General features: G+C 71.7%; 119 protein-coding genes and 1 pseudogene (1 of these 120 cut by a window edge). 54 read left to right on the plus strand and 66 right to left on the minus strand.

Translation table 11 applies throughout. The features are described 5' to 3' along the window. The first annotated feature begins 310 nt into the window (after positions 1 to 310). Positions 311 to 904, plus strand: coding sequence for a DUF4232 domain-containing protein (locus ADK67_RS23060; RefSeq protein WP_053718679.1), 594 nt, complete (start codon positions 311 to 313; stop codon positions 902 to 904). Next, a complete protein-coding gene (locus ADK67_RS23065) occupies positions 905 to 1,684 on the plus strand; it encodes an alpha/beta fold hydrolase (RefSeq protein ID WP_053718566.1) in 780 nt (259 codons plus the stop codon). It abuts the gene before it with no gap. On the opposite strand, the gene ADK67_RS23070 is transcribed toward ADK67_RS23065, so the two are convergent. Continuing rightward, a complete protein-coding gene (locus tag ADK67_RS23070; RefSeq protein WP_053718567.1) occupies positions 1,674 to 1,973 on the minus strand; it encodes a hypothetical protein in 300 nt (99 codons plus the stop codon). The genes ADK67_RS23065 and ADK67_RS23070 overlap by 11 nt on opposite strands. A gap of 18 nt (positions 1,974 to 1,991) precedes the next feature. Then, positions 1,992 to 2,363, minus strand: coding sequence for a hypothetical protein (locus ADK67_RS23075; protein WP_053718568.1), 372 nt, complete (start codon positions 2,361 to 2,363; stop codon positions 1,992 to 1,994). Positions 2,364 to 2,581: 218 nt separating this feature from the next. Here ADK67_RS23075 and ADK67_RS23080 point away from each other — a divergent pair, with 218 nt between their 5' ends. The 5 genes from ADK67_RS23080 (at position 2,582) to ADK67_RS23100 (ending at position 7,243) form a co-directional block, all read left to right on the plus strand. Beyond that, positions 2,582 to 3,403 (plus strand): hypothetical protein, encoded by an 822-nt coding sequence (locus ADK67_RS23080; protein WP_053718569.1) that lies wholly within the window; start codon positions 2,582 to 2,584, stop codon positions 3,401 to 3,403. A 140-nt stretch (positions 3,404 to 3,543) separates the two neighbouring features. Then, the gene (locus tag ADK67_RS23085) at positions 3,544 to 3,804 is read left to right on the plus strand and encodes a hypothetical protein (RefSeq protein WP_053718570.1); all 261 of its coding nucleotides are present in this window, start codon (positions 3,544 to 3,546) and stop codon (positions 3,802 to 3,804) included. Between the two features lies 1 nt (position 3,805). Next, complete coding sequence (locus ADK67_RS23090) at positions 3,806 to 4,057, plus strand: hypothetical protein (RefSeq protein ID WP_053718571.1); 252 nt, start codon at positions 3,806 to 3,808, stop codon at positions 4,055 to 4,057. A 1-nt stretch (position 4,058) separates the two neighbouring features. Continuing rightward, complete coding sequence (locus tag ADK67_RS23095; RefSeq protein WP_053718572.1) at positions 4,059 to 6,827, plus strand: FtsK/SpoIIIE domain-containing protein; 2,769 nt, start codon at positions 4,059 to 4,061, stop codon at positions 6,825 to 6,827. After that, the gene (locus tag ADK67_RS23100) at positions 6,824 to 7,243 is read left to right on the plus strand and encodes a hypothetical protein (RefSeq protein WP_053718573.1); all 420 of its coding nucleotides are present in this window, start codon (positions 6,824 to 6,826) and stop codon (positions 7,241 to 7,243) included. The genes ADK67_RS23095 and ADK67_RS23100 overlap by 4 nt, the downstream gene beginning before the upstream one ends. Here the strand turns inward: ADK67_RS23100 and ADK67_RS23105 are convergent. Next, the gene (locus ADK67_RS23105) at positions 7,240 to 7,647 is read right to left on the minus strand and encodes a GNAT family N-acetyltransferase (RefSeq protein ID WP_053718574.1); all 408 of its coding nucleotides are present in this window, start codon (positions 7,645 to 7,647) and stop codon (positions 7,240 to 7,242) included. The genes ADK67_RS23100 and ADK67_RS23105 overlap by 4 nt on opposite strands. A gap of 35 nt (positions 7,648 to 7,682) precedes the next feature. On the opposite strand from ADK67_RS23105, the gene ADK67_RS23110 reads away from it, so the two are divergent. Beyond that, positions 7,683 to 8,393, plus strand: a complete 711-nt coding sequence (locus ADK67_RS23110) for a GNAT family N-acetyltransferase (protein ID WP_053718575.1) — start codon at positions 7,683 to 7,685, stop codon at positions 8,391 to 8,393. A 41-nt stretch (positions 8,394 to 8,434) separates the two neighbouring features. After that, entirely contained in the window at positions 8,435 to 9,442 is a 1,008-nt protein-coding gene (locus tag ADK67_RS23115) for an NADP-dependent oxidoreductase (RefSeq protein WP_053718576.1), read from the plus strand. Positions 9,443 to 9,520: 78 nt separating this feature from the next. Here ADK67_RS23115 and ADK67_RS23120 read toward each other — a convergent pair whose 3' ends face one another. From ADK67_RS23120 to ADK67_RS23130, 3 genes are read right to left on the minus strand one after another with little or no spacing between them, the layout of a single operon-like run. Continuing rightward, complete coding sequence (locus ADK67_RS23120) at positions 9,521 to 10,135, minus strand: hypothetical protein (protein WP_053718577.1); 615 nt, start codon at positions 10,133 to 10,135, stop codon at positions 9,521 to 9,523. Between the two features lie 39 nt (positions 10,136 to 10,174). Continuing rightward, a complete protein-coding gene (locus tag ADK67_RS23125) occupies positions 10,175 to 11,371 on the minus strand; it encodes an amidohydrolase (RefSeq protein ID WP_063797699.1) in 1,197 nt (398 codons plus the stop codon). After that, positions 11,361 to 12,998, minus strand: coding sequence for an FAD-binding oxidoreductase (locus ADK67_RS23130; RefSeq protein WP_053718578.1), 1,638 nt, complete (start codon positions 12,996 to 12,998; stop codon positions 11,361 to 11,363). Before ADK67_RS23130 ends, ADK67_RS23125 begins: the two co-directional genes overlap by 11 nt. A gap of 16 nt (positions 12,999 to 13,014) precedes the next feature. On the opposite strand from ADK67_RS23130, the gene ADK67_RS23135 reads away from it, so the two are divergent. Beyond that, a complete protein-coding gene (locus ADK67_RS23135; RefSeq protein WP_053718579.1) occupies positions 13,015 to 13,581 on the plus strand; it encodes a TetR/AcrR family transcriptional regulator in 567 nt (188 codons plus the stop codon). Then, on the plus strand, positions 13,578 to 15,020 hold the full coding sequence (locus ADK67_RS23140) for a glycerol-3-phosphate dehydrogenase/oxidase (protein WP_053718580.1): 1,443 nt from the start codon (positions 13,578 to 13,580) through the stop codon (positions 15,018 to 15,020). Before ADK67_RS23135 ends, ADK67_RS23140 begins: the two co-directional genes overlap by 4 nt. A gap of 213 nt (positions 15,021 to 15,233) precedes the next feature. Here the strand turns inward: ADK67_RS23140 and ADK67_RS54735 are convergent, their stop codons facing one another. Genes ADK67_RS54735 through ADK67_RS23155 form a run of 3 tightly spaced genes read right to left on the minus strand, consistent with a single transcriptional unit; the run spans position 15,234 to position 17,685 of the window. Continuing rightward, the gene (locus ADK67_RS54735) at positions 15,234 to 16,919 is read right to left on the minus strand and encodes a WXG100 family type VII secretion target (protein ID WP_053718581.1); all 1,686 of its coding nucleotides are present in this window, start codon (positions 16,917 to 16,919) and stop codon (positions 15,234 to 15,236) included. Beyond that, positions 16,916 to 17,230, minus strand: a complete 315-nt coding sequence (locus tag ADK67_RS23150; RefSeq protein WP_053718582.1) for a type VII secretion target — start codon at positions 17,228 to 17,230, stop codon at positions 16,916 to 16,918. The genes ADK67_RS54735 and ADK67_RS23150 overlap by 4 nt, the downstream gene beginning before the upstream one ends. A gap of 11 nt (positions 17,231 to 17,241) precedes the next feature. Further along, a complete protein-coding gene (locus ADK67_RS23155) occupies positions 17,242 to 17,685 on the minus strand; it encodes a YbaB/EbfC family nucleoid-associated protein (RefSeq protein ID WP_053718681.1) in 444 nt (147 codons plus the stop codon). Positions 17,686 to 17,880: 195 nt separating this feature from the next. Here ADK67_RS23155 and ADK67_RS23160 point away from each other — a divergent pair, with 195 nt between their 5' ends. The 4 genes from ADK67_RS23160 to ADK67_RS23175 are packed head-to-tail and all read left to right on the plus strand — an operon-like array spanning position 17,881 to position 20,898. Next, a complete protein-coding gene (locus tag ADK67_RS23160; RefSeq protein WP_053718583.1) occupies positions 17,881 to 18,141 on the plus strand; it encodes a helix-turn-helix transcriptional regulator in 261 nt (86 codons plus the stop codon). Between the two features lie 56 nt (positions 18,142 to 18,197). Further along, positions 18,198 to 19,109, plus strand: coding sequence for an ABC transporter ATP-binding protein (locus ADK67_RS23165; RefSeq protein ID WP_053718584.1), 912 nt, complete (start codon positions 18,198 to 18,200; stop codon positions 19,107 to 19,109). Then, on the plus strand, positions 19,106 to 20,302 hold the full coding sequence (locus ADK67_RS23170; protein ID WP_053718585.1) for an ABC transporter permease: 1,197 nt from the start codon (positions 19,106 to 19,108) through the stop codon (positions 20,300 to 20,302). The genes ADK67_RS23165 and ADK67_RS23170 overlap by 4 nt, the downstream gene beginning before the upstream one ends. A gap of 26 nt (positions 20,303 to 20,328) precedes the next feature. Further along, entirely contained in the window at positions 20,329 to 20,898 is a 570-nt protein-coding gene (locus ADK67_RS23175) for a PadR family transcriptional regulator (protein ID WP_053718586.1), read from the plus strand. A 94-nt stretch (positions 20,899 to 20,992) separates the two neighbouring features. On the opposite strand, the gene ADK67_RS23180 is transcribed toward ADK67_RS23175, so the two are convergent. The 3 genes from ADK67_RS23180 to ADK67_RS23190 all read right to left on the minus strand — a co-directional run bounded on the left by ADK67_RS23180 (position 20,993) and on the right by ADK67_RS23190 (position 24,106). After that, positions 20,993 to 22,306 (minus strand): citrate synthase, encoded by a 1,314-nt coding sequence (locus ADK67_RS23180; protein ID WP_053718587.1) that lies wholly within the window; start codon positions 22,304 to 22,306, stop codon positions 20,993 to 20,995. Between the two features lie 268 nt (positions 22,307 to 22,574). After that, on the minus strand, positions 22,575 to 23,513 hold the full coding sequence (locus ADK67_RS23185) for a carbohydrate kinase family protein (protein ID WP_053718588.1): 939 nt from the start codon (positions 23,511 to 23,513) through the stop codon (positions 22,575 to 22,577). Next, positions 23,510 to 24,106, minus strand: coding sequence for a TetR/AcrR family transcriptional regulator (locus tag ADK67_RS23190; protein ID WP_053718589.1), 597 nt, complete (start codon positions 24,104 to 24,106; stop codon positions 23,510 to 23,512). The genes ADK67_RS23185 and ADK67_RS23190 overlap by 4 nt, the downstream gene beginning before the upstream one ends. A gap of 89 nt (positions 24,107 to 24,195) precedes the next feature. On the opposite strand from ADK67_RS23190, the gene ADK67_RS23195 reads away from it, so the two are divergent. Further along, positions 24,196 to 25,338 (plus strand): acyl-CoA dehydrogenase family protein, encoded by a 1,143-nt coding sequence (locus tag ADK67_RS23195; protein ID WP_053718590.1) that lies wholly within the window; start codon positions 24,196 to 24,198, stop codon positions 25,336 to 25,338. Positions 25,339 to 25,528: 190 nt separating this feature from the next. On the opposite strand, the gene ADK67_RS23200 is transcribed toward ADK67_RS23195, so the two are convergent. Next, entirely contained in the window at positions 25,529 to 26,722 is a 1,194-nt protein-coding gene (locus ADK67_RS23200) for an amidohydrolase (RefSeq protein ID WP_053718591.1), read from the minus strand. A 19-nt stretch (positions 26,723 to 26,741) separates the two neighbouring features. Next, positions 26,742 to 27,614, minus strand: a complete 873-nt coding sequence (locus tag ADK67_RS23205) for an aldose 1-epimerase family protein (RefSeq protein ID WP_053718592.1) — start codon at positions 27,612 to 27,614, stop codon at positions 26,742 to 26,744. A gap of 68 nt (positions 27,615 to 27,682) precedes the next feature. Here ADK67_RS23205 and ADK67_RS23210 point away from each other — a divergent pair, with 68 nt between their 5' ends. Genes ADK67_RS23210 through ADK67_RS23225 form a run of 4 tightly spaced genes read left to right on the plus strand, consistent with a single transcriptional unit; the run spans position 27,683 to position 31,562 of the window. Beyond that, positions 27,683 to 28,237: a TetR/AcrR family transcriptional regulator gene (locus ADK67_RS23210; RefSeq protein WP_053718593.1), complete on the plus strand. Its 555-nt coding sequence runs from the start codon at positions 27,683 to 27,685 to the stop codon at positions 28,235 to 28,237. Beyond that, positions 28,234 to 29,058 carry an MBL fold metallo-hydrolase gene (locus tag ADK67_RS23215; protein WP_053718594.1) on the plus strand — a complete coding sequence of 275 codons (825 nt, stop codon included), beginning with the start codon at positions 28,234 to 28,236 and terminating at the stop codon, positions 29,056 to 29,058. The genes ADK67_RS23210 and ADK67_RS23215 overlap by 4 nt, the downstream gene beginning before the upstream one ends. A 52-nt stretch (positions 29,059 to 29,110) precedes the next feature. Then, positions 29,111 to 29,401, plus strand: a complete 291-nt coding sequence (locus ADK67_RS23220; RefSeq protein ID WP_053718682.1) for a YiaA/YiaB family inner membrane protein — start codon at positions 29,111 to 29,113, stop codon at positions 29,399 to 29,401. 34 nt (positions 29,402 to 29,435) lie between these two features. Next, positions 29,436 to 31,562, plus strand: a complete 2,127-nt coding sequence (locus ADK67_RS23225; RefSeq protein WP_053718595.1) for a HEAT repeat domain-containing protein — start codon at positions 29,436 to 29,438, stop codon at positions 31,560 to 31,562. Positions 31,563 to 31,612: 50 nt separating this feature from the next. Here ADK67_RS23225 and ADK67_RS23230 read toward each other — a convergent pair whose 3' ends face one another. Then, on the minus strand, positions 31,613 to 32,995 hold the full coding sequence (locus ADK67_RS23230) for an APC family permease (protein ID WP_053718596.1): 1,383 nt from the start codon (positions 32,993 to 32,995) through the stop codon (positions 31,613 to 31,615). A 238-nt stretch (positions 32,996 to 33,233) separates the two neighbouring features. Between ADK67_RS23230 and ADK67_RS23235 the strand changes: the two genes are divergently transcribed. Both ADK67_RS23235 and ADK67_RS49245 read left to right on the plus strand, forming a co-directional pair. After that, positions 33,234 to 34,073 (plus strand): helix-turn-helix domain-containing protein, encoded by an 840-nt coding sequence (locus ADK67_RS23235; protein ID WP_053718597.1) that lies wholly within the window; start codon positions 33,234 to 33,236, stop codon positions 34,071 to 34,073. Between the two features lie 12 nt (positions 34,074 to 34,085). Continuing rightward, a complete protein-coding gene (locus tag ADK67_RS49245; RefSeq protein WP_082403705.1) occupies positions 34,086 to 34,262 on the plus strand; it encodes a DUF397 domain-containing protein in 177 nt (58 codons plus the stop codon). On the opposite strand, the gene ADK67_RS23240 is transcribed toward ADK67_RS49245, so the two are convergent. The 3 genes from ADK67_RS23240 to ADK67_RS23250 form a co-directional block, all read right to left on the minus strand. After that, positions 34,256 to 34,768 (minus strand): hypothetical protein, encoded by a 513-nt coding sequence (locus ADK67_RS23240; protein WP_053718598.1) that lies wholly within the window; start codon positions 34,766 to 34,768, stop codon positions 34,256 to 34,258. The genes ADK67_RS49245 and ADK67_RS23240 overlap by 7 nt on opposite strands. Before the next feature lie 4 nt (positions 34,769 to 34,772). Further along, a complete protein-coding gene (locus ADK67_RS23245; RefSeq protein ID WP_053718599.1) occupies positions 34,773 to 35,738 on the minus strand; it encodes an NAD(P)-dependent alcohol dehydrogenase in 966 nt (321 codons plus the stop codon). A 62-nt stretch (positions 35,739 to 35,800) separates the two neighbouring features. Next, positions 35,801 to 37,072: an MFS transporter gene (locus ADK67_RS23250; protein ID WP_082403706.1), complete on the minus strand. Its 1,272-nt coding sequence runs from the start codon at positions 37,070 to 37,072 to the stop codon at positions 35,801 to 35,803. A 69-nt stretch (positions 37,073 to 37,141) separates the two neighbouring features. Here ADK67_RS23250 and ADK67_RS23255 point away from each other — a divergent pair, with 69 nt between their 5' ends. The 3 genes from ADK67_RS23255 to ADK67_RS23265 are packed head-to-tail and all read left to right on the plus strand — an operon-like array spanning position 37,142 to position 40,306. Continuing rightward, positions 37,142 to 37,801, plus strand: a complete 660-nt coding sequence (locus ADK67_RS23255; RefSeq protein ID WP_053718683.1) for a response regulator transcription factor — start codon at positions 37,142 to 37,144, stop codon at positions 37,799 to 37,801. Beyond that, positions 37,794 to 38,993 (plus strand): sensor histidine kinase, encoded by a 1,200-nt coding sequence (locus ADK67_RS49250; protein ID WP_231648324.1) that lies wholly within the window; start codon positions 37,794 to 37,796, stop codon positions 38,991 to 38,993. The genes ADK67_RS23255 and ADK67_RS49250 overlap by 8 nt, the downstream gene beginning before the upstream one ends. Before the next feature lie 56 nt (positions 38,994 to 39,049). Then, the gene (locus ADK67_RS23265; protein WP_053718602.1) at positions 39,050 to 40,306 is read left to right on the plus strand and encodes a DUF2079 domain-containing protein; all 1,257 of its coding nucleotides are present in this window, start codon (positions 39,050 to 39,052) and stop codon (positions 40,304 to 40,306) included. Here ADK67_RS23265 and pdxH read toward each other — a convergent pair. Both pdxH and ADK67_RS23275 read right to left on the minus strand, forming a co-directional pair. Continuing rightward, positions 40,303 to 40,959 (minus strand): pyridoxamine 5'-phosphate oxidase, encoded by a 657-nt coding sequence (pdxH, locus tag ADK67_RS23270; protein WP_053718603.1) that lies wholly within the window; start codon positions 40,957 to 40,959, stop codon positions 40,303 to 40,305. The two genes, ADK67_RS23265 and pdxH, sit on opposite strands and share 4 nt — an antisense overlap. Positions 40,960 to 41,007: 48 nt before the next feature. Then, positions 41,008 to 41,871, minus strand: a complete 864-nt coding sequence (locus ADK67_RS23275) for an urease accessory protein UreD (RefSeq protein ID WP_063797700.1) — start codon at positions 41,869 to 41,871, stop codon at positions 41,008 to 41,010. Positions 41,872 to 41,948: 77 nt separating this feature from the next. On the opposite strand from ADK67_RS23275, the gene ADK67_RS23280 reads away from it, so the two are divergent. After that, complete coding sequence (locus ADK67_RS23280) at positions 41,949 to 42,455, plus strand: DUF4232 domain-containing protein (RefSeq protein ID WP_082403707.1); 507 nt, start codon at positions 41,949 to 41,951, stop codon at positions 42,453 to 42,455. Here the strand turns inward: ADK67_RS23280 and ureG are convergent. From ureG to ADK67_RS23305, 5 genes are read right to left on the minus strand one after another with little or no spacing between them, the layout of a single operon-like run. Then, entirely contained in the window at positions 42,425 to 43,105 is a 681-nt protein-coding gene (gene ureG / locus ADK67_RS23285; protein WP_053718605.1) for an urease accessory protein UreG, read from the minus strand. The two genes, ADK67_RS23280 and ureG, sit on opposite strands and share 31 nt — an antisense overlap. Before the next feature lie 4 nt (positions 43,106 to 43,109). Further along, the gene (locus ADK67_RS23290; protein ID WP_053718606.1) at positions 43,110 to 43,760 is read right to left on the minus strand and encodes an urease accessory protein UreF; all 651 of its coding nucleotides are present in this window, start codon (positions 43,758 to 43,760) and stop codon (positions 43,110 to 43,112) included. Beyond that, positions 43,760 to 45,460, minus strand: a complete 1,701-nt coding sequence (locus ADK67_RS23295; RefSeq protein WP_053718607.1) for an urease subunit alpha — start codon at positions 45,458 to 45,460, stop codon at positions 43,760 to 43,762. The genes ADK67_RS23290 and ADK67_RS23295 overlap by 1 nt, the downstream gene beginning before the upstream one ends. After that, positions 45,457 to 45,768 (minus strand): urease subunit beta, encoded by a 312-nt coding sequence (locus ADK67_RS23300; RefSeq protein ID WP_053718608.1) that lies wholly within the window; start codon positions 45,766 to 45,768, stop codon positions 45,457 to 45,459. Before ADK67_RS23300 ends, ADK67_RS23295 begins: the two co-directional genes overlap by 4 nt. 10 nt (positions 45,769 to 45,778) lie before the next feature. Continuing rightward, positions 45,779 to 46,081: an urease subunit gamma gene (locus tag ADK67_RS23305; RefSeq protein WP_053718609.1), complete on the minus strand. Its 303-nt coding sequence runs from the start codon at positions 46,079 to 46,081 to the stop codon at positions 45,779 to 45,781. 185 nt (positions 46,082 to 46,266) lie between these two features. On the opposite strand from ADK67_RS23305, the gene ADK67_RS23310 reads away from it, so the two are divergent. From ADK67_RS23310 to ADK67_RS23330, 5 genes are all read left to right on the plus strand, one after another. Further along, positions 46,267 to 47,379 (plus strand): citrate synthase 2, encoded by a 1,113-nt coding sequence (locus ADK67_RS23310; protein WP_053718610.1) that lies wholly within the window; start codon positions 46,267 to 46,269, stop codon positions 47,377 to 47,379. A 140-nt stretch (positions 47,380 to 47,519) separates the two neighbouring features. Further along, positions 47,520 to 48,653, plus strand: a complete 1,134-nt coding sequence (gene serC, locus ADK67_RS23315) for a phosphoserine transaminase (RefSeq protein WP_053718611.1) — start codon at positions 47,520 to 47,522, stop codon at positions 48,651 to 48,653. 239 nt (positions 48,654 to 48,892) lie between these two features. Continuing rightward, positions 48,893 to 49,810 (plus strand): septation protein SepH, encoded by a 918-nt coding sequence (gene sepH / locus ADK67_RS23320; RefSeq protein WP_053718684.1) that lies wholly within the window; start codon positions 48,893 to 48,895, stop codon positions 49,808 to 49,810. A gap of 311 nt (positions 49,811 to 50,121) precedes the next feature. Then, positions 50,122 to 50,496 (plus strand): hypothetical protein, encoded by a 375-nt coding sequence (locus tag ADK67_RS23325; protein WP_053718612.1) that lies wholly within the window; start codon positions 50,122 to 50,124, stop codon positions 50,494 to 50,496. Next, positions 50,489 to 50,941, plus strand: a complete 453-nt coding sequence (locus ADK67_RS23330; RefSeq protein ID WP_053718613.1) for a hypothetical protein — start codon at positions 50,489 to 50,491, stop codon at positions 50,939 to 50,941. Before ADK67_RS23325 ends, ADK67_RS23330 begins: the two co-directional genes overlap by 8 nt. Before the next feature lie 6 nt (positions 50,942 to 50,947). On the opposite strand, the gene ADK67_RS23335 is transcribed toward ADK67_RS23330, so the two are convergent. Beyond that, entirely contained in the window at positions 50,948 to 51,175 is a 228-nt protein-coding gene (locus tag ADK67_RS23335) for a hypothetical protein (protein ID WP_082403712.1), read from the minus strand. A 103-nt stretch (positions 51,176 to 51,278) separates the two neighbouring features. Here ADK67_RS23335 and ADK67_RS23340 point away from each other — a divergent pair, with 103 nt between their 5' ends. Both ADK67_RS23340 and ADK67_RS23345 read left to right on the plus strand, forming a co-directional pair. Next, entirely contained in the window at positions 51,279 to 53,042 is a 1,764-nt protein-coding gene (locus ADK67_RS23340; protein WP_053718614.1) for an ABC transporter ATP-binding protein, read from the plus strand. Next, entirely contained in the window at positions 53,039 to 54,910 is a 1,872-nt protein-coding gene (locus ADK67_RS23345) for an ABC transporter ATP-binding protein (protein WP_231648325.1), read from the plus strand. Before ADK67_RS23340 ends, ADK67_RS23345 begins: the two co-directional genes overlap by 4 nt. Before the next feature lie 40 nt (positions 54,911 to 54,950). On the opposite strand, the gene ADK67_RS23350 is transcribed toward ADK67_RS23345, so the two are convergent. Together ADK67_RS23350 and ADK67_RS23355 are read right to left on the minus strand one after the other, a co-directional pair. After that, on the minus strand, positions 54,951 to 55,586 hold the full coding sequence (locus tag ADK67_RS23350) for a DUF2537 domain-containing protein (protein ID WP_053718615.1): 636 nt from the start codon (positions 55,584 to 55,586) through the stop codon (positions 54,951 to 54,953). Positions 55,587 to 55,622: 36 nt separating this feature from the next. Then, complete coding sequence (locus tag ADK67_RS23355) at positions 55,623 to 56,447, minus strand: TrmH family RNA methyltransferase (protein ID WP_053718616.1); 825 nt, start codon at positions 56,445 to 56,447, stop codon at positions 55,623 to 55,625. A gap of 158 nt (positions 56,448 to 56,605) precedes the next feature. Between ADK67_RS23355 and ADK67_RS23360 the strand changes: the two genes are divergently transcribed. Then, positions 56,606 to 58,105: a glutamate-cysteine ligase family protein gene (locus ADK67_RS23360; RefSeq protein WP_053718617.1), complete on the plus strand. Its 1,500-nt coding sequence runs from the start codon at positions 56,606 to 56,608 to the stop codon at positions 58,103 to 58,105. Positions 58,106 to 58,546: 441 nt separating this feature from the next. Here the strand turns inward: ADK67_RS23360 and ADK67_RS23365 are convergent, their stop codons facing one another. From ADK67_RS23365 to ADK67_RS23390, 6 genes are all read right to left on the minus strand, one after another. After that, positions 58,547 to 58,957: a hypothetical protein gene (locus tag ADK67_RS23365; RefSeq protein WP_053718618.1), complete on the minus strand. Its 411-nt coding sequence runs from the start codon at positions 58,955 to 58,957 to the stop codon at positions 58,547 to 58,549. A 4-nt stretch (positions 58,958 to 58,961) separates the two neighbouring features. Continuing rightward, the gene (locus ADK67_RS23370; protein WP_053718619.1) at positions 58,962 to 60,587 is read right to left on the minus strand and encodes an ABC-F family ATP-binding cassette domain-containing protein; all 1,626 of its coding nucleotides are present in this window, start codon (positions 60,585 to 60,587) and stop codon (positions 58,962 to 58,964) included. 211 nt (positions 60,588 to 60,798) lie between these two features. Continuing rightward, a complete protein-coding gene (locus ADK67_RS23375; RefSeq protein WP_082403714.1) occupies positions 60,799 to 61,563 on the minus strand; it encodes an ABC transporter permease in 765 nt (254 codons plus the stop codon). A gap of 10 nt (positions 61,564 to 61,573) precedes the next feature. Further along, the gene (locus ADK67_RS23380) at positions 61,574 to 62,896 is read right to left on the minus strand and encodes an MFS transporter (RefSeq protein WP_053718620.1); all 1,323 of its coding nucleotides are present in this window, start codon (positions 62,894 to 62,896) and stop codon (positions 61,574 to 61,576) included. A gap of 4 nt (positions 62,897 to 62,900) precedes the next feature. Then, the gene (locus ADK67_RS23385; protein WP_053718621.1) at positions 62,901 to 63,365 is read right to left on the minus strand and encodes a MarR family winged helix-turn-helix transcriptional regulator; all 465 of its coding nucleotides are present in this window, start codon (positions 63,363 to 63,365) and stop codon (positions 62,901 to 62,903) included. A gap of 17 nt (positions 63,366 to 63,382) precedes the next feature. Then, the gene (locus ADK67_RS23390) at positions 63,383 to 64,876 is read right to left on the minus strand and encodes an NCS2 family permease (RefSeq protein ID WP_053718622.1); all 1,494 of its coding nucleotides are present in this window, start codon (positions 64,874 to 64,876) and stop codon (positions 63,383 to 63,385) included. A gap of 80 nt (positions 64,877 to 64,956) precedes the next feature. Between ADK67_RS23390 and ADK67_RS23395 the strand changes: the two genes are divergently transcribed. After that, positions 64,957 to 65,226 (plus strand): DUF2530 domain-containing protein, encoded by a 270-nt coding sequence (locus ADK67_RS23395; RefSeq protein WP_197289580.1) that lies wholly within the window; start codon positions 64,957 to 64,959, stop codon positions 65,224 to 65,226. Positions 65,227 to 65,551: 325 nt separating this feature from the next. Here the strand turns inward: ADK67_RS23395 and ADK67_RS23400 are convergent, their stop codons facing one another. Both ADK67_RS23400 and ADK67_RS23405 read right to left on the minus strand, forming a co-directional pair. Continuing rightward, positions 65,552 to 68,395, minus strand: coding sequence for a sacsin N-terminal ATP-binding-like domain-containing protein (locus ADK67_RS23400; RefSeq protein ID WP_053718623.1), 2,844 nt, complete (start codon positions 68,393 to 68,395; stop codon positions 65,552 to 65,554). Further along, positions 68,392 to 69,162 carry a DUF3027 domain-containing protein gene (locus tag ADK67_RS23405; RefSeq protein WP_231648326.1) on the minus strand — a complete coding sequence of 257 codons (771 nt, stop codon included), beginning with the start codon at positions 69,160 to 69,162 and terminating at the stop codon, positions 68,392 to 68,394. The genes ADK67_RS23400 and ADK67_RS23405 overlap by 4 nt, the downstream gene beginning before the upstream one ends. 73 nt (positions 69,163 to 69,235) lie before the next feature. Between ADK67_RS23405 and ADK67_RS23410 the strand changes: the two genes are divergently transcribed. From ADK67_RS23410 to ADK67_RS23425, 4 genes are read left to right on the plus strand one after another with little or no spacing between them, the layout of a single operon-like run. Then, positions 69,236 to 69,970, plus strand: coding sequence for a glutaminyl-peptide cyclotransferase (locus ADK67_RS23410; RefSeq protein WP_053718690.1), 735 nt, complete (start codon positions 69,236 to 69,238; stop codon positions 69,968 to 69,970). Between the two features lie 15 nt (positions 69,971 to 69,985). After that, the gene (locus ADK67_RS51120) at positions 69,986 to 70,888 is read left to right on the plus strand and encodes a threonine ammonia-lyase (protein ID WP_053718624.1); all 903 of its coding nucleotides are present in this window, start codon (positions 69,986 to 69,988) and stop codon (positions 70,886 to 70,888) included. 34 nt (positions 70,889 to 70,922) lie between these two features. Further along, entirely contained in the window at positions 70,923 to 72,536 is a 1,614-nt protein-coding gene (locus ADK67_RS23420; RefSeq protein ID WP_053718625.1) for an MFS transporter, read from the plus strand. Positions 72,537 to 72,547: 11 nt separating this feature from the next. After that, entirely contained in the window at positions 72,548 to 73,027 is a 480-nt protein-coding gene (locus tag ADK67_RS23425; RefSeq protein ID WP_053718626.1) for a DUF2771 family protein, read from the plus strand. 214 nt (positions 73,028 to 73,241) lie between these two features. Here ADK67_RS23425 and ADK67_RS23430 read toward each other — a convergent pair whose 3' ends face one another. Continuing rightward, a complete protein-coding gene (locus ADK67_RS23430) occupies positions 73,242 to 73,628 on the minus strand; it encodes a cold-shock protein (RefSeq protein ID WP_053718627.1) in 387 nt (128 codons plus the stop codon). 126 nt (positions 73,629 to 73,754) lie between these two features. Between ADK67_RS23430 and ADK67_RS23435 the strand changes: the two genes are divergently transcribed. Next, positions 73,755 to 73,946, plus strand: a complete 192-nt coding sequence (locus ADK67_RS23435; protein WP_053718628.1) for a hypothetical protein — start codon at positions 73,755 to 73,757, stop codon at positions 73,944 to 73,946. Here the strand turns inward: ADK67_RS23435 and ADK67_RS23440 are convergent. Continuing rightward, positions 73,912 to 74,559, minus strand: a complete 648-nt coding sequence (locus tag ADK67_RS23440) for an HAD family hydrolase (protein WP_053718629.1) — start codon at positions 74,557 to 74,559, stop codon at positions 73,912 to 73,914. The two genes, ADK67_RS23435 and ADK67_RS23440, sit on opposite strands and share 35 nt — an antisense overlap. 36 nt (positions 74,560 to 74,595) lie before the next feature. On the opposite strand from ADK67_RS23440, the gene ADK67_RS23445 reads away from it, so the two are divergent. Then, on the plus strand, positions 74,596 to 75,141 hold the full coding sequence (locus ADK67_RS23445; RefSeq protein ID WP_197289581.1) for a TetR family transcriptional regulator: 546 nt from the start codon (positions 74,596 to 74,598) through the stop codon (positions 75,139 to 75,141). Positions 75,142 to 75,279: 138 nt separating this feature from the next. On the opposite strand, the gene ADK67_RS23450 is transcribed toward ADK67_RS23445, so the two are convergent. Then, entirely contained in the window at positions 75,280 to 75,498 is a 219-nt protein-coding gene (locus tag ADK67_RS23450) for a hypothetical protein (RefSeq protein WP_053718631.1), read from the minus strand. Between the two features lie 3 nt (positions 75,499 to 75,501). Next, positions 75,502 to 76,476, minus strand: a complete 975-nt coding sequence (locus ADK67_RS23455) for a Gfo/Idh/MocA family protein (protein WP_053718632.1) — start codon at positions 76,474 to 76,476, stop codon at positions 75,502 to 75,504. A 32-nt stretch (positions 76,477 to 76,508) separates the two neighbouring features. Here ADK67_RS23455 and ADK67_RS23460 point away from each other — a divergent pair, with 32 nt between their 5' ends. After that, positions 76,509 to 76,883 (plus strand): YccF domain-containing protein, encoded by a 375-nt coding sequence (locus tag ADK67_RS23460; protein ID WP_053718633.1) that lies wholly within the window; start codon positions 76,509 to 76,511, stop codon positions 76,881 to 76,883. 15 nt (positions 76,884 to 76,898) lie between these two features. Here the strand turns inward: ADK67_RS23460 and ADK67_RS23465 are convergent, their stop codons facing one another. Further along, positions 76,899 to 77,282, minus strand: coding sequence for a VOC family protein (locus ADK67_RS23465; protein WP_053718634.1), 384 nt, complete (start codon positions 77,280 to 77,282; stop codon positions 76,899 to 76,901). Between the two features lie 49 nt (positions 77,283 to 77,331). Next, on the minus strand, positions 77,332 to 78,123 hold the full coding sequence (locus ADK67_RS23470) for a metallophosphoesterase (protein WP_053718635.1): 792 nt from the start codon (positions 78,121 to 78,123) through the stop codon (positions 77,332 to 77,334). A gap of 154 nt (positions 78,124 to 78,277) precedes the next feature. On the opposite strand from ADK67_RS23470, the gene ADK67_RS23475 reads away from it, so the two are divergent. Then, on the plus strand, positions 78,278 to 78,757 hold the full coding sequence (locus ADK67_RS23475) for a hypothetical protein (RefSeq protein ID WP_053718636.1): 480 nt from the start codon (positions 78,278 to 78,280) through the stop codon (positions 78,755 to 78,757). On the opposite strand, the gene ADK67_RS23480 is transcribed toward ADK67_RS23475, so the two are convergent. From ADK67_RS23480 to ADK67_RS23490, 3 genes are all read right to left on the minus strand, one after another. Further along, a complete protein-coding gene (locus ADK67_RS23480; RefSeq protein ID WP_053718637.1) occupies positions 78,662 to 79,399 on the minus strand; it encodes a maleylpyruvate isomerase family mycothiol-dependent enzyme in 738 nt (245 codons plus the stop codon). The genes ADK67_RS23475 and ADK67_RS23480 overlap by 96 nt on opposite strands. A 95-nt stretch (positions 79,400 to 79,494) precedes the next feature. Then, positions 79,495 to 80,301: an HAD-IIA family hydrolase gene (locus ADK67_RS23485; protein ID WP_053718691.1), complete on the minus strand. Its 807-nt coding sequence runs from the start codon at positions 80,299 to 80,301 to the stop codon at positions 79,495 to 79,497. A gap of 18 nt (positions 80,302 to 80,319) precedes the next feature. Further along, on the minus strand, positions 80,320 to 80,784 hold the full coding sequence (locus ADK67_RS23490) for a MarR family winged helix-turn-helix transcriptional regulator (protein ID WP_053718638.1): 465 nt from the start codon (positions 80,782 to 80,784) through the stop codon (positions 80,320 to 80,322). 129 nt (positions 80,785 to 80,913) lie between these two features. Between ADK67_RS23490 and moaA the strand changes: the two genes are divergently transcribed. From moaA to ADK67_RS23505, 3 genes are all read left to right on the plus strand, one after another. Next, on the plus strand, positions 80,914 to 81,972 hold the full coding sequence (gene moaA, locus ADK67_RS23495; RefSeq protein WP_053718639.1) for a GTP 3',8-cyclase MoaA: 1,059 nt from the start codon (positions 80,914 to 80,916) through the stop codon (positions 81,970 to 81,972). Position 81,973: 1 nt separating this feature from the next. After that, the gene (locus tag ADK67_RS23500) at positions 81,974 to 82,228 is read left to right on the plus strand and encodes a MoaD/ThiS family protein (protein ID WP_053718640.1); all 255 of its coding nucleotides are present in this window, start codon (positions 81,974 to 81,976) and stop codon (positions 82,226 to 82,228) included. A 379-nt stretch (positions 82,229 to 82,607) separates the two neighbouring features. Next, positions 82,608 to 83,258, plus strand: coding sequence for a transglycosylase family protein (locus tag ADK67_RS23505; RefSeq protein WP_053718641.1), 651 nt, complete (start codon positions 82,608 to 82,610; stop codon positions 83,256 to 83,258). 279 nt (positions 83,259 to 83,537) lie between these two features. On the opposite strand, the pseudogene ADK67_RS55395 reads toward ADK67_RS23505, so the two are convergent. The 4 genes and pseudogenes from ADK67_RS55395 to ADK67_RS23530 form a co-directional block, all read right to left on the minus strand. Next, positions 83,538 to 84,439 (minus strand): annotated as a pseudogene (locus ADK67_RS55395) (molybdenum cofactor biosynthesis protein MoaE). Beyond that, entirely contained in the window at positions 84,436 to 84,909 is a 474-nt protein-coding gene (gene moaC / locus ADK67_RS23520) for a cyclic pyranopterin monophosphate synthase MoaC (RefSeq protein WP_053718644.1), read from the minus strand. Before moaC ends, ADK67_RS55395 begins: the two are co-directional and overlap by 4 nt. 10 nt (positions 84,910 to 84,919) lie before the next feature. Further along, positions 84,920 to 86,314, minus strand: a complete 1,395-nt coding sequence (locus ADK67_RS23525) for an NAD-dependent malic enzyme (RefSeq protein ID WP_053718645.1) — start codon at positions 86,312 to 86,314, stop codon at positions 84,920 to 84,922. Positions 86,315 to 86,408: 94 nt separating this feature from the next. Then, positions 86,409 to 86,594, minus strand: coding sequence for a hypothetical protein (locus ADK67_RS23530; protein ID WP_053718646.1), 186 nt, complete (start codon positions 86,592 to 86,594; stop codon positions 86,409 to 86,411). A 123-nt stretch (positions 86,595 to 86,717) separates the two neighbouring features. Here ADK67_RS23530 and ADK67_RS23535 point away from each other — a divergent pair, with 123 nt between their 5' ends. Both ADK67_RS23535 and ADK67_RS23540 read left to right on the plus strand, forming a co-directional pair. Next, on the plus strand, positions 86,718 to 87,290 hold the full coding sequence (locus ADK67_RS23535; RefSeq protein WP_053718692.1) for a 3'-5' exonuclease: 573 nt from the start codon (positions 86,718 to 86,720) through the stop codon (positions 87,288 to 87,290). A 261-nt stretch (positions 87,291 to 87,551) separates the two neighbouring features. Then, the gene (locus ADK67_RS23540; RefSeq protein ID WP_053718647.1) at positions 87,552 to 89,798 is read left to right on the plus strand and encodes a helicase-associated domain-containing protein; all 2,247 of its coding nucleotides are present in this window, start codon (positions 87,552 to 87,554) and stop codon (positions 89,796 to 89,798) included. 209 nt (positions 89,799 to 90,007) lie between these two features. On the opposite strand, the gene ADK67_RS23545 is transcribed toward ADK67_RS23540, so the two are convergent. From ADK67_RS23545 to ADK67_RS23560, 4 genes are read right to left on the minus strand one after another with little or no spacing between them, the layout of a single operon-like run. Next, positions 90,008 to 90,613, minus strand: a complete 606-nt coding sequence (locus tag ADK67_RS23545; protein ID WP_053718648.1) for a GTP-binding protein — start codon at positions 90,611 to 90,613, stop codon at positions 90,008 to 90,010. Beyond that, on the minus strand, positions 90,594 to 91,352 hold the full coding sequence (locus ADK67_RS23550) for a DUF742 domain-containing protein (RefSeq protein WP_063797702.1): 759 nt from the start codon (positions 91,350 to 91,352) through the stop codon (positions 90,594 to 90,596). Before ADK67_RS23550 ends, ADK67_RS23545 begins: the two co-directional genes overlap by 20 nt. A 30-nt stretch (positions 91,353 to 91,382) precedes the next feature. After that, on the minus strand, positions 91,383 to 91,802 hold the full coding sequence (locus ADK67_RS23555; protein WP_033442969.1) for a roadblock/LC7 domain-containing protein: 420 nt from the start codon (positions 91,800 to 91,802) through the stop codon (positions 91,383 to 91,385). Then, positions 91,799 to 95,152, minus strand: a complete 3,354-nt coding sequence (locus ADK67_RS23560; protein WP_231648328.1) for a sensor histidine kinase — start codon at positions 95,150 to 95,152, stop codon at positions 91,799 to 91,801. The genes ADK67_RS23555 and ADK67_RS23560 overlap by 4 nt, the downstream gene beginning before the upstream one ends. Positions 95,153 to 95,707: 555 nt before the next feature. Between ADK67_RS23560 and ADK67_RS23565 the strand changes: the two genes are divergently transcribed. Further along, positions 95,708 to 96,574: an ABC transporter substrate-binding protein gene (locus ADK67_RS23565; RefSeq protein WP_231648329.1), complete on the plus strand. Its 867-nt coding sequence runs from the start codon at positions 95,708 to 95,710 to the stop codon at positions 96,572 to 96,574. A 125-nt stretch (positions 96,575 to 96,699) separates the two neighbouring features. Here ADK67_RS23565 and ADK67_RS52685 read toward each other — a convergent pair whose 3' ends face one another. From ADK67_RS52685 to ADK67_RS23585, 4 genes are all read right to left on the minus strand, one after another. Then, positions 96,700 to 97,614 carry an LppU/SCO3897 family protein gene (locus tag ADK67_RS52685; protein WP_053718651.1) on the minus strand — a complete coding sequence of 305 codons (915 nt, stop codon included), beginning with the start codon at positions 97,612 to 97,614 and terminating at the stop codon, positions 96,700 to 96,702. A gap of 65 nt (positions 97,615 to 97,679) precedes the next feature. Continuing rightward, positions 97,680 to 98,147: an LppU/SCO3897 family protein gene (locus tag ADK67_RS23575; RefSeq protein ID WP_053718652.1), complete on the minus strand. Its 468-nt coding sequence runs from the start codon at positions 98,145 to 98,147 to the stop codon at positions 97,680 to 97,682. Positions 98,148 to 98,223: 76 nt separating this feature from the next. Further along, complete coding sequence (locus ADK67_RS49255) at positions 98,224 to 99,120, minus strand: LppU/SCO3897 family protein (protein ID WP_053718653.1); 897 nt, start codon at positions 99,118 to 99,120, stop codon at positions 98,224 to 98,226. A 68-nt stretch (positions 99,121 to 99,188) separates the two neighbouring features. After that, on the minus strand, positions 99,189 to 99,806 hold the full coding sequence (locus tag ADK67_RS23585) for an LppU/SCO3897 family protein (RefSeq protein WP_053718654.1): 618 nt from the start codon (positions 99,804 to 99,806) through the stop codon (positions 99,189 to 99,191). Positions 99,807 to 100,018: 212 nt separating this feature from the next. On the opposite strand from ADK67_RS23585, the gene ADK67_RS23590 reads away from it, so the two are divergent. After that, positions 100,019 to 101,680, plus strand: coding sequence for a DNA repair helicase XPB (locus tag ADK67_RS23590; RefSeq protein WP_053718655.1), 1,662 nt, complete (start codon positions 100,019 to 100,021; stop codon positions 101,678 to 101,680). Here the strand turns inward: ADK67_RS23590 and ADK67_RS23595 are convergent. Continuing rightward, positions 101,648 to 101,899 (minus strand): hypothetical protein, encoded by a 252-nt coding sequence (locus tag ADK67_RS23595; RefSeq protein ID WP_053718656.1) that lies wholly within the window; start codon positions 101,897 to 101,899, stop codon positions 101,648 to 101,650. The two genes, ADK67_RS23590 and ADK67_RS23595, sit on opposite strands and share 33 nt — an antisense overlap. 124 nt (positions 101,900 to 102,023) lie before the next feature. Here ADK67_RS23595 and ADK67_RS23600 point away from each other — a divergent pair, with 124 nt between their 5' ends. From ADK67_RS23600 to ADK67_RS23610, 4 genes are read left to right on the plus strand one after another with little or no spacing between them, the layout of a single operon-like run. After that, the gene (locus tag ADK67_RS23600) at positions 102,024 to 102,893 is read left to right on the plus strand and encodes a helix-turn-helix domain-containing protein (RefSeq protein WP_053718657.1); all 870 of its coding nucleotides are present in this window, start codon (positions 102,024 to 102,026) and stop codon (positions 102,891 to 102,893) included. Further along, on the plus strand, positions 102,890 to 103,063 hold the full coding sequence (locus tag ADK67_RS49260; RefSeq protein ID WP_082403708.1) for a DUF397 domain-containing protein: 174 nt from the start codon (positions 102,890 to 102,892) through the stop codon (positions 103,061 to 103,063). Before ADK67_RS23600 ends, ADK67_RS49260 begins: the two co-directional genes overlap by 4 nt. A 34-nt stretch (positions 103,064 to 103,097) precedes the next feature. Continuing rightward, on the plus strand, positions 103,098 to 103,562 hold the full coding sequence (locus tag ADK67_RS23605; RefSeq protein ID WP_053718658.1) for a hypothetical protein: 465 nt from the start codon (positions 103,098 to 103,100) through the stop codon (positions 103,560 to 103,562). Positions 103,563 to 103,571: 9 nt separating this feature from the next. Beyond that, positions 103,572 to 104,507, plus strand: a complete 936-nt coding sequence (locus tag ADK67_RS23610; protein WP_053718659.1) for an o-succinylbenzoate synthase — start codon at positions 103,572 to 103,574, stop codon at positions 104,505 to 104,507. Here ADK67_RS23610 and ADK67_RS23615 read toward each other — a convergent pair. From ADK67_RS23615 to ADK67_RS23650, 8 genes are all read right to left on the minus strand, one after another. Further along, entirely contained in the window at positions 104,504 to 104,893 is a 390-nt protein-coding gene (locus ADK67_RS23615; RefSeq protein WP_053718660.1) for a hypothetical protein, read from the minus strand. The genes ADK67_RS23610 and ADK67_RS23615 overlap by 4 nt on opposite strands. Continuing rightward, positions 104,880 to 105,536 (minus strand): DUF433 domain-containing protein, encoded by a 657-nt coding sequence (locus ADK67_RS23620; protein ID WP_053718694.1) that lies wholly within the window; start codon positions 105,534 to 105,536, stop codon positions 104,880 to 104,882. Before ADK67_RS23620 ends, ADK67_RS23615 begins: the two co-directional genes overlap by 14 nt. 74 nt (positions 105,537 to 105,610) lie before the next feature. Beyond that, positions 105,611 to 106,525, minus strand: a complete 915-nt coding sequence (locus tag ADK67_RS23625) for an RNA polymerase subunit sigma-70 (RefSeq protein WP_063797706.1) — start codon at positions 106,523 to 106,525, stop codon at positions 105,611 to 105,613. Beyond that, the gene (locus ADK67_RS23630) at positions 106,522 to 107,409 is read right to left on the minus strand and encodes an alpha/beta hydrolase (RefSeq protein ID WP_053718662.1); all 888 of its coding nucleotides are present in this window, start codon (positions 107,407 to 107,409) and stop codon (positions 106,522 to 106,524) included. The genes ADK67_RS23625 and ADK67_RS23630 overlap by 4 nt, the downstream gene beginning before the upstream one ends. Positions 107,410 to 107,473: 64 nt before the next feature. Beyond that, positions 107,474 to 108,571: a CapA family protein gene (locus tag ADK67_RS23635; protein WP_053718663.1), complete on the minus strand. Its 1,098-nt coding sequence runs from the start codon at positions 108,569 to 108,571 to the stop codon at positions 107,474 to 107,476. Continuing rightward, on the minus strand, positions 108,568 to 109,194 hold the full coding sequence (locus ADK67_RS23640; protein ID WP_053718664.1) for an SRPBCC family protein: 627 nt from the start codon (positions 109,192 to 109,194) through the stop codon (positions 108,568 to 108,570). The genes ADK67_RS23635 and ADK67_RS23640 overlap by 4 nt, the downstream gene beginning before the upstream one ends. Continuing rightward, complete coding sequence (locus ADK67_RS23645; protein WP_053718665.1) at positions 109,191 to 110,045, minus strand: FAD binding domain-containing protein; 855 nt, start codon at positions 110,043 to 110,045, stop codon at positions 109,191 to 109,193. The genes ADK67_RS23640 and ADK67_RS23645 overlap by 4 nt, the downstream gene beginning before the upstream one ends. Then, positions 110,042 to 111,514: the 3' portion of a xanthine dehydrogenase family protein molybdopterin-binding subunit gene (locus ADK67_RS23650; RefSeq protein ID WP_053718666.1), read on the minus strand. Its footprint extends 975 nt past the window's final position; only the last 1,473 of its 2,448 coding nucleotides appear in the window; the start codon falls outside the window, past its right edge — the gene reads right to left on this strand; its stop codon occupies positions 110,042 to 110,044. Before ADK67_RS23650 ends, ADK67_RS23645 begins: the two co-directional genes overlap by 4 nt.

Consider the following 111,514-nt stretch of genomic DNA (forward strand, 5'->3'; position numbering starts at 1 on the left):
GGGAAGAGCGTCCGCCAAGCCTGCCCGGCTTCGACCAGCCTAAGGCACCCGAACCCATGTCAAATCGGGCCTCGGTGGGGAGGTTGCGGGTCCGATGTGAGGCGGCTGGGGGCGGTGAACTCGGTGGGCGGCGGGGTCCGTTGTGCGGCCGTTGGGTGAGGCTCACTAGGGGGTGCGCCGGGTCCGTTGTTTGGGTTGGTAGGCGTCAATGATGCGCCCGATCCAGTGAATTCCTGGCCTATCCACCCAACCGACCGGCGGTTGGGTACGTCCTCCTGATAAGGACCCGTTCCCTAGCCAGGAGGTGGACATGAGGCGACTCGTGGCGTTCGGCGCCCTCGCGGTCGCGCTTGCGGCGTGTGGGAGTCCCCAGCAGGCGGGTTTGCCGTCGAGCATCGTGGTCGAGCCGACGGTGTCCTCGGAAGTCGCGCCGGTGCCCCCCTCGTCGGCGCCGTTGACGTCCGGTCAGGTCTCCGCGCCCGGTTCCGGGCGGTGTACGGCGGCCGTGTTGGCGGGGGTGGTGGAGTCGACGGAGGCCGGTGCGGGGAATCGGTACGGGAAGCTCGTGGTGACGAACAACGGTTCGGTGCCGTGCACGGTCAACGGGTACAGCGGGTTGCAGTTGCAGGACGCGGCGGGCAATCCGTTGCCGACCGACCTCCGGCGCACGCCCGACCCCGGTCCGTCGCCGGTGACGCTCGCGCCCGGCACGGCGGCGGCGGCGAACTTGCACTGGACGGTGGTGCCCACCGGGGACGAGCCGGTGGACCGGCCGTGTCAGGTGGAGGCGGCGAAGGCGGCGGCGATCCCGCCCGACGAGACCGAGCCGATGAGCCTGCGGTGGGGGCTCGGTCCGGTGTGCGCCGGGGGGAAGATCGAGATCAGCGCGTTCTACGCTGCCTAGGTGATCGAGTCCAACGTACCCGGCCACGCCGGCGAGCTCGCGGTCCGCACCTGGCCCAACCTGGACGCCGACTGGCTCGCCGTCGTCGTGCACGGCTACGGCGAGCACAGCGGCAGATACGCGCACGTCGCCGAAGCGCTGGTGGGAGCGGGCGCGTTGGTGGTGGCGGCCGACCACGTCGGGCACGGCCGGTCCGAGGGTGAGCGGGCGCTGATCGTCGATTACGACGGCGTGGTGGCGGACCTGGGTGCCACGGTGAGCTCGGCGGCGTCCGACCTGCCCACGGTGCTCGTCGGGCACGGCGAGGGTGGGCTGGTCGCGGCGCGGTACGCCCAGTCGAACCCGTTGGCGGCGCTGGTGCTGTCGGCGCCGGTGCTCGGCACGTGGGAAGGGCTGGACCGGCTCGGGTCCGACGACCCCGGCGCGCCGCTCGACCCGGAGCTGCTGTCGCGTGACCCGGAGGTCGGCAAGAGGTACGCGTCGGACCCGTTGGTGTGGCACGGGCCGTACAAGAGGGAGTCCTTGGAGGCGTTGGAGCGCGCGCTGGACGAGGTGAACTACGGGCCGGCGTTGGAGCACCTGCCGACGTTGTGGCTGCACGGCGACGCCGACGAACTGGTGCCGTTGGCCGACACGCGCACCGGCACCGACCGGCTGCGCGGCCTGCTGTTCGAGGAGCGTGTCTACCCCGGCGCGCGGCACGAGGTGTTCAACGAGACCAACTCGGACGAGGTGCTGGCGGACGTGGTGGCGTTCGTGCGCCGGGTGCTCAAGCTGTGATCAGGTTGGCCGCCGCGGTTGGTCGGGCGGCGGCACGAGGGTCCGGGTGAGGTCGGGACTTGGTGGTGTTGTGGACGGCCGGGGCCATCGCGGCACGGCGCGCGGGCTCGTCGGTGACGGTCGGTTCGATCGGCAGGGCCTGCGGCCCGTTGTCGACCGGCCGTTCCTCCAACGCTGTCAGCCGTGCCGCGCGCCGTGCGGCGATGACCACGGCGGCGCCTTCCAGGTCGAGCGAGCCGAAACGGGTGGGGCGGCCGACGCGAGGCCGCCCCACCCCGTCACGGATCATTCCCGGGGCGTTGGCCGCTCAGTCGTCGTAGTCTTCGTCGGCCTCGGCGTAATGGTTGTCGTCGGCGTGCGCCGATGTCGAACCCGTCCACGCGCCTTCAGGGCTGGACCACGCGTACCCGTCGTGGTAGCCGGCGTTGCCCTGCCAAGTCCACGCCAGAACGTAGAAGGAGCCCGCGCCGTACGGGCCGGCGACCTCGTAGGACTCGTAGAAGTACGAGCCGCCTTCGCCGTCGGCGCCCGACGCCAGGTCGTGGACGGTCGCGCCGTTCGCCGTGGCGGACGCGTTGTTCTGGTCGAACTCCACGTCGGCGGACGCGATGCCCGCGGCGCCGATGATGAGCGGGAGGGAAAGGGCGCCCGCGGCGACCAGTCGGATGATGCTGCGCATGGTGGAACCTCCTTGGCATAGATGGCCATGCGCTCACATCGTTACCTCGCGCGGCACGCCGCCGGACGTCGCAGACCGCATCGTGTGAACGGGGGTTGAACCGGCGAAAACGGGCTGATCAGCGGACATCACGAGGGGTGGGCGCAAGTCCCTGCTTATGGGTGACATCAGTGGCACCCTCACGCGCCCCACGTGTGTCATGGACAATTCGGGTCGAGATGGTGGGAGAAGACCTGGAGCTGCTGATCACCGCGGTGGTGGCGGCCGATGACGAGCAGCAGGCGCGGGCCGCCTGCGCCGCACTGCTGCGCCAAGTCGGCGGGCGGGTCGTGCGCGCCTTCGACTGCTCCGACGAGGAACCGGGCTGCTGGTCGGTGACGATCAGCCGGGTCAGCGGCGAGCGCGCGACGCAGAACGTGGCCGGCGCGCTGGCCCGTGCGGTCCGCACGTTCGTCCGGCAGCTCGGCGACGAGTTCCCCACGCCGAGGGTGGCGTGCGAGCCGCCGACGGCGTGGACGGTGCTGGAGGACCCGGCGCTGCTGGACGGTCTGGTGCCGGGCGCGGAGCGGTTGCTGGTCGAGGCGTGGGCCGGTGGTGATCCGCAGCAGCACGAGCCCCAGGCCGACGAACGGCAACCGGTCGAAGCACGTGCGCCCGAACGGGCGAACGTGGCCGGGTCGGAGACGGGATCGCGGCTGTCGTTGCGCGTGGACGTGGCCACCGACCGGTCCGCGGGCGCCGAATGGCAGGCACGGGCGGTAGCGAGCCGGGTCGCGCGCAGTGGCAAGATCACCCGAGTGGCTCCACATGGGCACCTACTGAGCGTGCACATCGACCTCGGTTCGAGCGTTAATTCGCCCACGGTGGCGCTACACGACGCCGTGGCGTCGCTGGGCCGTTCGGGGTGGTCCGACGTCGAGTGGTCCGACGGGTCGGGGTCGATCCGCTGGTCAGCCACACCGGTGCCGCAGGCGGGGATCGCCGCGTTGGAACTCACCGCGACACCGGGATCGGCATTCGTGTGGACGGTGCCCGACTGAGATCCACATCGCTGACCCGATCGAGTGGATTTCCACTGCCACCCGGTCAGCCGATCTTGCTTGTGAATCGTGAAACCTTAGGTACTACTTTCAACTATAGGAACTCAATCAGTTTCGCCAGGAGGGGTCGGGGATCCGGCATGGCCAGCATCGAAGAGGTCCGTAACGCGATCGCACAGGCCGTCGAGAAGGCGGGCCAGAGCGTGAACGCCCTGCAACAGGCCGCCGACCTGGCCGAGGACGCGCAGGCACTGCTCAGCACGGCCACGCAGGGCAGCGTCCAGGCCGACGTCGAGCAGGCGAACGCGCGGTTCGCCGAGGTGGTCAGCGGCGTCACCGACTTGCAGAAGCACCTCGGCGCCGGGATCTCCCAGGCCGAGAGCATCAATTCCAGGTTGTGACGTGACCTCGGTAGGCGAGATCAGGCTCGCGCTCGAGCAGAGCTGCGAGTTCCTCCGGGACGCCTACCGCAGCGTCCGGGAAGCACAGAACGCGTTGGACGAAGCGGTCGACATCCTGCTCGACGCGAGCGCCGACCACCACGAGTCCCTGGTGCCCGCCGGGTTCGTGGCGGCCGGCGAGAAGTTCGCCGACCAGTTGGAGCTGATCGTGGGCAGCCTGGAACTGGTCCAACGCCTAGCCGTGGAGCTGTGACGTGAGCAGGCGTGACGAGCGCCGCAAGAGGATCGAGGGCTCCTTCGAGGAGTTCCGCAAGGCGGTCGCCGCCGCGCTGGGCAACGCCTCGCGCGAGCACCGCGTCCTCGCCGACGAACGCGCCCGCGACATGTTCGAGGTGATCCTGCGCGGCGACGGCGTCGACCGGGCGCTGGCCGACCCGCTGCTCGCCGACGCGCTGGCCAACCCGCTGTTCGAGCAGCAGCTGGCGAGGGCGTTGATCGACCGGGTCGAGGCGTTCCGCGAGTGGTCCGAACGCGGGCCAGACCAGTTGACCGCGCTGGTCGACGCGGCGGCCGGTGGCCCGGCGTCGTGGCCGCCGGAGGCGTGGCTCGGCACACCGGGCACGGCCGACGGCGGCGACGGCGTGCCCGAGCTGTGGCGCATCGGCACGGGCGTGGTGCGCGGCGCGCCCGAGCCGCAGCGGTTCCCGGTGGCGGTGCCGCTGCTGGACCACTCGCACCTGCACGTCTCGTCCACGCACGAGAGCCGGGCCGCGGCCGAGTCGCTGGTGGAGACCCTGTTGTTGCGGGTGCTGAGCCACTTCCAGCCGGGCCTGGTGCACGTGCACGTGTGGGACGTCGGCCAGCTCACCGGAGCGCTGCCCGGCCTGTACCCGCTGACCAGGGCGGGCCTGCTCACCGTGCACGACCCGGCGCGGCTGCACGAGCTGCTCGACGAGCTGTCCGACCACATCCGCCGCGTGCACACCGGCGTGCTGACCGAGGGCCACCAGTCGGTCCGGGCGGTGGGCGGGCGGCGCACCGAGCCGTGGCGGGTGGCGGTGCTGTTCGGCAACCGGCAGCCGTTGCGGGAAGAGCACCAGCAGCAGCTGCAACGGGTGGCGCGCAACGGTTTGGCGGCCGGGATCCAGCTGTTCATCGTCGACATCCCGGTCACCGTCAACTCGCCGATCGAGACCGTCACGATCGCCGCCGACCAGTCCGCGACGTGCACGATGACCGGCAAGCACGTGGCCGTCGCGCTCGACCCGCCGCTGCCCCGCGCCCAGGTGCCCCGCGCCTGCGCGGCGATCGCGGACCAGCGGGAGGAGCGCCGCAACCGGCTCAGCACGTTCGCCGACCTGCTGCCGGAGCACTTCTGGCGGGAGGACTCGTCGGCGGGCGTGCTGGCGCCGGTCGGGTTCCTGGAGGGCGAGCCGGTGCACGTGGGGCTGGGCGACACGTCGCCGCACGCGCTGATCGGCGGTCCGAGCGGCTCGGGAAAGACGAACTTCCTCTACGCCATGCTCGGCAGCCTGGCCGCCCGGTACGCGCCGGACGAGCTGGAGCTGTACCTGCTGGACTTCAAGGAGGGCGTGTCGTTCGCGCAGTTCGCGCCGGGCCGTAAGGACCCGACGTGGCTGCCGCACGCGCGGCTGGTCGGGGTGAACGTCAACACCGACCGCGAGTTCGGCGTGGCGCTGCTGGCGTTCCTGGCCGACGAGATGCGCAGGCGGGCGGACGCGGCGAAGCAGCACGAGGTCACCAAGCTGGAGCAGCTGCGCGAGGAGGACCCGCGCGGCCACTGGCCGCGGATCGTGGCGGTGATCGACGAGTTCCAGTACCTGTTCGGCGAACGCGACCAGGTCACCGCGCAGGCGACGCAGCTGCTGGAGGACGTGGCCCGGCGCGGCCGGTCGCAGGGCATCCACCTGGTGCTGTCCAGCCAGGACGTGTCCGGCATCGAGGGCTTCTGGGGCAAGTCGGCGATCTTCGAGCAGTTCACCGTGCGCATCGCGCTGCCCAAGGCGCGGCGGGTGCTGGCCGAGCCGCAGAACGACGCCGCGGTGGAGCTGCCCCGCTGGCACGCGGTGGTCAACCACGAGTCGGGCGTGCGGCCGGGCAACGAGGTCGCGCGCATCCCGGACGCCACCGCCAAGGGCACGTTCGACGCGTTACAGGCCGAGCTGCACCGGCTGCGCCCGGCGGACCTGGCCGAGCCGATCCTGTTCGACGGCAGCAAGGTGCCCGCGCTGCAGGCGCTGCCGGACTTCCGGGCGTTGCGACCGGTCGACGGCGGCAGCCCCACCGTGCTGCTCGGCCAGGTGATCGACGTGGCGGGCAGCGCCGCGAAGGTGCGGTTCGCCCGCACGCCGGGACGCAACATCGCGGTGCTCGGCTCGCTGGCCGGCGACGCGGCGGGCGTGCTGGGCGGCGCGGCGCTGTCGCTGGCCCGCCAGCACCTGCCGGGTGACGCCCAGTTCACCCTCGCGTGCCTGGCCGAGGACGCCTGGCCGCACGCGCAGCGCCTGGCGAAGCAGCTGGGCGACGCGGGCCACCCGGTGGAGCTGCTCGGCCTGGACGGCGTCCGGTCGCTGGTGGACGACACGGCGTCCCGGATCACCGCGAGCATGACCGGCGAGACGGGCGCGCCGCTGCCGCCGCACTATCTGGTGGTTTACGCGGTGGACGCGGCGCACACCCTCTTGGAGGCGAAGAACCCGACGACCCGGGCCTCCGGGGTGGACAGCCTGCGGACCGTGCTCAAGCACGGGCCGGAGAACCGGACCCACGTGCTGGGCTGGTGGCGCGGCGCGCAGCGGCTGAAGAACAGCCTGTCGCCGGGCGTCTACGACGACATCGGCGCGTGGATCGCGTTCGACATCCAGGGCAAGGAACTGCTGTCGTTCGGACCGGAGCAGGTCATGGCGTGGTCACCGCGACCGCGGCGCGGCCTGTTCTTCGACCGGTTCGAGCACTCGCGGCCGCAGGTCGTCATCCCGTTCGACACCGGGGAGGAACCATGATCAGCCACGCCTCAGTCGTACCCGCGCAGCGCACGAACGGGCACGGCGTGCCGGAGGTCGAGGCGGTCTCGGCGATCGAGCGGTACCGGGAGGTCGTCGCGCTGGCCGGCGAGTCGGCCGAACGGCTGCGCACCGCCGACCGGGCCAGGGTGCGGCAGCTGCTGGAGCGGCTGGCCGAGACGCAGGACCGGATGGCCGAGGTCATCGACCAGGAGAAGCTGGTCAAGCAGGTCGTCAAGGAGCACTGGGACGCCGTGGTCGGGCTGCTGTGGGACGAGCGGTGGTTCACCATGACCACGGTGCCCGCGCCGGACGAGTCGGTGCCGCCACGCGACCAGCGCGAGTACAACACCGCCCTGGACCTGGCGTTCCGGGCGCTGGAGGAGTCGCTGCAGAAACGCGCCCTGTTCCGCTAGAAACCCCAGGAGACGGCGACGGTGTCGAAGTCCAGCTCGGCGCCGGCGCGGCGGTAGGTGGCCAGGGCGGCGGCGTTGTCCTTCTCCGTCCCGGTCCACACCCCGGTGCACTCGCGTTCCACGGCCAGCCGGATCAACCGCTCGATCAACGCGGACGCGATCCCGCGCCGCTGGTACGCGTCGTCCACGCCCAGCTCGTACAGGAACATCTCCACGCCCTTGTCGGGGTGGATGGTCTCGACACCGGACACGAACCCGGCCGGCTCGCCGTCGACGTACGCGACCAGCAGGTGGTGCCGGTCGTCGGCCAGGAACGCGCGGGTCGCGTCCTTGCGCGGCACGTCGTCGAACAGGTGCCCCGCGGCCATCACCGCGTCGAACGACGTGATCCGCCGGATGTCCATGCGGGCGAGGGTAGCCCGCGGGTGATGATGTGGTCATGCGCGTTCTGCCCTCCCCCGCCGACGTCTCCGCCGCCACCCCCGACCCCATCGCGCGGTGGGCGTCGCAGTCCCTCCTCCCCGGCCGCGGCGGCACGGCGTGGGCGCACGGCGACGCGGTGGCGGTCCTGGCGCCCGGGTTGTTCCGCTTCGACCGCCTGGTGCTCACCGGCCCGGTGGACGACGTCTCGGCGCTCCTCCGCGCCCACGTGCGCCCCGGCGTGCGGCCCCTGGTGACGGCCGCCGTGGCCGATGAGCTCGGCTGGCCGGTCATCGCCACGTTCGGCTGGATGGAACGCGGGGGTTCCCTCGCCCCCGGTTCCGCCGCCCGCTGGCTGACCGACCGGGACCACGACGACGTCGAGTCGCTGCTGCGCAAGGCGAACCCCGACCCGTGGGTCCGGCCCGGCGGGCCGGGCGCCTCCCGCTGGGCGGGCATCCACGTGGACGACGTGCTGGTCGCGGTCGCGGCGGACGCCTGGCCGTCACCTCAGGTCGGCTTCATCGGTGGCGTGGCCACCCACCCCGACCACCGCGGCAGGTCGCTGTCCACGAACGTCTGCTCGTTCGTCGTGAGCGCGTTGCTGGCCGAGCGCGGCACGTGCGGGCTGATGGTCGACAAGGCGAACGAAGCCGCCATCGCGGTGTACCGGCGGCTCGGTTTCGCCTACCGCAGCGTGACCGCACTGCGGGACTCAGCTCACACCTGAATGGCGGAACAGCGCGGTGACGCTGAGCTGTTGCACGCGGTATGACGTTGCCGAACACCGCGCGCGAGATCCACCTCGCCTCCCGCCCCGAAGGCTTCCCGACCTCGGACGACTTCGCCCTGGTCGAAGTGCCCCTGCCGGCCGTCGCCGACGGGCAACTGCTGGTCCGCAACCTCGTGATGAGCGTGGACCCGTACATGCGCGGCCGGATGAACCTGAGCAAGTCGTACGTGGCGCCGTACGAGATCGGCGAGGCCCTGACCGGCGGCGCGGTGGGCGAGGTCGTGGCGTCGAACGCGCCCGGTTTCGAGGTCGGCGACACGGTGCTGCACGGCCTGGGCTGGCGCGAGTACGCCGCGGTGGACGCCGCCGACGCGACCAAGGTCGACCCGCAGGCCGCGCCCGTCGGCGCCTACCTGGGCGTGCTCGGCATGCCCGGCATGACGGCGTACGCGGGCCTGCTGGACGTCGCCGCGTTCAAGGAGGGCGACGTGGTGTTCGTGTCCGGCGCGGCGGGCGCGGTGGGCCAGGTCGCGGGCCAGGTGGCCCGGTTGCGCGGCGCGAAGCGCGTGATCGGCAGCGCGGGCAGCGACGCGAAGGTGAAGTACCTCGTGGAGGAGCTGGGCTTCGACGCGGCGTTCAACTACAAGGACGGCCCGGTCGCGGAACTGCTGGCCGCGGCGGCGCCGGACGGCATCGACGTGTACTACGACAACGTCGGCGGCGAGCACCTGGAGGCGGCGATCGCCTCGTTCAATCAGTTCGGCCGCGTCGCCATGTGCGGCTCGATCTCGAACTACAACACCACCGACCCGGTCGGCCCGCGCAACATCGGCCTGGCCGTGGGCAAGCGCCTGTCGCTGCGCGGGTTCATCGTCTGGGACCACGAGCACCTGCGCGAGGACTTCGTGCGCGAGGTCAGCGGCTGGATCGCCTCGGGCGAGCTGCGCTACCAGGAGACCGTGACCGAGGGCCTGGACCGCGCGCCCGAGGCGTTCATCGGCATGCTGCGCGGCGAGAACGTCGGCAAGGCCCTGGTGACCCTGTAGGGAACCGGTTGTCGGGCACGGCCGGCGATGCGCTCGCGTCGCCGGCACGTGCGCCCCTGTCGGCCGGCGGGCCGCGCGTCAGCCTCCGTGCCGGGCGAAGACCTCCCGGATCCCGCTCAGCGCGGCGGCCCGCTCGGTCTCGTCCGAGTACCACCCGGACCGGCTCTCGACCACCGACTCCGGGGTGAACTCCCGCCCGAACAGGTACGCGTCGAGGCAGTACCCGAACCCCGACTCGGCCATCGGCTGCAAGCCCTCCTGCTCGCAGTGCGCCAGGAACCCCTCGGCCTCCCGCCACTGCCCGCCGTCGAACCAGAACACCCCACCGGCGTAGTGGATCGTGTTCCCGGTCGCCTCGTCGGTGAGGTTCAGCGACTCGTAGTTCTCCGGACGGTTGCGCACCAGGTGCACCAGGTCGTCGGGCACGCCGCGGTAGAGCGACTCCTGGAGCGCGTAGTCACCCTCCGCGTACAGGTTCAGGTCGGTCTCGTGGTCGAACGTCAGCAGCAACGCCCGGCCCTCCGGCGTGAAGTACCAGACGGTCGACTGCCCGCCCGAGTCGTTCCACGCGAACCGCTCCGCGCCGTCCACCACCATGGGCGCCACCTCGGCGATCTCGCCGACGATCGCCGCACGGCGCCGCACCTCGACCAGCGGAGTGGTGACGAGCCCCTCCCACACGTCCTCAGTCATGCGCGCAGGCTACTGACCACCACCGACAATTCCCCGCATTCACACGACTTCGCCGTCCGCGGCCACCACGCGGCCCTCGTGCACGACCACCGTGCGCGGCGCGCGATCCATCACCGCGGCGGTCACCGTGTCACCCGGCACCACCACCAAGTCCGCGGGCGCGCGTTCGGTGAGCCCCAGCACCCGGCCCATCACCGCCGCACCGCCCCGCGTGGCGACGTCGACGCACATCTCGACCAGCTCGTCACGCCGGAACCCGTTGCGGTGGGCCAACTGCCACGTCCGCTCCAGCATGTCGCCGTTGCCGTAGGGCGACCAGTAGTCCCGGATGCCGTCCTGCCCGAGCCCGACCCGCACCCCGGCCCACCGCAACTGCCGCAGCGGCAACGGCTCCCGCGCACCCGGCGCGACGGTCGTCACCGCGACGTCGTGCTCCGCCAGCCGGTCCACCAGCTCCCCGCGCCGCGCCTCGTCCACGCTCGACAGCGCGAACGCGTGGCTGATCGTCACCTGCCCCTGCATGCCGAGCGCGCCCACCCGCTCGCAGATCAGCTCCACCTGGAACGCGCCCAACGTCCCGGCGTCGTGCAGGTGCACGTCCACCCCGCGCTGGTGCTTCTCCGCCAACCCGAACACGACGTCCAGGTGCCGCACGGGATCCCGGTCGTACCCCGCCGGGTCGAGCCCGCCGACCAGGTCCGCGCCCGCCCGCAGCGCCGCGTCCAGCAGCTCCGCGGTGCCCTTCTCGCGCAGGATGCCGCACTGCGGGAACGCCACCACCTCGACGTGCGCCCGCGCGGCGTGCTCCTCCCGTGCCGCGAGCACGCCTTCGAGCTTCTCCAGCCCCGAGTCGACGTCCACCTGCGCGTGGCTGCGCACGTGCGTGGCGCCGCCGGCGATCGTCCGCCCGAGCGTGTAGGTGGCGCGTTCGGCGACGGACGCCTCCGCGGCACGCCAGTTGCGCCGGTCGTTGTCGATCAGCTCGGCCAGCCCGTCACCCGCGCTGTGCGGGCGGAACGGCAGTCCCAGCCGGGTCGAGTCGAGGTGCGCGTGCGCGTCGGTGAACGCGGGCAGCAGCACGCCGCCCCGCCCGTCGACCACCGCCACCCCGGGCGGCGGGTCCAGGTCCTGACCGAACGCCGCGACGTGCCCGCCCTCGCAGAGCACGTCGACCAGGGGTGCGCCCGGGGCGTTCGGCCACGGCCGCACGGAACGGATCAGCAGGTCACCGGTCACCAGGCGACGCTAGCCCCGACGCTCCGATGTCGCCAGCGAGGAGTTTGCCCGGGTTGAGCACGCCGGTCGGGTCGAGCGTCCGCTTGACCGACGCCAGCACGTCCAGGCCCAGCGCCCCGATCTCGGCTTCCAGGTACGGAGCGTGATCGGCGCCCACCGCGTGGTGGTGGCTGATCGTGCCGAGTCCGGTGATCGCCTCGCTGGCCGCGGCCTTCGCCACCTGCCACTGCCCGATCGGATCGGCGGCGTCCCGGGCGGCCAGCGCCGTGAAGTACAGCGACGCACCGGTCTCGTAGGCGTGCGAGATGTGGCACATGACCACGCACTCGCCCAACGCGTCGACCAACGCCTCCCGCACCGCGGCACGCAGGTCCGACACCTTCGACCAGTGCGTCGCCGTCTCCAACGTCTCCACGCACACGCCGACCTCCATCAGCGCGTCCCGCTGGCGGGGCCCGTTGAACCGACCGTGCCGCCACGCCTCGCCGAGCGCCTTGCCGAGCGACAGTGCCTTCACGCCGCGCAACGACTTCGCCCTCCGCCGCGCGACCTCCCGCTTCGACGCCCCGTGCCAGCCGAGGATGAGCATGCACGGCTCCCGCACACCGCGTGCCTTCAGATATCCCTTGAGCGCGTTGACCTTCCACCCGCCGCCCAGCGCCAGCGACACCTCGGTCTCGTCCACATCGGACAGACGTGTCACGTCCGCCGGCGCCCGCCGTTGGGCCAACTCGCGCACGAGAGCCGACCCGCGCTCCCACCCGTCCACCACGAAACCCTCGTACCGCTCGACCTCCGGCCGCCGCCGCACCCGCAGCGCGACCTCCGTGATGACGCCGAAGACGCCCTCGCTGCCGACGACCAGCTGCTTCAGGTCCGGCCCGGCCGCCGACGCCGGCGCACCGCCCAACCGCCACTCGCCCACCGGCGTGGCCAGCCGGACGCCCTCCACCATGTCCTCGAACCGGCCGTACCCGGACGACGCCTGCCCGGCCGACCTGGTCGCGGCGAACCCGCCGATGGTGGCCCTCTCGTACGACTGCGGCACGTGCCCGATGGTCAGCCCGTGCGCGGCCAGCAGCCGTTCGGCCCGCGGCGCGGGCAACCCCGCCTGGAGCACGGCCAACCGGGACACCGGGTCGACCTCGACCAGCTTGTCCAGCCGGTGCAGGTCCAGCGCGATCACCGCCGCCTTGTCACCGCGCAGGGCGTTCACCCCGCCCACCACCGACGTGCCACCGCCGAACGGCACCACCGCGACGTCGTGCTCGACGCACACCTGCAGCACCTCGACGACCTGCTCGGGTGACGCGGGCAGCACCACCGCGTCGGGCACGGCCAACTCGCCGTCACCCCGTTGCCGCAATAGGTCCACATAGGACAGACCGCCGGCACGGCCGAGCCGCGAGTCGCGGTCCACCCGCACGTGCCCCGGGCCGACCACCTCGCCCAGCGCGGTCTTCGCCGCGTCGCTCAACCCGGACCCCGGCACCTCCGGCGCCCGCGCCGGCGTGCGGACGTCACCCAGCCCGGTCCGGTCCCGCAGCCACTTCACCGCGTGCGGCGGGAGCGAGCCCGTGGTCGTGGTCCACCTGCCCCGGAGGGTGTGGTCGATGTGCTCGGTCACCGCTACAGTGTTACACATGACGTCTCAACGTCACAGTGATGACGCGCTCCTCGACGCGGCCCGCGACTGCGTGGTCGAAGTCGGGGTCCGCCGCACCACGCTGACGGACATCGCCAAACGCGCCGGCGTCAGCCGGATGACCCTCTACCGCCGTTTCCCGGACGTCGGGACGCTGGTCAGGGCCCTCATGACCAGGGAGTTCACCGCTCTGCTCCAGCGCGTCGAGGTGACCGGCGAGCACGCCAGGCAGCGGCTCGTGGCGCAGGCCATCGCGGGCATCCGGCTCCTGGCCGCCGACCCGTTGATGCGGCGCGTGCTCGACCTGGACGCCGAGCTGATGCTGCCGTACCTCGTGCAACGGCTCGGGAGCACGCAGCGGCTGGTCGAGGCGTTCCTCATCGGCCGGATCGAGGAGGGGCACGCGGACGGCTCGATCCGGCCCGGCTCCACCTCCGCCCAGGCGCGCCTCGTGCTGCTGACGACGCAGTCGCTGGTGCTCTCGATCCGACCGGCCACCACGGACCTGGACTTCGAGGAGCTGCTCGCCGAACTGGCCGCCTACCTCGACGCGGCGCTGTCGTGAACACCTCTCTGAACGCGGCGCGCCGGCGCGCGGACCTGGACCACCTGGCCTCGTCCCCGGTCGACCTGCTCGTCATCGGCGGTGGTGTGACAGGTGCCGGTGTCGCCTTGGACGCGGCGTCACGCGGGCTGTCGGTGTGCCTGGTGGAGGCGCACGACCTGGCGTTCGGCACGTCCCGCTGGTCGAGCAAGCTGGTCCACGGCGGGCTGCGCTACCTGGCCCAGGGCGAGATCGGGTTGGCGTACGAGAGCGCGGTCGAGCGGGGCATCCTGATGACCCGGACCGCGCCCCACCTGGTGCGGGCGCTGCCGCAGCTGGTGCCGTTGCACGGCAAGGGGAACGAAGCCGTCGTGATGGCCGGTCTGCGCGCGGGTGATCTCCTGCGCCGGCTGGCCCGGACGCCGTCACGGGTGCTGCCCGGTCCGCGGCGCGTGCCCGCCGTCGAGGCGCTGGCGCTGGCTCCGGGTCTGCGCCGGGCCGGTCTGCGCGGCGGCCTGCTGAGCTTCGACGGGCAGTTGGTCGACGACGCCCGCCTGGTCGTGGCGCTGGCCCGGACCGCCGCCGGCTTCGGTGCCCGGATCGTCACGCGCGCCCGTGCCACCCGGCTCACCGGGCACGGCGCGGAGGTGGTGGACGCGCTCACCGGGGCGTCGCTGCGCATCGAGGCACGTGCGGTGGTGAACGCCGCCGGCGTGTGGGCGGGCGACCTGGTGCCGGACGTGAAGCTCCGGCCGTCCCGGGGCTCGCACCTGGTGCTGTCCGCGTCCGTGGTGGGCCTGTCGAACACGGCGCTGACCGTGCCGATCCCGGGTGCGCGGAACCGCTACGCGCTCGTGCTGCCGCAACGTGACGGGCGCGTGTACGTGGGTCTGACCGACGAGCCGGTGGACGGCCCGATCCCGGACGTGCCGACCGTGCCGCAGTCCGATGTGGACTTCCTGCTCGCGGTCGCGTCGTCGGTGCTGGAGCGCGAACTGTCGCCCTCCGACGTCGCGGGATCGTTCGCCGGGCTGCGTCCGCTCCTCGACACCGGCGACGGCCCCAGCGCCGACCTCTCCCGCCGGCACGCCGTGCTGACCGACGGCGGCGTAACCACGGTCGTGGGCGGCAAGCTCACCACGTACCGCCGCATGGCCGCCGACGCCGTGGACGCCACCGCCCTGACCACCGTTCGTTCGCGCACCGCGCGCCTCCCGTTGGTCGGCGCTGGGCCGTCCACCGGCCCAGCTGACCTGACCGCCCGTTACGGGGCTGAAGCCGCCGCCGTCGCCGAGGTGGGCGAGGTCGCCTGGGCCGTCCGCCACGAAGGCGCCCTGACCGCCGACGACGTCCTGGACCGGCGTACCCGGATCGGCCTGGTGCCGACCGACCGTGCCGCTGCCGAACCTGCCGTCACCGCCGAGGTGGCCGCGGAACTGGCCGCCCAACCCCGGTCCTGAGCGTTGAATTCAGGCGTCCTGAACGTAGGACTCTCGCGACCTGAGCGTAGGACTCTCGCGACGCGAACGTAGGACACGCGCGACGCGAACGTTCGACACGCGGGGCGTGAGCGTTCGACACGCGCGGGCTGAGCGTTCGACACGCGAAGGGTGAGGGGTTGTGGGTATGGCAAAGGGGACCTCCGTGGTGGAGGTCCCCTTTGGGGTGTCAGGTCACTCGCCGATGATCGGCTTCGCGGCCTTCGGCGGCTCCTCGATCAGGGGCTCGCCCTCCAGCCGCACCTTGCGCTGGTGGTCCTTGCCGTCGCCGCCCTGGCCCGGGGCGCCCATCATCGGCGCGCCCATCATGCCCATGCCACCGGCACCGCCCGGACGTCCGCCGGCCGCGCCCGGAGCACCGGCGCCGGCCGCGCCGCCGCCCGCCGGACCGCCCGCCTGGCCGAGCACGCCGGACGCGCCACCGGCCTGGAGGGTGGGCGCACCGGCGCCACCGCCACCGGAACCGCCGGCGAAGCCACCGCCACCGCCGCCACCACCGGCGAAGCCACCGCCACCGCCACCGATACCGGCGCCGGCACCACCACCGACACCACCGGCGCTACCGCCGGTGGGCAGGTCGACCGGGCGGACCGGAGGCACGGTCGGCACCGTCGGCACGGACGTGGAACCGCTGCCCGTCGCGTACGTCGTGTCGTTGAACGAAGGCGGCGCGGGCACCCGGCCGGCGCCCGTGCCGGAACCGCCCGGCACCCACCGACCCGGCTCCCAGTGGCCACCGCCGCCGGAACCGCCGGAACCGGACCCACCCGAGCCGGAACCGCCGGAACCGCCGCCGACCGAAGGCGGACGGCTGACCACGGGACCGCTCGGACCACCGGGGTAGGCACGACCCGGCTCGGTCGAACCCGTGCCCGGCCCGTAACCCGTGCCGACCTGCGGCGGCGCGCTCACCACGGGCCCGACCGGGCTCGGACCGCCGGCCGGGATGGTCGACGCACCGCCGCCACCGCTGCCGCCGGGGTTGTTCGTGTACCGCTCGTTCGCGGCCCGGTCCATGTCGGCGAGCCGCCGCTCGTCGAGCCCCAGCCCGCCTTGCGACAACCGGGGCCCCGAGCCGCCACCGCCGCTGCCGCCCTTGTTGGACGACGTCATCGCGGTGATCGCCTGCAGGATCTGCTTGGCGGTCTGGGCGATCTGGGCGACCGACTTGATCAGGTCGATCAGCTTCTTGAGCGAGTTGCCGAGCTTCTGCAGGAAGTCGGCGAGCTTCTTGGCGTAGTTGCACGCCATCTGCACGATGTCCGCGATCGCCGCGCCCATGGCCGCGCCGAAGGTCAGGAACGACGCCGCCAACCACTGGATGATCTTCATGACCATCTCGGACACGGCCTGGCTGATCAGGTCCATGATGGTCTTGCGCACTGTCGCCACCAGCTCGCCCGCGCCCTTGGCGGCGCGCGAGATGCCCTGCGTGGCCTTGGACAGCGTCTCCAGGCCGGCCGCGTGCCGCTTGCTCGCCGCCCGGTACCCGTCGGCGGAACGGCCGCGCCACGTCCGGGTCTCCTCGACCGACGTGCGCCGGTAGTCGGCGACGATGCCCTCGATCTGCTTGGCCGCGGACGCCCAGCTGTCGGACATCTTCTGGATCGCCTGCGGGTCGCCGAGCAGCGCGTCGAACGGCTCGCGCAGGAAGTCGACGTGCTGCATGGCCCAGCTGAAACCGGCGGACAGGAAGCCCGACAACGGGTTGCTGGCCATGCCGACGATGCCCATGGCGGTGTTCGCCATGCCGAGACCGGCCTGGACCCAGTCGCCGCGCTCGACCGCCGCGACGGTGCCCTGCACGTCGCTGATCAAGTGCGAGGGGTCACGGCCCTGGGTGGTGGCTTGCCCGCTCATCCCCGTGCCTTTCCGGTGAAGCCGAACGCGTTGTCGAGGTCGACGTTCTCGTAGAGGTCGGCGACCTCCTTGAGGCCCTGGCACATGTCGGCGACGGTCTCCGTCGCCTGGCCGAGGATGTCCTGGGACGAGCCGGCCGCCTTGAGCAGGAACTGCGCCAGGAACGAGCCGAACACGCCGAAGGCGTCGGTCGACAGCGACGGGTCAGCGGTGTTGGTGGCCGAGAGCATCCGCTGCGTCAGCTGGTCGACCGTGCCAGCGTGCGCCCGGATCTCCTCCGGGTTCACGTTGAACGAGTCGAACATGGTCATCTACCCCCTGCTCAGGCCATGACATCGGGTGGGTTGGTGAAGTAGTCGTCATCGGGCCTGGTGTCTCGACGCTGGATCTCGGGCTCCGGTTCCACGGCGTCCGTGCCGTCACCCGAATAGCCGTTGGGCATCTTCGCCTTCACGAACTCCAGCGCGGGGCTGTCACCGACGAACTCCGTCATGATCTCGACGACCTTGCCCGCCGCGGCGCGCTGCGCCTGGGCGACGGCGGTCATGATCGCGCCGGAGATCCGCTCGGGGTCCTCGCCGCGCAACTGCGGGCGCAGGATCAGGTCGGTCAGCGCGCCCGAGGCGTTGACCGTGACCGTGATCAGGCCGTCCGGCGACGTCGCGCTACCGCCGACGCCACCGAGCTGCGACTCGGCCTGGGCGGCGTTCCGCTTGGCCTGCTCGATCTTCTCTCCGTACTGCGCGAGCCACTGGTCCGGCTCCATGTTCACCCCTCACGGCAACGGGGCTTGCGGCCCTACTGCGCAATTCGACCCGTCGACACTCGATTCGGTTCCCGGCGACGTATCGTTTCACCGAAACGTGATTTCTTCGGCACACACCCGCCGGATACCGCCGTTCGGCCTATTCTGTGAATTGTTTACTTGCCGTTCTGTTGGGTTTTCGCAACACTTCGTAGCATGAGTCCGGTGCGCCGGGGCCCCGGGCAACCGATCCACAACCGGATCGGGGTGCTCCGGGTCGAACGGGGTTTGACCAGGGCGGGGTTGGCCGAGGCGGTGGAGGTCAACCCCCAGACGATCGGCGCGTTGGAGCGGGGCGACCACTACCCGAGCCTCGACCTCGCGCTGCGGATCTGCGACGTGTTCGGCCTGCCGGTCGAGGCGGTGTTCAGCCGCACGCCGTTCAAGCCGTTGTCCACCCAGGTCTACGGCTCGTAGGTCCACGGCTGGTAGGTCTGGGGCGGGCACGACCGGTCACGACAGGAGGAGAGCACGTGGCACAGGGAGTGCTGGAGGTCGACCGGGTCTCCAAGCGCTACGGGGAGGTCGTCGCGCTCGACGCGATGACCTTCGACGTGCGGGCGGGCGAGCTGTTCGGGTTCGTCGGCAGCAACGGCGCGGGCAAGACCACCGCGATGCGCATCGCGCTCGGCGTGCTGGCCGCCGACTCGGGCGAGGTCCGGTGGAACGGCGAGCCGATCACGTTCGAGACCCGCCGCCGGATCGGCTACATGCCCGAGGAACGCGGGCTCTACCCCAAGATGAAGGTGCTCGACCAGCTCGTCTACCTGGCCGAGCTGCACGGCATGTCGACCAACGCGGCGCACCGCTCGGCGGACACCTGGATCGCCCGGCTCGGCCTGCGCGACCGCCGTGACGACGAGGTGCAGAAGCTCAGCCTCGGCAACCAGCAACGGGTGCAGCTGGCCGCGGCGCTGGTGCACGACCCGGACGTGCTGGTGCTGGACGAGCCGTTCTCCGGCCTGGACCCGGTCGCGGTGGACGTGATGAGCAACGTGCTGCGCGAGAAGGCGGCGAGCGGCGTGCCGGTGGTGTTCTCCAGCCACCAACTGGACCTGGTGGAGCGGTTGTGCGACCGGGTCGGCATCGTGCGCAGCGGCACGCTGGTGGCGTCCGGTTCGGTGGACGAGCTGCGCGCCGGCGGCGAGTCGAAGCTCGTGGTGGACGCCCCGCTGGCGCCGCCGGGCTGGGCCGACCACCTGCCGGGCGTGCGCTCGGCGCACACGTCGACCGGCCGCACGGTCCTGGAGGTCACGTCGGACGTGGACGACCAGGCGGTGTTGCACGCCGCCCTGGGCACGGGGCCGGTGCACGAGTTCTCCCGGCAGCGGCCGTCGCTGACCGAGTTGTTCCGCAGCGTGGTGACCGAGGAGTCCGCCGCATGAACAGCCTCACCCCCGGTCGGGCGGTGTTCCTGGTCTCGCGCCGGGAGTTCCTGGGCAAGGTGCGCACGAAGTCGTTCGTCTGGGGCACGGTGGTGATCGTCGCCGTGATAGCGGGGTACGTGCTGCTGCAGGCCGTGCTGTTCGACGACGCCGGTCGCGACCGGGTCGCGCTGAGCGGTCAGGCGACCGTGCTCGCGGAGCCGTTGAAGCAGACCGCCCGCTCGTTCGGCCGTGAGGTGGAGACGGTCGACGTGACCGACGTGGCGGCGGCCGAGGAGCAGGTGCGCTCGGGCGACGTGGACGCGCTGATCACCGGCGCGTCGGACGACCTGCGCGTGCTGGTGAAGGAGTCGCTCGGCGACTCGCTGCGCAACTCGATCGACCTGCTGGTCAAGCAGCAGGTGTTGGACGCGCACTTCGCCGAGGCGGGCGTCGACCCGGCCGAGGTGGCGCGCAACGTCGAACGCGCGGGCGTCGACGTGGTGGCGTTGGAGCCGCCGGACGGCCAACAGGGCGAGCGGCTGGCGATCGGCCTGGTGATCGCGGGGTTGCTCTACTACTCGCTGCTGGTCTACGGGGCGATGGTCGCGCAGGGCGTGGTGGAGGAGAAGTCCAGCCGGGTGGTGGAGATCCTGCTGGCGACGCTGCGGCCGTGGCAGCTGCTGCTGGGCAAGGTCGTGGGGCTCGGCGCGGTGGGGTTGCTGCAACTGGTCGTGATCGGCGGCATCGGGCTGGTGCTGACGTCGCTGTCCGGCGTGGTCGACGTCACGGGCGTGGCGGGCGGCGCGCTGGCCACCGGCGTGCTCTGGTACGTGCTCGGCTTCTTCTTGTACGCCACCGTTTTCGCCGCCGCCGCGTCGTTGGTGTCGCGGCAGGAGGAGCTGCAGCCGGTGCTGCTGCCGATCAGCATGTCGATCGTGGTGGCGTTCATGCTGGGCATCAACTTCATGATCACCGACCCGACCGGCACGGTGGCGACGGTGCTGTCGCTGCTGCCGCCGTTCGCGCCGATCATGATGCCGGGCCGGATGGCGATGGGCGTCGCGCCGACGTGGCAGGTGCTGCTGGCGATCGTGCTCGCGCTGGCCGCGATCGCGGCGATCACGTGGCTGGGCGGCAAGGTGTACTCGAACGCGGTGCTGCGCACGGGCGCTCGCGTGCGTCTGCGGGACGTGCTGCGCCAGGCCCGATAGCCGATTTCGACTGGTAGATTTCGACCATGCCACGTCGCGCGCTCGACAACCCGCTCGTGCTCGCGGTGCTGGGTCTCCTGCTGGAGCGCCCGGCGCACCCGTACCAGGTGCTCACCGACCTGCGGGCCCGCGGCGGCAACCGGGCCGCCGCGATCAACCGGGGCACGCTGTACGACGTCGTCGAGGCGCTGGTCGCCGCCGGGTGGGTCGCGCCGCAGGGCACGGAGCGCACCGGCAACCGCCCGGAGCGGACCGTGTACGCCCTCACCGACGCCGGGCACGACGAGCTGGTGCGCCGGCTGGACAGCCAGGTCCGCACCCCACAACGGGAGTTCACCCAGTTCCTCGGCGCGGTCGCGCACCTCGGCGCCCTCGGTCCGATCGGCGCCGTCGAAGCCCTGACCGAACGCGGGCAGCGGCTGTCCGCCCGCATCGCCGCCGACGAGCGCGACCTGGCCGAGGTGCTGGCGGGCGGCGTGCCCCGGCTGCACGTCATCGAGACCGAGTACGCGCTGGGCCAGGCCCGCGCCGAACTGGCCTGGATCGACACGGTCGTGGACGAGATCCGCGCCGGCACCCTGATCTGGCCGACCTGACCGGCGAATCCCCTGCCCTGCCAACGACGAAGGCCCACACCGCCGATGCGGGGTGCGGGCCTTGGCCGTGGTGGGAACGTCAGCCGGGTGTGGCTCAGCGCTGGTCGAGCGGCACGAACGAGCGCTCCGGCGAGCCGACGTAGACCTGCCGCGGGCGGCCGATCTTGGTGGCCGGGTCGGAGATCATCTCGCGCCAGTGCGCGATCCAGCCGGGCAGCCGGCCCAGCGCGAACAGCACGGTGAAGAACTTCGTCGGGAAGCCCATCGCGCGGTAGATCAGGCCGGTGTAGAAGTCGACGTTCGGGTACAGCTTCCGCTCGACGAAGTAGTCGTCGGCGAGCGCGGTCTCCTCGAGCGCCTTCGCGATGTCGAGCAGCTCGTCGGACGCGCCCAGCTTGCCGAGGATCTCGTCGGCCGTCTTCTTGATGATCGCGGCGCGCGGGTCGTAGTTCTTGTAGACCCGGTGGCCGAAGCCCATCAGGCGGACGCCGTCCTCCTTGTTCTTGACCTTCTTCACGAACGCGTTGACGTCACCGCCCTCGCGCCGGATCTTCTCCAGCATCTCCAGCACCGCGGAGTTCGCGCCGCCGTGCAGCGGGCCGAACAACGCGTTGATGCCGGCCGAGATGGACGCGAACAGGTTCGCCTCGGACGAGCCGACCAGGCGCACGGTCGACGTGGAGCAGTTCTGCTCGTGGTCGGCGTGCAGCACGAACAGCAGGTCGAGCGCCCGCACCAGGTCGGGGTCGACGTCGTACGGCTCGGCCGGGAAGCCGAACGTCATGCGCAGGAAGTTGTCCACCAGACCCAGGGAGTTGTCCGGGTACAGGAACGGCTGGCCGACGGACTTCTTGTAGGCGTACGCCGCGATGGTGGGCACCTTGGCCAGCAGGCGGATCGTGGAGATCTCGACCTGGTTGGCGTCGAAGGGGCTGAGGCTGTCCTGGTAGAACGTCGACAGCGCGGACACCGCCGAGGACAGCACGGGCATGGGGTGGGCGTCACGCGGGAAGCCGTCGAAGAACCGTTTCAGGTCCTCGTGCAGCAGCGTGTGCCGGTTGATCTTGGAGGAGAACTCCTCCAGCTGGGCCTGGGTCGGCAGCTCGCCGTAGATCAGCAGGTAGCTGACCTCGATGAAGTTCGACTTCTCGGCGAGCTGCTCGATCGGGTAGCCGCGGTAGCGCAGGATGCCGGCGTCACCGTCGATGTAGGTGATCTCGGAGGAACAGGACGCGGTGTTGACGAACCCGCTGTCCAGTGTGACCAGACCTGTTGTGGCCAGGAGCTTTCCGAGGTCGATACCGGGCGCACCCTCGGTGGCCGGTACTACCTTCATCTCGTGCTCTCCGCCCGGATGGCGCAGCGCGACGGTACGGGTGTCGTTCGGCGCAGTCGTCGCGTCGGGCATGCAGAGTCCCTCTCACGCTAGGGCGGGGTGGCTCATGTGCGGGTCTCGCACGCACGCGCGGGCGTGGGATCGCCCCGCACCGCAGCACCACCCCGTTGGGGTCCTGTCAGTTCTCCCACGCTAGTCAGAGGACGACCCTCCACACAGTCGCGGTGTGAACCGATTCTGTGAGATGGGACCGGCATCACATCCGGATGCATGGGTGGCTAGCGTGCATCCACCACGGTAGCCCTTCGGGGCTGTTTCTCCATCTCACGCGGGGTGAGAGCTAGGTCATCTCCAGCTCGCGTTTGAAGGGCGGCTCGGCGCCCGCGCGGGAGCACGTGACGGCCGCCGCGGCGCCCGCGTAGGCCAGCGCCGCACCCCACCCGCCGGCGTCCAGACCTCGGACAGCCTCGACGGACAGCGCGTCGTGGTCGTGCAGCCAGGCGAGCAGCGCGCCCTGCACGGTGTCGCCCGCGCCGATGGTGTCGACCACGTCCACGGGCGTGGGTGGGACGCGGATCACGTCGCCCGCGGCGGTCAGCACGGCCAGCCCGTCGCCACCGCGCGTGAGCACGACGGCGGCCGGGCCCGCGCCCTGCCAGTCGCGCACGACCTCCAGCACGTCGTCCTCGGGCGCGTCCTCCGGCAGGTCGGCCAGCCACCGCGCGTCCTCGACGGAGACCTTCAGCAGGCCCACGTGCGGCAGCCACGAGTCGTACCGGTCGCGGTAGGCCATCGGGTCGTGGATGAGGCCCGCGCGGATGTTCGGGTCGAGCACGGTGAGCGCGCCGCGTTCGGCCTCGCGCCACAGCACGCGCTCGTACGTGCTCGCGCCCGGCTCCAGCACCATGGACAGCGTGCCGAAGGACACCGCCCGCGTGCCGGCGGGCAGCGGCCCCGGATCGGTCACCTGGCGGTCCGCCGTGCCCTCGACGTAGAACGAGTAGCGCGCCGAGCCGTCGTCGGCCAGCCCGACCACGGCCAGCGTCGTCGGCTGGTCGCCGCGCTGGACCAGGTCGGTGCGCACGGCGGAGGCGTGCAGCCGTTCGATCAGCCGGTCGCCGAACAGGTCGGTCGACACCCGCGACAGGAAGCTCACCGGCGCTTCGAGGCGTCCGGCGGCCACGGCCACGTTGTACGGCCCGCCGCCCAGCCGCGGCGCGAGGGCGCCCTCGGGCGTGGGCACCAGGTCGACCAGCGCCTCACCTGCAACGACGATCACGACTGGCTCCGTTCTCTCCGCAACCCGTCCAGCAGCAGTTCACCCAGCGCGGTGAACGCCTCGGCGTCCGACACACCCGCCCGCCGGGTCAGCACACCGGTCTGGATGCCCTCGATGAGCAGCCCGGCCATCTCGGCGATCAGGGTCGCGTGCACGTCCCGGAACACCCCGTCGCGGACACCCTCCTGGATGAACTCGCGGATCCGCTCGGCCGCGGCGCGGGCGTTGCGCTCGTAGGTGCTGCGCGTGGGGGCGAACGCGGACACGTCCGCGATGAACTGGGCCGACGCCCGCCGCAACTCCTCCGCGGCGCCCGCGAGGTACGTGCCGACGCGTGCGCGGACGTCCTTGATGTCGGCGATGCGCTGCTCGATCCGCTCGGCCGCGCCCTTGAAGTACCGGCCGACGACCTTGACCGCCAGCTGCTCCTTGCTCGCGGCCAGCGCGTAGAGCGTGGACTTGGAGCAGTGCAGGCGCGCGGCGAGGTCGTCGAGCGTGAAGTGCGCGAAGCCCTCGGCGAGGACGAGCGCTTCCAGCCTGCCCAGCAGCTCGACCTGCCTGGGCGTCGGCGGTCGGCGCACGATCGAGGTCATAGGCGGCAACTCTGTCACAGTGCCTGGCTCCAGTACTGGAGTACGTCCTACAGTACTGGTGAGAGTACCCCGTGATCCGGAGGTCGACGATGCCCGCCGAGCGCCTTTTGCCCACCACCGAGGCCGAGGACCTGCTCGCCCTGGTCCGCGAGATCGCGCGTGACGAACTCGCGCCGCACGCCGCCGAGGCGGAGGAGCACTCGCGGTTCCCGCGCGAGGCGTTCCGGCTGCTCGGCAAGACCGGGCTGCTCGGGCTGCCGTACCCGGAGCGGTTCGGCGGCGGTGAGCAGCCGTACGAGGTGTACCTGCAGGCGTTGGAGGAGGTCGCGTCGGCGTGGATGTCGGTCGCGGTCGGGCTGTCGGTGCACGTCATGTCCAGCTACGCGTTGGCGACGTTCGGGGACGACGCGCAGAAGTCGCGCTGGCTGCCGGACGTGCTGGCGGGCGACCAGCTCGGCGGGTACGCGTTGTCGGAGACCCACGCGGGTTCCGACGCCGGCGCCCTGTCGACCCGTGCGGTCCGCTCCGGTGACCACTACACCGTGAACGGCACGAAGGCGTGGATCACGCACGCCGGCGTCGCCGACTTCTACACGTTGATGGCGCGCACGTCGGACGACGGCGGCAAGGGCATCAGCTGCTTCTTCGCGCCGGGCCAGGCCGAGGGGCTGGTCGCGGCCAAGCCGGAGCGCAAGATGGGCCTGACCGGTTCCATCACCGCGCAGCTGTCGTTCTCCGGCGTGCGGCTCGACGCGGACCGGTTGATCGGGGCGGAGGGCGACGGCCTGAAGATCGCACTGTCCGCTTTGGACTCGGGCCGCCTCGGGATCGCCGCGTGCGGCGTGGGTCTGGCGCAGGCGGCGTTGGACGAGGCCGTCGCGTACGCCAAGCAGCGCACCCAGTTCGGCCGCGCGATCATCGACTTCCAGGGCCTGGAGTTCCTGCTGGCCGACATGGCCGCCGCCGTGGAATCCGCGCGTGCCACGTACCTGGAGGCCGCCCGCCGCCGCGACCGCGGCCTGCCGTTCCGCCGCCAGGCCGCGATCGCGAAACTGGTCTGCACCGACACCGCGATGAAGGTGACGACGGACGCCGTGCAGGTCCTGGGCGGCGCCGGCTACACCCGCGACTTCCCGGTGGAGCGCTACATGCGTGAAGCCAAGGTGCTCCAGATCTTCGAGGGCACCAACCAGATCCAACGCCTCGTCATCGGCCGCGACCTCCGCCGCTGACCCGCGCGTGTCGAACACTCAGGTCGCGCGTGTCCTACGTTCCGGTCGCGCGTGTCCTACGTTCGCGTACCCCGAGTTGAACGCTCAGAACAAGATCGACTGTTCTGAGCGTTGAACTCGCGTGTTCTGAACGTAGGACACGCGCGACGCGAACGTAGGACACGCGCGACTTGAGTGTTCGACACGCGGGTCAGGGTTCGCGGTAGAACGGGTTGGTGACGATCTCTTCGCCGTCGGAGTAGCGGTAGACCTCGCGGCCTTCCACGTAGACGTTCAGGGCTCGGCTCATCACGTCCAGAGGGTCGCCCGACCAGATCACGACGTCGCCGTCCAGGCCGGGGCGCAGGGAGCCCACGCGGTCGTCCAGGCCCATGATGCGGGCCGGGTTCACGGTGATCGACTCCAGACCCACGCGCGGGTCCAGGCCTTCCTTCACGGCCAACGTCACCTGGTGCACGAGGAAGTGGATCGGCACGACCGGGTGGTCCGTGGTGATCGCGATCTGCACGCCGGCGCGCGCCAGGATGCCCGGGTTGCGCAACGAGCGGTTGCGGACCTCGACCTTGGACCGCGACGTGAACAGCGGGCCGATGATCACCGGGACGTCACGCTCCGCCAGCACGTCCGCGATCAGGTGACCCTCGGTCCCGTGGTTGACGATGAGGCGGTAGCCGAACTCGTCCGCCAGCCGCAACGCCGTCGCGATGTCGTCCGCGCGGTGGCAGTGCTGGCACCACGGCAGCTCACCCGACAGCACGCGCGCCAGCACCTCGGACGTGGTGTTCCGCTCGAACGCGCCGTCGGCCTCGTCACGCTTGGCCACGTAGTCCTGCGCCTTGGTGAACGCGTCACGGATCACCGCCGCCACGCCCTGCCACGTGGACGGCAGCTTCTTCTGCTCGCCGTACACCCGCTTCGGGTTCTCGCCGAGAGCGCTCTTCACGCTGACGGGGTTGCGCACGAGCATCTCGTCGGCCGTGCGACCCCAGCACTTGACCGCTACGGTCTGGCCGCCGATCACGTTGCCCGACCCGGGCTTGACCACCGCGGTCGTGACGCCGCCGGACAGGGCGTCGGCGAAGCCCTGGTCGGCGGCGTTGATCGCGTCCAACGCGCGCAGCCGGGCGCCGTTGGGGTCGGTCATCTCGTTGGTGTCCTGCCCGGCCCAGCCCTCGCCCTCCTCGTGCACGCCGAGGTGGCCGTGGGCCTCCACGAAGCCGGGCAGCACCCAGCGGCCCGCCGCGTCCACGACCGGGACGCCGTCCGGCACCTCGACGTCGGCGCCGACCGCGACGATCTTCCCGTCCTGGATCAGGACCGTGCCGCCCTCGATCGGCTCTCCGGCGACCGGGACGACGTACCCACCCGTGATGGCGACGTTCATAGTTAGCGACGCTAACGGTCTACGACAGGGGACGCAAACCCCACCGGCCGGCCCACGACTCGCCCGGCTCCAGCCACAGCAGGTCGACCCCGCTGTTCAACGCGTCGGGCGGGCACGTCATCGGCTCGATCGCGATCGCGCGGCCACGGCCGGGGAAGTCGTCCGGCGTGTAGACCTGCACCCACTTGAAGTCCGGGTCCGCCCACACCTCGACACCGCCGGCCGGGCCCTTCAGCACGTGCCGCACCAGCCCGTCCACCGGCTCGCAGCCGCCGAACGCGGTGTCCAGCTTCACGCCCTCCAGCAGCCGCGCCACGCGGAAGTCGTAGTCGCCCGACACCGGCACGGCCGGGCCGTTCGGGATCATGGTGTGCGCGTCGACCGGCAGCACGGTCGTGGCGGCCAGCGACAGCGACGTCTCGTCGGTCGCCGACGCGCCTGCCCGCGGGTACGGGTGCGTGCCCACCCCGAACGGGGTCCGCTTGTCACCCACGTTGGTGACGCCGTGCGAGACGGTCAGGCCGTTGTCGTCGAGCGCGTACGTGATGGTGGTGCGCAGCTCGACGGGCCAGCCGAGGCCCGCCACCGGCGTCTCCAGCGAGATGAGCGACCCGGTGTGCTCGACGGTGCCCCAGATCGCGCGGCGCACCAGGCCGTGGATGGCGTTGCCCCGCGCGGGCTCGCCGATCTCCAGCTGCTGCTCCTCGCCGTCGAGCACCCATCTGCCGCCCGCCGTGCGGTTGGGCCACGGCACCAGCACCGCGCCGCTGCCCATGGGCGGTTCGTCGTCGTACGTCTCCACGTACGGCACGCCGCCGACTTCGTAGGACTTGAGTCCCGCACCCTCGGGTGCGATGACGGCGCGTGCCGCGCCGTGGGCGATCTCCAGCATGGGTCAGGAGCGTATCCGAGGCACTCTCCTCTTGACTTACTTACTAGACCGGTCTCTATAGTAAAACCATGCCGAGACGGACCGACACCCGACAGCGCGTGGTGCGCACCGCCGCCGACCTCTTCCGGACGCAGGGCTACCACGCGACGGGCCTGAACCAGGTGCTCGCCGAGGGCGGCGCGCCCAAGGGCTCCCTCTACTTCCACTTCCCGGGCGGCAAGGAGCAGTTGGCGGTCGAGGCGGTGACGTTGGCGGGCAACGAACTGTGCGACGCGCTCGCCGCCGTCCTCGATGCCGAACCCGACCCCGCGAAAGCGCTTTCCCAGGCCTTGGAACTCCTCGGCCGCGACCTGCTGGCTTCGGACTTCCGCAGCGGGTGCCCCGTCGCCACGGTCGCGCTCGACGCCGCGTCGGACAGCGAACCGATCCGCGCCGCCTGCGCGGACGTCTACGCCCGGTGGCAGCGCCTCATCGCCGCGCGCACCGGTGACGACGACCTGGCGACGGTCGTGCTGTCCGCCATCGAGGGCGCCCTCCTGCTCGCCCGCACCCGCCGTTCGCTCGACCCCCTGCACGCCGTCGGCGCGCGCCTGGGGGCGTTCCTGGGAAGGCCTAGGCCATGAAGGTGCACCACCTCAACTGCGGCACCATGCGTCCGGTCGGCGGGAAGCTGGTGACCGGCAAGGGTTCCTACTTCAGCACGGCCGAGCTGGTCTGCCACGTGCTGCTCCTCGAAACCGACGACGGCCTGACCCTGGTCGACACCGGCATGGGCGTCGACGACGTGCGCCGGCCCGCCGAGACGTTGGCGTTCGCCTGGCGGCTGATGAGCCGGCCCGCGCTGGACGAGGCGGAAACCGCGCTGCGCCAAGTGGAAGCGCTCGGGTTCGCCGCTTCTGACGTGCGCGACGTCGTGCTGACGCACCTCGACCTCGACCACGGCGGTGGTCTGCGCGACTTCCCGCGGGCCCGGGTGCACGTGTCGGCGGAGGAGCTGGCCTCGGCGACGCGTCCGGGCAAGTCGGGCAACGACCGCTTCCGCTACCCGGACAAGCAGTGGCAGCACGGCCCGCGGTGGGTGCCGTACGAGACGACCGGCGAGACGTGGTTCGGCTTCGACGGCGTGCGCGAGGTGCGGCCGGACGTGCTGCTGGTGCCGTTGTTCGGGCACACGCACGGCCACACGGGCGTGGCGGTGCGCGTCGGCGACCGGTGGCTGCTGCACGCGGGCGACTCGTACTTCTTCCACGGCGAGCTGGAGGCGGAACGGCACTGCCCGCCCTTGTTGACGTACATGCAGAAGCGGATGCAGGTGCTGCCGGAGCTGCGCGTGGCCAACCAGGAGCGGTTGCGGGAGCTGGTGCGCGACCACGGTGGTGCGGTCGACGTCTTCAGCGCGCACGACGCCACCGAGCTGCGCCGCCACCAGCAGGTGCCCGCGTGATTGAGTAGCGGTACTCATGACACGGGTGCCGGTCGGCGGGGACCCTTCGGCCATGACCGCGAAACCGCACTCGCCGACCACCAACGCCTTCTACGCGCAGGCGGTGATCTCCTTCGTCGTCTCGCTGGCCGCCGTCGGGCTCGGTGTCGCCTACCTGCCGGTGGACGGCTGGGTCCGCGCGTTCCTGGCGCTCGGCCTGCTGTTCACCGTCACGTCGGCGTTCACCCTGGCCAAGTGCGTGCGCGACCGGCAGGAGGAGACCTACGTGGTGAGCCGCGTCGACCAGGCGCGGCTGGAGAAGCTGCTCGCCGAGCACGACCCGTACCGGGTGGAGGCGGTCTGACCGCCTAGGCTGCACCGCTCATGGGAGCAGACCGATGACCGCCGCCGCCGCTCTCGACGGGCTCGACGACGTCGACTGGGCGTCCCTCGACCACGCGTACGGCTCGGCGGAGGACGTGCCGGGGATGTTGCGCCACGCCGTCGGCGCGGACGACGCGATCGCCGGCGAGGCGATCGAGTACCTGTTCGGCAGCATCTACCACCAGGGCACGCTGTACTCGGCGACGCCGTGGGCCGTGCCGTTCGTCGCGCGGCTCGCCGCCGATCCGGGCACGCCCCGGCGCACGAGCCTGGTGCACCTGCTGGGCGCGATCGCCGAGACCGGCGATGCCCCGCCGGAGGTGCTGGCGGACGTGAGCGCGGCGCTGGGGCGTGAGACGGGGCGGCTGCTGCCGTTGCTGGACGACCCGGACGTCGAGGTCCGGCACGTCGCCACGTACCTGCTGGGCAACCTGCCGTCGGCGGCCGAGGTGCTGCCGGCGTTGCGGGCGCGGCGCGCGCGGGAACGGTCGCCGCGCGTGGTGGCGGGGCTGCTGGCGGCGGCCGGTCGGCTCGCGCCCGCCGAGAGCGCCGAGTGGCTGACCGGTGAGCTGACGCCGTCCCGGCCGGCCGCCGTCCGGGCCGGCGCGCTGTGGGCGATCGCCGACGCCGGGCTGCCGTGGCCGGCGGCGGGCACGGGCGCGGTGATCGACTGCTGGCTCGACGGCGAGCCGCTGAAGAGCTGGGTCTGGTCGGGGTACCCGTTCGGGGACGTCGTGCGGCGGATCGACCACGCGCCGTTCGCCGAGTTGTGCCGGACGTTGTTCGAGCGGGGGTCGGCGGACGCCGCACGCCGTGCCGTCGACGCCGTCTACGAGCGGTGTGTGGGTTCGCGGGCGGCCCGGGCGGCGAGCGCGCCCCTGCTGGCCGCCGCCGTCGACCACCCTGACCTGGGCGTTCGGGTGGCCGCCGCGACCGCGGTGCGTGACGTGCCCGCCGCCGCTCCCCTGGCGGCCGATTCGCTGGCGGCGGTCGTCGCCGGGCCCGCGCCAACCGACGAGGACTCGCTCGAGGGTCGCCTGTTCGGGTTGGCCCTGGACGTCTTGATCACGCTCGGCGACCCGCGCTGGCGTTCGCCGTTCATCACGGCGCTCGCGGCGGGCGCGGTGACGCCCGACGTCACCGGGCTGCTCATCGACACCGGTGTGGCCTGCGATCCCGTGCTGCTGGACGCGGTGCGGCGACGGCTGGCGGCGCTGCCCCCGGAGTGGACGCCGTCGCCGGACTACGCCGCCATGCTCGGCCGGATGCGGTGGCACAACGAGGGGAACACCCTGACCCGGCTGCTGCACCGGTGGGGCGCGGACGCGGCCGACGCCGTGCCCGAGCTGGTCGCGCTCGTGCCGCACGACGGGTGGTGGTCGGTCCGCGCGCTGGCCGCGATGGGTTCGGCGGCCGCGGCGGCCGTGCCCGTGCTGACGCGGGTCCGCGACGACCCGGCGGCGTCCTGGCCGCACCGGCTGGACTGCGCCCGAGCCCTCGCCGCCATCACCCACGACCTGGACCACGTGCGCTCCTGCGTGGCCGAAGCCGCCGTCGACGCGCCCGTCCCCGCCGCGCGGACGGCGTCGCACCACGGTCTGCCCCTGGACGACCTGCTGCCCGCGCTCCGCGAGCTGGCCACCACCGCCGCCGGCGACGACCCGGCCACCATCGCGCGGCGGATCGAGGCGGCACGGCTCCTGCTGGACGCCGGTGACACCGCCGCGCCGCTCCGCGCGGTCGCGGACGCGCTGGACAGCGCCCGGCACGTGGCGGACGCGGTCGAGCTGGCGGGCTTGGTCGGCGCACCGGCCGCCGACCTCGTGCCGCGGCTGCGCGAACTGCTGGGCGACCGGCACGACACCCACGCCGCCGCCCTGGCGATCCGGCGCGTGACGGGCGAGACCCGGCCCCTCCTCGACGCCATCCGGCAGCGACTGGAGTGGGTGGGCCCCGGCGTCTGGCTGGTCGAGTCGCTGGAGGAGCTGGGCGCCGACGCCGCGCCGCTGCTGCCCGGCCTGCGCGAGCTGGCCGAGGGCGACGCCGCGATGCCGGGCGGCGGCATCCACGGCCGCCGGGTCCGCCAGGACGAGGAGGACCGCGAACGGCTCCGGGCCACGCTGGCGGCGCTCGGCGCCTGACCGTCCACACCGGACCGTGGTGGGGCCGTGACCCCACCACGGTCAGCGGGTCACTTGGACAGCTTCTCCGGGTCGAACGTGACCTTGCCGTGCACCAGGCGGTTGATGAGCCACAGGACCACGCCGGCCGCGAGCAGGTACAACGCGATCTCGTAGTCCGCCGACGCGCGGCCCGACAGCGGGCTCGCCAGGTAGGCGCACGTGAGCGCGCCGAGCACCGGCACCCACGTCGGCGCGCGGAAGTGCTGGTGGTCGACCTTCTCCTTGCGCAGCACCAGGACCGCGATGTTGACGATGGTGAAGACGACCAGCAGCAGCAACGCCGTCGTGCCGCCGAGCTTGGCGATGTCCGTGGTCGACACCAGGATGATCGCGACGCCCGACGTGAAGACGATCGAGATCCACGGCGTGCGGCGGAACGGGTGGACGGTGCCGAACACCTTCGGGATGATCCGCTCGTTCGACATGCCGTAGATGAGCCGGCTGGCCATCAGCATGTTGATCAGCGCCGAGTTGATGACGGCGAACAGGCCGATCAGCGAGAAGATCCACAGCGGGAAGCCGGGCGCGCCGACCGTGACGACCTTCAGCAGCGCCGAGGAGCCGGCCTTCGACAGCTCGTCGGCCGGGATGAGCAGCGACGACGTGATCGCGACCAGCACGTAGATGATCGCCGCGATCACCATGCCCCACAGCATCGCGCGCGGGAAGATGCGGGTCGGGTTCTGCGTCTCCTCGGCCATGTTCACCGAGTCCTCGAACCCGACCATCGCGAAGAACGCCAACGCGGTGGCGGACGTGACCGCGACGAGCGCGCTCTGGCCCGGCGCCGTGTCGATCTGCGTCAACCGGCTCGGGTCGCCGTCGCCCGCCAGCACCGCGTAGAGGCCGATCGCGATGATGATCACCAGGCCGGACAGCTCGATGCAGGTCAGGACGACGTTCGCCTTGACCGACTCCGAGACGCCGCGGAAGTTGATCAGCGCCAGCCCGATGATGAACAGGATCGCGACCAGCGTCGCGGACACGGTGAACGTGTCGGAGAAGAACTCCTTGATGACGGACTGGAGGTACGTGCGCCCGAACGCGAGCGCGGCGGAGGACGCCGACGTGATGCCTGAGCTCATCACCGCGAACGCCACCATGAAGGTGAGGAACTGGATCTTGAACGCGCGGTTGGTGTACAGCGCCGCGCCGGCCGCCCTGGGGTACTTGCCGACGAGTTCGAGGTAGCTGAACGCGGTCAGGAACGCCACCACGAACGCGACCAGGAAGGGCAGCCACAGCGCCCCGCCGATCTTGCCCGCGACGTTGCCCGTGAGGGCGTAGATGCCGGTGCCGAGGATGTCACCGACCACGAAGAACAGCAGCAACTTCGGGCCGATGGCCCGTTTCAGTTCCGGTTGCGCCGGTGCGCTCGTCGCTTCCGCCATGCCGTGTGAGTGTGCCGGATCACACTGGGCCCGGATAGTCGAATCGGCACACCTTGGGCAAGTCTTGATATTCGGGTTCGGACGGCGGCCCGCGGTCGACGCCGCCACGCTCCCTCGCCTGCCGGCACGCCATCCCGCACTGGGTCGAGGCGATTCGCAGCGCTTCCTTTCTTATCGCACTGACTCGTTTCGGTGAGCATCGTTGCGATGCGATCCGCAGCGCCCTACGTTCGCCCTCATGGCACGCCGCGCCGGAACGTCGATCCGCTCCCGCCGACTCGCGCACACCCTCAAGAAGCTGCGCGGCGCCGCCGGCGTCAGCACAGACGCCGTGGGCGAGGCGGTCGGCATGTCCGGCAGCAAGATCAGCCGCATCGAGACGTCCGGGATGGGCGTGTACCCGGACGACCTGGCGAAGCTGCTCGACTTCTACCAGGTGGGGCGCAGGCAACGCGCCGAACTCCTGGACCTGGCCCGCCGCGCCGAACAACGCGGCCTGTCGCGCCGGAACAACCCGAACCTGCCCGAGGACTGGCAGACGTGGGTCGACTTCGAGGATGAGGCCGGCTCCGTCCGCTACTACGAGCCCCTGGTGATCCCCGGCCCGCTGCAAACCCCCGAGTACGCCCGCTCGATCATCGCCGCCACCGGCCACGCCCTGACCGACGCGCAGGTGGACGCCATGGTCGCCAGTCGGATGGCACGGCAAGGCCTGCTCAGCCGCGGCACTCCGCTCCGGCTGAGCGCGCTCATCGAGCAGAGCGTGCTCGAACGGCCGTTCCACGACCAGGGAGCGCGCCGCCGCCAGCTCCGCCACCTCGTCGACGCCGCCGAACGCCCCACCATCACCGTGCGAGTGGTGCCGACCGACGCCGGACCGCACGGCGGCCTCAGCGGACCGTTCGTGATCCTGGAGTACGACGGCGATCCGAGCCTGGTGCTGCTGGAGAACAAGGTGGCGAGCCTGTTCCTCGACCGGGAGGACCAGATCGCGGTGTTCGACGCCACCTGGGCGGCGCTCCGGCGGCTGGCCTACACCGCGGAGGAGACGCTGGACTACTTGAAGGGCCTCGCGTGACACGATGAGCGCATGACGTTGTGGCGCAAGAGTTCCCGCAGTGCCGGCACCGCGAACTGCGTCGAGGTCGCCCGCGTCGGGACGCGGGTGGCGGCGCGGGACTCGAAGAACCCCGCGGCCACCATCACCGTCCCGGCGGCCTCATGGGCGCGGTTCGTGCAGGGCCCAGCAGTCCTGCGGGGTCAGTAGTCCTCCCACAGGTCGTAGTCCGAGCTCTTCGGGACGGCGGTGTCGTCCACGCCGATGGCGGCCAGGTCCGCCGACGTGCACGTGACGCCGGCCCGGTCGCCCAGGAACACCTCGATCAGCGACTCCATGACGTCGAGGTGGGCATCGCGCGACCGGCTGTTGCACGCGGTGATCCGCTCCAGACCGCCGAGGACGTGCTGCTGCGCGCTGGTCTCGGCCAACTGCCGGTAGATCAACCCGGCTTCCCCGAACCCCTCGCCCGGACCCGTGATCTTGACGCAGGACGACGCCGTGGCGCGGAAGAGCATGAACAGCGCCGCCTGCCCGTTGGGCACCCCGTTTGGCTCCAACTTGAGGCCGAACAGCTCCTGCAAGCCGTCCAGCAGCCGTTGCCGGTGCTGCCGAAGGGCGTCGTTGTACGGCTCGCTGTAGTAGTAGCCGTGCTTGGCGTCCGGGTGGGCGTCGAGGAACGCCTGGGCGAACGCCCGGCGGTCGTACGTGATCACCCCGCTAGTCCACCACGGTGATCACCACGTTGCCCCGCTTGTGCCCGGAATCCACGTACCGGTGGGCCTCGGCGATCCGCTCCAGCGGGTAGGTCCGGTCCACGACGATCCGCAGCCGGCCGTCCTCCAGCAGGTCCTTGACGACCAGCAACCCGGCGTTCTTGCGCACCGACATGCCGAACACGACCTTCTTGCCCCCGCGCAACGACGTCCACAACCCCAGCGGCACGTTGCCGAGACCGGTGGTCGGCACGTACTTCCCACCGGCCCGCAACGCCCGCCGCGACCGTGCGAACGAACTCTTGCCGACCGTGTCGAACACGACGTCGTAGGCGTCCACATCGGCCGTGAAGTCGCGTGTCGTGTAGTCGATGACCTCGTCCGCCCCGAGGGACTTCACCAGCTCGACGTTGCCCGGACCGCAGACGCCGACGACCTCCGCCCCGAACAGCTTCGCCAGCTGCACCGCGTACGTGCCGATGCTGCCTGACGCGCCGTTGACCAGCACCCGCTGCCCCGCGCGCACGCCCACCTTGTCGCGCAGGAAGTACAACGCCGTCGTGGCCCCGTCGACGGCGGCGGCCGCTTCGGCGAACGTCCGGCCGACCGGCTTGGGCGCCAACGACCCGTCGGCGGGCATCCGCACGTACTCGGCGTGCCCGCCGGCGCCGAAGCCGGTGAACCCGAAGACCTCGTCACCCGGCGCGAACCGCCGCACGTCCGAACCGACCTCCGTGACGACCCCGGCGACCTCCGTCCCCAGGGTCCGCAGCTTCCGGCGCGGCCGGCGCAAACCGATGACCACCCGTCCCCACCGCGGTTCACCGCGCCGCATCGCGGACTCCGCCGACGTCACCGTCGTCGCGTGCACCTTGATCAGGACGTCGTTCGCACCGAGGGTGGGAACGGCCGACTCCACGACCCGGACCACGTCCGGCGGACCGAACCTGGTGTGCACGGCAGCTCTCATGCCGAGGGACGCTAACCTCCGGAAACTGAGGACGTTCTCAGCGTTTCCGCAGGTCAGGGGCATCACCTAGGGGCGTCCCCGGAAGCGACGGCGGGCACGAAGCGGTAGCGGCGGATCGCCGGGATGGCGAGCACCGACAACGCCGTCGCGACCACGACGAGCACACCGCCGAGCGCGGTGGCGGTGCCCGGACCGATCAGGGCGCCCGTGGTGCCGTGCAGGAGGTCGGCCAACCGGGGCCCGCCCGCCACCACCACGATGAACACGCCCTGCATCCGGCCGCGCATCTCGTCCGGCGCCGCCGTCTGGAGGATCGCGCTGCGGAACACCATGCTCACCATGTCCGCCGCGCCGCCGACGGCCAGGAACACCACGGCGAGCCACAGGGCGTGCGACAGGCCGAAGCCGACCATCGCCACACCCCACGCGACGACCGCGTACACGACGCCCATGCCGTGCCGGTGCACGCGCGACGTCCACCCGGACGTGAGGCCGAACAGCATCGCGCCCAACGGCATGGCGGCGAACAGCAGGCCCAGCGCCAACCCGCCGCCGGCCGGGTCGCCGAACGTGTTCTCCGCCATCTCCGGGAACAACGCACGCGGCATGCCGAACACCATCGCGATGATGTCCAGCAGGAAGCTCGCCAGCAGGATCTTCTGCAGCGCCAGGTACCGGAACCCGTCGACCACGTCCCGCACGCCGGCGCGCCTCGACGTGCCGCTCAGCGGCGGGAGCGGCGGCAGCTTCCAGACCGCCCAGATCGTCAGCGTCAACGCGATCGCGTCGGCCAGGTACAACGTCGACAGGCCGACCACCGGCATGAGCGCGCCGGCGAGCAGCGGGCCGAAGACGCCGCCGAACATCATCACGGTCGCGCCGAGCGCGGTGGCGGCCGGGATCTGGTCGGCGGGCACCAGGCGGGCGATCGACGCGGTGCGGGCGGGGGCGTTCACGGCGAAGAACACCTGCTGCAGGCCGAGGAGGGCGATCACCAGCCACACCGAGTCCACGTGCAGCGCGGCCTGCGCCCACAGCAGCACGGACGTCACCGCGATGCCGGTGTTGGTCACGACCAGCAGCTTGCGCCGGTCCACCACGTCCGCGATCGCGCCGCCGTACAGGCCGAAGACCAGCAACGGCACCAACGCCACACCGGCCGACACACCGACCCAGCCCGACGACCCGGTGAGGTCGTACACCTGCTTCGGCACGGCCACCGCGGTCAACTGGCTGCCGACGGCCGTGACGACGGTGGAGAGCCACAACCGCCGGAACGCGACGATCTTCAGCGGTCTCGTGTCGATGGCGATCTTCCCCAGCACTCTCCGCACGGTCGTTAGCGTACGGCAACTAACAAGTTCCCCACCGAGACGTGGCACACCGTCCGTAAGGTGAACGGCGTGCGACTGCTCGTGGTCGAGGACGAGGTCCGGTTGGCCGAGTCACTGAAAGCCGGCCTGGAGGGCGAGGGGTACGCGGTCGACCTCGCGTTCAACGGCACGGACGGGCTGTGGATGGCGTCCGAGCACCCGTACGCGGCGATCGTGCTGGACATCCTGCTGCCCGGCTTGAACGGCTACCGCGTCTGCCGCCGATTACGCACGGCGGGCAACTCGACGCCCATCCTCATGCTCACCGCCAAGGACGGCGAGCTGGACGAGGCCGAGGCGCTGGACACCGGCGCCGACGACTTCCTGTCCAAGCCGTTCTCCTACGTCGTCTTCCTGGCCCGGTTGCGGGCGCTGATCCGGCGTGGCGGGTCGTCCCGGCCGAGCGTGCTGCGGGTCGGTGACGTCGAGCTGGACCAGGGCACGCGGGTGTGCCGGTCGGGCGGCGTGCCGGTGCCGTTGTCGGTCAAGGAGTTCAGCGTCCTGTGGTTCCTGCTGTCCCGGCCGGGCGAGGTGGTGAGCAAGGCCGAGCTGCTGGACGGGCTGTGGGACTTCGCGTCCTCGCCGGACCCGAACCTGGTCGAGGTCTACGTCAGCTCGATCAGGCGCAAGCTGGGCCGTGACGTCATCCGCACGGTCCGCGGCGCGGGGTACGTGGTGGGCCGTGGATAGGGTCCGGATCGCGGTGGCCGCCGCCGTGGTCTCCGGCGCGCTGCTGGCGGCCGGCGCGTCGTGGCTGGTCGAGCAGATGGAGCTCCAGGTCGAGCGGCAGATCATCGGCGACGCCGACGCACGCGCGAACGAGGCCGCGGACCGGCTGGCCAAGCTGCTCGTGACGACCGGCGACCTCGCGGCGGTGCGGTCGACGGGCGCCGCCCTCGGGCCGTTCGAGGTGGTCGACCTGGAGCACCGGGTGGTCGCGAGCTGCCCACCGACGAAGTACCCCCACGAACTCGGCAGCCTGTCGGGCCCGTCGCGGATCGTGCGGCAGCACACCGCCAAGATCCACGTGGACCCCGACCTGCACGACTGCGTCGCGCCGAGCCTGCGGCGCGACAGCGACGTGTTGGAGGTCCAGGTCGCCACGGTCACCACCGAGCGGTACTACGTCCGCGTGGCCGCGCCGATCGGCGACGCGGACCGGACCGCCGTGGACGGCGTCCGGGAGCTGTTCCGGACCGCGGTGCCGGCCGCCGCGCTGCTGATCGGCGTGCTGGCGTGGCTCGCGACCACCACCGGTGACGCGCTCGTCCGGCTCGACTCCGCGCTCGACCGGCAGCGGCGGTTCACCTCGGACGCCTCGCACGAGCTGCGCACCCCGCTCGCCTCGGCCCGCACCCAGCTCGAAGTGCTCCTCGCCCACCCCGACCGGGTCGACTGGCGGCGCACCGCCGAGAACACCGTGCTGGACCTCGACCGGATGCAGGCTGTCGTCACCGACCTGCTGCTCCTCGCCCGCCTCGAACACCGCTCCCCCGCCGAGCGCGTCGACCTGGCCGCGCTGGCCGGCGTGCCCGGACCGGTCGAGGTGCTCGGCGACCGCGCCCACCTGGCACGGGTGCTGCGCAACCTGCTCGACAACGCCGAACGGCACGCGTCGTCGCGGGTCGACGTGTCCGTGGCGGTCGAGGGCGGCACGGCGGTGCTGCGCGTCGCGGACGACGGGCCGGGCATCCCCGAAGCCGACCGCGAACGGGTCTTCGAGCCGTTCGTGCGGCTGGACGAGGGCCGTGCGCGCGACGACGGCGGTGCCGGGCTCGGGTTGGCGATCGTGCGGGAAGGCGTGCGGGCGCACGGCGGCACGGTCGCGGTCGAGGACGGCGACCGGGGCACGGTCGTGGTGGTCCGCCTGCCGCTGGCCTGAAAGGTCCTTCAGCCGGTTTCAGCTCCGGTTCAGCGTGACCGCCGGACGCTGCGGCCGTGCTCGTCACCCGACCGTGGACCACCGTCCGACCGGCGCACGCCGTCGCGCTCGGCCTGGCCGTCCTCTACGCCTCGTACGCGCTCGTGCGCCACCACTCGTTCCAGACCACCGGTTTCGACCTGGGCATCTTCGAGCAGGCGGTCCGCTCCTACGCCGCCGGGCGGTGGCCGACGGCCGACCTCAAGGGGCCCGGCTTCCCGCTCCTCGGCGACCACTTCCACCCCGTCGTCGCGCTGCTGGCCCCGGCCTACCTGATCGCGCCGCGCGCGGAGACGTTGCTGGTCGCGCAGGCCCTGCTGCTGGCCGTGTCGGCGATCCCGGTGACGAGGTTCGCGGTGGACCGGCTCGGTGGGCGCGGCGTGGTCGTCGGCGTGGCGTACGGGCTGTCGTGGGGTCTGCACAACACCGTGGCGTTCGACTTCCACGAGGTGGCGTTCGCCGTGCCGCTGCTGGCGTTCTCGCTGGAGGCCCTGGCCCGCGAACGGTGGCGCGCGGCGATCGCCTGGGCCCTGCCCCTCGTCCTGGTCAAGGAGGATCTCGGCCTGACGGTCGCCGCGATCGGCCTCTACCTGGTGTGGCGCGGGGTCCGGCACGGCTGGGCGGTGGCGGCGTTCGGGGTGTCGGCGTCCGCCGTGGTCGTGGCCGTGGTGCTGCCGGCGGTCAACCCGGCGGGCGGCTACCCGTACTGGGGGCAACTGGCGGAGACGAGTGGCCTGGGCTGGCTGCGGCTGCTCACCGTGGTCGCGCTGCTCGCCCCGACCGGTTTCCTGGCCGCGAGGTCGCCGCTGATCGTCGTCGCGCTGCCCACGCTGGCGTGGCGGTTCGCCTCGGGCAACGCGGCGTACTGGGGCGTCGAGCACCACTACAGCGCCGTGCTGATGCCCGTGGTGTTCATCGCGTTCCTGGCCGCGAACCCGCGCCGGGTGTGGGTCTGCGCGACCGTGACGGCGGCGTTCACGCTCGCCCTGCTCCTCCGGCCCGCGCACCAGCCGACGTGGGACGAGGCCCAGCGGGCGACAGCCGCCGACGTCCTGGCGATGATCCCCGACGACGCCGACGTCGCCGCGTCGAACCGCCTCGCGCCGCACCTCACCGGCCGCTGCCGGGTGTCCTTGTTCCCCGGCGACGCCGAGTGGCTGGTCGTGTCCCGGCCCGTCGGGGCCGAGGACGAGGCCCTACTCATGAGAACGGCCTCCGCCACGCATCGAGTGGTGGCGGAGGCCGATCACGTCATCCTGCTGCGCCGTGGCTAGGGCGCGATGCGCTGCACTTCCCAGCCGTCACGCCCGAGGCGGAAGCGGAGGCGGTCGTGCATCCGGTCGCGGCGGCCCTGCCAGAACTCGACCTCCTCGGGCCGGATGCGCCAGCCGCCCCAGTGCGGCGGCACGGGTACCCGGTCGGCGTCGGCGAACTGCCGCTCGACCTTGTTCAGCGCGCTCTCCAAAGTGGAGCGTCCGGTGACGACGCGGGACTGCGGCGACGCCCAGGCGCCCAGCTGCGAGCCGCGCGGGCGGCTCTCCCAGTAGCTCGCGGTCTCGGCGGGACCGACCTTCTCGACGGTGCCGCGCACGTGCGCCTGCCGCTGCATCGCGAACCACGGGAACGTGGCCGACGCGTACCGGGTGGCCATCAGGTCGTGGCTCTTCGCCGACGTGTAGTTGGTGAAGAACACCAGGCCGCGCTCGTCCAGGCCCTTCGCCAGCACGGTCCGCGAGGACGGGCGGCCCTCGGTGTCGGCGGTCGCCAGGACCATCGCGTTCGGCTCGGGCAGGCCCGCGCCCGCCGCCTGGTCCAGCCACAGCTGCAACTGCTCGTGCCAACTGGCCGCGAGGTCGCTCTCTGTGAGCGAGCCTTGTTCGTAGGACACGCGCATCGACGGCAACGCGATGTTCGTCGTCTCCGACATCCCGACCTCCCGGAGCGTAATTCGTCCTGGCCAAGGCACTTGTGGCACCTAGCGATCCAGCGACCGTACGGGTTTCCCGCCCACGGCGAAACCGCCCGCACGGTGATGACCGCCACCCGATCCGTGACTTTCGGTGTGACCCGCGCCTCGGAATCGAGTACGAGATCGAGTCAGAGAGCCGCTCGACCCGGGGTGCCTGGACCGCGCCTCGTCGAGCGCGCGTTCGACGGTCACCGCGTCGTGGGCCACGGCGGTGCTCAGGCTGCCGCCGCGCGCCAGCGGCACGAGCGACCACCAGTCCTCTGAAACCGCTCCCGGCAGGTCGTCGTCCCAGCACAGCAGCTCGGTGCCGAACACCCGGCGGCCCGCCAGGCCGGCCGGGCTCGCGTCCACTTCGGGCGTTCCCAACCGGGACGTCTGCTTGATCACCGGGCCGGCGCGCCGGACGTCGAGCGTCGTGGTGAGCGTGCCCGACCGCTCGTTCGACCGACCGAGCACGATGACGTCCCGCGCACGCAGCCGAGCGCCTTCCCCCATCCGCGCGCGGAACACGGTGTCGTGGCACGCACGCGCGGTGACGACGGTCGGTTCCGGCAGGTACGCCAACGTCGCGCCGTCGGCCAGTTCCACGTCGACCAGCGCTCGGCTGCCGCCGGGGTGCTGGCCGGGCAGCGCCAGCGTCGCGGCCACCCCGCGCAGCTCCAGCGACGCGCCTTCCTCGACCGTGACGCGCAATTCCAGGTCGTCGCCGCCCAACGGCGCGGTGACCGCGCTGACGAGGTGCACCAACGCCACCTCGTCGTCCGGTCGCCGGCGCGTCACCAGGCGCAGCGGCGCCATCGACCGCATGTCGCGCACGACGGTGCGCCCGTTCGGGTCGAGGGCCACGACCAGGTGAGCCCGCGCCCTCACCGGAGCAACCCCTGTGACCCCCGACACGTCCTCTGGTCGGGTGGAACTCCCACCCACGCGTCTCGGGGGAGATCGTGATGAGGAGATTGATCGCAATAACCGCCGCCATCGCGGCGATGGTCGTCACCGGGGGAACCGCCGTCGCGCAGGAAGCGGCGACCGCCACGTGCCGGTCGGCGGACCTGACCATCGGTTTCGGCCGCGAGGGAGGCGCGGCGGGCACGGTGTACCGGGAGGTCGTGTTCACCAACCGGGGCCTGCACCCGTGCGTGCTGCGCGGCTTCCCAGGTGTGTCCTATGTGGACGGTAATGGCAACCAGGTCGGCGCCGCCGCCGTCCGCGTCGGCGAACGCGGGCCGCTGCTCACCCTGCCGCACGGCACGGCGGTCCGCTCGGACGTCGGCTTCGCCCAAGTCGACAACTTCGACCCGGACGTGTGCCGCAAGACGCCCGTGTGGGGGATCCGCGTGTTCCCGCCGGACGAGACCGTGCCGCTGTACCTGCCGATGACCGACCAGTCCGGCTGCGCGGGCGACGTCAGCCCGTTCGGGAATCAACTGACCGCCGCGAGCGTGCGGAGCTGAGCGCGCACCCACTCGGCCACCGCGGGTGCGTCCGGTGTGTCCACAAGGGACTGGGAGATCACCGGTAGCTCGCCGCGCATCCGGTGGGCGTCGGCCGTCATGACACCGAGGTCGGCGCCCACCATCGGCGCGAGGTCCGTCTTGTTGATCACCAGCAGGTCCGCGGTGGTCACGCCGGGGCCGCCCTTGCGAGGCACCTTGTCGCCGCCCGCCACGTCCACCACGAAGATCTGCCGGTCCACCAGGCCGCGGCTGAACACGGCGGTCAGGTTGTCACCGCCGCTCTCGATGATCACCAGCTCCAGACCGTGGATCCGGTGCTCCAGCAGTTCCACGGCGTCCAGGTTGGCCGTGATGTCGTCGCGGATCGCCGTGTGCGGGCACGCGCCCGTCTGCACGGCCTCGATCCGCTCGACGTCCAGCACACCGGCGGCGCGCAGGAAGTCGGCGTCCTCGGTCGTGTAGATGTCGTTCGTCACGACGGCGAGGTTCACGCTGCCGCCCAACGCCCGGCACAGCGCCGCGGTCAACGCGGTCTTGCCGCTGCCGACCGGCCCGCCGATGCCGAGGCGCACGGCCCGGTGCTCGTGGTCGTGCGGGTGGTGCGGGTCGTGGCCCGCGTCGGTGGGGTCGAAGTTCACCGGGTGCACGTGGTCAGCTGACAAAGAGACGCACCTCTTCCGAGTGGTGGCGGTCGTGGGCTTCGGCCAGGAGGTCCAGGCCGGGCGCGCTCGGCGCGGGCAGGTCCTCGGGCGGGGTGTCGGCGTGTTCGGCGGCCATCCCGGCGACCGCGTCGATCTCGGTCGCCAACCGGGCCAGCGCCGCGTTCACGCCGAACGGGTCCAGCCCGAGCAGCCGGATCGCGCCCGTCGCCGGCCCCGTCACCGAGTGGTAGGCCACGGCCTGCGCGGCCTCGAACGGCTCGCCGACCAGCACGCCCACGATCACCGGGTGGTGCGGCCTCGGCGTCACCCGCAGCAGCTCGGTCAACGCCGCCGACGGCCACGCCTTCCGGGCCGCCCGCGCGATACCCCGTCCCTGCACGCGCGAGGCGTGGCGCTGGGCGGGCGACGGCGTGCGGGCGTCGAGCTCGGCGTCCAGCTCCTCGTACCGCCCGCGAGTCGCGGCGGCCGCGAACACCGCGCCCAACGCGCCCGCCGTCCGCAGCCGCCCGATCAGGAACGACGCCAACGACGCCTCGTCGGTGACCAGCCGGCGCGCGACGGCCTCCTCCAGCCCGCCGGAGTGCACGTGGCCGCCGCCCGGGAACCGGGAGTCCGCGACCATCAGCGCCACGAGGTTCATCAGAACAGGAAGTAGCGCTGGGCCATCGGCAGCTCGGCCACCGGCGCGGGTTCCACCAGCTCGCCGTCGATCCGCACGGCGAAGCTGTCCGGGTCCACCTTCACCGACGGCATCGCGTCGTTGAGCACCATGTCGGTCTTGGTGACGCCACGCGTGTTCCCCACCGCCACCAACGGGCGCGCCAGCCTCAGCATGTCCGCCAGGTCCGCGTCGACCGCCTGCTGCGACACGAAGTGCACGCTGCTGCGCGCTGCCGAGTGGGCGCCGAACATCGGCCGCGCGAAGATCGGCTGCGGGGTCGGGATGGACGCGTTCGCGTCACCCATCGCGGCGTGCGCGATGAACCCGCCCTTGAGCACCACCGCCGGCCGCACGCCGAAGAACTTGGGCTCCCACAGCACCAGGTCGGCCAGCTTGCCGACCTCCACCGACCCGACCTCGTGGTCGATGCCGTGCGCGATGGCCGGGTTGATCGTGTACTTGGCCACGTACCGGCGGGCGCGCAGGTTGTCCGGCATCTCCCCCCGCCGACGCTGCATCACGTGCGCGGTCTGCCACGTCCGGATGATGACCTCGCCGACCCGGCCCATCGCCTGCGAGTCCGAGCTGATCATCGAGATCGCGCCCAGGTCGTGCAGGATGTCCTCGGCCGCGATCGTCGTCGGCCGGATGCGGCTCTCCGCGAACGCCAGGTCCTCGGGCACGGACGGGTTGAGGTGGTGGCACACCATCAACATGTCCAGGTGCTCTTCCAGCGTGTTCACCGTGTGCGGGCGCGTGGGGTTGGTCGAGGACGGCAGCACGTTCGGCTCGGACACCACCTGGATGATGTCCGGCGCGTGCCCGCCGCCCGCGCCCTCGGAGTGGTAGGCGTTGATCGACCGGCCCGCGATGGCCTCCAGCGTCGACTCCACGAACCCGGCCTCGTTCAACGTGTCCGTGTGGATCGCGACCTGCACCCCGGACTCGTCGGCCACCCGCAGGCACGCGTCGATCGCCGCCGGCGTCGTCCCCCAGTCCTCGTGCAGCTTGAAGCCACCCGCACCGCCGACCAGCTGCTCCCTGAGGGCGTCTTCCCGCGTCGTGTTGCCCTTGCCGAGCAGCAGCACGTTCACCGGCATGTGGTCCATCGACGCGAGCATCCGGCCCAGGTTCCACGCGCCGGGCGTCACCGTCGTGGCCTTCGTGCCCTCCGCCGGCCCCGTCCCGCCGCCGATCAGCGTCGTCAGCCCGGACGCGACCGCGACGTCCACGATCCCCGGCGTGATGAAGTGCACGTGGCAGTCGATGCCGCCGGCGGTGAGCACCTTCCCGTTGCCCGAGAGCACCTCGGTCGACGGCCCGATCACCAGCGCCGGGTCCACGCCGTCCATGGTGTCCGGGTTGCCCGCCTTGCCGATGCCGACGATCCGCCCGTCCCTGACCCCCACGTCGGCCTTCACCACACCCCAGTGGTCGAGCACGACCGCGCCCGTGATCACGAGGTCCGGCGCGCCCTCCGCCCGGGTGGCCACGCCCTGGCCCATCGACTCGCGGATCACCTTCCCGCCGCCGAAGATCACCTCGTCGCCCGCGCCCGCCGGGCCCATCGACCGGTCCTCGGTGACCTCGATCAGGATGTCGGTGTCGGCGAGCCTGATCCGGTCGCCGACCGTCGGCCCCAGCAGTTCCGCGTAGCGGCGGCGGCTGATCTCGTTCACCGGTCCAGCTCCCCCGCCCACTCGGACCGCAGCCCGGGCACGCGCCGCGCCCCGGCCAGCGGCACCAGCACGACCTCGCGCTCCACGCCCGGCTCGAACCGCACCGCCGTGCCCGCCGGGATGTCCAGCCGCTTGCCCCACGCGGCCTCCCGGTCGAACTCCAGCCCGGGGTTGACGGCGGCGAAGTGGTAGTGCGACCCGACCTGCACCGGGCGGTCCGCCGCGTTGACCACGACGAGCGTGGTGCGCGGCCGACCGGGGTTCAGCTCGACCGGCTCGTCGCCGGTGACGATCTCGCCAGGGACCACGGGCTGCTCCTCACACGATCGGGTCATGCACGGTCACGAGCTTGGTGCCGTCCGGGAAGGTCGCCTCGACCTGCACGGACTCGATCATCTCCGGCACGCCGTCCAGGACCTGGTCGCGCGTGAGGACGTGCCTGCCGCTGTCCATCAGCTCGCTGACCGTCCGGCCGTCGCGGGCGCCTTCGAGCACGTGGTCGGTGATGAGCGCGACCGCTTCCGGGTAGTTCAGGACCACCCCGCGGTCGAGCCGCCTGCGCGCGACGTCGGCCGCCACGTGGACCAGCAGCTTGTCCCGCTCGTGCGGTGTCAGGTGCATGGCCGGTGGTCTACCACGGGAAACAGCCGCACCGCCGAACCGAAACAAGGGCTTAACGATCTACCGGACTTCTGAATCGGTTCCTTGATCGTGACCGACGACACGCGCACCCGCGATTGCCTGCGGGTCTGAAGGGGAGCAAGGTTTCTCCAACTCTTTACTTCCGCCGAGAAGGAGCGCACAGCGTGGTGCAGACCGAGGACGACGGATTCCGGCCAGGTCTGGAGGGCGTGGTCGCCTTCCGCACCGAGATCGCCGAACCGGACCGCGACGGCGGCGCGCTGCGCTACCGCGGCGTGGACATCGAGGACCTCGCCGGTCACGTGACCTTCGGCAACGTGTGGGCGCTGCTGGTCGACGGCCGCTTCGGGCCCGGCCTGCCGCCCGCCGAACCGTTCCCCATCCCGGTGCACACCGGCGACGTGCGGGTGGACGTGCAGGCCGCGCTGGCCATGGTCGCCCCGATCTGGGGCTACCAGCCGCTGCTGGACATCACCGACGAGCAGGCCCGCGAGCAGCTGGCCCGCGCCTCCGTCATGGCCCTGTCGTACGCGGCGCAGTCCGCGCGGGGCATCGGCCGGCCCGCCGTGCCGCAGCACCGCATCGACGAGTGCACCACCATCACCGAGCGCTTCCTCACCCGCTGGCGCGGCGAGCCCGACCCGGCGCACGTCAAGGCGCTGGACGCCTACTGGGTGTCGGCCGCCGAGCACGGCCTGAACGCCTCCACCTTCACCGCCCGCGTCATCGCCTCCACCGGCGCCGACGTCGCCGCGTCCATGTCCGGCGCGATCGGCGCCATGTCCGGCCCCCTGCACGGCGGCGCGCCCGCCCGCGTGCTGCCGATGATCGAAGAGGTCGAGCGCACCGGCGACGCGAAGGCGTTCGTCAAGGGCATCCTCGACCGGGGCGAGCGCCTGATGGGCTTCGGCCACCGCGTGTACCGGGCGGAGGACCCTCGGGCCCGCGTGCTGCGGCGGACGTGCCGGGAACTCGGCGCCACCCGCTACGAGGCCGCCGACGCCCTCGAACAGGCCGCCCTGGCGGAGCTGCGCGAACGCCGCCCGGACCGCGCCATCGAGACCAACGTCGAGTTCTGGGCGGCGGTGATCCTCGACTTCGCCCAGGTCCCGCCGCACATGATGCCCGCCATGTTCACCTGCGCCCGCACCGCCGGCTGGTCCGCGCACATCCTGGAGCAGAAGCGCACGGGCCGCCTCGTCCGCCCGTCCGCCAAGTACGTGGGCCCGGGCCCGCGCAAGCCGTCCGAGGTCGAGGGCTGGGCCGAGATCGCCTGACCCGAACTGCGCGTTTCCACCTCGCGTGGAGTGACCCGGGACACCCGGCTGTCACTGCCCGGCCACGCGGCTGCAACACTGAGTGCCCCGGCAACGGCGCCGGTCGTGCCCGCCCCCTCCCCGTAACCGGAGGCTTCGCGATGACCCAGACCGCCGACCCGACCTCGTTGGTCCTGCCTTCCGACCTGCTGCCGTCCGACGGCCGGTTCGGTTGCGGGCCCTCCAAGGTCCGTCCCGAGGCCCTCGCGGCGCTCGCGGCCGAGGGCGCCGCGCTGATGGGCACCTCCCACCGGCAGAAGCCGGTGAAGTCCCTGGTCGGCTCGGTCCGCGCCGGTCTGCGGGAGCTGTTCTCGCTGCCCGAGGGCTACGAGGTCGTCCTGGGCAACGGCGGCACCACCGCGTTCTGGGACGCCGCCGCGTTCGGCCTGGTGCGCGAGCGCGCGCAGCACTTCACCTACGGCGAGTTCTCCTCGAAGTTCGCCAAGGTCACCAGCGACGCGCCGTTCCTCGGCGACTCGATCGTGGTCAAGGCCGAGCCGGGCAGCGCGCCCGAGATCGCCTACGCCGAGGGCGCCGACCTCGTCGGCTGGGCGCACAACGAGACCTCGACCGGCGTCGCCGTGCCGGTCTCCCGCCCCGCGAACAGCGACGGCGCCCTGATCGCCATCGACGCCACCTCCGGCGCGGGCGGCCTCCCGGTCGACCCGACCGACTTCGACGTCTACTACTTCGCGCCACAGAAGTGCTTCGCCTCCGACGGCGGCCTGTGGATCGCCCTGATGTCGCCGGCCGCCCTCGAGCGCGTCGACGAGATCGGCAAGTCGGGCCGCTGGGTGCCGGAGTTCCTCTCCCTCACCACGGCGCTGGACAACTCCACCAAGGACCAGACGTACAACACGCCGTCCCTGGCCACGCTGTTCCTGCTCAACGACCAGATCGAGTGGATCCTGAGCAACGGCGGCCTCGACTGGGCCGTCCAGCGCACCGCCGACTCGTCCTCGCGCCTGTACACCTGGGCCGAGGCGACCTCCTACACGACCCCGTACGTGGCCGACCCGAACTACCGGTCGCAGGTCGTCGGCACCGTCGACTTCGACGACTCGGTGGACGCCTCCGCGGTGGCCAAGGTGCTCCGCGCGAACGGCATCGTGGACGTCGAGCCGTACCGCAAGCTCGGCCGCAACCAGCTCCGCGTCGCCATGTTCCCGGCCGTCGAGCCGACCGACGTGAGCACGCTGACCAAGGCCGTCGACTGGGTCGTCTCCAAGCTCTGACCGGAACCCCACTGTGGGGGTCGTCCCTTCCGGGGCGGCCCCCACACCCATGACCAGGCACTTCGGCAACCCGCACCCACTGGCGCCGAGGTGAACCTTGGGGTAACGGGGGTGCGCCGTCCGCCGACATACGGCAAGATCACACGAAGATATCGGCGAACACGGCGAGTCTCCCCCGTCAAGGCGGCGCGCCGCATTAACGTGAGTACTCGGCGAGGTGAGCCATCCGGGAGGCCATGATGCGAGCGTTGCGAGTCATCGGGCTCGAAGACGACGGCAAGTCCGTCATCCTCGAGGACCCGGATCGCGGCGAGCGCTTCGTGCTCCCCGCCGACGAACGGCTGCGCGCGGCGGCACGCGGCGACCTGACCCGACTCGGCCAGATCGAGATCGAGGTCGAGAGCCAGATGCGCCCCCGCGAGATCCAGGCCAGGATCCGCGCCGGCGAGTCCGTCGCCCAGGTCGCGGCGGCAGCCGGCCTGCCCGCCCACCGCGTCGAGCGCTACGCCTACCCCGTCCTCCTCGAACGCTCCCGCACCGCCGAACTGGCCCAACGCGCCCACCCCGTCCGCGAGGACGGCCCGGACGTGCAGACCCTCGGCGAAGTCGTCGCCCACTCCTTCGGCCTCCGCGGCCAGGAGTACGCCGACGTCAGCTGGGACTCGTGGCGTGGCGAGGACGGTCGCTGGGTCGTGCAACTGCACTGGACCGCCGGCAGGTCCGACAACCTGGCGCACTGGGCCTTCCACCCCGGCGCACAGGGCGGCACGGTCACGGCACTGGACGACGGCGCCATGGAACTCATGGACCCGAACCCCAACCGAACCCTCCGCACCGTCCGCCCGGTCACCCAACTGGCCCGCCAAGCCCTGGAACTGGAGAAGCAACAGGACCCGGAACCGGAAATCCTCGCCCGCGAGGAACCGGCCCCACCACCTCCTCCTCCACCAGTCCAGGAACCGCAGCCAACCCCGGACCCCGTCCCCGTGGCCGAGGAACCGGCAGACACCCCGCCACCGGTCCCCAAGCAGCCGGCCGCAGGCGCCAAGCAACAACCGCCCCGCAAGGACCCACCACCCAAGCGAGGCAAGAAGAACCACCCGATCGTGCCTTCCTGGGAAGACGTCCTCCTAGGCGTCCGCTCCACCCGAGGCTAAGCACCAGTCAGTGCGAGAAGGGCCCCCGCAACACACTGCGGGGGCCCTTCTCGCACTACTACCCACCCAACGGCCTCACATCGGACCCGCAGCCTTCGCACCGAGGCCCGATTTGACATGGGTTCGGGTGCCTTAGGCTGGTCGAAGCCGGGCAGGCTTGGCGGACGCTCTTCCCGCCAGGCCTGCCCGGCTTTGGCCGTAAGGGCCCCATGTCAAATCGAGCCGGAAGTGACCACCGCGCCGCAACCACCAACCCGAACCGCACCACCGCGCCGGGCTTGACCAACCACCCATCCGGGTAACCACCCCCCATGCTGGGACGACTGGTCGTGGGCGCCGCCTTGGGCGCCGGTCTGGGCGCGGCCTGGTGGGGCCTGCGCGAACTCATCGCCTCCGGAACCATCTGCTCGACCGAGGACTGGGACTGCCTGGCCATGGGCCTGTTCGCCATGCCGATCAGCCTGATCCTGGCCGTGCTCATCGCCTGGGCCGTCCTCAAAGCCGCCCACCAGGACCGCCCGCTCGGCTACGCCGCCGTCGGCGTCACCTTCACCGCCGCCCTCACCCTCCTCACCGTCTGGGTCTCGATCCCGGCCGGCTCCATCACCGCCGGCGTGATCGGCTTCGTCCTGGCCGCCCCGGTGACAGCACGGCACCCGGTCAGCCACACTGCTGCCCGTGACTGACACGCCGCACCCCTCCCGCCTGACCGCGGGCGGTTTCGCGTTCAAGGTGCTCCTGCGCGTGGTGGTGTCGGCCGCCCTCGGTTCCGCGCTGCTCATCGCGTGGATCTGGGCCTACCGCAGCGGCGTGCTCGACCGGGTGGTGAACGAGACGACCCTGGGCGAGTTCATCCTGCTGGTCGTCGTCGGCCTGCCGATCGCGCTGGTGTTCAGCGCCCTCGTCGCGGGCCCGGTCCTCTGGCTGCTGAAGATCCGCCCGGTGTGGCCGATCATCCTGATCGGCCCGATCTTCCTGGGCCTCGCGCACTACTTCAAGGTGCCCGACCAGCTCTCATCCCTCGGCGACCGCTGGACGGTCCTCATCCTCCTGGCGGGCGCGAGCTACGGCCTGGCGGGCCTGATCACCGCACCCGCGATCCTCCGCCAGGGCCGCCGCCGCAAAAACTGAAAACAGCTACTCCGGCACCGGCACCGCGTCGAGCACCTCCACCTCGACCCCCTCGAACCGGCACCACTCCTCCGCCTCCTCCCGGCCGATCGGCCGCGCCCCCTCGGGCCGAGGACCACCCACCACGTCCCACCCATCGGGCGCGAGCACGTACAACCGCCCCCCGCTCACCGCCAACAACCGACCGCGGGGGAACGCCATCGTCGGCTCCGCCCGGAGATACCTCACAGCCACCTTGACCTCCACCTACCTCGAGCTTGCAGGGTCAAAGACGCGAAAACCGGATGCCGATAGTCGGTCCACCTTCGTACCGTCATGGTGGACCGGAGGGGGACTCGTGTCGGAAGACCGTACTTCCACAGCCGCGACTCTGCGCAGACTGTGGCCGTACCTCAAGCCCGTTCGCACACCCGTCGTGCTGGCGATGGCCGCCACCATGCTCGCGATGATGTGCGGGCTGGGCATCCCACTGATCACCCAACAAATCGTGGACGGCCCGATCGCCGGCCGCGACCTGGACGCGTTGCCGCTGCTCATCGGCGTCATCGTGCTGCTCGGCTGCGCCGAAGCCGCGCTGTTCTACGCCCGCCGCAAGCTGATCGCCGGACCGGCGTCGGACGTCGAGGCGCGGATGCGGGCCGAGCTGTACCACCACCTGCAAGACCTGCAGGTGGCCTTCCACGACCGCTACCAGTCGGGACAGCTGCTGTCCCGCGCCACGACCGACCTGACCCAGGTGCGGCGGTTCGTCGGCTTCGCCGTGATCTTCCTGGTGGTCAACACCCTGGTCGTGGCCGCGGGTCTGGGCGTGCTGTTCTGGCTCTCGCCCGTCCTCGGCCTGATCGTGCTGGCCAGCACGTTGCCGCTGGTCGCCCTGTCCTACTTGTTCGAGACGAAGTTCAAGGTCGTCGCCCGCCGCGCGCAGGACCAGTCCGGCGACCTCACGACCGTGGTCGAGGAATCGGTCCTCGGCATCCGCGTGCTCAAGGCGTTCGGCCGCGGCCCGCACCTGACCAAGCGGTTCATCCGCCAGGCGCGGGAGCTGCGCGACACCGAGATCTCGAAGGTCCGGATCTTCGCCGCGCTGTGGGCCGTGCTGATCGTGCTGCCCGAGCTGGGCATCGCCGGTCAGCTGGCGTTCGGCTCGATCGGCATCGCCAACGGCACCGTCACGGTCGGCACGCTCGTCGCGGCCGTCACGGTGAGCGCTTACCTGCGCTGGCCGATCGACTCGATCGGGTGGTTGTTGGCGGAGACGAACTCGACCGCATCGGCCCTGGAGCGGTACTTCGAGGTCACCGACACCGCCATCACCGTGACCACCCCGACCACCCCGAAACCGCTGGCCACGCCCGTCCGCGGGCACGTGCGCTTCGAGGACGTCCGCTACCACCACCCCGGCTCGGACAACGAGGTGCTGCGCGGCGTCGACCTGGACATCCGACCGGGTGAAACCGTGGCTCTCGTCGGCGCCACCGGCTCGGGCAAGACCACCGTCACCGCCCTCGTGCCCCGGCTGGCCGACGTCACGGCGGGCCGGATCACGCTCGACGGCGTGGACGTGCGCGAACTGGACCTCGCCGAGCTTCGCCGAGTCGTCGGCACGGCGTTCGAGGAGCCGATCCTGTTCTCCGCGAGCGTCACCGAGAACGTGGCCCTCGGCTCCCAGGACGTCACCGAGGAACGGGTCCGCGAAGCCCTGAAGGTCGCCCGGGCGGAGGAGTTCGTGAACGCCCTCCCGTGGGGGCTCGACACCCGGATCGGCGAGCAGGGCCTGTCCCTGTCCGGCGGTCAACGGCAACGCCTCGCCCTCGCGCGCGCCGTCGCCGGCCACCCGGCCGTGCTGGTCCTGGACGACCCGCTCTCCGCGCTGGACGTGCACACCGAGGCCGAGGTCGAAGCCGCGCTGCGCCGCGTGCTCAAGGGCGTGACGGCGCTCGTCGTCGCCCACCGCCCGAGCACGGTGCAGTTGGCCGACCGGGTGGCGATGCTGGTCGACGGCCGGATCGCGGCCACCGGCACCCACACGCAACTGTTGGCGGACAACGAGGACTACCGCAACCTCTTGTCCACTATGGAGGACGAGGAGGTGGCGGCGTGACGGACGGGACGAACCTGCCGGGCGTGGCGGAACACCAACCACCCCGATCACCGGACGAGGAGGCGTGGCGCGGCGTCGCGGCCGAGGACGTCGAGGACGTCGACTACGCCACGGGCGTCAAGCTCCAAGCCCGCTCCCGCCGCCTCCTCGGCGAACTGATCCGCCCGCACAGCAGGGCCGCGATCCTGGCCCTGCTGATCGTGATCGCGGAGAACGTCGTCAACCTGGCCGGCCCGCTGCTCATCGCGGTGGCCATCGACACGGGCGTCCCGGCCGCGCTCGACGGCAGGCCCGACGCCCTGGCGTGGTGCGTCGGCGGCTACGTCGCCGCCGCGATCTCGGCCACGCTGCTCCGCTGGTCGTTCGTCCGCCTGACGGGTCGGATCGGCCAGGACGTGCTACTCGTCCTGCGCGAACGCGTCTTCCGGCACGCCCAGCGGCTGTCCGTCTCGTTCCACGAGAAGTACACCTCGGGCAAGGTCATCTCGCGCCTGACCAGCGACGTCGACTCCCTCCAGGACCTGGTCGAAGAGGGCTTGGACGGCTTCTTCACCTCGGTGCTGTCCCTGCTGGGCATCTCGGCCGTCCTGCTCTACCTGGACGTCCCGCTCGCCCTGGTCGTGCTGTCCGGCTTCCTGCCGCTGATCCTGCTCACCCAGTGGTTCCGCCGCCGTTCCGGCAAGGCCTACCGGCACACGCGCGGCGCGATCGCGAAGATCATCGTGCAGTTCGTGGAGACCATGAACGGCATCCGCGCGGTGCAGGCGTTCCGGCGCGAGCGGCGCAACGAGAAGATCATGGGCGAGCTGAACGGGCAGTTCCGCGACGCCAACACCGACGCGATGGGCGTGATGGCGGCGTTCACGTCACTCGTCCGAGTGATCGGCAACCTGTCGCTGGCGGTGATCCTCGCCTGGGGCGCGTTCCGGGTGGCGGGCGGACAGCTCGAACTCGGCGTGCTGGCCGCGTTCACGCTGTACGTGCGGCGGTTCTACGACCCGTTCGACCAGCTCGCGATGTTCGCCAACGCCTACGCCTCGGCCACCGCGGCGCTGGAGAAGATCTCCGGTCTCCTCGAAGAGGAACCGCTGGTCCGCGAACCGGAGGAGCCGACGCCGCTCGGCGACGTCCAGGGCGCGGTCCGGTTCGACGGCGTCGAGTTCCGCTACTCGGAGTCGACGCCCGTCGTGCTGCCGCCGTTCGACCTGACCGTGCCCGCCGGGCAGACCGTGGCGCTGGTCGGCGCGACCGGCGCGGGCAAGTCCACGCTGGCCAAGCTCGTGGCCCGGTTCTACGACCCGTCCGCGGGCTCGGTGCGGCTGGACGGGGTCGACCTGCGGTCGGTGGCGGACACCGAGCTGCGGCGCGCGGTGGTCATGGTGACGCAGGAGAACTTCCTGTTCGACGGGTCCGTGCTGGACAACATCGCGCTGGGCCGTCCGTCGGCGACCCGGGAGGAGGTCGAAGCGGCGGCACGGGCGGTCGGCGCGGAGGAGTTCATCCGGGCGCTGCCCGAGGGCTACGACACCGACGTGCGCAAGCGCGGCGGGCGGCTCTCCGCCGGTCAGCGGCAGATGGTGGCGTTCGCGCGGGCGTTCCTGGCCGATCCGGCGGTGCTGGTGCTGGACGAGGCGACGTCCAGCTTGGACGTGCCGACCGAACGCGCGGTGCAGCGCGCGCTGGAGACCGTCCTGGCGGAGCGGACGGCGTTCATCATCGCCCACCGCCTCTCCACCGTGCTGATCGCCGACCGGGTCCTGGTGCTCGACGGCGGCCGGGTGGTGGAGGACGGCACGCCGGAGGAGCTGATCGGCGGGCGCGGCCGGTTCGCCGCGCTGCACACCGCGTGGCGGGACTCCTTGGCCTGAGCTTGACCTGAACCGCCCTGAACCCAGCCCTGGACCAGCCCTACAGGAGGGTCGTCAGCAACAACGACAGCCAAGCCGCCAGCACACCCGCCACCACGCCGTACGCGACCCACCGCCACACCGGCACCTTCCGCGCCAGCCACACGGACGGGGTGATGCCGCCGACCACCAGGACGTTCGCCAGCAGCGCGAGCCACTGGCTGGTCTCGCCCAGCCCGACCGACAGCGTGTAGACGGTGAACGTCACCACGGCGGCCACGATGAAGCTGACCGTGAGCCCGGTGCCCCAGGGGGTTTCCTCCTGGGGTTCCGGCTCCCCGTCCGCCGCCTCGCCTTCCAGCTCCTCGGCAGCGTCCTCCCCGGCCCCACCGGCCTCGTCGGACGGCGCCTCCACGACGACCAGCTCACCGGTCACGGGATCGGTGTACTCGACCGGTGTGCCCATGTCAGCCGCCAACCTTCCCGCCAACTGTCGTCCACGCCTGGTCACGAGGGCGCTCGCGGCGCCGTCGGCGGGCGGGTCGGCGCGCGTCACCGCGTCGGCCACCTTCGCCCACTCGTGCAACGCGTCGGCGAGCCCGGCGCCGAGCGGGAGGGTGTGCGGGTCGACTTCCCGCTCGCCCGCGTCGTCGCGGCCCGCGAGCACGGCCCGGCCGTCCTGGACCCGCAGTTCCACCTACGTCCTCCTCTGCTCGGTGAGAACGTAGCGCGTTCAGGCGATCGCGTAGAAGGCGATCGCGGCCGCGGTTGCCACGTTCAGGGAGTCGACGCCCTCCGCCATCGGGATCCGGACCGCGAGGTCGGCCGCCGCGATGGTCTCCTCCGTCAACCCCGGGCCCTCCGATCCGAGCAGGACAGCGACCTTGCGTCCGCGCAGCCCGGCGTCGGCCAGGTTCTCCGAACCGGCACGCGGCGTGAGGGCGGCGACCGTGAAACCGTTGCGGCGCAGCAGCTCGAAGCCTTCGGTCAGGTTCGGCATCGACGCGAACGGCACGCGCAGCACGTGCCCCATCGAGACGCGGACGCTGCGCCGGTACAGCGGGTCGCTGCACCCCGGGCCGAGCAGCACGCCGTCGATGCCGAGCGCGGCGGCGTTGCGGAACAGCGAGCCCAGGTTCTCGTGGTCGCCGACGCCTTCCAGCACCGCGAGCCGCCGCGACGAGGCGACGAGGTCGGCCACGTCCGGCTGGGGCGCGCGGTCGGCGGCGGCCAGCACGCCGCGGTTGAGGTGGAACCCGACCACCTCGGCCATGACCTCGGCGGACGTGACGTACGCGGGCGCCGGGAGGTCGCCGAGCGCCTCCACCCTCCGCCGCACGCCGAGCAGCCCGCGCACCGGGTACGGCGAGTCCAGGAGCCGTTCGACGACCACGACGCCCTCGGCGATGACCAGACCGCGGCCACCGGGCCGGTCGGGTCGCCGGTCGGCCGTCGACAGGTCCCGGAAGTCGTCCAGCCGGGGGTCCGCCGGGTCGTCGATCTCGATCACGCGAGCAGTGTCCCACTTATCAACAGATGAACCCTCCTCGTAGATCATATGTCGCATTCACAAGCCCCCAACCAGCACATTCTCGCTGATTGTTACGACGATGTGACAGAGAGCACCGATTTGGGCGCTGGCGGGCAGTTGGTTGCTGTGTCACGGTTGGCCTCCGCTAAGCCCGCCGGAGCAGCCCTTACCGATTGGGAGGCGGCATGGGTACGGATGTGTCCAGTCGGACGTTCACCAGAGAGGACCGCCAGCGCTATCGCGAGCGCATGCAGCGGTGCATGGACGCGCTGGGAACCATGCTGGTGGAGGAGAGCTTCTCCTTCCCTCGGCAGCAGATGGGGCTGGAGATCGAGCTGAACCTGGTCGACGGCGCCGGGCGGCCCGCGATGGCCAACTCCGAGGTGCTGGAGAAGATCGACGACCCGTCGTTCACGCTGGAGCTCGGACAGCACAACCTGGAGGTCAACGTCCCGCCGCGCGAGCTGGCCGGTGACGAGACGCTCGACCTGGAGCGGGAGCTGGTCTCCACGCTGGCGTCGGCGGACGTGAAGGCGCACGACGCCGGCACGTCGATCGTGATGATCGGGGTGCTGCCGACGTTGCGGCACGAGCACTTCGACCGGCGGTGGCTGTCGCAGCAGCCGCGGTACACGACGTTGAACGACCAGATCCTCGCGGCGCGCGGTGAGGAGGTCGTGCTGTCGATGGAGGGCGCGCCCCTGCCGGGGCGGGCGGGCGAGCGGCTGTCCAGCTACGCCGAGTCCATCATGCCGGAGGCGGCTTGCACGTCCGTGCAGCTGCACCTGCAGGTGGCGCCGGACGACTTCGCGGCGCACTGGAACGCGGCGCAGGCGTTGGCCGGGGTGCAGGTGGCGATCGCGGCGAACTCGCCGTTCCTGCTCGGCCGGGCGTTGTGGCACGAGACCCGGATACCGCTGTTCCTGCAGGCCACGGACACGCGTTCGCAGGAGCTGAAGAACCAGGGCGTCCGGCCGCGGGTGTGGTTCGGGGAGCGGTGGATCACGTCGATCTTCGACTTGTTCGAGGAGAACGTGCGGTACTTCCCGGCGTTGCTGCCGGAGACCGGCGACGAGGACCCGTTGGACGTGCTCGGGTCGGGCGGCACGCCGTCGTTGACCGAGTTGCGGCTGCACAACGGGACCGTGTGGCGCTGGAACCGGCCGGTGTACGACGTGGTGGACGGCGTGCCGCACCTGCGCGTGGAGAACCGCGTCCTGCCGGCCGGGCCGACGGTGCTCGACACGATGGCGAACGCCGCGTTCTTCTACGGCGCACAGCGGGCACTGACCACTTTGGAACGTCCACTGTGGACCCAGATGTCGTTCCACGCGGCGGAGGAGAACCTGTACGCCGGGTCGCGGCACGGCATGGGCTCGCAGCTGTACTGGCCGGGCATCGGCTGGGTGCCCCCGGACGAACTCGTCCTGCGCCGCCTCCTGCCACTGGCCCACGAGGGCCTGCGGGCGTGCGGCGTGTCCGACGAGGCGCGCGAACGCTACCTGGGCGTGATCGAGGCCCGGTGCCTGGCACGGCGCACGGGCTCCCAGTGGCAGCGCGAGACGGTGTCACTGCTGGAGGAACGGGGCGCCGACCGCGACGCCGCACTCAGCGCGATGCTGGGGCGTTACGTCGAACTGTCCCACGCCGGCGAACCGGTCCACACCTGGCCCGTGGGCCTCTGACCCACCCGTGCCCGCCGCGCGCAGGACGCGGCGGGCACGCTCACCCAACCCACACCCACCTCGCGCACACCCCACCTGGCCGAGAGCACGTCGGCGGCGGACTGCTCCCTGCACGCACAGCCCTGGCGCCCCACGCGGCGGTCCACCGGGTCCGTGCTCCGGGGATCGGCCCGATCCGTCCTCCGGTCCAAGATCCAGAGCCCAGAGCCCAAGGGGCAGGGTCCACGGCAGTCCCGTGGGCTCTGGCCGTTCTTGTCGTGCACGGTGCCTGGTCCGGGCCGGGTGCCGCGCCTTCATTCTTCCGGCAACGCTTTCGGCGTTTCCATTGATCCCCGAGCCCGCACGATTCGCGCGTTCGGGTGATCTTCACAGCCCTCGCCGAGGACCGCCGACAACACCCAACCGACCCCAAAACCGCAGGTCAGCACCCCAAACGCAAGCTCAGCGGCGACGTCCTGCCTTCAGCGGAGCGACGTCGGCACCGTCATGGGAACTGCGGCACTCGTCGGGTGTCACCGCCTCGACCGCCAACGTCAGCATGCCCTTCACACCCGTGTAGATGCTCTCGCCCGCCGACGCCAGCGACGTGTGCACCCGGTTCGAGTCGGAGAAGTCCCGCTCGTCCTTCGTGCGCTTCTTCCCGGCCTCCTCGGGCTTGGTCGCGCTGCGCAGGTTGACCTCCAGCCACGCGGCCACCTCGGCCGGCGTGGTCAGGACCTCCTCCGGCGTGCGCTCCAACCGCTCGGCGCGCGGGGAGGCGTGGTCGAGTGACGTGTGCTCCACATAGGCGTGCCAGTGCGTGTTGCGCAGTGACCACGTCTGCTCGATCGGCCAGTCCTCCTCGGTGCCCATGGGCCTATCTTGCCAGGGTCCGCACGTCCAAGGTGTGGTGAACCCCCACAGCCGACGCCAGCCTCCGGTCGTGGGTGACGAGCAGCAGCGTGCCCTCGTAGTCCTCCAACGCCTGCTCCAACTGCTCGATGGCCGCCACGTCGAGGTGGTTGGTCGGCTCGTCCAGCACCAGGCACGTCGTCCCCCTGGCCTGCAGCACCGCCAACCCCGCCCTGGTCCGCTCACCCGGCGACAGCGAACGGGCCGGTCGCAGCACGGCGTCCGCACCCACCCGGAACTTCGCCAGCAACGTCCGCGCCTCCACGTCCGCCAACCCGGTCAACCCGGTCACCACCTCCAGCACCGGCGACGACACGGCGAAGTCCGCCCGCACCTGGTCGACCTCGCCGACCACCACCCCCGGCCCCTGGCTCCGCTCGCCCGACACCAACGGCAACCGGCCGAGCAGCGCGCCGAGCAACGTCGACTTGCCCGACCCGTTCGGCCCCGCGACGCGCCACCGCTCACCCGCGCCGATCGTCAGGTCGATCGGCCCGAGCGTGACGTCACCCCGACTCACCACCGCGCCGCGCAACGTGAACGCGACCTGGCTGCCACGCCCCGCGCTGGGCAACGTCAACCGCAGCTCCCACGCCTCACGCGGCTCCTCGACCTCCTCCAACCGCGCCAGCGCACGATCCACAACGGACGCCTTGGCGGTCAGGTTCTCCGCGCCCTGCTTGCGCGCGAACTTGATGTTCTTGTCACTCTCGTCCGACTTCGCGTTGCGCCGCACGCCCTGCCGCGACCACTCCCGCGTCTGCCGCGACCGCTGCGTCAACGCGTCCCGCTTGGCCGCGTAGGCCGCGTACTCCTCCCACGCCCGCTCCCGCGCACGGGCCTGGTCCTGCACGTACGCGTCCCACCCGCCGCCGAACACGCTCACCTCGTGGCTGAACTCGTCCAGCACGGCGATGGAGGTCGTGGTGCGGGCCAGGAACTCGCGGTCGTGGCTGACCAGGACCATCCCGGCACGGCTGCGCAGCACGTGCGACTCCAGCACTTCCAGCCCGGCCAGGTCGAGGTCGTTGGTCGGCTCGTCGAGCAGCAGCACGTCGGCCGTCGTCAGCAGCACGGACGCCAGCCGCAGCCGCGCCGACTGCCCACCGGACAGCTCGCCCGACCCGGCCTCGCCCGCGCCTCGCTCGTCCAGCAACGTCGCGGGCAGCCCGAGCCGTTCGCACACCTCGTCGGCGCGTTCGGCGAAGTCGGCCGCGCCGGACGCGGTCCACACGTCGAACGCCCGCGCGTAAGCGTCCTCAGCCCCGGCGACGCCCTCGCTCAACGCCCTGGTCGCCGCCTCGAACGAGCGCTGCGCCGCGGCCACCCCCGTGCGCCGGGCCAGGTGGTCGCGCAACGACTCGCCCGGCCGGATCTCCGTCTCCTGGGTGAGGTACGCGACGACTCCGCGCACGGTCACGACCCCGGCATCCGGGACGAGCTCACCGGCCAGCACCCGCAGCAACGTCGACTTGCCGACACCGTTCGGCGCGATCAGACCTACGCGTTCACCTGCATGAACATCGAGATCAACCTCCGAGAGCACAGTCCGCGGACCGAACGACAGCGTGACGTTCCGGGCTGTCAACACCGCCCGATCGTGACACGCCCGCCCGCGGACGGCACCCGAGTTTCCACCGCCACACCGACATCGCCGACACCACCGACACCTCCGCGCCGACACCTCCGCCGACACCACGAACGCCGACACGACGAGGCCCCACCACCCGGCGGTACGACCGGGAGGCGGGGCCTCGTCTGTTCCCGAACTGACTGCCGCTCCCACCACGAAGCGACGACGCTTAGGTTAGCCTAACTTCACCGACCGCACCAGTCCTGCGCACCAGACCCCGCGCGACGAGTTCCACGACCACCGCGATCGCCACCGCCTCGACCGCCAGCAGCCCCAGCAGCACGACGAGCTGCAACGCCCCCGCCTGCCACACCGGCGCGCCGCCGAGCAGCATCCCGACGAACGCGCCGGGCAACGTCACCAGGCCGACCGTCCGGGTCTGGTCCAGCGCCGGGATCAACGCCTCCGCCGCCGGCCGGCGCACCAGCTCGCGCACCGCCACCGGCTCGGTGAACCCCAGCGCCAACGCCGCCTCGTACTCACCGTGCCGGTCCCGCAGCGTGTCCAGCGCCCGCCGCACGGACAACGTGGTCGCCGTCATCGCCCCGCCGATCAGGATCCCCCCGACCGGCACCAGCGCGATGCCCCGCAACGGCACCAAACCGCTCACCACCAGCGCCACGAGCGCGGGCACCGTCCCGCCGAGGATCGCCGCGCCCACCCACACGCCACGCCGCCCGGTCTTCGTGCGCGCCGCCGACGTCCCCGTCGCCACGCCCGCCATCAGCACCAGGAACCCGGCCGTCAACGGCAGCGACGCCAGCACCACCGTGATCACCGCCGACACGGCGGCCAGCTGCCCGGTCGCCCGCACGGCCGCCCGGACCACGGGCCGGGGCGACGCCAACCGCGCCCACCACACCACGGCGCCCGAGACGGCGGTGAAGATCAAGCAGACGACGAGCAGCCGGACCCAGTCCGTTGCGATGACCACCCGCCCATTGTCAGACGCGGGCGCGGCGGCGCAGGCCAAGGCGGTACGTCGGCAGCTTCACGCCACCCCGACGGGCCAGCACGATCCCGCCGACCACGGCCGCCAGGATCGACACCACGCCGCCGACGACCAGCGGCGACCGCGCGGTGAAGTGCTCGGCCAGCCAGCCCATCACGGGCCCGCCCACCGGGTTGCCGCCCAGGAACACCAGCATGTACAGGCCCATGACCCGGCCGCGCATCGCGGGCGACACGCCCAGCTGCACGGTCGCGTTGGCGGTCGTCGTGAACGTCATCATGGCGATGCCGACGGGGATCAGCGCCAGCCCGGACAGCCACATCGTGGGCATCAGCCCGACCACGACCTCCAGCACGCCGAACGCCAGCGCGCCCAGGATCAGCAGCCTGAGCCGGGGCTTGCCGCGGGCGCTGCGCCGGGCCGCCAACGTCGCCCCGGCCAGCGTGCCGACCGCGAGCAGCGTGGACAGCAGGCCGTAGGCGGACGCGTCGCCGCCGAACGTGTTGCGCGCCAGCACGGCCAGCGTGACGTAGAAGTTCAGCCCGAACGTGCTGATGAAGAACACCAGGCACAGCAGGATCACCAGGTCGGGGCGCTTGCGCACGTACCGCAGCCCTTCCCGCAGCTGGCCCTTCTCCCGCGGCACGGGGTCGCCGCGGTGCAGTTCGGCGGCGCGCATCAGCAGCAGCCCGCCGAGCACGCCGAGGAAGCTGATCGCGTTGATGAGGAACACCCAGCCCGTGCCCACGAAGATGATCATCACGCCGGCGACGGCCGGTCCGACCATCCGGGCCAGGTTGAACGTCATCGCGTTCAACGCCACCGCGTTGGTGAGCTGGTCGCGGCCGACCATCTCGACCACGAAGCTCTGCCGCACGGGTGTCTCGACCGCGGACACCGCGCCGAGCAGCAGGCACAGCAGGTAGACGTGCCACAGCTCGACCACGCCGGTGACGTCGAGCAGGCCCAGGGTCAGCGCGCAGAGCCCGAGACCGGTCTCCAGGACGAGCAGCAGCTTGCGCTTGTCCATCCGGTCCGCGAGCACGCCCGCCCACAGCGACAGGAACAACGTGGGCGCGAACTGGAGTGCCGCGGCGATGCCGAGGGCGACCGGTGAGCCGTCGGACAGCTCCAGCACCAGCCAGTCCTGCGCGACGCGCTGCATCCACAGCCCGACGAGCGAGACGACCTGGCCGGAGGCGTAAAGGCGGTAGTTGCGCACGCGGAGCGAGCCGAACATGCGCTTGCGCGGCGGTGGTGCGGCTGGGTTGCGTTCGACCTGGTCCGTCTCTGCCCCACCCGCGTACGCCGGCACCTCGTTACTGCCCCGCCATCCTGTCGATGATCTCGGCGGCACGCGACAGCGTGCCCCGCTCCTCCGGTGTCAGCTCGGCCAACCGCTTGTCCAGCCAGGCTTCCCGCGCGGACACCTCTTCGTGGATGTAGTTCAGCCCCGCCTCGCTCAGCTCCACGATGGCCTGCCGGCCGTCGGTGGGGTGGGGGCGGCGCGTCGCGAACCCGAACTCCTCCAGGGCGGCTATCACCCTGGTCATCGACGGTGGCTGGACGCCTTCCTTGGCGGCCAGCTCGCCCGGCGTCAGGGGTCCGCACTTGTGCAGCGTCGACAGCGCGGACACCTGGGTGAGCGAGATCGTGGAGTTCACCCGCTGCGCGCGGAGCCTGCGGTTGAGCCGGACGACGGCCAGTCGCAGCCGACTCGCCAGTCCCGCTTCAGCCTCGGTCTCCACCACGTAGTTAGCATACCTCACGATCTCGCCGCCCATCGTGTGAAATCGCCCATTCAGCCGGCGAGAGCGGCCTGGATGGGGCCGATCGCGAAGTAGACGACGAAGGCCGCCGCCACGATCCACATGAGCGGGTGCACGCTGCGCGCACGCCCGGTGAGCGCCCGCAGCACCACGTAGCTGACGAAGCCCGCGCCGATGCCGTTCGCGATCGAGTACGTGAACGGCATGATCACGATGGTGAGGAACGCGGGCAGGCCGACGGAGAAGTCCGCGAAGTCGATCTCCTTGATCTGCATGATCATCAGCGCGCCGACGACGACCAGCGCGGGCGCCGCCGCCTCGATCGGCACCACCGCGTACAGCGGGGTGAGGAACATGGCGGCGAGGAACAGCAGCCCGGTGACGATGTTCGCCAGGCCGGTCCGCGCGCCCTCCGCGATGCCGGACGCCGACTCGATGTAGACGGTGTTGGACGACGCGGACGCCGCACCGCCCGCGACCGCGCCGACGCCGTCCACGAACAACGCCTTCGACACGCCCGGCAGCTGGCCGTCCTTGCCGATGAGCCCGGCTTCCTTGCCCAGGCCGGTCATCGTGCCGACGGTGTCGAAGAAGTCCGTGAGCACGAGCGTGAACACCAGCAGCGCCGCGGTCAGCGCGGGCACCCGCGTCCACGCGCCGAACGACACGTCGCCCAGCAGGGAGAGGTCGGGCAGCCCGAACACCTGTTCCGGCAGGCCGGGGTAGCCGAGGTTCCAGCCGGCCGGGTTGGTGCCCTGCGACGGGCCGGCCTTGACGATCGCCTCGATCACGATGGACAGCACGGTCGCCGCCAGCACGCCGATCAGGATCGCGCCCTTGACCCTGCGCGCGACGAGGATGCCGGTGACCACGAGGCCCACCACGAACACGAACGTCGGCCACGACGCGATGGACCCGTTGATGCCGAGCCCGACCGGCACGGTGGTGCCCGCCGCGTCCGGCAGGCGGCGCACGAACCCGGCGTCGACCAGGCCGATGAAGCAGATGAACAACCCGATGCCGACCGCGATGGCCGCCTTCAGCTCCGCCGGCACCGCGTTGAACACGGCCGTGCGGACGCCCGTGACGACCAGCAGCAGGACCACCAGGCCGTTGACCACGACGAGGCCCATCGCCTCGGGCCACGACATCTGCGGCACGATCGTGACGGCCACGAACGAGTTGATGCCCAGGCCCGTGGCCAGCGCGAACGGGTAGTTCGCGACGAGTCCGAAGAGGATCGTCATGACGCCCGCGACCAGCGCCGTCACCGCCGCGACCTGCGGGATGGTGAGGATGTTGCCGAGCACGTCGACCTTCGCGCCGGGCGCGTCGGCGGCGAAGCTGCCCAGGATCAGCGGGTTCAGCACGACGATGTAGGCCATGGTCACGAACGTGACGAGCCCACCGCGCACCTCCCGCCCGACCGAGGAGCCGCGTTCGGAGATCTTGAAGAACCCGTCCAACCTGGAACGGACCGGCCCGCCCGGCGGCGTCTGCGCGGCGGGTGTCTCGGCGGTGGCCATCTCATCTCCTCGATGCGATCGGTGGTGCTGGGCAGGCAGAGCGTGCCCTACTCGTGTTTCGGGCGGGTAGCCTGCCCGACGTGGCCGAACAGGACGCAACACCCCTCCCACCCCCACCACCGCTCCCACCGAAACTGGCCGACCCCGTGCCCGCGATCGTGGTCGGGACGGCCCTATGGCTGCTGGCACTGGCCGGCGTGCTGCTGTTCCGACGGGACGACACGGTCCTGGTCTGGACGTGCCTGTCCGGCGGCGTGCTGGGGATCATCGGCTACGGCATCTTCACCTGGCAACGCTCCGCCGCCCGCCGCGGCAGCCGCACCGCCCAGCACGGCCAAGGGCTGGAGTGAGCACCACCCAGGCACCACCGCGGCCGGCCACGGACCACCTCAGCTGACCACCGACGGCCGTCGCCTTGGCCTGGCGGCCTCACGGCTGGCCCTGGCGGCCGTTCTGGCCGACCGTTGGACGGGTCTCCGTCCGCCCGACCGGCGGCCCGCCGCCGACCCACCGCTGATCCACCAACGGCCCGCTGCCGACGGCCTCGCCGACCCCTCGGCTGACACTGGGGGCCGGGGCGCCGCGCCTCCTTCATTTCCGGCAACAAATCCGGGATTTCCATTCATCCCCGGAGACGCTTGCCCGATCGGGTGATCTTGGCGGCAGCCCGGCGCGTCAGCCCAGCAGGACCGCCGGGGTCGGGTCGGCGATCAGCGCGGCGAACGTGTGCCGATCGTCCCACCGGCCCGTGGTCCACGCCAGAGCGCGCGCTAAACCCTCGGGGGTGTCGGCGGCGTGCACGACCGACTCGCTCCCGGCCGCGTCGTCCACCCACCACGACACCGAGTGCTCCGCGCCCTCGGCCGACACCACAAGATCGTCGTGCACGATCAGCGAACCGTCCGGCAACTCCACGCCGAGCAGGTCGCACGCCAGCCGCACGGCACCCAGCTCCGACCAGATCACCTCGTCACCCTCACCGACGACGGACCCGGACACCTCCTCCGACGCCAACGGCAGCGCCAGCAGCTCGGCCAGCTCCGCCGCCGCGCCGGACGACGCCAGCACCTGCGCGGGCGGCAGCACGCCGAGCAGCCACGGCGAGTCCAGCACCAGCACGTCGTCGGCCGGCTCGGCGGCACCGGTCAGCACCCGCACCCGGTCCGGCGGCTCGACGCTCACCGAGTCCGCCACCTCCGCCAGCGACGCGTGCACCCGCAGCACCAACGCGTCGGACAGCTTCCGCGCCGGATCACCGAGCCGCGCGATCAGGTCGGTCACGTCGTCGGAGTCCACCACGCTCAACGACGTGCGCACCCCGGCGGCGGCCAGCACGTGCGGCGGCACGCCGATCGACGGCACCACGTCGTACAGGCCCTCCAGCCCGTCCGCCTCGGGCAGCCGCCACGACCCGAGCGGCACGCCGTCGATCGTCGCGTAACGGGCCAGCCACCAGCCCGTGTAGCCGTCGGGTTCGCTCACCGCGCGCCACGCCACGGGGTCGGCGGCCATCATCGCCAACGCCTGCGGCCACTTGTCCCGGGCCACGAGGTCCAGGTCGCGGATGCCGAGCACCCGCGTGGGCGGCACGTCGAACGCGTCCCACCAGTAGCCCTCGTCGGCGAGGTCGTGGTCGGGCTCGGTGGGCGAGTCGTCGTCGACCACGGTGAACCCGTCGATCACGCCGACGTCCGTCAGCACCGACCGCGGCCACTCGGCCGCCACCGAGGCGTCGAGCACCCCGAACGGCGCGTCGGGCTCCAGCACGGCCAGCAGCGCCGAGTCGGGCAGCACGAGTTCGTCCGCGCGCCGCCACTCGCCGTCCGCCGACGGCAGCGCCAGCTCCGCGAGCCACGGCCGACCGCCGGCCCGCGACACCAGCCGCAGCACGGTCCGCACCAGCTCCGGGCCGTCCAACGCGGGGTCGTCCAGGCTGCGGTGCACGGCCTCGCGCACGGCGTCGGAGTCGAGCAGTTCCGCGGGTCCGGCTTCGGTCGCGCCCAGCCGCAGCAGCAGCGGGTGCGCGGCCTCGGGGTGCGCGATCCGCAGCCCGGACACCGAGAACTGCTCCGTGTCCGTGCCGACGAGCACCCCGCGCGGGCTGCTCACCACCCGACCGTCGACCAGCGGCACGGGCAGGCCGCCCATCGCCTCGCGCGCGGTCGAGTCGACGTCCGCGACGGGCGACAGCGCGTCGTACACCTGGTGCCACCACGACGGGTCGCCGCCGACGCCGGCCAGCGCCGCGACCACTTCGGACACGTCGAGCCGCGGCACTTCCAAGGCGGCCAACGCCTTCGCGTGCGGCGGCAACGTGAGCTCGTAGTCGAGCAGCCCGGGGATCACGTCCTCCAGCAGCTCGACCAGTTCGAACGACGCCAGGTCCAGCACCTTCGCGGTCGATGGCGCGGCCCACTCGCCGTCCGCCAGCGGCAGCCACGAAGCCGTCCGCAGCGCGGCCAGGATCCCGGTCCGCAACCGATCGTCCACTTCGGACAGCGGGAACCCGGGCAGCGGCACCAGCGACGTCCGCTCGACCGCGGGCAGCTTCGCCACCAGCTCCGGGTACGCCGACGCGGCCCGCTCCAGCACGAACGTCGCCGCCGCGCCCGCCAGCACCCGCCGCCGCGACGGTTCCACGGGCAGGGTCGCGATCAGCCGCGCGGGCAGCGACAGCTTCTCGTCGGTGGGTGTCGGCGCGTGCAGCACGTCGCCGGACAGCGGCTCGTCCATCGGCCACGCCCAGCACACGGACCAGTGCGGGCGCGACTCGACGCCCGCGACCAGCGACGCGGGCAGCTCGCCACCCACCCGGTGCACCAGCCACCGCTGGTCGCCGCCGGGCCCGGTGAGCACCACGACGCCGTCGGCCTCGGACCGCTCCCACGCTTCCTCGCCGACCTCGACCCGCCGCAACCCGGGCAACGCCAGCAGCAGGTCGGGCACCTGCGCCGCGAACTCGGCCAGCAGCCCGTCCGCGTGCACCTTCAACGGCAGCCGGACCTCGGTGTCGAACCCGTCCGGCAGGTCGGTCTCGTCCGACGGCCACACCAGCCGCAGCACCGGCACGTCACCGCCGCGCGCGGACGCCAGGGACGGCACCGCTTCTCGCGTGCGGGAGGCCGAGAACGCCACCGCGCCGGACGTCGACACCACGCGCGGCTCGTCGGTCACCGCCAGCACGGCCGCGAAACCCACGCCGAACTGCCCGACGGTGTCCGCGGCCTTGGACGACGCCCGCAGCGACGCCAGCGCCGCCACACCGGCCGCGTCCAGCGGCGCGCCCGTGTTCGCCGCGCGCAGCTCACCGTCCACAAGGGACAGTCGCAGCACGCCGGGCGTGTCGCCGGCGGCGTCGGACGCGTTCTGCGCCAGCTCCACCAGCAGCCGGTCGCGGTACCCGCCGAGCCGCAGGTCCTCCTCGGCGTTGGCGTCCTCCCGGAACCGCGTGGGCGAGCCGCGCCACGCGGCCAGCACCGACTCGCGCAGCGCCTCGGTGCCGAACGGGTCCGCGCTCACTTCCCGCTCTCGACGTTGGCCTCGACGTCGAGCACCGCGTCGTCGTAGACGACCTCGGCGACCGGCACCAGCGGGCCGCCTTCGACCTCGACCTCGGAGTGCGCGCCGCACCCGTACTCCACGTGCACGACGTGCCCGTCGGCCGGCGTCAGCTCGTTCGCGCACACCCCGAAGGCGGCGCCGAGCGACCCGGCGATCCGGGTGTAGAAGCCGCAGGTGCCGCAGGTGGCGGGTGCGCTGCGGGCCATCTCGCTGCGCGGCCCGAAGTCGCCGCCGTGCCAGCGCTGGGCGGCGTCGAGCACACCCTCCCGCGACAGCACGCGCACGCGGCCGAGGCCGACCTCCAGGGCGACGTCCTCGACGGCCGGGTCGTCCGAGCCGACGTACCCCGGTGCCAGGCGCGGGTCGTCCTCGGGCGCGGGCAGCAGGTCGCCGACACCGAGGTCGCCGGCCCGCACCCGCTCGTGCCACGGCACCCACTCGGGCGCGACCAGCGCGTCGTCGCCGGGCAGCAGCACGACCTCGCTCACCGACAGCGGCGTGCCGGGGCCCGCGAACGCGACCGTGACGGCCCAGTTCCAGCCTTGGTAGCCCGCGTGGTCGGCCTCGAACAGGTGCGTCGCCGACACGGCGTCCTCGGCGACGGTGCCCACGTGGTCGCCGACGCGTTCCGCGCCCGCCTCCTCTTGCGCGGCGGCTCGGGCGAGCCGGACTGCCGCTGGGTCGGCGAGCGCTGGATCGGGCTGGCGGGTCGGCGTGGCGGTCACGGGATGAATTGTGCCGCACGTCTGCGCCGCCCCGCGCACACGTGCCACCCTTTTGGACGTGCGGTGGCTCCTGATGGCTGCGGTCCTCGTCCTGTCGGCGGCGTGCACCACCCCGCCGAGCGGCCCAACGCGGGTCGAGGTGCTGGGCACCCTGCCCCACGACACGGGCGCGTTCACGCAGGGCTTGGAGCTGGTGGACGGCGTCCTCTACGAGGGCACCGGCCTGGAGGGGCAGTCGTCGCTGCGGCGGCTCGACCCGGCTTCCGGCGAGCTGCGGCAGCGCGTCGACCTGCCCGAACCGCTGTTCGGCGAGGGCATCACCGTCGTCGGCGACCGGATCTGGCAGCTCACCTGGAGGGACGGCGTGGCCATCGAGCGGGACCGGGACACTCTCGAAGAAGTGAGGCGCGTCACGTACGAGGGCGAGGGCTGGGGGCTGTGCCGTGACGGCGACCGGCTGGTGATGAGCGACGGCAGCGACGAGCTGGCGTTCCGCGACCCCGCCTCGTTCGCCGAGACCGGTTCGGTCGCCGTCCGCCGCGACGGGCAGCCGGTCACCCGTTTGAACGAACTCGAGTGCGTCGGCGGCCAGGTGTGGGCCAACGTGTGGCAGACCGACGAGGTGGTGCGCATCGACCCGGCGAACGGCCAGGTCACCGACACCGTCGACCTCAGCGGCCTGCGCCCGGCCGACGTGCCGGCGAGCAACGTGCTCAACGGCATCGCGGCCGTGCCGGGCACCGACGAGTTCCTCGTCACGGGCAAGAACTGGCCGACGATCTTCCGGGTCCGCTTCACCCGGTCGTGACCTACCGTCTCGGACGTGGACATCGACCTCGACAACATCGCCCGTGCCGCCGAGACCATCGACCCCGTCTTCCGCGGCACACCGCAGTACGTGGACGAGCAGCTCTGCGCCGCCCTGGACCGCCGGGTGCTGGTCAAGGTCGAGACGGTCAACCCGCTGCGCAGCTTCAAGGGCCGCGGCGCGGACTTCATGGGCGCCACGCTGCCGCCCGGACGGCCGGTGGTGTGCGCGTCGGCGGGCAACTTCGGCCAGGCCGTCGCCTACGTGGGCCGCCGCCGCGGCTTCCCGGTCGAGGTCTTCGTGTCGCAGTCCGCCGTCCGCGACAAGGTGCGCCGGATGAAGGCGCTCGGCGCGTCCGTGATCGAGGTCCCGGGCGACTTCACCGGCGCCAAGGACGCGGCCCGCGACCACGCCCAGCGCGTCGGCGCGATCTTCGTCGAGGACGGCCGTGACGTCGCCATCACCGAGGGCGCGGGCAGCATCGCCGTCGAACTGCTCCGCGCCGGCCCGATCGACACCGCCGTCGTGCCCGTCGGCGACGGCGCCCTCATCACCGGCATGGCCCGGTGGATCAAGGAGCACTCACCGCACACCCGCGTCGTCGGCGTGTGCGCGGAGGGCGCGCCGGCCCTGGCCCGTGCCTGGGCGGGCCGTCCGGTCGGCGACACGCCCATCGACACCATCGCCGACGGGATCGCCGTGCGGGTGCCCGTGCCCGCCGCCGTCCCGAGGGTGCGCGCCCTCGTCGACGACATGCTCCTGGTGCCCGACGACGCCATCCGGGACGCGATGGCGCTGGCCCGGACCACGCTGGGCCTCGTGCTCGAACCGGCGGGCGCGATCGGCCTCGCCGCGATCGCCGTGGCCGACATCCCGGGCGAGACCATCGCCACCGTGCTCACCGGCGGCAATGTGTGAGACAGCCCGCACCGGGTGAGGCAGGATTGGACACGTGACACCCCCTCGGCCGGAAGACCAGTCGCGGCGGTACCCGTGGGAGGACGACGAGTACAAGCCGCGCACCCGGCCGTACCCGACCCCCGGCTCGCCGCCGCCACCGGACCCGCCGCCCCCTCGCGACCACCGCGACCCACGCAACCCACGCGGCGACGGCGACCCACGCCGCGGCGGCGACAACGGCGACCACCACACCCGCCGTGAATCGGCCCGCTTCACCCCACCGCCGGACGCCGACAAACCGACCGTCCCGACGCTGCCGAAGAAGCTGACCGTCACCCGCGTGGCGTGGTTCCGCACCAGGCAGCTCAGCAGCCAGGCGCTGGCCGCGTTCCGCAAGGCCGCGCACGCCGACGGCGCCAAGCAGTCCGGCCTGTCCTCCCTCACCTACGCGGTGATGCTGAACTACGCGGCCGACGCGGCGATGGCGGTCGCCCTGGCCAACACCCTGTTCTTCTCGGCCGCGTCGGGCGAGAGCCGGGGCAAGGTCGCGCTCTACCTGCTGATCACCGTCGCGCCGTTCGCCCTGGTGGCACCGGTCATCGGTCCCGCGCTCGACCGCATCCAGCACGGCAGGCGGGTGGCGCTGGCCGCGTCCTGCGTCCTGCGCGTCTTCCTGTCCATCACGATGGCGCTGAACTTCGACAACTGGGGCCTCTACCCGGCGGCACTGGGCAGCATGGTGCTCTCCAAGTCGTTCACGGTCCTCAAGGCCGCGATCACACCCCGCGTCCTGCCGCGTGAGATCACCCTGTCCAAGACCAACGCGCGGATGACGGTGTTCGGCCTGGCCGCGGGCGGTGTGTTCGGCGCCGTCGCGGCCGGTTTCGCGAACCTGTTCGGCTCACCGGGCGCCCTGTGGTTCACCGCGGTCCTCTGCCTCACCAACGCCTACTACTGCCTGCGCATCCCGTCGTGGGTCGAGGTCACCGAGGGCGAGGTGCCCACGTCGCTGCGCGCCAAGCCGCAGAAGCCGAAGCGCCAACCACTCGGCCGCAGCGTCGTGGTCGGCCTGTGGGCCAACGGCGCGATCCGCATGCTGACCGGCTTCCTCATGCTGTTCGCCGCGTTCGTGGTCCGCGCCCAAACCGAGGGCGACGCGTTCATGCAATTGCTGCTGCTCGGCGTGATCGCCGCCGCCGCCGGCATCGGCAGCTTCCTCGGCAACGCCGTCGGCGCACGCCTGCACTTCGGCGCCCCGGACCAGGTGGTCATCGGCTGCCTCACCGCCGCCCTGGTCACGGTCGTCGTGGCCGCCGTCCTCCCCGGCCTGGCCACCGCCGCCGCCGTCGGCCTGATCGGCGCCACCGCCAGCTCACTGGCCAAGGTGTCCCTCGACGCGGTCATCCAGGACGACGTCCCGGACGAGTCACGGGCCTCGGCCTTCGGCCGCTCGGAAACCATCCTCCAGCTGGGCTGGGTCTTCGGCGGCGCACTCGGCGTGCTGCTGCCCACCGAGTACTGGATCGGCTTCACCGTCCTCGCCGTCCTGCTCGCGGTCGGCCTGGCACAGACCGTGCAGACCAAGCGGGGCACCACCCTCATCCCGGGCCTGGGCGGCGACCGCCCACTGCGGCCCGCACCCGTCGTGCCCAGGCCGGGCACGTAGGCTCGACCGCCGTGCGCCGAGTCCTGATCCCCGCGTCGCTCCTGGTCCTCGCCGGTTGCGCGGCGCCACCCACCGCCCCCGAGGTGACGTTCTACGCCGACGGCAAGACGATCAACGTCAAGCCGTCCCAGTACTGCGACCTGCAATCGGAGAACTGCGACGTCGCACCGGACGCGGTCGGCGTGCTGCGCGTGCGCCCGGGCAAACCGGTCCAGATCTCCGTCCCGGGCGACCTCGCGGACACCGCCTGGTCGGTGAAGTTCACCTACCGCAACGCCCAAGGCGAACCCCAAGAACCACTGCGCAGCAAACTCTTCACCGAACGCGACCCGAAGTTCGCCTACACCCTCGTGCTCCCGAACCCCGACGACCAACTGGAAAGCGTCGAGGTCCAGCAATACGGCGCCCGAATCGAGTCCAGCACCACCGGCGCGTTCGACTTCGTCGCCCGGGGCACCTGGGTCCTCTCCGTAGACGACCGCTCCCACTAGCCCCACACCCACGAACCCACCGGCCGCACAACGGACCCGCCACACCCCCACCTAGGCCCGATTTGACATGGGTTCGGGTGCTTTAGGCTGGTCGAAGCCGGCAGGCCTGGCGGGACGCTTTATCCCGCCGGGCCTGCCGGCTTTGGCCTGCCTGGAGTGCCCGTAAGGGCCCCATGTCAAATCGAGCCGAACAGCACCACACACCGCCGAGTGACTACGGATCCAGCTCCCGAGCCACCGCCCGAACCACCTCGGCGATCAGCTTCGTGTTCTTCCGCTCCGGGTACCGCCCCCGCCGCAGCTCGGGCTGCACCTTGATCTCCAGCAGCTTGATCATGTCCTCGATCAAGCCGTGCAGCTCCTCCGCCGGCCGACGACGCGCCTCGGCCACCGACGGCGCCGGGTCGATCAGCCGGACCGACAGCGCCTGCGGACCGCGCCTGCCCTCGGCCATGCCGAACTCGATCCGCTGACCGGCCTTCAAGCCCTCGACACCCGGAGGCAGCGCGGATTTCCGCACGTAGACGTCTTCGCCACCGTCCTGTGTGACGAAGCCGAAGCCCTTCTCCGAGTCGTACCACTTGACCTTGCCGGTCGGCACCGTTCTCACCAATCCTTATGCGATCACACGACGAACGCGCCCTGGGCGTGCCCAAGGCGCGTCCCACCAGACTATCCAGAACACCACGACCGGGGCACCTCCGATCGCGCGACTACGCTGCAGCCCATGTCGACCCCGAAGCTGATGCCGCCGGCAGTGGCGTTGTTCGTGCTCGGCGTGGCGGCCATCGTCGCGATGTTCATCGCCGGCGAACCCGGCCTGCCCGCCTGGGTGTTCGCCGCGGGCTGGCTGCTCGCCCCCGCGGGGCTCGCGCTGGCCGTGTTCAGCGCGGTGCGGAGCGCCCGGCCCCGGCGCTGAGCAGCCGGTCGGCGTTCGCCCGCAGCCACCCCGGGAACTCCGTCAGGTCGGCCAGCACGACGTCCGCGCCCTCGGCCGTCAACTCCTCGGCGTCGCACGGCCCACTCACCACTCCAACGGCCACTGCCCCGGCCGCCTTCGCGCCGCGCACGTCACCCACGTGGTCGCCCACGTACACCGCCGCGCCGTGCGCCTTCAGCGCCTCGGCCTTGCCGGTCGACCACAGCTCGCCGAACAGGTGGTCCACTTCCCAGTCGAACGCGGCCAGGTGCAGCGCCGCGTTGGCCCGGTACTTGCCGGTGACGACGATCGTCGTCCCGCCCAGCTCACGCACCGCCGCAAGCGCTTGCGCCGCGCCCGGCAGGGCGACCGTGGCCGGGATGACGACGTCCGGGTACAGCTCGCGGAACCGCGCGATCAACCCCGGGATGTCCTCTTCGACCACGCCGAAGTCGCGGTAGATCATGTCCAGGGGCGGGCCGAGGTTGGCGGCGAAGTGGGCGCCGTCCAACGGGTAGCCGCTCTCCGCCCCGACCGCGTCCATCACCGCGGCCATGCCGGGCCTGGGGTCGATCAACGTCATGTCCAGGTCGAATCCCACGGTCAGCGGCACGGTTCGCACCCTATGCGCTGTGCCAAGCTTTGCGCCGTGACGGAACTCACCCGGGCACTGCTCGACGCGGCGGTGGAGCTGATCGCGGCACACGGCTCACGTGGCCTGCGCATGGCGGAGGTCGCCGCCAAGGCGGGCGTGAGCAGGCAGACCGTCTACAACGAGTTCGGCAACAAGGAACGGCTCGTGCAGGCCGTGGCGCTGCACAAGACGGCCGAGTTCCTCGACGGCGTGCGCGCGCAGCTGCTGAGCACGTCCGACCCGTTAGAGGGCCTGCGCCGCAGCATCGGGTACGCGTTCGACCTGGCCGGCCGGGACGCGCTGGCCAGGTCCGTGCTGAACGGCGCGAACGCCGAGGACATGCTGCCGCTGCTGACCACCAAGGGGCGACCGGTCCTGACGCTCGCCACCTCGGTGTTCGCCCAGCACATCCGCAAGCACTGGCCCGCGCTGCCGGACGCGCGCGTGCACCTGATCGCGGACACGATCGTGCGGGTGGCGTTGAGCCACCTGCTCACGCCCGGCGGCCGCCGCGTCGAAGCGGTGGTCCAGGTGACGGAAGCCCTGCTCCCCGCACGCTGACCGCACCAACCCGCACCCGGCCGTCACCGCACCGCCGACACCACACCGCCGACACCACCGTCACCGCACCGCCATCACCGCTCGGCCATCACCGCACCACCGGCACCACGCACCAGCCGCACCACACACCCCACCCTGTCACCGACGGGCCGCGGCCCCGACCCGCCGCACCACCGGCGCCGTCCGGTGCACCCGCCGCGCACCCACCCGCCGCACGTCCGCCCGCCGCGGCGCCTCACGCCGCCGGACCGCCGCGGCACGCACCGGCTCGTCACCCGCCGAAGCTCTCCGCGAGAACACGACCAGCCCCGCCGCGCCCACCAGCCCGGCGACCGCGATCACCCACTTCTTGCCCATGCTCTAACCCACCGCCACGTCGTCGTAGGTCAGGCCCACCCGTTCGGCGGCCCTGGTCAGGGTGCGGAGGATCGCCAACGACTCGGCCGGCCGCATGGACGGGCTCTCCGTCTCACCCGCCCGCACCCGGTTCACGACCTCGCGCAGCTGCGGAACGTACCCCGCGCCCTCCTGCTCGTGGCGGTGCTCCACCCCGTTCACCACGATCCGGCTGGGGTTGAACACCGCTTCCGGCACCTCGACGAGCCCTCGCGTCCCGTACACGACCGCGCCGGACTTCAACGGGCTGACCAGCGACGACCCCAGCAACGCGTGCGCGCCGCCCGGGTAGCCGAGCAGCATCCCGATCTCGGCGTCCACGCCGTCGACCATCCGCCCGTGCGCCTCGACCGTCTCCGGCTCGCCCAGCAGCAGGTGCGCGAACGACACCGGGTAGATCCCCAGGTCGAACAGCGACCCGCCGCCCAGCGCCTTGTTCCACAGCCGGTGCGCCGGGTCGTGCTCCAGCGTGAAGCCGAAGTCGGCCCGGACCGACCGGACCTCGCCGATCTCGCCCGCCGCGACCAGCTCGGCCATCCGCACGATGAGCGGGTTGAACCGGGTCCAGATGGCCTCCATGAAGAACAGGCCGCGCTCGCGCGCCAGGTCCACCACGTCCTGGAGGTCCGGCAGGGTCAGCGTGGCGGGCTTCTCGCACAGCACGTGCTTGCCCGCCTCCAACGCCGCCCGGGTCACCGCGTGGTGCTGGACGTGCGGCGTCGCCACGTAGACGACGTCCACGTCCGGGTCGGCCAGCAGGTCGGCGTAGTCGCCGTAAGCACGCGGGATCCGGTGCTTGGCCGCGAAGGACTCGGCCTTGGGCAGGGCCCGCGACGACACGGCGAGCACCTCGACGTCGGGCAGCAGGAGGAGGTCACCGGTGACGACGTCGGCGATGCCGCCGGTCGCCACGACACCCCAGCGGAGTTTGTTCGGCACGGGACGGGAGCTTAATCGGGCAAGATGGGCGTGTGAGGCTCATCCTGAACCTGATCTGGCTGGTCCTGAGCGGCTTCTGGCTGGCCGTCGGGTACGTGGTCGCCGGCGTGGTGTGCTGCGTGCTGATCATCACCATCCCGTGGGGGCTGGCGTCGTTCCGCATCGCGAACTACGCGCTGTGGCCGTTCGGGCGCACGGTGGTCGACCGGCCCGGCGCCGGTGCGCCGTCCCTGATCGGCAACGTCGTGTGGATCATCGTCGCGGGGATCTGGCTGGCCATCGGCCACCTGGTCACCGGCGTGCTGCTGTGCGTGACGATCATCGGCATCCCGCTCGGGGTGGCGAACTTCAAGATGGTGCCGGTCTCCCTCATGCCGCTGGGCAAGGAGATCGTCAGCACCCCCTGAGCCGGCCCGCCGTCCTCAGCCGGTCACCTCGTGCAGGCACAGCACGTTGCCCTCGCTGTCGTGGAACCACGCCGCCTTCTCGGACCCGAACACGGCGACGTGGTTGACCGTCTTCAGCTCGGGCAGGTCGTAGTCCTCGAACCGGACGCCGCGCCGCTGCAGCTCGCCGATCTCGCCGTTCAGGTCGTCGACCTCGAAGCTGAGCACGGTGTGCCCGCTCTGCGCGCCCTCCTCGGCCGGCATCAGGCCGAGCACGTCGCCGCGGCCGAGCTCGAACAGGCGGGTGCCGTCCTCGCTGCCGCCGAGCGGTGTGAGGCCGAGCTGGTCGGTGTAGAAGTGGGAAGCCCTGTCCGGGTCGGTCACGGGCAGGATGGTCGTGGTCCGCGTCGCGGTGAGCATGGCGCTCCTCCTTGCGGGTGCAGCCATTCGGGGTAGGGACATGCTCCGCCTACTCCGCGTGCTCCGCAACCAGTTGGACGACCAGGCACGGGCCGCCGCTGTAGAGGCCCGCGTCCACGGCCAGCACCTTGTCGTCGGCGTAGCGCAGCGGGCCGTCGATCTGCTCCGGCGGCACGCCGAGCTGGTCGGCGATGACGCTGTGCCCGTGGACCACCTCGTGGCCGCCGAGCACGTCGAGCAGCTCGCCCGCGACGACCGCGCCGTCCGGGCCGCGGAACGCGTAGCGGGTCGTCATCTTGCGCCAGCACTCCCACCAGTGGTCCAGGTCGTCGCTCTTCAGCACGTCCCACACCGCCTCGTTGACCTCGTCGATCGTGTCGCCCCACTCGAGGTAGGCGAGGGTGTCGGAGTGCATCAGCAGGTGCCCGTCGACCTCGGTGAGCACCCGGCGCGACGTCAGCCACTCGATGTGGGCGTCGGTGAGCCGGTCCTGGTCGCTGCGCAGGCCGCCGTTGAGCAGCCAGCTGCGGGCGAAGCTGCGCGGGGTCGGCGCGCCGGGCACGTTGCGGTCGCCGAACCGGTGCATGCCCAGGAGCAGCACCTCGTGGTTGCCGATGAGCGCGTCGACCTGGCCGCCGCTCTGCTCTGCCAGCCGCATCACGAACTCGATCACCCCGATGCCGTCGGGGCCGCGGTCCACGAAGTCGCCGAGGAACCACAGCTCCGCGTCACCGCCGCACCAGTCACCGTCGGCGTCGACCAGGCCCGAGGCGTGCAGGGCGCGGGTCAGCTCGGCGAGGTGCCCGTGCACGTCGCCAACCACGAAGAGCGGTCGTTCCACACCTGCGACGATAAGCGACTCGGGGGCGTGGTGCGCAAAAGTCGATCAGCGCTCGGCCTGGACGCTTCGGCCGCACCGGCGCGAACCTCCCCCGTCGGGGTGAGATCCGGGTGGTTCGCCGTGACGAATGGCGGCCGGCTCGCTCTCATCGGCCATGAGAGAACAACTGGAACAGGTCGCGGGCGAACTGGACGAGGCGATGGTCGCGGTGGCCGCGCGGGCGGGCACGGCGTGGCACCCGTGGCAGCACATCGAGTGGCTGCGCCTCCAGGCCGACCTGCTGGACCGCTTGGGCGCGGCGTTCGGCGGCCCCGGCTCGTGCCGCGCCGAACTGCTGCGCGACCGGGCCGAACGCATGGCCGACCGGATCAACGGCATGCCCTACGCGAGCGGCGGCTTCCCCACTCCGCCCTCCGCCGCGAACGACATCCCGTCACCGGCTTCCCCCGGCACACCGCAGCCGCCCGGCACACCGCCGCACGCCACCGGCACACCGCACCCGCCCGGCACAGCGCGCACCACCGGAGCGGGCTTCCCGTCACGTCAGGTCGGGCCACCCGATCAACGCGTCCGCCTTCGCGCGGTCGCCCGTCACGGTCACCTCCTCCACCCCGAGCCGCCGCCACAGCAGTAGGTACAGCTGCTCGGCCGTCCCCTCGATCCGAACGTCCGCCGCACCCCCGGCGAGCCGCGCGGGCTTCGCCGACCCGTCCGTGCCGAGCAGCCACCTCGCGCCGGTGTCGGTCGCCGCCAACTCCAGCACCGCGGGCCCGCCCTCCCACGCCTTGCCGTGGAGGAAGCGCCCGAAGAACTCCTCGACCCCGTCCACGGCCAACTCGGCCGGGATCGACTTGACCGCGCCCGCCGCCCGCTGGGCGTCCCAGCAGTGCACGACCGCCTCGTGCGCCTGCCGCGACACCAGCGCCGCCGCCGTGTCGCGCCCTTCGTCGTTCCACCACACCCACACCGGCGCGTCCGGCCCGGCGCGACGCAGGTACTCCTCCTGCACGGCGACGTACCGCGCGCTGATCTCCCGCCACCCCCCGACCCGGTCCGGCCCGGTGTCGGCGGCCCGCCGCGCCGCCGCCTCGTCCGGGTACGCGCCCTTCGCCAGCACGACCGCGGTCCACCAGGCCTGCACCTCCGCCAGGTGCGCCACCAGGTCGCCGACCGTCCACCCAGGGCAGCTCGGCACCGGCGCGCCGAGGTTGCCCGCCACCGCCTCGGTGAAGGCCCCGCTGTACTCCTCGACGACCGCCAGGTGATCGATGCCCATGGCCGAGCACGCTAGCCCCGACCACCGACAATTCCGGGATAACCGCAGGTCGGGGGGGTGTGCGAACCAGCCGAGGCCCGCAGCACCCCGAGGTGTCAGCCCTGGTCCGCGACCTCGTCCGGGAACGGGTTGGCCGAGTTGCCGACCAGGTCCGCGATCGACTTGGCCACCCGCGTCGGCCGGTACGGGTACAGGTCGGCCGTCGACTCCGTCGAGATGCCGGTGAGCACCAGGATCGTGCGCAACCCGGCCTCCAGACCGGACCGCACGTCGGTGTCCATCCGGTCGCCGATCATCAGCGTGCTCTCCGAGTGCGCGCCCAACGCCCGCAGCGCCGACCGCATCATCAGCGGGTTCGGCTTGCCCACGTAGTACGGCGCACGGCCGGTGGCGCGTTCGATCAGCGCCGCGATCGAGCCGGTCGCGGGCAGCGAGCCCTCGCGCGACGGTCCCGTGGCGTCCGGGTTGGTCGCGATGAACCGCGCGCCCTCCTCCACCAGCCGGATCGCCTTGGTGATCGCGGTGAAGCTGTAGGTGCGTGTCTCGCCGAGCACCACGTAGTCCGGGTCGCGGTCGGTCAGCACGTACCCGATCTCGTGCAGCGCCGTGGTCAGGCCCGCCTCGCCGATCACGTACGCCGAGCCGCCCGGCCGCTGCGAGTCGAGGAACTTCGCGGTGGCCAGCGCGGACGTCCAGATCGCCGCCTCCGGCACCTCCAGGCCCGTGCGGGACAGGCGGGCCCGCAGGTCGCGCTGGGTGTAGATGGAGTTGTTCGTGAGCACCATGAACGGGATGTCGTTCGCGGTCAGCTCGGCGACGAACTCGCTCGCCCCCGGGATCGGGTGGTCCTCGTGGACGAGCACGCCGTCCATGTCCATCAGGTAGTTCCACTGAGCGGCCATGGCGGACATGCTGCCGGCTCAGGCCTCGATCACGCGCCGCCGGAACGTTTCGACGAGCGCCTGGTTGTAGCGCTCCAGGACGTCCCGCTCCTCCGGCGTGAAGCGCGACAGCACCTCGCGCAACGTCTCCTGCGCGCCCGCGAACAGGTCCTCGAACTTGCCCTCGTCGCCCACCGTGACCTCGACGAGCACCTTGCGCCGGTCGTGCGGGTCGCGGACCCGGCGCACGTACCCGGCGCGCTCCAGCCGGTCGATCACGCCGGTCACCGCGCCGGTCGACAGCCCGGACAGCTCGGCGATCCGGCCCGCCGTGATCGGGCCCTGCGCCCGCATGGCGAGGTCCAGGCACTTCTCGTCGGTCGGCGACAGGCCCATCCGCTCGGCGACCCGCGTGTGGAACAGGACGGTGAGCGCGCTGGTCTCCCGCGCGTAGACGCTGAACCGCTCCAGCACGTCCGCGGGCACCTCGTGCTCACTGGTCATGTCAGGCAATTTAGCGTTCCGCCTCCACGTTCCGGCGAACGTGTTCGGCATCCTTGTCCAAGTCACCGCCCGCCGCCGTCCCCCATTTCCATCAGCACCCACAAGTGTCAGCCGATTACCCTGGTAGGGGTGACAGCTGTCGAGTTGGGGCTACCCGTCGTACCCGGCAACCCGGACACGTCCGAACGGCCGGACTCACCCCTGCTGGTGGACCGGTTCGGCCGGGTCGCCACGGACCTCCGCGTGTCGTTGACCGACCGCTGCAACCTGCGCTGCACCTACTGCATGCCCGCCGAGGGCCTGGACTGGCTGCCGAAGCCGGACCTGCTCTCCGACGAGGAGCTCACCCGCCTCATCGGCATCGCGGTGACCCGCCTCGGCGTGACCGACATCCGGTTCACCGGCGGCGAGCCGCTGCTGCGGCCCGGGCTGGACGACGTGATCGCGGCGACCGCGGCGCTCGACCCCCGGCCACGCATCTCGATGACCACGAACGGGTTGACCTTGGCCAAGCGCGCCGCCGGGCTGGTCGCCGCGGGCCTCGACCGGGTGAACGTCTCGCTCGACACGCTCGACCCGGAGCGCTTCCACCGGCTCACCCGCCGCAACCGGCTGGGTGACGTGTTCGCGGGCCTGGCCGCCGCGCGCGAGGCCGGGTTGGCGCCGGTCAAGGTGAACACGGTGCTGATGCGCGGCGTGAACGAGGACGAGGCCGTGCCGCTGCTGCGCCACTGCCTGGAGCACGGCTACCAGCTGCGGTTCATCGAGCAGATGCCGCTGGACCCGCAGCACGGCTGGAACCGCGACGACATGGTCACCGCCGAGGAGATCCTGGCGGCGCTGCGCACCGAGTTCACGCTGACGCCCGAGCCGGGCGAGCGGGGCGGCGCGCCCGCCGAGCGGTGGCTGGTGGACGGCGGCCCGGCGGTGGTGGGCGTGATCGCGTCGGTGACGCGGCCGTTCTGCGCGGCGTGCGACCGGACCAGGCTCACCGCCGACGGCCAGGTGCGGAACTGCCTGTTCAGCCAGTCGGAGACGGACCTGCGGGCGTTGCTGCGCGGCGGCGCGTCGGACGAGGACGTCGCGCACGTGTGGCGCGGCAACTCGTGGGCCAAGGCGGCCGGGCACGGCATCAACTCGGCCGGGTTCAGCCAGCCGGACCGGCCCATGAGCGCGATCGGAGGGTGAGTTGCGGCTGACGGTGCGGTACTTCGCGGGGGCGCGCGCGGCGGTGGGCGTGCCCGACGAGAGCTTCGAGCTGCCCGGCGACGCGGCCACGGTGGAGGCCGCGATCGAGGCGGTCCGGCGCCGGCACGGCGCGAAGGTGGCCCGCGTGCTGCCCGCGTGCAGCTTCCTGTTGGACGGTGTGGCCGTTCGCGATCATGACACGGCCGTGTGTTCCGGGGCACAACTCGACGTGTTGCCGCCGTTCGCCGGAGGATGAGTCTTCTCCACTCTTGCGGGTTAACACGTGAGCTAAACCTCACTTACGGTGATTGATCTCGGTGAATCTCGGAACGGAAACAGACCGGTAACGGTGCCCTGAGCTGGCTAAACGGTGCGCTCGGGGAGTCACTCTGTCGCGTTACAGTGACGTGCGTCACATGGCAGATCATTTGGCGTGAGCCTCCCGGTTACGTACCGTCGCTTCTCGGTTGGCCCCGACCGACCAGAGCTAGACCGGGACGCCTCGCACCGAACCTGTCCAACGGTGTCCCGGAACACCCCCGAGCGAGAGACAACCACCGGACAGGGATCAAGCCGAACGGCGTACCGGGCCCGAACCCGAGCCGGTCGAGCAGGTGCGGGTGGACGAGAGGGAAATGGCTTCTTACCGAGGCAAGCACCGTCCGACCACCAGTTCCACCGCCCGGAGCATCGCGAAGGTCGCCGTCGCCGGCGTCATCGTGGGCGCCCCGCTGGCCATGGCCGCCGGCACCGCGAACGCGCAGTCCGTGAACTGGGACGCGGTCGCCGCGTGTGAGAGTGGCGGCAACTGGAGCATCAACACCGGCAACGGCTACTACGGCGGCCTGCAGTTCCTGCCGTCCACGTGGACCTCGCACGGCGGTTCCGGCATGCCCCACCAGGCTTCCCGCGAGGAGCAGATCCGGGTCGCCGAGAACGTGCTGAAGACCCAGGGCATCGGCGCCTGGCCCGTCTGCGGGCCCAAGGGCCTCGGCGGCGCCCCCGCCCCCGCGCGGACCGCCCCGGCCCCGGCTCAGCCGCGTCAGGCCGCCCCCGCGCCCGTCCAGCAGTCCGCGCCGGTCCAGCAGGCCCCCGCGCCCGTGACCGTGGCGCTGCCGTCCTCCAACCCGAACGGCGACTACGAGATCAAGGCCGGCGACAGCCTGTCGAAGATCGCGGAGGAGCTGAAGGTCGAAGGCGGCTGGGCGAAGCTGCACGAACTCAACAAGGAGTTCATCCCGAACGCCGACCTCATCCTGCCGGGTCACAAGATCGCCACCAAGTGATCTGTGGCCGGCGCGAGTCGGTGCACGACGGAAGAGGGACCTCGGACCACCCCCCTCGGCGGTCCGAGGTCCCCGACCCGTTTCCCGGCTGAGGTCGCCGGTCAGCGCAAGGTCACGGGGGTCGCCGGGTTCGCCGGGGTTTCGCCGGTCAGGGCCTGCTGATGCGGCCGGCACCCCGGCCCGCGCTCACCGCCACCGCCCGCGGCCGTCGACCCCGATCGGCGGCCGTCGGCCCCGGGCACGCGGCCGTCGATTCCGACCAGCGGCCATCGGCCCTGGTCAGGGCATGTTGACCCACTCGTCGGTGCCGTCGGCGAAGACCTGCCGCTTCCACACCGGCAGCAGCCGCTTCACCTCGTCGACGAGTTCCGAGCACACCGCGAACGCCTCACCCCGGTGGTCGGCCGACACGGCGCAGGCCAGCGCCACGTCCCCGATCGCCAGCGGACCGACCCGGTGCGACACGGCGACCGCGCGCACGCCCTCGAACCGGGCCACCACGTCCGCCACCACCTCGGCCACCACCGCGCCGGCCGTCGGGTGCCCGACGTACTCCAGTTCGCGCACCGAACGCCCGTGGTCGTGGTCGCGCACCACCCCGGCGAACGTCACCACCGCGCCCGCCGCCGCGTGCTCCACGAGCTTCGCGTGCTCGTCCACGGACAGCGGTTGGTCGCTGACGGTCGCGCGCAGGACCTCGGTCATGCGTGGTCACCTCCGGACACCTGGTCGACGGCGTGCTCCAGCACGGTCGCGAGCACGTCCAGCCCGTCGCGCACCCCGCCGGTCGAACCGGGCAGGTTCACCACGAACGTGCGGCCCGCGACACCGGCCACCCCGCGCGACAGCACGGACGTCGGCACGCGTGGCCAGCCTGACACGCGGATGGCATCGGCCACACCCGGCACCTCGAAGTCCAGCACCGCCCGGGTCGCCTCCGGCGTGCGGTCGGTGGGGCTGACGCCCGTGCCACCGGTCGTGATGACGACCGCGACACCGTCCGCCACGGCCGCGCGCAGTGCGTCGGCCACCGGCTCGCCGTCCGGCACGACCACCGGGTCGGGCACGTCGTAGGACCGCTCCCGCAGCCACGCCACGATGATCGGCCCGCCGCGGTCGGCGTACACGCCGGCGGACGCCCGGTTCGACGCCGTGATCACCCGCGCGGTCCTGGCCGTCACGGGCGCTCCCACAGGCCGGTCTTGCCGCCTTCCTTGCGCTCGACCCGCACCGCGTCCAGCGACGCCGCCGGGTCCACCGCCTTCACCATGTCGTGCAGCGTCAGCCCGGCCACCGACACGGCCGTCAACGCCTCCATCTCCACACCCGTGCGGTCCGTCGTGCGGACGGTCGCGGTGATGCGCACCTCGCCGTCACCCAGCACCAGGTCCACCTTCACCCCCGACAACGCGATCGGGTGACACAGGGGCACCAGCTCCCACGTCCGCTTGGCCGCCATGATCCCGGCGATGCGGGCGGTGGCGAGCGCGTCGCCCTTGGGCAGCCCGTCGCTGCCCAGCAACGCCACCACCTCGTCCGTCGTGCGCAGCACACCGGACGCCACCGCCGTGCGCGTGGTCGGCTCCTTCTCGGACACGTCGACCATGCGCGCCGCGCCGGCGGCGTCCAAGTGGGTGAACTGGTTGCTCATGGTGCCGATGCTAGGCGGAAGCCGACTCCACAGCGGCCTTCCGGACCGCTTCCGCGACCGCAGGGGCGACGGTGCTGTCGAACACGCTGGGCACGATGAACGACGCGTTGAGCCGCTCGCCGTCCACCACGTCCGCGATGGCGTTGGCCGCCGCGATCAGCATCGAGTCGGTGATCGTGCGGGCGTGGGCGTCGAGCAGGCCCCGGAACACGCCCGGGAACGCCAGCACGTTGTTGATCTGGTTCGGGAAGTCGCTGCGCCCGGTGGCCACGACGGCGGCGTGCTTCTGCGCCTCCATCGGGTCGATCTCCGGGTCCGGGTTGGCCAGCGCGAACACGATCGCGTCGCTGTTCATCGTGGCGACCTGCTCGGCGCCGAACAGGTTCGGGGCGGACACGCCGATGAACACGTCGGCGCCGACCAGCGCGTCGTGCAGCCCGCCGCTGACGTTGTCCTTGTTGGTCGACGCGGCGACGGACTTCAGGTTGTCGTCCAGGCCGGGCCGGTCGCGGTGCACGATGCCGTCGACGTCGACCGCCACCACGTCACCGGGCTCCTGCTTGAGCAGCAGCCGGATGATCGCGCTGCCCGCCGCGCCGACACCGCACACCACGACCTTGCAGTCGGTGATCTTCTTGCCGACCACGCGCAGGGCGTTGCGCAGCGCGCCGACGACGACGATCGCGGTGCCGTGCTGGTCGTCGTGGAAGACGGGGATGTCGAGCTTCTCCCGCAGCCGCGCCTCGATCTCGAAGCAGCGGGGCGCGGCGATGTCCTCGAGGTTGATGCCGCCGTAGACGGGGGCGATCAGCTCGACCGCGCGGATGATCTCCTCGGTGTCCTGGGTGTCCAGGCAGACCGGCCAGGCGTCGACGCCCGCGAACTTCTTGAACAGCGCGGCCTTGCCCTCCATCACGGGCAGCGCGGCGGCCGGGCCGATGTTGCCGAGGCCGAGCACGGCGGAACCGTCGGTGACCACGGCGACCGTGTTGCGCTTGATGGTGAGCCGGCGGGCGTCGTCCGGGTTCTCCGCGATGGCCATGCAGACCCGGGCGACACCGGGCGTGTAGGCGCGGGAGAGGTCGTCGCGGTTGCGCAGCGGCACCTTGGACGCGATCTCGATCTTGCCGCCGAGGTGGACCAGGAACGTCCGGTCGGACACCTTGCGGACCACGATCCCGGGCAGCAGCTCCAGGGTGTCGGTGATGTCCTTGGCGTGGTTGGCCGACAGCGCGTTGCAGGTGAGGTCGATGATCACCCGGTCCGTGTGCGACTCGACGACGTCGAACGCGGTGATCACGCCGCCCGCCCGGCCGACGGCCGAGGTCAGGTCGCCGGCGGCCGACGCCGACGGCGGGGCCTCCAGCCGGACGGTGATCGAGTAACCAGGGCCGGGGACCGGCATCGAACCTCCCAGAACAGCACAGCTCAAGAGGTGTCGAGCGTAGTCCGCACAGATATACGGAACGCGCGCGGCTCGACGGCCGCGCGCGCCCGGTCTAGCGGTTGATCTCCGTCACCGGGTGGTGGTAGCCGAGCTCTTCGACCGGCAGCGGGAAGGTGACCTTGCCGAACGGGGACATCGCGCCCTGCGTGTCGCTGGCCAGCTCGGACACCGCGTACTTGCCGTCGGCGGGCGGCTCCGGCCAGTGCGGGTCGATGCGCTCGGGGCGGGCCTTGGCCACGGTTCCTCCTCGGTCGTGCCTTCGTCGGGACAAGTGTGCCTCATCCGCCCTGGTGACCACGCGCGGTGCCCGGCGGCGAAAAGCGAGAGCCACGTCACGGGTGTGATCCCTACCCTCGTGCCGGTGAGCGATGCGGAGCTGCTGAACGTGGTCGACGTCGAGGCGACGTGCTGGGAGGGCGAGCCGCCGCCCGGGCAGGTGAGCGAGATCATCGAGATCGGCCTGACCGAGGTCGACCTGGCGTCGGGCGAACGGGTCGGCAGGCACCGCGTCCTGGTCCGGCCGGCGCGTTCGACGGTCAGCGCGTTCTGCACCGGACTGACCGGGCTCACGCAGGCGGAGGTGGAGACGGGCGTGGACTTCGCCGAGGCGTGCCGGCTGCTGGCCGTCGAGCACCGGGCGGGCGTGCGGCCGTGGGCGAGCTGGGGCGACTACGACCGCAAGCAGTTCGCGCGGCAGTGCCGGGCGACGGGCGTGACGTACCCGTTCGGGCGACGGCACTGGAACGCGAAGCTGGTCTTCACCCAGGCGCACGACCTGCGCAAACGGCCGGGGATGGCGCAAGCTTTGACGATCGCCGGCCTGCCGCTGGAGGGCAGGCACCACTCCGGCGAGGACGACGCGTGGAACATCGCGGCCCTGGTCCTCCACCTGGCCGAGCGGGACGCCTGGCCCGCCACCCCGACCGATGGCTGACCACTCCGCGGACCGCCCCAACCCCGTGGACTGCCTGAAGGCCACGGACCGCCCGAACCCCGTGGACCGCCGGAAGCTCACGGACTGCCTGAAGCTCAAAGACCGCCCAAAGCCCGTGGCTGCGCAAGCGTCCCCGCCCAGGGGAACCCTGTTTCGCATTCTACCGGCGGGGTCCGACAATTCCGGCCGGCCCACCGGTGGCGGCGGGGTTTCGGGGGCTGGTCGGCCCGGCGCGGGTGGGCGGCATATACCGTGGTGAGGATGTCCGGCACGACCCTCGCCGAGTGGCTGCGGGCGCAGGACGACTCCGCGCTCGTGGCTCTGCTGCGCGCCCGGCCGGACCTGGCCACGCCCCCGCCGGCGGACACGACCGTGCTCGCCACCCGCATCGGGTCGCGGGCGTCCGTGGCGCGGGCCTGCGAAGACCTCGACACGCTGACGTTGACCGTCCTCGAAGCGCTGCTCGTGCTGGACGCCGACCAGGCGCCGGTCACCCGGACGGCCGTGCAGGAGCTGTTCGGCACGACCGACATCAGCGCGCCCCTCGACGCGCTCCGCTCCCGTGCCCTGCTCTGGGGCGGCGACCACGCGCTGTCCACGCCACCCGCCAGCCGTGACGCGGTCAACCCGTTCCCGTGCGGTCTCGGACGCTCCGTGCCCCGCCTCGCCGACGCCGACCTCACGTCCCTCGACCCCGACGAGCACCGCGTGCTGCAGACCCTCGCCGCGGGCCCGCCGGTCGGGCAGACGAAGGACGCCGCGCACGTCGTCTCCCTCGCCAACGCCCGGACGCCGATCCAGAAGCTGCTCGCCCGCGGCCTGCTGGTGCGGCGTGACGCGCAGACCGTCGAGCTGCCCCGCGAGATCGGCCTGAAGGTCCGGGGCGACCGGCCGCTCGGCACGGTCCAGACCACCGAACCGCCGCTCACCACGTTCCGCCGCGACCTCTCCGACGTCGACCACACCGGCGGCGGTGAGGCGTTGGAGCTGTCCCGGCACGTCGAGACGCTGCTCAAGAGCTGGTCGGAGGACCCGCCGGCGGTGCTGCGGTCGGGTGGCGTGGGCGTGCGGGAGCTGCGGAAGCTCGCCAAGGACCTCGACGTGGACGAACGCCGGGCCGCGCTGCTGGTCGAACTGGTCGTCAACGCGGGCCTGGTCGCCGACACCGAGGGCGTCGAGCCCGAGTGGGTGCCGACCACGCAGACCGACGCGTGGCTGGTCGCCGCGCCCGAGCACCGGTGGGCGACGCTGGCCCAGGCGTGGCTGGACCTGCCCCGGCTGCCCGGCCTGATCGGGCAGCGCGACGACCGCGACCGGCTGCTCAACCCGCTGGCGCCGGAGCTGAACCGGCCGGGTGCGCCACGCGACCGCAGGCGCATCCTCGAAGCCCTGGCCGCGTTGGAGCCGGGCACCGCCGTGATCGAGCCGGACGAGCTGGCCGCCGTGCTGGCGTGGCGGGCGCCCCGGCGCGGCGGGCGGCTGCGGGACGAGCTGGTGCGCTGGACCGTGGAGGAGGGCACGCAGGTCGGTGTCCTCGCGCACAACGCCATCACCGCGCAGGGCCGCACGCTGCTGACCGAGGGCCCCGGCGCGGCGGCGAAACGGCTGGGCGACGCGTTGCCCGCGCCGGTCGACCACGTGCTGGTGCAGGCGGACCTGACGGTCGTCGCGCCCGGGCGGTTGGACCCGGAGCTGGCCGACGAGATCGCGCTGGTCGCGGACGTCGAGTCGGCCGGCAGCGCCACCGTCTACCGGGTGCGCGAGGGCTCGGTGCGGCGGGCGTTCGACGCCGGGCGCAGCGCCGCCGACCTGCACGAGCTGTTCAAGAGCCGGTCGCGCACGCCGGTGCCGCAGTCGTTGACGTACCTGATCGACGACGCGGCGCGCAGGCACGGCAGGTTGCGGGGCGGTGCGGCCGGGTCGTTCCTGCGCTGCGACGACCCCGTGCTGATCACCGAGGTGATGTCGCACGCGGCGGCCGAGCGGCTGGCGCTGCGCAAGATCGCGCCGACCGTGCTGGTCAGCCCGCTGCCGCTGGCCGAGGTGCTGGACGGGTTGCGCGACGCCGGTTTCGCGCCCGCCGCCGAGGGGCCGGACGGTCACGTGCTGGACCTGCGGGCCGGTGGCCGTCGGATCGCGGGCAAGGGGCGGCGCAGGCCGGTGCAGCCGAGCGCGCCGTCGGACGAGCAGTTGGGCGAGCTGGTGCGGCTGGTGCGGGCGGGTGACCGTGCGGCGACGACCACCGGTGGCGCACGGGTGTCGGTGCCGGGTCACCTGGGCGCGGGGCCGTCGGCGACGCTCGCGTTGCTGCAACGGGCGGCGCGCGAGGGTCGCAGCGTCCTGGTCGACTTCGTGGACGGCCACGGCACCGCCGCCCGGCGGGTGATCACGCCGCAGATCGTCGGCGGCGGCGTGCTGGAGGGCGTGGACGTCAGCTACGGCGAGGTCCGCCGGTTCCCGCTGCACCGCATCACGTCCGCCGCCCTGGTCGAAGGCGACGGAGCGTAATCCCCGTTCGCGCCAGATGATCACCTGATCGGTGGACCTCTGACGCCCTAGCGTCGAGTCGCGGCGCTCGCACCACACCACCCGCGCGTCGACCGGACCGGGCCACCCCCGCCCCTCGGGCACGCCGAAGGGCGGCCTCCTACGAGGAGACCGCCCTTCGGGCGAAAGTCGTCAGATCAGCGCGCACACCGGTCGACCCGTGAGGTCGATCAGCCCGCGCGGACCGACATCCATTGGCGCATGGCGTGCTCGACCAGCGTGATGAGCGTCTGCTTGGTCGACTGCCGGTTGCGCGCGTCGCAAGTCACTATCGGCACGGACTGGTCGATCGTGAGCGCCTCTCGCACGTCCTCGATGCGGTGGTGCAGCAGGCCGTCGAAGCAGTTGACCCCGACCACGTACGGCAGCTGCCGGTCGTCGAAGAAGTCGATCGAGGCGAACGCGTCCGCCAACCGGCGGGTGTCCACCAGCACGATCGCGCCGATCGCGCCGCGCACCAGGTCGTCCCACATGAACCAGAACCGGTGCTGGCCCGGTGTGCCGAACAGGTACAGGATCAGGTCCTGGTCCAGCGACACCCGGCCGAAGTCCATGGCCACCGTCGTGGTGACCTTGTTCGGCGTCGCCGAGAGGTCGTCGACCCCGGCGCTGGCCTCGGTCATCACCGCTTCGGTGGTCAGCGGAACGATCTCCGACACGGAACCGACGAACGTAGTCTTGCCCACGCCGAAGCCACCGGCCACCACGATCTTCGCGGAGGTCGTCGGCTTCCGTTCGCCTTCGGCCGCGTTGGGGCTAGAGCCTGCGAAGCCCACTGAGCACCCTCTCAAGGAAATCAATGGACGGCTTGTCCCCCGTGATCAAGCCACCCTGATGAATCAAAACCAAACCCATGCTCGCCATGTCGCCGATCAGCACCCGGGCCACGCCGAGCGGTAGCCGGAGGTGGGCGGCGACCTCGGCCACCGACCTGGTGTCGGTGCACAGCCCGCAGATCGACCGGTGCTCGGGGAGCACCGCCGCGTCGCGTTCGAGACCGCGCTCGCTGGTCGACACCAGCGCCTCGATCGCGAGGTCGTAATCGGGCCGGGTGCGGCCACCGGTCCGGGTGTACGGGCGGACCAGCGACCCGGACTCCGCCGCCGGGTTCTCCTCGCGCCGCACGACCGGCTGGGGGCCCGTCGTGTAGGGCACCTGTTCCGGCACGCTGTCCGGCAGGCCGTGCGCGCCGAAGAGATCGGCTCCCGGACCTCCGAACAGGCCGCTGCCGTACCCGTCGATGTCGAACCGGTTGGGAACGTCGTCGTAGTCGTACGACGAGTCGTCAACCTCACGCTGAGACATATCGCCTTGCCCCTGCCCTGTGCCTTCGACCCGTGGCCGCCGCGCCTGCTCCGCCCGGCGGTCCGGCCACGAGTTGGGTGCGTCCTCGGCTTCCTCGTCCTGTGCGGGGTCGGCATCCGGCTCAGCGAATCGGAAGCCGCCGACCGCCCACTCCTGGTAGTCGAAGTTCCTACCGAAGCGTCGGCCGCCGGCGCCAGATCGTTCAGCCATTTACCTTCACCCCCACGATCTCATGAGGATCTACCGCCGAACCACGCCCTGGAGCTGCGCGCGCAGCTCCGGGGTGAGCTGCTGGCCCACGCGCTCGACCAGCAACGTCATCTCGTACGCGACGAGGCCGATGTCGCAGTTCGGGGCCGCGAGCACCGCGAGGCACGACCCGTCGCTGATCGACATCAGGAACAGGTAGCCCCGTTCCATCTCGACCACGGTCTGGTTGACCGTGCCCGCCTCGAAGCACCGCGCCGCGCCCGCCGTGAGGCTGACGAGACCGGATGCCACGGCGGACAGCTGTTCGGCGCGGTCGCGGGGCAAACCCTGCGAGCCGGCGAGCAACAGCCCGTCCGCCGACACGACCACGGAATGTGCCACACCGGGAACCCGGCGCACGAAGTCGGTGATAAGCCAACCAAAGCTGCCTGGCTGAGCTGCGGTCGTCACTCCTGCTCCTCGTCTTGCCGGCTCGACATGTCACCAGCGTAAGCGTCGATCAAAGCGTGTCGCCCTCGACGGACGCCCTGCTGAAGACTCGACATGCGTCCACGGATCGCGTCAGCCGATCGTGGTGGCAGCGGGGGCCGCTGCGGTTGCCGCTCCGAAGCCGTCGGCTTCGGTGCGGCGGATCCCGGCACAAGCTGAGCCTTGGGCACCCGCTTGGGCAACCCCGCCTGTGTCGTGGTCTCTGGCGCCTTGTTCAGCAAGGCCTGTGCCGCCTGCCAGCCCTCGTCGGCGGGGGACTCCCACACCGACTCGGCGGCGGGCGCGACCGGCTCGGGTTCGGCGACCGGTTCGGGCTCGGTCACGCGGGACACCTCCGCGGCGCGCTTGGGCAGGTTGTTGGGCGAACCGGGCTGCCGCTTGGGCAGCCCGCCCTCGGTCAGACTAGTGCTTTCGGCGCGGCCGGCCATCGCCTCGCCCCGCTGGGGCAGGAGACCGCCTTCCGACTCGCGCTTCGGCACGGCGTTCTGGCCCGAGTCGAGCAGGCCGCGCGGGGGCAGCGGGTCGGCGGACGTGGTGGGCGCGACCGGCGGGATCGGACGCGGCCTGCGGGTCGGCAGCACCGACTCGGCGGGCGCGGCGGGCTCCGGCTCGGCGGCCGGCGGCGGTGGCACCGCCTGCGCGGTCGCCGCCGACGTCTCGCTGCCCACGGCCTGGAACCACTGCGAGAGGACCGCCTCGTAGATCGGCAGCCGCTCGGTCGGCGCGTCCAGGTCGCGGTCGATCTCCCTGGCCGCGGGCTGCGGCGCCGAACCGTTGCGGTGCGCGGGCTCGGGCTCCGGCACGAACTCGGGCTCCGGCTCGACGAGGAAGCCGCTGTCCAGCGGCGCGAACTGGGTGGTCTCGAAGCCGTGCTCGTAGTCCGCGTCGTGCTCGGAGCGGTCCTCGTAGGCCGTGAACAGGGTCGGTTCGCCGAACGAGCCCTCCGGCTCGCGCTCGACGTCACGCTCGTCGGCCGCCTGCATCCACGGCTGCGACACCTCGGCGGGCGTCTCCGCGGGCGCCTGCCCGAACGTCGGCGTCTCGCCGAACGCGGGCACGCGGGCCGGGTCGTGCTCGCCCTGGCCCTGCACGAAGCTCACCGGGAACGCCGGCTCGTCCTCGACGCGCGGCATGCTCGGGAAGCTCGAGTCGTCGTCCAGGCGGGACATGGTGCCGGTGCCGAACGCGCCGGCGATGCCGGACGCGCGCTGCGCCGTCGTCCCGAAACCCGAGTCGCCGAACCCGGAGTCGCCGAACCCGGCGGAGTCGCCGTAACCGGAGTCGCCGAACGCCGAGGCGGGCTCGGCGCCCATGGGGGAGCCCGGCGCGCCGGGAGAGGCGACCAACGTGTCCGGCACGAGCACGAGCGCGGTGGTGCCGCCCTCGATGTCCTCGTTGGACCGCAGCCGCACCTTGATGTCGTGCCGCTTGGCGAGCCGCGCGACCACGTACAGGCCCATCCGGCGGGACACCGCGACGTCCACGTCCGGCGGGTCGGCCAGCCGCTCGTTGGCGTCGGTGATCTCCTGCTCGCCCATGCCGACGCCGCGGTCCTGGATCTCGATCGCCAGCTCGCCCTTGCGGGTGCGGGCGGTGCGCACGGTGACCTTGGTCACCGGGTCGGAGAACGCGGTGGCGTTGTCCAGCAGCTCCGCGATCAGGTGCACGAGGTCGTTGACCGCGCGGCCCTGGACGGTGAGCTCCGGCGTCTGGCCGACCTGCACGCGGGCGTACTGCTCGACCTCGGACACCGCGGCGCCGAGCACCTCGGCCGCCGGGACCGGGCGGGTCAGCCGCCGGGACAGGTCCGTGCCGGACAGGACCAGCAGGTTCTCGCTGTTGCGCCGCATGCGGGTGGCGAGGTGGTCCAGCTCGAACAGGCTGGCCAGCTGGTCGGGGTCCTGCTCGTCCTGCTCCAGCCGGTCGATCAGGTTCAGCTGGCGCTCGACCAGGGCCTGCGAGCGGCGGGACAGGTTGACGAACATCGAGTTGACGTTGTCGCGCAGCAGGGCCTGCTCGGCGGCCAGCCGCACCGCCTCGCCGTGCACCGCGTCGAACGCCCGGGCCACCTGGCCGACCTCTTCGCGCGTGGTGATCGGCACCGGCGCGATGGCCGTCTTCGCCGCTTCCTGCGGGTTCGGGTCGGCGAGGATCCGGCCGACCGCCTCGGGCAGGCCGTGGTCGGCCACCTCGAGCGCGGTGCGGCGCAGCGTGCGCAGCGGGTTGAGGATCGAGCGGGCCACGAACAGCGCCATGACCAGCGCCAGCAGCAACGCGCCCAGCACGATGCCGGAGTCGCGGAACGCCGCGGCGCGCGCCACGCCGGTCAGCTCGTCGGTCCGGTTCTGCAGCTGCTCCAGCAGCAGGTTCTCCACGTCCCGGGTGAGGTTCACGGTCAGCGTGGACGCGATGTCCCACTTCTCGGGCCGCAGCGACGTCATGGGTGTGCCGACCGAGGCCGAGTGCAGCGCCGTTTCCTGCATGTCGTTCGCGGTGTCGACGATGAGGCCCGTGACGGTGTCGTCGTAGATCTTGGCCTGGTCGGCGGTCGCGGACTTGCGGAAGTCGTTGCGGGCGGCGTCCAGCTCGGCGTTCGCGGCCAGCAGCTGGCGCTCCTGGCCCGGGCCGAACTCGCCGCGCTGGAAGACGTCGAGCATGATGCCGCGCTTGCGCGACTCCTGCTCCTTGATGCGGGCGATCGCGTTGGTGGCCAGGTGCAGCCGCACCAGCTCGGGCTCGTTGATGCCCGCGATGGCCTGCTCGCCGAGGTCGAGGAGGCTCTCCACCGACTCGGAGTAGGTGCGCATCACGGCGTCGGACGGGTACTGCGTCTCGCGGACCGCGTTGCGGAGGCTGTTGAGCCGGTTGAGCTGGCTGGACGCCCGGCGGAACCGGGTCACCACCTCGTCGTCGAGGTCGGCGCTGAGGTCGACGATCTTGGCGTTGAGGGCCTGGACGGTGTCCTCGACGCGGCGCAGCTGGCGGTCGAGGACCACGCGGTCGAGCTGCTTGCCGGACGCCACATGGCTCGCGCTCAGGTCGCGCTCGCGCTGCAACTGCTGCACCAGGTCGGCGACCGCCGACTCGAGCTGGATCTGGTTCGCCAGCCGGTTGAGGTCGGCCGCGTCGGCGAGGTCGGAGTTGACGCGCAGCCCGCCGAGGGCCACCGCGGCGATGGTCGGGATCAGCAGGACGGCCGTCAGCTTGGTGGGCAACCGCCAGTTGCGCAGGCGCCAGCCGGCCGTGCGGGTCGGCCCGACCTTCCCGGCCGCGGTCGGACCACTCTTCGTCGGACCCGTTTGCTCAGTCACAGTTCCATCACTCAGCGCAGCCAGTCCGTCACCCGTTCCGGGCCTTTCGGAGCGCGGTGGAATCCCCACGCCTGACTGGCTGGGACCTCTCTCTCGACGGGCCACCCTGGGCTTCCTCTTCCGGCAGCAGTGGTTCCGGCCTCTCCCCCGCGGACCGAAGCATGGACTCGAATTCGGGCCGAATTGCAGCACAGGAGCGGTGGTGCCGGCTAGTCACCCCCACCCTGCACAGGGACACGACGGTCAGCGACGACCTGTGCCACCAGCCGGGGAGCGTAGTGCTCGACACCAGCCCCGGGGAAGACTCCGGAAGCACTCACCGTATCGGAGCAGGGCTGTCGTTTCATACCTCTGGGTGGTTACCATCCCGGGCATCGACAAGTGCGTCGACAAATTCGTTGATCAAAAGACCCCGCTCTCGAGGTCATCCCGGCGAGAGGTGCCATGCCTACCCCAGCGCGTGTTCTGCGACGTGCGGCAGCGTTGTTCGCTTGTGCCGCCACCTTGACGGCGTGCGGACTGATCCCCGGCACCGACGGGAACAACCGCCCAGAGGTGGAACGCAACACACTGCGCATCGGTGTGCTGCCGGTGGTGGACGTGGCGCCGCTCCGCCTGGCGTTCAACAACAAGCTGTTCGAGAAGGCCGGGCTGCAGGTGCAGCTGGTGCCCCTGAACAGCGAGCTCGAGGGCATCAAGCAGCTCGACACCACGCTGGACCTGACCTGGGCGACGCACGTCACGGTCTTCCGCAGCTTCACCGAGGGCACGCAGCTGCAGCTGCAGGGCGAGGCGTACCAGGCGGGCGCGAACACGATGGCGCTGGTCACCCTCGACCCGGACTACGACCGCCCCGGCAAGATCGCCAACCCGCGCATCGCCGTGCCGTCCACCGGCGACGTCGGCGCGCTGACCACGGCGGCCGTGCTCAAGACGGCGGGCGTGGAGAAGCAGCGGATCAGGCTGTCCGAGATGCCGTTCGAGCAGATGGTCACCGCGATGCAGGCCAAGCAGGTCGACGCGGCGTGGATGACCGAGCCGTACATCACGCAGGCCCAGGCTGGCACGGGCGCGCGCATCCTCACCGACACCGCCGTGGGCCCGACCAAGGACTTCCCCATGTCCGGGTACACGTCGAGCAAGAAGTTCGCCGACGGCAACCCGCGCACGCTGGCCCTGTTCCGGCAGGTCCTGCGGGACGCGCAGGAGGCGGCGTCGAACGACAAGCTGTCCGTGCAGAACGCGCTGACCGGCTACATGGACGTCGACCAGCAGACCGCGGCGCTGGTGTCGGTGGGCACGTTCCCGCTGTCGCTCAACCCCGTCCGGCTGCAGCGCGTCGCCGACATGATGGACACCGAAGAGGTGCTGTCGGAGCGGTTGGACGTGCCCGGGTTGTTGCCGCCTGGAACCACCAACTGACTCTCGGTCAGCAAAACCGGCGTGCGATAGGGGGCCTTCCCATTGCGGGAAGGCCCCCTATTTTTGGATTTCCGCGTCGGTTGGAACTCGATCCGGCGACGGCCGCGTCTCGGCGCGGTACCGGATCAGGCTTCCGTCAAGCAGATCGTCGTAGCGGGCTGTGAGTAAACGGACACGGTGTCGCCGCTCTCGCACTCGTTCTCGTCCGCCCGGCCCGCGATGACCTTGCCCACCTTGTACGAAGCGCTCGAATCGCAGGTCACCTTGGTGGTTTTGGCCGCGACAATCGAGCCCTCCTGCTTGAAGCAGTCGCCCTCGGCGGCGTTGAGCATCAGGCACAGCTTGAAGCCGTTGCTGCGCCGGCCGCCGCTGTCGGAGTACTCGGCGTAGTCGCCGTCCGGGCAGTTGTCGGCGCTGCTGTCGAGCCTGGTGGCGACCTTGAAGGCGGCCTCCTGCGACGAGCACTCGACCTTCTCGACGTCGGCGTCGCTGACGGAGGCCGAGACGACCTTGATGCAGTCGCCCGCCTCGGCGCCCCCTGGGCCGGTGACGTTGGCGATGATGCCCGCGACCACGACGCCCACGATGCCCAGCGCCACCACCGCGACCAGCGCTTTCGCGCCGCGGGACGTGCCGCCCTTGGCGGGCGGGGGCGGGAACTGCTGCGGGTAGCCGGGCTGGCCCGGCTGACCGAACTGGCCAGGCTGCCCGGGTTGCCCGAACTGACCCGGCTGACCCTGCTGGCCTGGCTGGCCGAACTGACCCGGGTACTGGTCCTGGCCCGGGTACCCGGGCTGCGCGTACTGGGGCGGCTGGTCCTGGTAGCCCGGCATCGGCCGGTAGCCGTCCTGCTGCGGGTAGCCGGGGCCTTGCTGCTGGTAGCCGCCCTGCTGGGGGTGGCCCGGCTGCTGGTACGGCTGCTGCGGGTACGGCTGGCCGGGCGGTGGGGCCGGGAAGCCCTGCGGCGACGACGGCGGTCCCCAGCCAGGCTGCTGGGGCGGTGGGAAGCCGTGGGGCGGCTGGTCGGGTGGCGTGGTCACCTGGCGTTCCTCTCGATGTACAACGAGCGGAACGTACCGTCGCGCGCCGCGCGGGCGCAGCGATTTCAGCCCATGTCGGACGCGCGGACCAGGCAGAACGTGACGACCGGCTCCACGTAGGTCAACTTCTGCCCGTTCGCGCACTCCACGGGCTCGCGGGCGACGCTCGCCACCTTGATCGCCTCGGCGGTCGTGCAGTCGACCTTCTTCATCCCCGACTCGCGGTCGCCCTGGTAGCACGCGCCCTGCACGAAGTTCGGGATCAGGCACAACGTGTCCGCGCGGGTGAAGATCGTGTACGGCGCGCCGCCCTTGGGGCACTGCGAGGCCTCGTCGACGACCTTGGCGACCCGCACGTTGGCGTCCGCGGCCCCGCAGTCGAGCGGCCGGTACTTGGCGCCCTGCTCGACCTTCTCGATGTGCGCGCAGACGCCCGGCTCGGTGCCCTTGGGCGCGTCGGTGAGCAGCGTGAACGCGAACGCGCCCGCCACCACGACCGCGACCGCACCGATGCCCCACCCGATCTTCCGCATGGAACAGGGCATCGGCACGGCCGCGCGCCGGGTTGAGCGGGTTCACCCGCCCGTGGTCACGACCCGGCGACCGACGTCACAGCTCGGCGGGCGCCAGGCAGTACGTGACGGGCGGCTCGGGGTAGGCCATGCCCGCGCCGTCGGGGCAGGCCTCCAGGTCCGTGGACCCCTCGATGACCTTGGTCACCTTGATGGTCTCGGGGCCGGTGCACTCGGTCTTGACGAACCCGGTGCCCTCGTCGGGCTTGTAGCAGGCGCCCTCGGCCATGTTGGGCAGCAGGCACAGCTTGTAGCCGCCGCCGACGGCCGGGACGATCTCGGTGTAGAGGCCTTCCTCGGGGCAGCCGGCGTCGGTCGTCTCGAGGACCTTGCCCACCTTGTACGACGCACGGTCGGCGGAGCAGTCGAGGGTGTCGACCTCGGCCCGGTTGTCGGCCTCGGCGGTCACGCTGACGCAGTCGCCGACCTCGGCGTTGGCGGCCCCGCTGGTGAGGTAGCGCACACCGTAGGCGACGACGCCGATCAGCAGCACGACCAGCACGCCGACGAGGATCTTCCGGCCGTTGCCGCCGGGCTTGCCGGTCTCGTTCGCCGCGGGCGCCTGCGAGGCGGGCTCGGCGGACGCGACGGGGTCCGCGGAGGGCGCCGGACGCGCACCGGTCACGGCGGTCGGGCCGGCGGGCGTGGCGGGTTCGTTGCCGGCCACCGGGCGTTCCCTGACGCCGGAGCCGGGCTCGGGGGCCGTGTCGTCGGGTTCGGCGGAACCGGAACCGGAGCCGAGACCGGAGGACGCGGGGGTGGAGAGCTGCCGCTCGTCGGCCGACGCGGCGGCGTCCTGCGAGGCCGCGATGCGCTCCGCGTCGGCGGGCGGCACGTCAGGGCCGGCTGAGGGATCGGCGGGGCGGGCCGTGGGATCGGCCGCGGCCCCGGTCGGCGCGTCGTCGTCGGCGGGTCGACTCGGCTCGTTGCTCATGATCATCCTCGCTGGACGGGTGCGCGTGACGCCCCAGAAGGTAGCGCCACGCGCACCCGCGAGGTGGATCAGGCGTTCTCGTTCGGCGCGAAGCAGAGGGTCATCTTCGGCTCCGGGAACGTCAGCGGCGCGCCGTCGGTGCAGGCGCTCTCGTCGACGCTGCCCTTGAGCAGCTTGACCAGCTTGAACGTGCCTGCCTTGCCGCAGTCGACGGCCGGGTAGCCCATCTGCGTGGTGTTCTCCAGGTCGTAGCAGCTGCCCTCGACCAGGTTCGGCACCAGGCACAGCTTCGAGTCCGGGCCGCGACGGGCCGACTCGGTGTACTCGTCGTAGTACTCGCCGGCGCACTTCGCGGTGGTGGAGTCGAGCACCTGGCCGACGGTGTAGTTCGCCTCGGCCGAGCCGCAGTCGACGGCCTTGTACTCCGGCTTGGTGTTGGTGCCGGTCAGGCTGGCGCAGTCGCCGGCCTTGGACTGGGCCGCGTCGCTGGTGAAGTAGTTGATGCCGTAGACGACCACACCGGCCACCGCGATACCGATGATCGCGGTGAGGATGCGCGCGACGATGCCCTTCTTCTTCGGCGCGGGCGGAATCGGCTGGCCCTGCGGGGCGTTGTGGAACTGCGGGGCACCCTGCTGCGGACCGTTCGGGTACTGCGGTGCGGACGCGGGCATGTCCGTGCTCATGAAGACCTTCGTTCCATCCGGGGAGGGCCCCAGTACGTCCGCGCGTAGGGTCGCGGTGGGGCGCAGGGACGCTATCGACTGCATCACATGGGCGTACACGGCTTTACCGAACCGAGTCCGTAAGCGTTGGGTGCGCATCCGCGTACTGTCCGCGACCGACTTGCACGCGGTATGCACACTTGCAGGACACCAAGCGACAGGAGCGCGCACCCGTGACCGACGGCCCTTTGATCGTCCAGTCGGACAAGACCCTGCTGCTGGAGGTCGAGCACCCGCTGTCGGACGACGCGCGCACCGCGATCGCGCCGTTCGCCGAGCTCGAACGCGCGCCCGAGCACGTCCACACCTACCGGATCACGCCGCTGGCGCTGTGGAACGCGCGCGCCGCCGGCCACGACGCCGAGCAGGTGGTCGACGCGCTGGTCCGGTTCTCCCGCTACCCCGTGCCGCAGCCGCTGCTGGTGGACGTGGTCGACACGATGGGCCGGTTCGGCCGGCTCCAGCTGGCCAACCACCCCGTGCACGGCCTGGTGCTGAACTCGCTGGACCGCGCCGTGCTGGAGGAGGTGCTCCGGCACAAGAAGGTCAAGCCGATGATGGGCGCGCGCGTCGACGACGACACCGTGATCGTGCACCCGAGCGAACGCGGCCGGCTCAAGCAGCTGCTGCTCAAGATCGGCTGGCCGGCGGAGGACCTCGCCGGGTACGTCGACGGCGAGGCGCACCCGATCGACCTGGTCGAGGACGGCTGGGAGCTGCGCGACTACCAGCGCCGGGCCGCGCAGGCGTTCTGGGCGGGCGGCTCGGGCGTGGTCGTGCTGCCGTGCGGCGCGGGCAAGACGCTGGTCGGCGCGGCGGCGATGGCCGAGGCGGGCGCGACCACGTTGATCCTGGTCACGAACACCGTGGCCGGTCGGCAGTGGAAGCGGGAGCTGGTCGCGCGGACGTCGTTGACCGAGGACGAGATCGGCGAGTACTCCGGCGAGCGCAAGGAGATCCGGCCGGTCACCATCGCGACCTACCAGGTGATCACCCGCAAGTCGAAGGGCGAGTACAAGCACCTGGAGCTGTTCGACTCGCGGGACTGGGGCCTGATCGTCTACGACGAGGTGCACCTGCTGCCCGCACCGGTGTTCCGGATGACGGCCGACCTCCAGTCGCGGCGCCGGCTCGGGCTGACCGCGACGCTGGTGCGCGAGGACGGCCAGGAGGGCGACGTGTTCTCGCTGATCGGGCCGAAGCGGTACGACGTCCCGTGGCGGGACATCGAGGCGCAGGGCTGGATCGCGCCCGCCGAGTGCGTCGAGGTGCGGGTGACGCTGACCGACAACGAGCGGCTGGAGTACGCGACGGCCGAGCCGGAGGAGCGCTACAAGCTGTGCTCCACGGCCCGGACGAAGCTGCCGGTGGTGCGGGCCATCCTCGACCGGCACCCCGACGAGCCGACGTTGGTGATCGGGGCCTACCTGGACCAGTTGGAGTCGCTGGGCGAGGCGCTGGACGCGCCGATCATCCAGGGTTCGACGAAGAACAAGGAGCGCGAGGCGCTGTTCGACCGGTTCCGGCGCGGCGAGCTGCGGACGTTGGTGGTGTCGAAGGTGGCGAACTTCTCCATCGACCTGCCCGAGGCGTCGGTGGCCGTGCAGGTGTCGGGGACGTTCGGGTCGCGGCAGGAGGAGGCGCAGCGGCTGGGCCGGTTGTTGCGGCCCAAGGGCGACGGGCGGCAGGCGCACTTCTACTCCGTCGTGTCGCGGGACACGTTGGACACCGACTACGCGGCGCACCGGCAGCGGTTCCTGGCGGAGCAGGGGTACGCGTACAAGATCGTGGACGCGGACGACCTACTCGGGCCCAAGCTGCCCGAGGTCGGCTGAACCGGCTTCGGCTTCCGCTGACCTGAGCTGGTCGAGCGCTCGCTGGAAGTGCTCGACCACCTTCTCCAGGCCGGCCTCGGTGACGACGAGGCTCAATTCGCCACCACGCCGTCCACTGAAGACGAACTGGGCCTCGTCGCCGACCACTTCGGCCTCGATCGAGCAGTGCTCCTCGACCCGAACCCACGAGTCGACCGAGATTCCACCATTCGTGAACACCTGAACCCTCTTTTCGCCGTGCTGGGTGGAGTACTTTTCTGACTTAAATCTGGATGACCAGTTTGGAGCAGCCTACAAGTGAGCGCGCTCCAACGGCATCGCTCAACGGAGTGAAAGGTGCACCGTGGTCGCGTCCTCCACCAGCCCGACCGTGCTCAAGCGCTGGGTCGCCTTCGAACTGCGCAAGCTCCGCGAGGACGCCGGCGTCAGCCGGGACGAGGCGGCGAAGGCGATCAAGGGCAGCGTGCAGAACATCGGCCACATCGAGACGGCGCGGTCGCTGCCCAAGCCGTTGGAGCTGGAACGGCTGCTGGAGCTGTACGGCGTGCCGGAGCGGTCGGAGTTCTTCCTGGAGCTGCGGACGCGCGCCAAGAAGGGCCGTGACTGGTGGATCGGCTTCGACGAGTCCACCGTTCCCGAGTACTTCAAGCTGTTCCTCGGGTTGGAGTCGTCGGCGGTGAAGATCGAGAGCTGGGACGCCATCGTCATCCCCGGCCTGTTCCAGACCCCGGACTACGCCCGCGCCATCATCCGCGACGGCGATCCGAGCCTGTCGAACACCGAGGTCGCGCACCGGGTCGAACTGCGCATCGCACGGCAGGCGGAGGTGCTGGACCAGGAAGACGCGCCCCAGGTGTGGGCGGTGATCTCGGAGGCGGCACTGCGGTTGCAGGTCGGCGGCACCGGTGTCCTCAAGGCGCAGTTGGCCCACCTGCTGGAGCGGCGCGAAGATCCGAACATCGAGCTGCAGGTTCTCCCCGCCTCAGCGGGCGCGCACACCGGAGTCGATGGCGGGTTCATCGTGCTGTCCTTCCCGAACGAGTTGGCGCATGACCCCGGTTGCGTCTACACCGAGGGCCGGGTGAAGGGCTTCTACTTCGAAGAGCCCGCTCAGGTGATGGCTTACCGGGATGCGCTGACCCGCCTCCAGGTCCGAGCGGACAAGCCGGAAGACTTCCACGGGTGGATCAAGCGGACTATGAAGGACTTGTGACCCCGAAGGAGTTCCAGTGGCGGAAGTCGTCCTACAGCCAGTCGGCGAACGGCTGTGTGGAGGTTGGCGTCTCCACCGTGGTGGGCGTGCGCGACTCGAAGCTTGGTGACCGGAGCCCGGTGTTGACGTTCAGTCGGCGGGCGTTCGCGGCGTTCCTCGCGGCCCGCTGACGTGACCCGGGTGGCACCGTTACCCCGTTGGTGGATGTGGCGGCCGGAGGCCGATCTCGACTCGATCCGCCGTGCCGCGAAGCGGAAGCGGATCTGGGCGCGGTCGACCGAGTGGGACGTGGTCCTGGCGGCCGACGCACGCGACGTCGTGCACCGCGAGCAGTTCACCGATCCCGCCCAACGCCGCCGCGCCGGCCGCCTGTGCGCGCACTTCGACGCCGTGCGCGACCTGGACGACCTCCGGGTCCCGCACGTCGAACGGCTGCTGTGGCGGGCGTTGGTGGCGTTGCGGGACAGCCAGCCGGTGCGGGAGGCGTTGGCGCGGACCGAGAACCGTCCCGGGCTGGCCGCCGCGATCGCCGAGCCGACCCGTGAGCTGGCCGAGCTGGACCGTCGGCTCGACCAGTTCGAGTCGGCGTTGCGGATCGTCGTGGAGGAGCTGGACCCGGAACTCGCGGGCACCGCACTGCGCCGGGTCGCCGCCCTGGACCCGCTCTAAGCTCTTCCGGTGCTGGTCTACTCGATCCCGATGCGCAACCGGTTCCGCGGCATCACGGTGCGCGAAGGCGTGCTGCTGGAAGGGCCCGCCGGGTGGGGTGAGTTCTGCGCGTTCCTCGACTACTCCGACGACGAGTGCGCGCCCTGGTTGGCGTGCGCGCTGGAAGCCGCGGAGCAGGGCTGGCCCGCGCCGGTCCGCGCCGAGATCCCGGTCAACTGCACGGTTCCCGTCGTCTCCCCGGAACGCGCGCACGACATCGTGGCCCGCTCGGGCTGCACCACCGCCAAGGTGAAGGTCGCCGACCCGGGCACCTCGTTGGCCGACGACCTGGCGCGCGTCGAGGCCGTGCGTGACGCGCTCGGCCCGTCGGGCGCGATCCGGGTCGATGCGAACATGGCGTGGGACGTCGACACGGCCGTGCGGGCGATCCGTGAGCTGGAACGCGCGGCTCGGGGCTTGGAGTACGTCGAGCAGCCGTGCCCGTCGATCGAGGAGCTGGCCGCGGTGCGGCGGCGGGTCGACGTGCGGATCGCGGCCGACGAGTCGATCCGGCGGGCCGAGGACCCGTTGAAGGTGGCGGTGGCCGGCGCCGCGGACGTCGCGGTGATCAAGGTCGCTCCGCTGGGCGGCGTGCGTCGGGCGTTGGCCGTGGCGGAGGCGTGCGGCCTGCCGTGCGTGGTGTCGTCCGCGGTGGAGACCTCGGTCGGCATGGCCGCCGGCCTGGCACTGGCCGCCGCCTTGCCCGAACTGGACTTCGCGTGCGGCCTGGGCACCCTTCCCCTGCTGACCGGCGACGTCACCACCGACTCCCTGCTCCCGGCGAACGGCCACCTCCCCGTTCCCGCGCACGCCCCACCCCCCGACCGCTTCACCGACTTCGCCGCCGACCCCGCCACCACCGCCCGCTGGCGTGCCCGCCTCGACCGCGTCCGTGCCGTGGGCTAGGGCCAGGTGCGTCGAATGCCCGATTCCCCGATCGCGTACACGGCGGGCCCGCCTCTCCCCACCGCGTGGTCGATCGCCGATCGCACCCGCTCGAAACGGGCCACCATCTCGTCCCGACGCAGTTGTTGGTTGTTGAGGTAGAACAGCACGGCGGAATGAACGACCAGCGGCTCACGCTCGTGGTGCCGCCCTTTGATCCGCCCGTCCTTGCACAGCGGAACCCAGCCGCGTGTCAACCCGTAGGCGAGCCACTCCTCATCCGCGACGGATTGGGCGTCGTCGGGAAAGTAATCGGCGATGCGGTGCACCAGCCAACCGGCCGCGCGCAGCCCGTCGGCCACACCTCGCCCCAAACCCCGATCGAGGAAGAACTCAAGCTGGGACACGCTGCGCGGCCCGACAGATCGCCTCGACCTGCTCGGGAGCCAGGTCGTACTCGTACGCGACGTCCTTCAGGGAGTCACCGGCCAGCCACATCTCCACGACCGCGTCGACCGGGACCCGATTCTCCTGGATGACCGGAGCACCCCAACCGAATCGGGGATCGATGATCACCGGCGCGATGTCCGGGTACTGGCGCAACCTCAACGACGAGGCGAACTCGTCATCGGAATCCCAGGCGATGTACGTCAGGTAGCGGTCGAGCACTTCCCGGATCGGGCGCTGCTGGTCCCCCACGCGGGCGAGGTCGCCGTCGGCGTAGTCCAGGAAGATGTCGACCCCGTCGGTGACGATCTTCTTCGTGGCCAGCGCGTAAGCGGTGCCGAACTCGCCGCGGACCGCCGCCGCCGCGTCCTTGATCTTCCGCTTGGTGAGGCCGAGCTCACGGAGCGATCGCAGGACATACGCCTCCACCACGGCCACGAACGGGACGGTGGGCCAACCCCGGCGCTCCGGATCGACCCGGTGCACCAGCGGAGCGCCACCCGCTTCCTCGGCCAACCAGTGGTTCAGCGTCCGCTGCGGGATCAAGAGGTGGCGGGAGGTCTCCTTCGTGGTCAGCAGCGGGTCAAGGAACCTGTCGACCACCACATCACCCCCTCCCGGCGCTTCACCGGTGTGATCCTACGGCGGGACCGGTGGTACCAGCCCGTATCCGGCCGTCACTCGTAGGTGGGGTCAGGGCCGGTGTGCTCCGCGAGCGCCGGGTCAGGGAAGACCGTCAGGCGGGAGATGCCGGTGGTGGTCGTGGTCAGGACGGCCAGGCCGAACGGGACGCCGTGGCGGTGGGCGAGGGCGGCCGGGTGGTTGTTGACGACGGTCGGGGTCATTCGCCAGTCGCCTGGTGAGCCGACGACCGTCGTCAGGAACGCCAGGCACGTTTCGCGGCCGTCGAACCAGGTCGGTGAGCCTGCCACCTCCAAGGCCGCGTCGGCGCGCAGGGCGCGTTCCAGCGCGGACAGGTCGGCGTTCTCGAAGCCCGTGACGTAGTCCGACAGCAGGGCCCGTGCCCGCGGTGACGTCGGCTCGACCACGTCGTCGGCGGTCGGTGCGACGCGGGCAAGGGTGGCCCGTGCGCGTTGCAGCGCGCTCTTCACCGACGTCACCGAAGTGTCGAGCATGTCCGCGACCTCGGCGGCCGGGACGTCCAGGACCTCCCGCAGGATCAGCACGGCCCGCTGACGCGGCGGCAGGTGTTGCAGGCCCGCGACCAGTGCCAGGCGCAGGTCGTGGCGGGAGGCGACGACGGCGGCCGGGTCGTCGGACTCCGGGGTGACCAGCGCGTCCGGCATCGGCTCCAGCCACTCCCACCGCTCTTCGCCCGCCGACGGGTCCAGCAACGACGGCAGCTCGCGGCGACGGCGGCCGCGCAGGGCGTTCAGGCACGCGTTCGTGGCGATCCGGTAGAGCCACACCCGCACCGACGACCGCCCCTCGAAGCCGTCGAACGACCGCCACGCCCGCAGGTACGTCTCCTGCACCAGGTCCTCGGCCTCGTGCCGCGACCCGAGCATCCGGTAGCAGTGGGCCAGCAGTTCCCGCCGGAACGGCTCGGTGGCCTGCTCGAACGGCGTCACGCGACCCCCAGCCTCGGTCGCGCCCACGACGCGAACCGGGCGATCGCGTCGTCGGCCTCCGGCGACCTCCCGGCGGCCATCTGGAACGTGTGGACCTGCTCGGCGAAGACGTCCAACCGCACCTCGACCCCCGCGTCCTTCGCCCGTTCCGCCAGCCTCCGCCCCTCGGTCAGCAGTGTCTCGTGCGCTCCGACCTGCACGAACAGCGGGGCGAGGCCGGTCAGGTCGGCGTGCAGCGGGCCGGCCAGCGGGTCGCGGCGGTGGCCGTCCGGGCCCAGGAAGTTCGCCGCCAGCGCGTCGACCAGGTCCTGGTAGAAGTAGCCGTCGGTCAGCGCGTTGGCGCGGAACGACTCCCCGCTCACCTCCATGTCGACCCACGGCGAGATGGCCATCACCGCGGCGGGCAGCGGCAGTCCCGCCGCGCGGGCGTTGAGCTGCGTGGTGATGGTGAGGCCGCCGCCGGCCGAGTCGCCGGCGAACGCGATGTGGTCCGCCGTGAACGACCCCAGCAGCCACCGGTAGACGGAGGTGGCCGTGTCGACCTGCGCCGGGTGCACGTGCTCCGGCGCGAACGGGTACTGGAACAGCAGCGCCCGCGCGCCCACGGCCTTGGCCAGGTGCGCGTACAGCTTGCGGTGCGTGTAGATCGACCCGGCCACGAACCCGCCGCCGTGCATGCACAGCAGCACGCGGTCGGACGCGGCGCCGTGCGGCAGCAGCCACATCGCGGGTGTGCCCGGCTCGGTGGTCTCGACGTAGTCCACCCCGCGCGGCTCGGCGGTCAGGTCGCCCCAGCTCTCCGGGTCCATCGGCCGCCCGTTGAGCCGGTCCGCCGTCCACCGCTCGTACATCGCGCGCACCGCCGCCGACTGCTCGCTCGCCATCGCCCTGCCTCCTCGATCCGTGGTGTCGGGGGTGCAGACCGGTGGCGGGCCGGAAAGGAATCGGTCAGGGGTGGGCGATCGTCGAACCCAGGCTGCGCACGATGCCGTCCGTGCGGGTCAGGGCTTCGGTGCGGCGGGGGTTGGCGGGCACCTTCGTCAGGTCCACGACGCGGATCGGCGGGCCCAGCTCGACCAGGGTCGGGATGTAGGACGCCTCCTGGACGGCCCAGCCGGACGGTCCCTTCACGAACTTGAAGCGGGTGACGATGCCCTCCTCCGTGATGCCGCGCGGCTCGGAGTGGCGGGCCACCTCGTTGCCCATGCCGTAGACGACCCACTTGCCGTTGATCTGCTCGATCGGCTGCACGGCGTGCACGTGCGTGCCGATGATCAGGTCCACGGCCGGGTCCGCCAGCACGGCCCGCGCCATCTCCTTCTGCTGCGGCGTCGCCTCGTGCTGGTACTCGTTGCCCCAGTGCAGGCTCGCGACCACGACCTCCGCGCCGGCCGCCTTCGCCGCACGTGCCGCGGCCAGCACGCCCTCCGTGGAGAGCTGGTTCGCCATCCACGGCTGCGGCAGCGGGATGCCGTTGAACCCGTACGTGAACGCGATGTGCCCGACCTTCACCCCGCGCACGTCCAGCAGCAGCGGAGTCGCGGATTCCTCCGGGGAGCGGAACGAGCCGGTGTGCTTCAGACCGGCCGCGTCCATCACGTCCAACGTCGTCCTGATCGCCGGCGCGCCCCGGTCCAGGGTGTGGTTGGACGAGGTGGAGCAGCTGTCGTAGCCGATCTCCTTCAACGCCGACGCGACCTCGGGCGGCGCGCTGAACGCCGGGTAGCCGTAGGTCGGGGCGCCGGGCGCGGACAGCGGCGTCTCCAGGTGGCAGATCGACACGTCCGCGTCGATCGCCTCGCGCAGGCCCTCCAGCAGCGGCACGAAGTTCCGCGCGCCGTCGGCGTCGGCCTGCTCGGTCAGCGCCGGGTGGATCAGGATGTCGCCGCCCGCGGCGAGGGTGAACGACGGCGCCTCCGGCACGACCGACGACGTGGTGGGCGTCGACCGCGCGGTCGTGATCACGACCGGCGACCCGGTGCACGCCGCGAGCAGGCAGAGGCAGGCGACCAGGCCGAGGACCGGTCGCCCGCCGCGCGCGTTCAGCGGTGCCGCCCGCAGAGCCTGCGCACCAGCAGCGCCACCACCAGCAGCCCGGCCACGACCGGCAGCACCCGCTTGAGCACGGGCGCGCCCGCCTTGTCGAGCAGGTCGAGCGGCTCGTCCGGCACGGCGCGCAGGTGCGGCTTGGCGGCGGTCTCCGTTGCGGTCACCTCCTCAGCTTCCGCCGGCGCGAGCCGCGTCGCCAGGCATTCCGCGAACTCGCCCGCGATCCGGCCGCTGACCTCGCTGATCAGACCCCGGCCGAGCTGGGCGGGACGGCCGGTGACGCTCAGGTCGGTGACGACCGACACCTCGGTGCCGTCGGTCGCGGACGTCAGCGCCACCGACACGGTCGCGGACGCGGTGCCGTTGCCCCTGGTGTCCTTGCCGGACGCCTTCAGCACGGCCGCGTGCACCCGTTCGTCCACGGACGTGAACTCGCCGGTCCCCTTGTACAGCAACGTGACGGGCCCGAGCTTGACCTTGACGGTGCCGGTGAACTTCCGCCCCTCGACCCCGGTGAGGGTGGCGCCCGGCATGCACGGCGCCACCTTCTCCGGGTCGAGCAGCGCCGCCCACACGTCCGGCACGGGCGCGGGGACGGTGAACCGGTGTTCGAGCTTCATGCGCTCACCGCGGCCGTCACCGCCCGCTCGGTGAGCACGCGGGCCAGGTGCGACCGGTACTCGGCGTCGGCGTTGCCGTCGCTCGGCGGGTCGGCGCCCTCGGCGGCACGGGTGGCCGCCGACGTGATCGACTCGGCTGTCGCGGGCTGCCCGATCAGCGCCTCCTCCACGCCGCGGGCCCGCACGGGGGTCGGGCCCATGTTGGTCAGGCCGACCCGCGCGTCGGCGATCCGGCCCCCGGACACCCGCAGCGCGGCGGCCACCCCCACGATCGACCACGCCTGCGCGACGCGGTTGAACTTCTCGTAGTGCGCGCCCCAGCCGGTCAGCTTGGGCACCTTGACGTGGGTGAGCAGCTCGTCGGGCGCCAACGCGGTGGTGAAGTAGTCGACGAAGAACTCCGCCGCCGGCACCTCGCGCGTCCCGGACGGGCCCACGCACACCATCACGGCGTCCAGCGCCAACGCGGGCGCGAGCAGGTCGCCTGCCGGGTCGGCGTGGGCGAGCGAGCCGCCGAACGTGCCCCGGTGCCGCACCTGCGGGTCGGCGACGGTGTCCGTGGCCAGGCGGAGCAGCCGCGCGTGCTCGCGCACCAGCGGGTCGCGCTGCACCTCGTAGTGGGTGGTCATGGCCCCGATGCGCAGCGAGTCGCCGTCGTCGTGGACGCCGGTCAGCTCGGTCAGCCCGGACAGGTCGACCACCACGGTGGGCACGGCCAGCCGCATCCGCAGCACCGGGATGAGGCTCTGCCCGCCGGCCATCACCTTGGCGTCCTCGCCGCCCGCGGCCAGGGCGCGCACCGCCTCGTCCACCGTGGCGGGCGCGACGTAGTCGAACTCGGCCGGGATCATTCCGCACCTCCCCGTTCTTCGGCGGACCTCGAGTCGAGGGAGCCGAGACCGCCGCCCGCGCCGGGCGTGGTCGGCACGCCGTCGCCGCGGCGGTGGATCGCCTTCCACACCCGCATCGGGGTGCACGGCATCTCCACCTCGGAGACGCCCATGTGCCGCACGGCGTCCACGATCGAGTTGACCACCGCGGGGGTGGAGGCGATCGTGCCCGCCTCGCCGACGCCCTTCACGCCCAACGGGTTGCTGGTCGCCGGCGTCTCGGTGCGGTCGGTGGTGAAGTGCGGCAGGTCGACCGCGGACGGCACCAGGTAGTCGGCGAGGGTGGCGGTGGTGAGCGTGCCGCTCTCGTCGTGCACCGCCTCCTCGTACAGGGCCTGCGCGATGCCCTGCGCCAGGCCGCCGTGCACCTGGCCTTCCACGATCAGCGGGTTGACGACCTTGCCGACGTCGTCCACGCACACGTAGGAGCGGATCTTCACCGCGCCGGTCTGCGTGTCGACCTCGGTCGCGCACAGGTGCGTGCCGTGCGGGTAGGAGAAGTTCTCCGGGTCGAACGTGGCCTCGGCGTCCAGCCCGGGTTCCACGCCGTCGGGCAGGTTGTGCGCGACGTGCGCGGCCACCACCACGTCGCCCAGCGCCATCGTCGTGGACGTGCCGCGCACCGAGAACGTGCCCGCGGTGAACTCGACGTCGTCCTCGGCGACCTCCATCAGGTGCGCGGCGACCGTGCGGGCCTTGGCGAGCACCTTGTCCGCGGCCAGCACCACGGCCACGCCGCCGACGGCCAGCGACCGGGAGCCGTAGCTGTCCATGCCGCGGTGTGCGACGCGGGTGTCGCCGTGCAGCACCTCGACGTCCTCGAACGGCACGCCGAGCCGGTCGGCCACGATCTGGCTCCACGCCGTCACGTGGCCCTGGCCGTGCGGCGACGTGCCGGTGATCAGCTCGACCTTGCCGGTGGGCAGCATCCGGATCGCCGCGTGCTCCCAGCCGCCCGCCGCGTACCGCAGGGCGCCGAGCACGCGTGAGGGCGCGAGGCCGCACATCTCGGTGTAGGTGGAGATGCCGATGCCGAGCTGCACCGGGTCGCCGTTGGCGCGGCGTTCGGCCTGCTCGGCGCGCAGCGCTTCGTAGCCGAACAGCTCCTTCGCGCGGGCCGTGGCGGCCTCGTAGTTTCCCGAGTCGTAGGTGAGGCCCGCGACCGTGGTGAACGGGAACTCGTCGTGCTTGATCCAGTTCCGCTCGCGCAGCTCCAGCGGGTCGACGCCCAGCTCGGCGGCCAGCTCGTCCATGATCCGCTCGATGGCGAACGTGGCCTCGGGCCGTCCCGCGCCGCGGTACGCGTCGGTCGGCACCTTGGTGGTGAACACGTTCGTGCAGGTGAACCGGTAGGCCGGGAACTTGTAGATGGCGTTGAACATGAACGCGCCCAGGATCGGCACGCCCGGCGAGACCAGCCGCAGGTAGGC

Origin of the sequence: Saccharothrix sp. NRRL B-16348 (assembly GCF_001280085.1) — a bacterium.
Lineage (GTDB): Bacteria > Actinomycetota > Actinomycetes > Mycobacteriales > Pseudonocardiaceae > Actinosynnema.

Excerpts from the sequence above, each read along its gene's own strand:
- ADK67_RS23135 (WP_053718579.1), top strand. The coding sequence starts at position 13,015 with ATGACGTCTCAACGTCACAGTGATGACGCGCTCCTCGACGCGGCCCGC.
- ADK67_RS23450 (WP_053718631.1), bottom strand. The coding sequence starts at position 75,498 with ATGGGCAAGAAGTGGGTGATCGCGGTCGCCGGGCTGGTGGGCGCGGCG.
- ADK67_RS23605 (WP_053718658.1), top strand. The coding sequence starts at position 103,098 with ATGTGGCGGCCGGAGGCCGATCTCGACTCGATCCGCCGTGCCGCGAAG.
- ADK67_RS23200 (WP_053718591.1), bottom strand. The coding sequence starts at position 26,722 with ATGAACGTCGCCATCACGGGTGGGTACGTCGTCCCGGTCGCCGGAGAG.
- ADK67_RS23485 (WP_053718691.1), bottom strand. The coding sequence starts at position 80,301 with ATGGCCGCTCAGTGGAACTACCTGATGGACATGGACGGCGTGCTCGTC.
- ADK67_RS23085 (WP_053718570.1), top strand. The coding sequence starts at position 3,544 with ATGGCCAGCATCGAAGAGGTCCGTAACGCGATCGCACAGGCCGTCGAG.
- ADK67_RS23180 (WP_053718587.1), bottom strand. The coding sequence starts at position 22,306 with ATGCCCGACGCGACGACTGCGCCGAACGACACCCGTACCGTCGCGCTG.
- ADK67_RS23155 (WP_053718681.1), bottom strand. The coding sequence starts at position 17,685 with ATGGAGCCGGACCAGTGGCTCGCGCAGTACGGAGAGAAGATCGAGCAG.
- ADK67_RS23360 (WP_053718617.1), top strand. The coding sequence starts at position 56,606 with ATGGGTACGGATGTGTCCAGTCGGACGTTCACCAGAGAGGACCGCCAG.
- ADK67_RS23225 (WP_053718595.1), top strand. The coding sequence starts at position 29,436 with ATGACCGCCGCCGCCGCTCTCGACGGGCTCGACGACGTCGACTGGGCG.
- ADK67_RS23235 (WP_053718597.1), top strand. The coding sequence starts at position 33,234 with ATGGCACGCCGCGCCGGAACGTCGATCCGCTCCCGCCGACTCGCGCAC.
- ADK67_RS23210 (WP_053718593.1), top strand. The coding sequence starts at position 27,683 with ATGCCGAGACGGACCGACACCCGACAGCGCGTGGTGCGCACCGCCGCC.
- ADK67_RS23390 (WP_053718622.1), bottom strand. The coding sequence starts at position 64,876 with ATGGCCACCGCCGAGACACCCGCCGCGCAGACGCCGCCGGGCGGGCCG.
- ADK67_RS23070 (WP_053718567.1), bottom strand. The coding sequence starts at position 1,973 with ATGATCCGTGACGGGGTGGGGCGGCCTCGCGTCGGCCGCCCCACCCGT.
- ADK67_RS49255 (WP_053718653.1), bottom strand. The coding sequence starts at position 99,120 with ATGAGCAACGAGCCGAGTCGACCCGCCGACGACGACGCGCCGACCGGG.
- ADK67_RS23115 (WP_053718576.1), top strand. The coding sequence starts at position 8,435 with ATGACGTTGCCGAACACCGCGCGCGAGATCCACCTCGCCTCCCGCCCC.
- ADK67_RS23060 (WP_053718679.1), top strand. The coding sequence starts at position 311 with ATGAGGCGACTCGTGGCGTTCGGCGCCCTCGCGGTCGCGCTTGCGGCG.
- ADK67_RS23110 (WP_053718575.1), top strand. The coding sequence starts at position 7,683 with ATGCGCGTTCTGCCCTCCCCCGCCGACGTCTCCGCCGCCACCCCCGAC.
- ADK67_RS23190 (WP_053718589.1), bottom strand. The coding sequence starts at position 24,106 with ATGACCTCGATCGTGCGCCGACCGCCGACGCCCAGGCAGGTCGAGCTG.
- ADK67_RS23150 (WP_053718582.1), bottom strand. The coding sequence starts at position 17,230 with ATGACCATGTTCGACTCGTTCAACGTGAACCCGGAGGAGATCCGGGCG.
- ADK67_RS23120 (WP_053718577.1), bottom strand. The coding sequence starts at position 10,135 with ATGACTGAGGACGTGTGGGAGGGGCTCGTCACCACTCCGCTGGTCGAG.
- ADK67_RS23585 (WP_053718654.1), bottom strand. The coding sequence starts at position 99,806 with ATGAGCACGGACATGCCCGCGTCCGCACCGCAGTACCCGAACGGTCCG.
- ADK67_RS23305 (WP_053718609.1), bottom strand. The coding sequence starts at position 46,081 with ATGCACCTGACACCGCACGAGCGGGACAAGCTGCTGGTCCACGTGGCG.
- ADK67_RS23280 (WP_082403707.1), top strand. The coding sequence starts at position 41,949 with ATGAGGAGATTGATCGCAATAACCGCCGCCATCGCGGCGATGGTCGTC.
- ADK67_RS23245 (WP_053718599.1), bottom strand. The coding sequence starts at position 35,738 with ATGAGAGCTGCCGTGCACACCAGGTTCGGTCCGCCGGACGTGGTCCGG.
- ADK67_RS23480 (WP_053718637.1), bottom strand. The coding sequence starts at position 79,399 with ATGGGCATCGATCACCTGGCGGTCGTCGAGGAGTACAGCGGGGCCTTC.
- ADK67_RS23435 (WP_053718628.1), top strand. The coding sequence starts at position 73,755 with ATGTCGACCCCGAAGCTGATGCCGCCGGCAGTGGCGTTGTTCGTGCTC.
- ADK67_RS23175 (WP_053718586.1), top strand. The coding sequence starts at position 20,329 with ATGCCACGTCGCGCGCTCGACAACCCGCTCGTGCTCGCGGTGCTGGGT.
- ADK67_RS23160 (WP_053718583.1), top strand. The coding sequence starts at position 17,881 with ATGAGTCCGGTGCGCCGGGGCCCCGGGCAACCGATCCACAACCGGATC.
- ADK67_RS23355 (WP_053718616.1), bottom strand. The coding sequence starts at position 56,447 with ATGATCTACGAGGAGGGTTCATCTGTTGATAAGTGGGACACTGCTCGC.
- serC (WP_053718611.1), top strand. The coding sequence starts at position 47,520 with ATGACCCAGACCGCCGACCCGACCTCGTTGGTCCTGCCTTCCGACCTG.
- ADK67_RS23075 (WP_053718568.1), bottom strand. The coding sequence starts at position 2,363 with ATGCGCAGCATCATCCGACTGGTCGCCGCGGGCGCCCTTTCCCTCCCG.
- ADK67_RS23220 (WP_053718682.1), top strand. The coding sequence starts at position 29,111 with ATGACCGCGAAACCGCACTCGCCGACCACCAACGCCTTCTACGCGCAG.
- ADK67_RS23645 (WP_053718665.1), bottom strand. The coding sequence starts at position 110,045 with ATGATCCCGGCCGAGTTCGACTACGTCGCGCCCGCCACGGTGGACGAG.
- ADK67_RS23490 (WP_053718638.1), bottom strand. The coding sequence starts at position 80,784 with ATGACCAGTGAGCACGAGGTGCCCGCGGACGTGCTGGAGCGGTTCAGC.
- ADK67_RS23365 (WP_053718618.1), bottom strand. The coding sequence starts at position 58,957 with ATGGGCACCGAGGAGGACTGGCCGATCGAGCAGACGTGGTCACTGCGC.
- ADK67_RS23230 (WP_053718596.1), bottom strand. The coding sequence starts at position 32,995 with ATGGCGGAAGCGACGAGCGCACCGGCGCAACCGGAACTGAAACGGGCC.
- ADK67_RS23215 (WP_053718594.1), top strand. The coding sequence starts at position 28,234 with ATGAAGGTGCACCACCTCAACTGCGGCACCATGCGTCCGGTCGGCGGG.
- ADK67_RS23290 (WP_053718606.1), bottom strand. The coding sequence starts at position 43,760 with ATGAACCTCGTGGCGCTGATGGTCGCGGACTCCCGGTTCCCGGGCGGC.
- ADK67_RS49245 (WP_082403705.1), top strand. The coding sequence starts at position 34,086 with ATGACGTTGTGGCGCAAGAGTTCCCGCAGTGCCGGCACCGCGAACTGC.
- ADK67_RS23205 (WP_053718592.1), bottom strand. The coding sequence starts at position 27,614 with ATGCTGGAGATCGCCCACGGCGCGGCACGCGCCGTCATCGCACCCGAG.
- ADK67_RS23540 (WP_053718647.1), top strand. The coding sequence starts at position 87,552 with ATGTCCGGCACGACCCTCGCCGAGTGGCTGCGGGCGCAGGACGACTCC.
- ADK67_RS23640 (WP_053718664.1), bottom strand. The coding sequence starts at position 109,194 with ATGAAGCTCGAACACCGGTTCACCGTCCCCGCGCCCGTGCCGGACGTG.
- ADK67_RS23325 (WP_053718612.1), top strand. The coding sequence starts at position 50,122 with ATGCTGGGACGACTGGTCGTGGGCGCCGCCTTGGGCGCCGGTCTGGGC.
- ADK67_RS23080 (WP_053718569.1), top strand. The coding sequence starts at position 2,582 with ATGGTGGGAGAAGACCTGGAGCTGCTGATCACCGCGGTGGTGGCGGCC.
- ADK67_RS23505 (WP_053718641.1), top strand. The coding sequence starts at position 82,608 with ATGGCTTCTTACCGAGGCAAGCACCGTCCGACCACCAGTTCCACCGCC.
- ADK67_RS23410 (WP_053718690.1), top strand. The coding sequence starts at position 69,236 with ATGGCTGCGGTCCTCGTCCTGTCGGCGGCGTGCACCACCCCGCCGAGC.
- ADK67_RS23630 (WP_053718662.1), bottom strand. The coding sequence starts at position 107,409 with ATGGCGAGCGAGCAGTCGGCGGCGGTGCGCGCGATGTACGAGCGGTGG.
- ADK67_RS23170 (WP_053718585.1), top strand. The coding sequence starts at position 19,106 with ATGAACAGCCTCACCCCCGGTCGGGCGGTGTTCCTGGTCTCGCGCCGG.
- ADK67_RS23105 (WP_053718574.1), bottom strand. The coding sequence starts at position 7,647 with ATGGACATCCGGCGGATCACGTCGTTCGACGCGGTGATGGCCGCGGGG.
- ADK67_RS23525 (WP_053718645.1), bottom strand. The coding sequence starts at position 86,314 with ATGCCGGTCCCCGGCCCTGGTTACTCGATCACCGTCCGGCTGGAGGCC.
- pdxH (WP_053718603.1), bottom strand. The coding sequence starts at position 40,959 with ATGTCGGAGACGACGAACATCGCGTTGCCGTCGATGCGCGTGTCCTAC.
- ADK67_RS23575 (WP_053718652.1), bottom strand. The coding sequence starts at position 98,147 with ATGCGGAAGATCGGGTGGGGCATCGGTGCGGTCGCGGTCGTGGTGGCG.
- ADK67_RS23100 (WP_053718573.1), top strand. The coding sequence starts at position 6,824 with ATGATCAGCCACGCCTCAGTCGTACCCGCGCAGCGCACGAACGGGCAC.
- ADK67_RS54735 (WP_053718581.1), bottom strand. The coding sequence starts at position 16,919 with ATGAGCGGGCAAGCCACCACCCAGGGCCGTGACCCCTCGCACTTGATC.
- ADK67_RS23550 (WP_063797702.1), bottom strand. The coding sequence starts at position 91,352 with ATGGCTGAACGATCTGGCGCCGGCGGCCGACGCTTCGGTAGGAACTTC.
- ADK67_RS23475 (WP_053718636.1), top strand. The coding sequence starts at position 78,278 with ATGAGAGAACAACTGGAACAGGTCGCGGGCGAACTGGACGAGGCGATG.
- sepH (WP_053718684.1), top strand. The coding sequence starts at position 48,893 with ATGCGAGCGTTGCGAGTCATCGGGCTCGAAGACGACGGCAAGTCCGTC.
- ADK67_RS23465 (WP_053718634.1), bottom strand. The coding sequence starts at position 77,282 with ATGCTCACCGCGACGCGGACCACGACCATCCTGCCCGTGACCGACCCG.
- moaC (WP_053718644.1), bottom strand. The coding sequence starts at position 84,909 with ATGAGCAACCAGTTCACCCACTTGGACGCCGCCGGCGCGGCGCGCATG.
- ADK67_RS23385 (WP_053718621.1), bottom strand. The coding sequence starts at position 63,365 with ATGGGCGGCGAGATCGTGAGGTATGCTAACTACGTGGTGGAGACCGAG.
- ADK67_RS23195 (WP_053718590.1), top strand. The coding sequence starts at position 24,196 with ATGCCCGCCGAGCGCCTTTTGCCCACCACCGAGGCCGAGGACCTGCTC.